The organism is Pseudomonas sp. Pc102, from assembly GCF_018408275.1.
Taxonomy (GTDB): domain Bacteria; phylum Pseudomonadota; class Gammaproteobacteria; order Pseudomonadales; family Pseudomonadaceae; genus Metapseudomonas; species Metapseudomonas tohonis.
On the sequence record NZ_AP021905.1, the window covers coordinates 2,360,549 to 2,470,418 of the forward strand.

The following is a 109,870-nucleotide window of genomic DNA, read 5'->3' on the forward strand; positions in this document are numbered from 1 at the left end:
GGTGCATCACTCCGACCGAGGCATCCAGTACTGCTCGGAGCTGTACCAGCGCCTGCACGCGCAGCACGGGGCAACCTGCTCGATGACCGATGGTTACGACTGTTACCAGAATGCGCTGGCTGAGCGCGTCAACGGCATCCTGAAGAACGAGTTGCTGGAGCACCCACCCACCGACCTCGGACAGGCGCGCCGCATGGTGCGCGAAGCCGTCGATATCTATAACCGGGAGCGGCCTCACCTGGCTCTGAAATACAAAACGCCCAATGCGGTGCATCGGGCGTTTTGAGGTCTGGAGCCTGACCTGAAAGGTGTAAACCTATTTCAGGACTAGACAGCGCAGCATGAGGGTGCTCTTGGTCGGGTGGGTGGAGCGCAGCGAAACCGCGATTGCCAGGCCCCAGGCTCACCCATCCTCCGGCCCATCACCCCAAACGAAAAAGGCCCGCAATTGCGGGCCTTCTTCATGGCCTGGCGGGCGGGTCAGAACACGCCGTTCTTGCTGGCGTCGAGGATGGTCGCCTTGTTGTTGTCGTAGTGGATCTGGTTGATCTTGCTGAACGGGTTGGCGACCACGACGCCGGGGAACAGCAGGATCTGCATCCAGGTGCGCACGCTGTCCTGCTTGGTCACCTCGGCCAGCACCTTGCCGTCGCGGCTGCGGTAGGTGGTCTGGGTGATCACGCGGTCCTCGGCGGTGGACGGCACCACCATCAGGGTCAGGCCGCTGATGAAGGCCAGCGCCATGCTGCCGTGGCCGTCGTTGGTCACCTTCACCTCGGCGGTGATGTCGGCGTCACCGAAGCCTTCGGTGACCGAGGAGAACAGGTTCGATTCCTTGTAGGCCTTGCCGGTGATGTCGGACCAGGCTTTTACGGTGGCCGGCTGCACGGCGCCATCGACGTCGTTCATCTTGACCTTGCCTTCCACTACGTAGCGCAGCGAGGGCTTCTGTTCCCCGGCTTGCGGCCAGTTGCCGAGATTCTCTGTCTCGCCCGAACGGAAGCCGGCACAGCCGGTGAGCAGGGCCAGGCCCAGGAGGAGGGTGGTGATGCGCAGGACGTGGGTCATTTCGTTTGTTTTCCAAGATCGGATTGGTATTGGTCGAGCAGGTCGGCGAGTGCGCCCTGGCGTTCGGGGCCGCCACTGACCGGGCCCAGCGAGTAGAGCGAAATGCTGCGCTCGCCGTACTGGCGGGTCTGGTAGCTGTAGAGCAGCTTGCCCTGGGCGTCGCTCACCTGGAGGCGGCCGCTGACGTTGGACTCGTCGATGTGGGTGGTGCCGCCGAACCAGATGTAGCCGGTCAGGGTCACGATGGCGAAAGGGAAGTACCCGCCGTAGGGACGACGGTGGACGTTGTAGGTGTCGAAGCTGAACGACAGCACCTGGTCGTCCGGGGCGATGGCCTGCCCGGGCATGCGCACGTCGCTGAAGCGGTTGCTGGCCTTGAGGTAGTTTCCCAGGCTCAGGGTCATGCCGTTGGACTCGGTCTTCCCGGCGTTCCACTTGACGAAGGTCTTGTCGGTCACCTCGACACGGGCGAGGGCGACGCTTTGCCGGGCAGGGCTGGCGGCCTTGTCGGGGGCGGGGAAGTCGGTGCCCTGGGGCACGGTCACGCAACCACCCAGCAGGGACAGGGAAAGAAGGACAGCGGCGAAAGGCCCCTTCATGTCACGCTCCTTGTGAGAAGAATTCGGTTGGAAGTCATGGATGCCGGAAAACCGGCGGCGGCATGATGCCAATCTGATGGCGGTGTCGCAAGTTGCAGCGCCACCCAGGAACCAGGAACGCGATCGGGCTCACGGCTTCGGGCGCCGCGTCATCGCCATCCAGCCCGTGCGTTCGCCTCCAAGCGCGGCTAAGCTCCTTCGCTCGGGCCAGGAGCCCCAGGCCAGAGCGGACGGCCGTCCCCCTTCCACGATGAGAGGTGATCCATGAGTCAGATCCGCGCCCACGCCATCAGCTATGAAGTCGACGGCCAGGTCTTCGAGGGGCAACTGGTCTATGACCCCAATGTCGAAGACCCACGGCCGGGCCTGCTGATGGCACCCAACTGGTTCGGCATCACCGAAAGCGCCATCCAGACCGCGCGCCAGGTGGCCGAGGAGAGGAGGGTGGTGCTGGTGGCCGACCTCTACGGCGCCGGGGTGCGGCCTGCCGATGCCCATGAAGCGGGGGCCGCCATGGCGCCGCTCAAGGAAGACCGCGAGCTGTTGCGCCGGCGCATGCTCGCCGCGCTGCAGGCCCTGCGCGAGCAACACGCGGTGACGGTCGACCCTCAGCGCCAGGCCGCCTTCGGCTTCTGCTTCGGCGGCACCTGCGCCCTGGAGCTGGCCCGCGCGGGGGCCGATCTCAAGGCCTTCGTCTCCTTCCACGGCGCACTGGACACGCCCGACCCGGCAGTCGCCAGGCGCATCAAGGGCGCAGTGCTGGTGCTCGATGGCGCCGCCGACCCACTGGTGCCCCGCGAGCAACTGCCCGCCTTCGCCGCCGAGATGAGCGCCGCCGGGGTCGACTGGCAACTGCTCAGCTACGGCGGCGCCGTGCACTCCTTCACCGACCCCGACGCCAAGCGCCCCGGCGTCGCCGAATACAACGCGCGGGTCGCCCGTCGTGCCTTCGCGGCCATGGATGCATTGCTGGACGAAGTCTTCACCTGACCGACCGGACAGGTGGTTTTGCATTCGCACGCGGATGATGGCATTTTGCCGGTCATGCGCGCGTATCCACTGGCCGGCCCGGCATTGACTGACGGGGCGCGACCGTGTTGATTCTTCAGACGCCCGCCCCGCCCGCGAGACCCGGATTCGATGCCCGATCTGTCCCTGTTCTTCTTTGATGCCAACCAGCCCAGCCTGCTGGTCTTCGGCCAGCACGACCCCTGGATGGTGCTGCTGTCGGTCCTGATCGCCATCTTCACCTCCGGCATGGCCCTGCAACTGGCTGGCGTCGCGCGCCTGAGCAGCAGTCGCCTGTATCGCCAGGTGGCCATCATCACCGGCGCCGCCGCGCTGGGCGGTGGCGTCTGGGCCATGCACTTCATCGGCATGCTGGCCTTCCAGCTGTGCGCTGCGGTGCGCTACGACCCGGCTGTCACCGTGCTCTCGGTGCTGCCCAGCCTGTTCGCGTCCTGGGTGGCGCTGAACCTGCTGGCGCGCAACGAGGTCAGCGCCGTGCAGTTCATCGGCGGTGGTGTGCTGGTGGGGGCCGGCATCGGTGCCATGCACTATAGCGGCATGGCGGCGATGCAGATGGCCCCGCTGCTGCGCTACGACCCCTGGGGCTTCGCCCTGTCGATCCTGGTGGCGGTGGTGCTGGCGATCATCGCCCTGTGGGTGCGCTTCGGCCTGCGCCGCCACCTCGGCGGCGTCCCGGCCATCGTCGTCAGCGGCACGGTGATGGGCCTCGCCATCGCCGGCATGCACTACACCGGCATGGCGGCGGCGCGTTTCGTCGGCACCGAGGAGTTCGCGATGCCCCAGGGCGTGCGCGGCAGCTTCTACCTGGCGCTGGCCGTGGCCATGGCCACCATCTCCCTCAGCGTATTCGTCGGCGCCGCCAATGGCCTGCTGCGCTATCGCCACCTGTTCCGCGAGCTGGAGGCCGGGCGCAGCCACCTGTCCTCGCTGCTGGACGCGGCCTTCGAGGCCATCTTCACCATCGACGACGAAGGCGTGGTGCGCTCGGTCAACCACGCGGTGCTCGGCCTGTTCGGCTGGCCCCCGAGGAACTGATCGGAAAGCACATGAGCGTGCTGCTGCCCAGCGCCTACTCACGGGACCTCGAACGCGCGCTGGAGCAGTACCGCAGTACCGGCGAGAGCCGCCTTTCCGGCTCCGAGCTGGAGCTGGTGGGCCTGACCCGTGACGGTCGCGAGATCCCCGTGCGCCTCAGCCTCGGCGTCTCCCACCGCGAGGGCCGGCCCTGGTTCGTGGTCTTCGTCGCCGACATCAGCGAGCGCAAGGGCATGGAGGCCGCCCTGCGCGACAGCGAGCAGCAGTACCGCTCGCTGATCCGCAACATCCCCGGCGTGTCCTTCCGCTGCCTCCTGGACGACGACTGGACCACCCTGTTCATCAGCGACGCGGTGGAGCGGCTCACCGGCTGGCCGGCCGAGGACTTCATCGCCCGTCGATGCACCCTCGCGCAACTGGCCCACCCCGACGACCGCGAACGTGTCGCCGACGAGGTCTACGCCGCCGCCCGCAAGGGCCGCAGCTATGTGGTGGAGTACCGCCTGCTGGATCGCGAGGGCCAGGAGCACTGGGTATGGGAAAGCGGCAGCGTCGAACTCGACGACCAGGGCCAGTCGCGCTGGGTCGACGGCGTGCTGCTGGACCAGACCGAGACCAAGCTGCGCAACGCCGAGTACGAAGGCAAGGTCAACGCCATCAGCAAGGCCATGGCGATGATCGAGTACGACCTCGACGGCCACGTGCTGGAGGTCAACGAGAACTTCCTCGACCTGTTCGGCTATTCCCGCGAGGAGCTGCTCGGCCAGCACCACGGCCTCTTCTGCGACCCCGAACTGGTGGCCAGCGAGCGCTACGCCCGCTTCTGGCAGGACCTGCGCCAGGGCATGTTCCGCTCCGGCGAATACCGGCGCTTCGGCAAGGGCGGCCAGGACGTGTGGATCCAGGCCACCTACAACCCGATCCTCGACGCCGACGGACGCCCCTTCAAGGTGCTCAAGCTGGCCACCGACCTGACCCCGCGGCGGATCATGGAGCAGGACCTGCGCAACGCCCGCGATCGTGCCGAACAGGCCGCAGCGGCGCGCAGCAGCTTCCTGGCCAACATGAGCCACGAGATCCGCACCCCGATGAACGCCATCATCGGTTTCTCCGAACTGCTCCTGGACACACCGCTGAGCGAGAGCCAGCGCCGCCACCTGCGCACCGTGCAGCACTCCTCGCGCTCGCTGCTGGGGCTGCTCAACGACATCCTCGACACCGCCAAGCTGGATCGCGGCGCCATCGAGTTGGAGCAGCTGGACTTTTCCCTGCGCGAGCTCTGCGAGCAGGTCTGCGCGGCCCAGCGCCTGGGCGCCGAGAAGAAGGGCCTGGCGCTGCACCTGGAGTACGCCGCGCACCTGGGCGACTTCTTCAAGGGCGATGCATTGCGCCTGCAGCAGGTGATCACCAACCTGCTGGGCAACGCCGTCAAGTTCACCGAGCGTGGCCAGGTGCGCCTGGTGGTGGACGGAGCCCCCGGCGCGCTGCGCCTGGCCATCCACGACACCGGCATCGGCATCGCCGAAGACCGCCTGGAAAAGATCTTCGACCCCTTCGCCCAGGCCGACGCCTCCATGAGCCGGCGCTTTGGCGGCACGGGCCTGGGCACCACCATCTCCCGGCAGCTGGTGGAGCTCATGGGCGGGCACATCCGCGTGCAGAGCCGCGAAGGCGAGGGCAGCGTATTCACAGTCGAGGTCCCCCTCGGCCGTGGCGCCCAGGTGCGCCAGGGCGAGCAGCGCCCGGTGGCGATCCCGGTACTGCCGCGCCTGCGCATCCTCGCCGCCGACGACGTGGCGCAGAACCTAGAACTGCTGGAGATCAACCTCAAGCGCCTCGGCCACGAAGTGAGTGGCGTCACTGACGGCCGCGCGGCGGTCGAGGCCTTTGCCGCGCAATCCTTCGACCTGGTGCTGATGGACGTGCAGATGCCCGGCATGGACGGCCTGGAAGCCACCAGCCTGATCCGTTGCTTCGAACGCCGCGAAGGGCGCCCGCCCGTGCCCATCATCGCCCTGACCGCCAGCGTGCTCGACCGTGACCGGCAGAACGCCCTCGACGCCGGCATGAATGGCTTCGCCAGCAAACCCCTGGATGTCCCTGAACTCGTGGCCGAGATGGCCCGCCTGCTGGAGGGCCGACAGGCCGTCGTCATCGACACCGTGCCCCTGGAGCGCGAGGTGGCCGCGCTGTTCGACTGGAACCGCGGCAAGGACCTCTGGGGCGGTCCGGTGCAGATGGCCGCCGCCATCGCCCGCTTCCTCAAGGAGCAGGACGACCTGCTCGCCCAGCTGCGCGCGGCGCTGGAACGCCAGGCCCTGGCGGATGTGGCGGCCATCGCCCACCGCCTGCGCGGCGCCGCCGCCAACCTCGGCCTGGGCCAGATGGCCAGCTGCGCCGGTGACCTGGAGCGCTGCGGGCTGGCCGGCAAGGTGGCCGAGCTGGAGCCGCTGCTGCACACCCTGGAGCGGGTGCTGGACACGGTACGCGACGCGCTGCCGCTGTTCCCCGGCAGCGCCGCGGTGCCGGTCGCCTCGGGCCCGGTGGACCTCACCCCCCTGATCCAGGCCGGCCGCGCCCTGGCCCAGGAACTCGAGCGTGGCGGGCTGGACGACGCCGCGCTGGAGACCCTGCGCCAGGGGCTGGAAGGCCGGCCCGGGCATTCGCGCTTGCAGGACCTGCAGGGTGCCATGGATGATTTCGACTTCGACCAGGCGCTGCGGCACCTCCACGACCTGCTGGCCTGGCTCGAGACGGGAGAGATTTCCGCATGACCGCTACCACCCCGGACAACCGCCTCTGCCTGCTGCTGGTGGACGACGAGCCCACCAACCTCCAGGTGCTGCGGCACATCCTCCAGGACGACTACCGCCTGCTGTTCGCCAAGGACGGGGCCAAGGCCCTGGAGCTGGCCGGGCGCGAGGCACCGGACCTGGTGCTGCTGGACGTGATGATGCCGGGCATGACCGGCCACGAGGTCTGCGCGCGGCTCAAGGCGGACCCCGCGACCCACACCATCCCGGTGATCTTCGTCACCGCCCTGGCCGACGTCGAGGACGAGGCGCGGGGCTTCGAGGTCGGTGCGGTGGACTACATCACCAAGCCGGTGAGCCCGCCCATCGTCAAGGCCCGGGTGCGTACGCACCTGTCCCTGGTGCGCCTCGACGAGCTCAAGCAGACGCGCCTGCAGATCGTCCAGCGCCTGGGCCTGGCCGCCGAGTACAAGGACAACGAGACCGGCCTGCACGTCATCCGCATGAGCCATTACGCGCGCATCCTCGCCCGTGCCCTGGGCTGGAGCGAGTCGGCCTGCGAAGACCTGCTCAACGCCGCGCCCATGCACGACGTGGGCAAGATCGGCATCCCCGACGCCGTGCTGCGCAAGCCCGGCAAGCTGGATGACGAGGAGTGGCGGGTGATGCGCGAGCACGTACGCATCGGCGCCGAGATCATCGGCGAGCACCCCAGCGGGCTGCTGCGCATGGCCCGCATCATCGCCCTGACCCACCACGAGAAATGGGACGGCAGCGGCTACCCCAATGGCCTGCGGGGCGAGGACATCGCCATCGAAGGGCGCATCGTCGCCATCGCCGACGTCTTCGATGCCCTCACCAGCGAACGCCCCTACAAGCGGGCCTGGTCGGTGGAGGACGCCATCGCGCTCCTGCGCGAGCAGAGCGGCAGGCACTTCGATCCGAGCCTGGTGGAACTGTTCATCAGCCAGATGCCGGCCGTCCTGGAAGTGAAGGAGCGCTGGGCGGAAGGGCAGGTGCAGTAGCCGCCCGGGTGCCGCAGGGCGGGCCGGGCGGCGCTCCGCCTCAGTCCGCCGCCTTCACCCCGAAACAATGCCCCGGCTCCGGGAACCGCCCCGCACGCACATCCCCGGCATAGGCCGCGAGCGCCCGTTCGATCTGCGGCGCCAACTCCGCGTAGCGCTTGACGAAGCGCGGCTGGTAGTCGCCGAACAGGCCCAGCACGTCCTCGCTCACCAGCACCTGGCCGTCGCAGGCAGGCGAGGCGCCGATGCCGATGGTGGGGATCGCCAGCTCCTCGGTCAGCTGCCGCGCCAACGGCTCGGCGGTCCCCTCGACGACCACCGCGAAGGCGCCGGCCGCCTGCATCGCCAGGGCGTCGCGGCGTATCCGCCCGGCGCCGGCGGCGTCCAGCCCCTGGGCCTTGAAGCCACCCATGGCATTGACCTGCTGCGGCATCAGCCCGACATGGGCCAGCACCGGCACGCCCCGGCGCACCAGGAACTCCACCGTGGCGGCCAGCTCCTCGCCGCCTTCGAGCTTCACCGCCGGGGCACCGGTTTCGCGCAGCAGCCGCGCGGCGTTGACGAAGGCCTGCTCGGGGCTGGCCTGGTAGCTGCCGAAGGGCAGGTCCACCGCCACGCAGGCGCGGCTGGAACCCCGCATCACCGCCTGGCCGTGGGCGATCATCATCTCCAGGGTCACGCCCAGCGTGCTGGGCATGCCGTAGAGCACCATGCCGACGGAGTCGCCGACGATGATCAGGTCCGCCTGGGCGTCCACCCAGCGCGCCATCGGCGTGCTGTAGGCGGTCAGCGCCACCAGGCTGCCGGCGCCCTTGCGCTGGCGGATGGCCGGGACGGTGAGTCGGGCGATGGGGCAATGGGTGCTCATGAAAGGCTCCTGGGCAGTGCACGGATGGGCGTGGCGCAGGCTAACATCGGCATTTTCCTGCTCACTTGAGCAAAAGGGACAGTCGATGTCGCCAGCGAGACAAGCACCGCCCGCCGTTCCCCCGATCCCCGACTACCCGCGCCTGCCGCGCCCGGTCTACCTGCGCATGTTCGATATCCCGGCGGGCCACCCCATCGAGATGCACAGCCACGACTGGGTGCAGTTCACCTATGCCCGCGCCGGGGTGATGCAGGTGCTCACCGAAGGGCACAGCTACCTGCTGCCCCCGCAATGCGCGCTGTGGATTCCCGCCGGGGTCCGCCACACCGCCTACAGCGAGCGGGCCATCGAGTTCCGCAGCCTGTACCTGGACGCCTCGGTGCTGGACGGCTATCAGCGCGAGTGCGCCGTGCTGCAGGTGACGCCCCTGCTGCGCGAGCTCATGGAGCGGGCCTCGGGCTTCCCCCGCGACTACCCGGAGCAGGGTGCCGAGGCGCGGCTGTTGCGTGTGCTGGTGGATGAGGTGCGCAGCCTGGAGGAAGCACCCTTCAGCCTGCCGTTACCGCGCGATGCGCGGCTGCGGCGGATCACCGACGCCTTGCAGGCGGACCCGGCGGACAACCGTGGCATCGAGGCGTGGGCGGGGCAGGTGGGGGCCTCGCGGCGAACCCTGGTGCGGCTGTTCCAGGCCGAGACGCAGCTGTCGTTCCGCGAGTGGCGGCAGCGCCTGCGCCTGCTCGCGGCGCTGCCCCTGCTGGCCGATGGCATGAGCGTCACCGCCCTGGCCAGCGAGTTGGGCTATGACTCCCTCTCGGCCTTCATCGCCCTGTTCCAGCGCCACTACGGCTGCACGCCGGGCGTCTACGGAAGCCGCCTGCGCGGCTAGCGCGGCAGTTCGATGCGCGTGGTCTCGCCGGGCACGTGCGGCCAGTCGCCGGCGGCCCAGCGGGCGCGTGCCGCGTCGATGCGCTGCGGGTCGCTGGACACGAAGTTCCAGTTCATCCGCCTCGGGCCGTCCAGCGGGGCACCGCCGATGATCACCAGGTGCGCGCTGCCACAGGCGGCCAGGCTGAACTGCACGCCCTCGGGCAGCACGGTGAGGGTGTTGATGGCCAGCGGCTGGTCGTCCAGCAGCACCTCGCCGTCCAGCAGGTAGACCGCGCGCTGTGGGTGCTCGGTGGGCACCAGCAGGGTGGCGCCGGCCTCCATGTGCACGTCGGCGTAGAGCGTCGGGGAGAGCACCGGCACCGGCGACTCAAGGCAGAAGCCGCTGCCGGCGACCAGGCGGATGCGCACGCCGAGGGCGTCCTGCTGCGGCAGGCTGGCGGCGCTGTGGTGGCTGTAGCTGGGCGCGCTCTCCTCCTCCTCGCGGGGCAACGCCAGCCACACCTGCAGGCCGTGGATGCGCGAGCCGCTGGCGACCCGCTCGGCCGGCGTGCGCTCGACGTGGGCGACACCGGCGCCGGCGGTCATCCAGCTGACATCACCGGGCTGCACGCGCTGGTCCGAGCCGAGGCTGTCCTTGTGCTGCAGCTCGCCCTCGAACAGGTAGGTGAGGGTGGAGAGGCCTATGTGCGGGTGCTGGCGCACGTCCATGCCCTGGCCGGGCGGGTAGGCGCTGGCGAGCATGTGGTCGAAGAACACGAAGGGGCCGACGCTGCGGCACTGGGCCGCCGGCAACGGACGGAGGATGGGCAACCCGGCGACTTCTTCGGCGCGGGGGCGGAGGGTGAGGATGTCTTTCATGCTGGGCTTCCGGCGCGGTGGGTGCGCAAGCATAGCGCGTCCGCGCGGGAAGCCCAGAGGGGCGGGTTACTGGCTGAAGTCGCCTTCGGCCAGGCGGGTCTCGATCTTCACCTCGGTGGTGGTCATCAGCTTGTGCAGCGGGCACTTGTCGGCGATGCGCAACAGGGTGGCGCGCTGGTCGTCGGTGAGGGCGCCGCGCAGGGTGAGCTTCACGCTCATGCCGTACAGGCCTTCCTTCTCCTTGCTGCTGTCGTGGACGACTTCGACACCGATGCCGGTCAGCGGGATGTCGTGGCTGCGGGCGTAGAGGGTCACGGTGAGGGCCTTGCAGGCACCCAGGGCGACGTCGAAGTAATCATGCGGCTCCGGCGCGCTGCCTTCGCCACCCAGGGCCTTGGGCAGGTCGGTGAACAGCTGGTGCTCCTCGCCGACCTTGATGCTGTGGCGATAGCCGTCCGCGGATTCGGTGGTGACGGTGATGGTCATTGGCAGTCCTCTGCGTGGTGTGGGTAGGCGGTCCTGTTCGCTTAGAGGCCGCCTACCGCCTGAGTGTTCCCGTGACCGTTCAGAGCAGCGCGCTGAGGCGTACATCGGCGCCAAGCACGCGTTGCAGTTCGCCACGGGGTCCGAAAACCGGCACCGAGACGGTGAAGCAGAAGTCGTCGGTGGCGGACGAACGGTACACCGGCGTGATGTGACTGGCGAGGCCATCGGCGACCGCGCGGAACCAGGGGCGCTGGGCCCAGTTGCGGCCCTTGCAGGAGTCGCCCTGGTGCGGCACGTCGAGGGCGAAGATGTTCTCCGAAAGCTGGGTGCCGGTGCGATCCACCAGGTAGAACAGCTCGATGTGCGCGTCACGCTTGAGCGTCTCGCCCAGCAGGGCCTCGGCCTGTGTGACCTCGCCCAAGAGCGCCGGCTCGCACGCCAGGCGCTCGATGCTGCGCTGGATGTCGCGGTGCATTTCCAGGCGGAAGTCGCCGAGGCCCTGCAGCAGGCGGTCGCCGTCCTCGCGCACGGCCTGGCTGTGGCGCAGCACCTGGCCGGCCTTGCCCAGCAGCTCGGCGGCCACCTGGGCGATGTTCTGCACGTCGCCGTTGATCGAACGCACGGCCTGGCCGATCTGCTCGGTGCCCGAGGCGATCTGGCCGACGCGGCCGTCCAGCTTGTCCATGGCCGCGCGGGTGCTGTCCAGGCCGGCGCCCACCTGCAGCATGCCCTGGTGCCCTTCGGCCACGGCCTGGTGCATGCGCTCACCGGCTTCGGCCAGCTGCGCCATGCCATCGCGGAAGCGTTCGATGATGCCGCTGACCTGGGTGGTGGCGTCGGTGGTGTGCCCGGCCAGGCGCCGCACCTCCTCGGCGACCACGGCGAAGCCGCGGCCGTGGCTGCCGGCGCGGGCGGCCTCGATGGCCGCGTTGAGCGCCAGCAGGTTGGTCTGCTGGGAGATGCTGGCGATCACGCCTATCACCTTGCTGACTTCCTCCAGCTGGCCGGTGAGGTTGCCGATCACGCTGCCCAGTTGCTGTTCGCTGGTGCCGATGGCATCCACCTGGCGCAGCACGTCCTGGCCGTTGCGCTGGCACTGGCGCAGGGTGCTGGAGACATCGCCCGAGAGCTTCGCCACCTCGGCGGCGCCGGGCACCAGTTCGGCATCGAGGGTGGTGGTGACCTCTTCGCTGGCGCTGGCGATCAGCTCGGACGACTGCGCCAGCAGTTGCCCGCTCTGCTGGTTGGCAGCGGCGATGCGCGCCAGCTCGGGGGCGTGGGCGGCAATGCCGACGGCGGCGCCGAGGCTGGTGCGGATGCGCTGTTGCAGGCCATCGACGAAGCCGTTGAGGCGGGTCATCAGCGGCGTGCCGGTGGGCAGGCGGGTGGTCAGGTCATGGGCGGTGAACAGCGCGTCGAGCGCGCCTTCGTCCGTGGCGCGGCGTGCGGGGCGCAGAAGCTGCAGCATGGCGATATCCCTCTCGTTGGGTCTGCGGGAGGTGCTGCAAGCGAAGTGCCATTACGGCACGGCCGGGATTTGCCGGGCGAAGGGCCGCCCGGGCTGCACCGGCACGGGTCGGGTGGGGCGTCCAGGCGCTACTTGAGTGCAGCCGGGTGGTACCAGAGCTCGTCGCGCTCGATGGGCGTGCCTTCCGGCAGGTCGGGGTTCACCAGTTCGATCACCCGGCGCCTTTCCATGCGCGCGCGGCGCAGCGTCTCGCCGTGGTAGCGCTGGAACAGGTGCTCGAAACTGCCGTCGGCGATGGCCGCCTCCAGGCCGCGCTGGATGGCGGCGGCCAGCTCGGGGCGCTGGCGCGAGGTGAAGAAGTAGAAGGCGGTGGGGTAATGCAGCACCAGGTGGTCGTCCACGGCCAGGTGCAGGCCGTTGGCCTCGGCGCGGCGCTGTTCGTCCCAGGCCACCACCACTTCGCGGGGGAACAGCTCGAAGCGGCCGGCGTCGAGCATGCGGAACAGGTTCTCGTAGCCCGGCGTGGTCACCACGGTGAGACCGTTGGCGCGCAGGATGTCGGTGTCGGGCCAGTCATGGCGCTGGCCCATGCGCAGGGCCTCGAGCTGTTCGCGGCGGGTGACGCCGGCGAGCAGGTCGCGCTGGTCGGCGCGCACCAGGAACACGCGCCAACTGATCAGGCCCTTGTAGATGGGGATGCGGATCGGCAACAGGTCGGCTTCGCGCTCGCGGGTGGTCATGGTCCACATCAGTTGCACGCGACCGTCGTTGCGTTCCAGGGACAGCTGCGCGCGGGACTGCGGCATGGGTTCCAGCGAGGGCTCCAACTGGTAGTCGCCGCCGCTGTGGGCCAGGGCCAGCCGCAACAACTCGACCACATAGGCTTCCGGGTCCTCGCCATTGGAGTGCAGGGGATAGACCAGGCGCTCGCCGGCAGAGGTGGCGAGGGCGGCGAAGCACAGCAGGAACAGGACGCAGCGCGGCATGATGGAATTCTTGTGGCGGAGCCTGCTGCAGCATAGTCGCAGTAGGCCATCAGAGCACCCACCTGAACCCGGCGGGCGTGGCGCCGGTCTACCTTTGCCATGACCGTCAGGAGGACGCCCCTTGCCCATCGCCCGCCATTGCCTCGCCGCCATCCTTGCCCTCTGCGCCTGCGCCGCCCAGGCGCGGGACTACCGCTACAGCGATTCGCACCTGCACTACGTGGACTTCTTCCAGGAAAGCGAGGGCATGCAGGGGCTGCTCGAAGCCATGGATGCGGGGGCCATCGACCACGTGATGATCTCCGGCATCCCGGTGGCCAAGAAGTGGCACGAGGATGAGCCCAAGCGCCCGCGCTACTACGCCGGCGACGATGCCGACGCCTACTGGTACACCGCAACCGATACGCTGGTGGCCGCTGCGGTGAAGACGCTGCCGGAGGACCAGCGCCACCGCTTCCATCCCTTCCTCAGCGGCTTCAACCCCAACGACAAGAACTCCGATGCGCACATCCGCCGCATGCTGGAATTGGACCCGGGGCTGTGGCAGGGCATAGGCGAGGTTTTCACCCGCCATGACGACCTCACCGCGCTGATCGACGGCGACACCCCGCGCGCCAACAACGAAGCCATGTCGCGCATCTACCACCTCGCCGCCGAGTACGACCTGCCGGTGATGCTGCACTCCAACATCACCTCCAAGCGCGAGCGCAACCCGCTGTACCTGGCGGAGATCGAAGAACCCCTGCGCAACCACCCGCACGTACGCTTCATCTGGGCCCACGCCGGCACCAGCATGGAAATCCACCGCCACCAGAAGAAGCTCGACTTCCTCCTGCCTACCTTGAAGCGCATGCTCGGCGACTACCCCAACCTCTACGTCGACCTCTCCTGGACCGTGCTCCAGCCCTACCTCCTGGACAAGAACGGCAAGCCCGACCCGGAATGGCTGAAGCTGGTGGAGAAGTACCCCGAGCGCTTCATGCTCGGCTCGGACGTGGTCGGCCGCTTCGAGGGCCTGGGCGAGTACCTGCGCGCCTACGACCCCTTCCTCGACGCCTTGCCCGAGGACGTGGCCAAGCGCGTGGCGCGGGACAACTTCCTCGCCGTGCTGCCGCGCAACCCCAAGCACCTGGAGCATGTCGCCGCCCCGTGATGCCGGGTTCAACCCGGCCAGCGGCACGACGCCGGGAGTGACGTAGGGTGGAGGTCGCTTTTCACCTCCACCAATCGGCGTCCCTGGCTGCGCATTTTCTGCCGACTGACCGCGCTCTTCGTAGGTGGGCTTCAGTGTGTAGCCCGGGCTTCAGCCCGGGGTGCGGTACATCCACAATTCCGGGAGCACGGCCTGGGTGACCCAGCGCCGCAGATTGCGGTTTTCCGGGTGGTAGCAGTAGGTGAAGAGCAGGGCATGCAGGCCGGATTCGCTCACCACCGTTTCCTCCTCGAAGCCGCCATGGGCGGTGCGCAGGTGCACGCGCTGGCGCTGGTCGTCGCAGAGGTTGGCGAGCAGGCGTTCGTGGAGGTCGGTGTTGAGCAGGCGGCGCAGGTCGCGGGTGGAGAACCAAGCCTCGTGGCCGATGAGGAAGGCGCGCAGCTGGCGGCGGTAGCGCAGGAAGTGGCGCGGCGTGATCTGGGGAAGCGTCATGGCAATGCTCCGTCCTTAGGGCTGGGGAGCCGCCACCGAATCCGTGAAGGGTGGCGGACCGTGCGAGTGTGGAAGTACCGGGCCAATCAAAACCGGGCCGGGCCGAAGCCCGCTCGCACAGTCCGCCATAGACTGCCGACGTGTTGCATGTCGCTATGGCGATTGATTGGCTATGTAGCGGGCTTCCACACCCGGTTGTGTCCCGAGGGGCACAACGGCGGGAACCCTAGCCAAGCCCCTTGTAGGCCGGCAATGCGGTCGTCGCGTAGGAATTTTCAGGCGGCACGCTTGTAGGGGCGACTTCAGTCGCCAAGCAGCCCGCAGGGCTGCCTCGGCACGGTGTTCCCAGGGAGCACCGCTGGTGGATGAAAAGAGCGTCATCCACCCTACGCATCGGCCAGCTCCTCACGTGATTTGGCGCACTGCCGTAGGTTGGCGCCGAGCGCAGCGAGGCCCAACGGTGCGGGGATCAACCTCGCGCGTTGGGCTTCGTACCTCAGCCCAACCTACGGAAGCCGTGTTTCCCTGCAGCACCGCCGGTGGATGAAAAGAGCGCCGTCCACCCAAAGCCCCGGTCAGCCTCGCAGTCGGGTCTCAACCTGTCATCAGTCGGTCATGAAGGTGTCATAGCCTCGCGCCATCTAAACCAAGGAGCGAGACATGAAAGCAACCCGACTGAGTGCACTGATCGCCCTCGGCCTGGCATCCGGCGTGGCGATGGCCGACGTACGGGTCGAGGGGCCGATCGAGTTCGGTGTCTTCGAAAGCCGTTACCAGGACTACCAGCCCGGCGAGCGCGTGCTCACCAGCAGCACCCAGAACATCCTGCCCACCGACCAGGTGCCGGCGAAGCTCGGCACCAAGTTCGGCATGCGCTACACGCTGGTGGGCAAGCGTGAGAACGACACCCCGCTGACCCTGCTCTACCTCACCCCGGGCGTGACCACCCCCGATGGCGTGCGCCACGACAAGTTCGAGGTGATCCAGAAGATGGCGCCCGGCGCGCCCCAGGACGTGATGGCCTACGAATTCACCGAGACCCACGAAGTGGTGCCCGGCGAATGGCGCTTCCTGGTGTTCCAGGGCGACCGCCTGCTGGCCGAGAAGCGCTTCGACGTGCGCTGACCGACCTGCGTTGCGAAGCGGACCCGGCCTTGTGCCGGGTCTTTTCGTTTCTGGCCGGATATCACCCGCCGTGATGATGTTTCGTGGTGGTTGGCGGTGAGTTCTTTCCTAAAAAATTACTGTTTTTAGCCGAATTGGACGGTTGGCAGTGCGTACACACTTTGTTACCTTGCCTGCACTATCGTACCAATTAACGATTCCCGCTCATTACAAGAACAACAGCGTGACCGTCGCCGGCGTGCATCCCGCGACGAAGATGGATACCTGCGAGAGCGCCGCCGAGGCCTGCCTGAACCGCCCGGACGCCGCTCCGCAGCCGAGAGAAAACAACAAAAGGGCCGGACGTAGAGCCAGCCCAGAAATCTTGGCCGTCAAGGGAGGTACGTTTGCTATGAAGAGGCATATCCGCTTATCCGGACTCGGATGCAGGCCCATGCAGGCGGGGGCTGCCTTCGGGCTGTTGCCCCTGCTGATCGCCGGGTCCGCGCAGGCCGTCGAGTTCAGCCTGATGGACAACCAGCTCAGCGGCTCCATCGATACCACGCTGTCCTACGGCGCCATGTGGCGGGTACAAGGCCGCGACAAGGACAACATCAGCGACATCAACGCCGACGACGGCAACCGCAACTTCGACACCGGCCTGGTTTCCGAGGTGTACAAGGCCACCTCCGACCTCTCGCTGAAGTACGACAACTACGGCGCCTTCGTGCGTGGCACGGCGTACTACGACACCCAGATCATGGACAAGCGCAACGACTACTACGGCACCACCGGTGGCGTGGAGCGGCCCAGCCAGTCCTTCCCCGATGACGACCATTTCACCCAGGACACCCGCCATATCGCCGGGCGCAAGGGCGAGATCCTCGACGCCTACCTCTACGGCAGCTGGGATGTGGGCACCATGCCGCTGGGGGCCAAGGTGGGTCGGCAGGTGATCAACTGGGGCGAGGGCGTGTTCTACCGGGGCGGGGTCAACACGGTGAACCCGGTGGACGCGGCCAAGTTCCACCTGCCCGGCTCCGAGCTCAAGGAGGTGCTGGTGCCCATGGAGGCGCTGAGCTTCAACCTGGGGCTGACCGACAACCTGTCCATGGAGGCCTTCTACCAGTGGAAGTGGAAGGAGACGCGCCTGGACCCGGTGGGCACCTACTTCTCCGAGACCGACCTGTTCGCCGATGGGGGGCATACGGCGTATACCACCTCGACCGACCTGGCACCGCTGATGCCGCTGTATGACGTGTTCGCCGGCTTCGGCCTGCTCGGCAATGGGGCCAATGGGCCGAACGCCTACCTCAATGGCGATACTGGCGTGTTCAAGGTCGCCAATATCGGCAAGGACCTGCAGGCAGACGATTCCGGCCAGTTCGGCGTGGCCTTCCGCTACATAGCCGAAGAACTCAACTCCACCGAGTTCGGCTTCTACTTCGTCAACTACCACGCCAAGGAACCGCAGATCGCCATCGATCTGAATGGCTACCAGGGCGTCGACCTGGCTGCCCTGGGCGGTGCACTGGCAGGCAATAGCCTGCCACCCGAGTACGCCGGTGCACTGGCGACCTTCGACCTGGCGAGCAACGCCCAGGCGCGGCGGCGCTATGTCGAAGACATCCGCATGTACGGCTTCAGCTTCAATACCACGGTGGGGGATGCATCCGTCTCCGGCGAGATCGCCTACCGGCCCAATGCGCCCATCGCCATTTCCGCCACCGATGACCTGCTCAGCGACCTGTTGCTCCAGGGCATCAATGGTTCCGACCTGGTCAATTCCGGGGTCGCCAACGATGCCGCCTGCGCAGCCGTCTCCGGCAAGCAGCTGTGCCGCAGCTCGATCTTCGACAACTACGAGCGGGCCGAGACCTACAACATCTCCCTGTCCACCATCTACAACTTCGGCCCGGCGCTGAGCTTCGACTCGGTGATCGGCGTCGCCGAGGTGGCCTCGCAGCACATCCGTGGCAGCAGCCTGAAGTACACCGCCTTCGACGGCTCGGTGCGCAAGTTCTCCAGTACGACCGACAAGGCCTACGAGGACGATCGCACCACCGACAGCGACCAGATCAGCCGCGATAGCTACGGCTACACGCTCCTGGTGTCCGGCAGCTGGAACGACGTCTACGCCGGGGTGAAGCTCTCGCCCTACCTGGTGTTCCAGCACGACTTCCAGGGCAATTCGGATCGCACCGGCAACTTCATCGAGGGCCGCAAGGCGCACACCCTGGGGATCGACGCCTCCTACCTGAACAGCTTCGAGGTGGGCCTGCAGTACACCGAGTACTACGGCGCCGGGCGCAACAACAGCACCCGCGACCGCGACAACGTCTCGCTCACCGCCAAGTACTCGTTCTGATGCCAAGCGCCCGGCCGTGATGCGCCGGGCCGTACAAGACAGGGAGATGCACCCCATGTTGAAGAAATACTCGTTGCTGCTGGCCGCCATCGTGCTCGCCGGCGGAGCCACCGACGCCCTGGCCGCGGTCTCCGCCGAGCAGGCCGCCACGCTCAAGTCGACCCTCACCCCGCTGGGCGCGGAGCGGGCCGGCAACGCCGCCGGCACCATCCCCGCATGGGCCGGCGGCATCACCCAGGCGCCGGCAGGCTACAAGGGCTCGGGCCAGCACCACATCGACCCCTTCGCCGCCGACCAGCCGCTGTTCACCATCACCAAGGCCAACCTCGAGCAGTACAAGGCCAACCTCACCGACGGCGAGATCGCCCTGTTCAACGCCTACCCGGAAAGCTTCCAGATGCCGGTCTACCCGACCCGGCGCTCCGGCTCGGCGCCGCAGTGGGTCTACGACAACACCCTGAAGAACGCGACCACCGGCAAGCTGCTCAACGGCGGCAACGGCTTTGCCGACGCCTACGGCGGCATCCCGTTCCCCATCCCGCAGAACGGCCTGGAGGCGATCTGGAACCACATCACCCGTTATCGCGGCACCTACATCGTGCGGCGCTCGGCGGAGGCGGGGGTGCAGCGCAACGGCGCCTATTCCCTGGTCACCTCCGAGGACGAGGCGCTGTTCCGTTTCTACGACCCCAAGGGCAGCTACGCCGACCTGCAGAACACGCTGTTCTACTACATGACCTTCACCACCGCCCCGGCGCGCCTGGCCGGCAACGGTGCGCTGGTGCAGGAGATGCTCGACCAGGTCAAGGAGCCGCGCCAGGCCTGGGGCTACAACCCCGGCCAGCGCCGCGTGCGCCGCGCGCCGACCCTGGCCTACGACACGCCGATCGAGTCCACCGACGGCCTGCGCACCGCCGATGACACCGACATGTACAACGGCGCGCCGGACCGCTACGACTGGACCCTGGTGGGCAAGAAGGAGATCTACATCCCCTACAACAACTACAAGCTCACCAGCCCCGAGGTGAAGTACAAGGACCTGCTGCTGCCCGGCCACGTCAACCCGAAATACACCCGCTACGAGCTGCACCGGGTGTGGGTGGTGGAAGGCAAGCTCAAGGCCGGGGCGCGGCACATCTACTCCAAGCGCACCCTGTACCTCGACGAGGACAGCTGGGGCGCCGCCGTGGTTGACCAGTACGACGGCCGTGGCGACCTGTGGCGCGTGTCCCTGGCCTACCTGAAGAACTTCTACGAGCTGCCCACCGTGTGGACCGCGCTGGACACCTTCCACGACCTGCAGGCGCGTCGCTATGGCGTGCAGTGGCTGGACAACGAAGAGGCGGGCACCGTGGACTTCAGCCAGCCATCCCCGGGCGACGCCGCCTTCAACCCCGCCGCGTTGAGGCGCAAGGCATCGCGCTGAGGGCTGTTCGAGTGGCCCCCCGCGTGCGCGGGGGTGACGGGGTGTGCGGAGGTTTCGAATCCACCGTCATCCCCGCGAACGAGGGGACCCACTAAGCGCAGCCGGCCACGTGTCCTTCCAGTGGACCCCCGCGTGCGCGAGGGTGACGGGGTGTGCGGAGGTATTCGAATCCACCGTCATCCCCGCGAAAGCGGGGACCCACTAAACGCAGCTTTTTAGTGGACCAGCAGGGCTGCTCGTCGCAGCGGCGCCGCGCTATATTCCCCGCGTTCGCATTGACGATGAGCGAGGGACCCATGGCCGGGCAGGTCAAGATTCTGGTGGTGGACGACGATTCCGAGGTACGCGAGTTGCTGCAGGACTACCTGGGCGGCCATGGCTACCAGGTGGAGCCCGCCTGCGACAGCACCGGCATGCGTGCAGCCCTGGCCGCCGGCCTGCCGGACCTGGTGCTGCTCGACGTCGGCCTGCCGGGCGAGGACGGGCTGAGCCTGGCGCGCTACCTGCGTGAGCACCACGACCTGCCGGTGATCATGGTCTCCGGCGCCGGCAGCCCGGTGGATCGCACCATCGGCCTGGAGGTGGGCGCGGATGACTACGTGGCCAAGCCCTTCGACCCGCGCGAGCTGCTGGCGCGGGTCAAGACGGTGTTGCGCCGTTACCAGCGCGTGCCCAGCGCCGTTGCCGTGGAGGCGCCCGCCGAGGCCGGCAACTGCCTGCAGCTGGGGGCCTGCCGCCTGGACCTGGACCGCCACCAGCTGTTCGATGCCAGTGGCGCGGAAATCCCCCTCACCGCCATGGAGTTCGACCTGCTCCAGGCCTTCGCCCAGCGCCCCAACCGGCCCCTGTCCCGCGACCAGTTGCTCAACCTCACGCAGAACCGCGACTGGAACCCCTTCGACCGCTCCATCGACATCCGCATCGCCCGGCTGCGCCGCAAGCTGGAGACCGACCCCGACAAGCCCCAGGTGATCCGCACCTTGCGCGGGGTGGGCTACATGTTCGTGCCGGGCTGATCACCTGGCCTCGCCGTCGACCGCCCCGTAGGAGCGAGCTCTGCTCGCGAAGCTTTGGTGCTCCCCGCTGTTTCCGGATGGGGCGGGTGGCGTTTTGGGGGCGATCGGGAGGTTCTGCCGGGCTTGAAGCGCCGCCTGATGGGTTTCGCTGCGCTCGCGGAACGCCGCCCGACCCATCCTACGAATACCGGGATACCGCGATACCGATCCGCCTTTGTTTCAATTGTTTCAACCGCGTTGTACCCCCTCAAAAGGCGGGGGCCGGCTCTCTATACTCCAGCCATCACCCAGGCTCGTGGAGGCCTTCCGATGAGCCAGACGGCACCCCGCCCGCTGTTCGATGGCGCCGCCGAGCACCAGCTGCGCCAGATCGTCGACAACAGCAGCGCGGTCATCTACGTGAAGGACCTGGATGGCCGGCTGCGCCTGGTCAACCGTGCCTTCGAGCAGCTGTTCCGGGTGCGCGCCGAGGAGGTCATCGGCCACACCGACCACGAGTACTTCCCGAAGGAGCTGGCCGACGTGCTGCGGGCCAACGACCTGCAGGTGGTGGAGCAGGGCCGCGAGCAGGAGTTCGAGGAGCGGCTGCCGTTCAACGGCGTGGTGCGCACCTACCTCTCCAGCAAGTTTCCGCTGTTCGACGGCGAGGGCCGGGTCACCGCCGTGTGCGGCATCTCCACGGACATCAGCTCGCGCAAGAGCGTGGAGGAAGTGCTGCGCTACGTCGCCCTGGGCATCTCGGCGGCCACCGGCAACGAGGTGTTCGAGGCCATTGCCCGCTACATGGTGCGTTCGCTGCACGCCGACTTCGCCTACGTCAGCCGCATCAGCGACGAGGGCCCGCACAAGCTCACCACCCTGGCCATGTACTACTCCGGCAAGCTGCGCCCCAACTCCACCTATGCGCTGGAGGGCACGGCCTGCAGCCACGTGCTGGGCAAGGCCTTCCACTTCGTCGGCAGCAACCTGCTGGAGTGCTACCCCGGGGATGCGGTGTTCCGCGCCTATGGGGTCGACAGCTACGCCGGCTACCCGCTGTTCGCCAGCGACGGGCGCCCGCTGGGGCTGATCGCCGCCGGGCGGATGGGGCCGATGAAGGAGCGCGAGCGGGCCGAATCGGTGCTGCGCATCTTCTCCGTGCGCGCGGCGGCGGAGATCGAGCGGCTGGAGGCCGAGGCGAGCTACCGGGCGATCTTCGCCGGCTCCGAGGACGCCATCCTGGTGCTGGACATCGACAGCGGCGCGCTGGTGGATGCCAACCCGCGGGCCTGTTCGACCGTCGGCTACAGCTACGAGGAGATGCTGGGGCTGGACATGGACGCCTTCAGCGCCGGCTACGAGCCCTATACCGTTAGGCAGGCGGCCGGCTTCCTCGCGCGTGCGGCGGCCGGCGAGCCGCAGCGCTTCGAGTGGCACCGGCGCAACCGCGACGGCAGCCTGCACTGGGACGATATTTCGCTCAAGCGCGTGACCCTGTCCGGCGTCGACCGCATCCTGGTGTTCTGCCGCGAGATTACCCAGCGCAAGGAGGCCGAGCAGGCCCTGCGCGCCAGCGAACTGCAGCACCGCGCCATCGCCGACACGGCGCTGGACTGCTTCATCGGCATGGACCGCGCCGGGCGCATCCTGGCGTTCAACCCGGCGGCCGAGCGCTGCTTCGGCATCGCGCGCGACGATGCCCTGGGGCAGTGGCTGCTGAAGCTGATCATTCCCGAGCGCTTCCACGAGGTGTACGAGCGTGCCTTCGAGAGCTACGCCCAGACCGGCACCGGGGATTTCCTCGGCAAGCGCATGGAGGTGGTCGCCCAACGGGCTTCCGGCGAGGAGTTCCCCGCCGAGCTGGCGCTGACCCAGGTGAGCGGGGACGAGGGGCCGCGCTACATCTGCTACCTGCGCGACATCACCGAGCGGCGCCAGGCCGAAGAGGAGAAGGCGCGCCTGGAGCAGCAGCTGCGCCAGGCCCAGCGCATGGAGGCCATCGGGCACCTCACCGGCGGCATCGCCCACGATTTCAACAACCTGCTGACCAGCATGCTGGGCTACACGGTGATGGCCCAGGAGCATGCCGAGTCCCTGCATGACGAGCGCCTGGGCAAGTACCTGACGCGGGTGCAGCGCTCGGCGGAGAAGGCCCGCGACCTGATCCAGCAGATGCTCACCTTCAGCCGGGGCAGCCGGGGCACGCCGCAGGTGGTGGCGCTGGACCTGCTGCTGGGCAACTTCATCCGCCTGGTGGATTCCACGCTGCCGGCCACGGTGGAGGTGGAGACGCGCCTGGCCCATGACCTGCCGCCGGTGCTGGCCGACCCGGTGCAGCTGGAGCAGGTGCTGATGAACCTGTGCATCAACGCCCGCGACGCCATGAGCGGGGTCGGCCGCTTGCGCGTGGGGCTGGAGCCGGCGCGCTTGCAGGCCGGCGTCTGCGCCTCGTGCCAGCAGCGCATCGACGGGCAGTTCGTCGCCCTGACCGTCAGCGACAGCGGGCCGGGCATCGATGCGGCGTTGCGGACGCAGATCTTCGAGCCGTTCTTCTCCACCAAGGCCAGCGGGCAGGGCAGCGGCATGGGCCTGTCGATGGTGCACGGCATCGTCCACGAGTACGGCGGCCACATCCAGCTGGACAGTTCGCCGGGGGAGGGCGCCACCTTCCGCATCCTGATCCCGGCCCACGACCAGGCGCCGCTGGCCGCACCGGCGGCGGGGCCCGTGTGCGAGGCGCTGCCGCCACGCTCGGCCCTGCGCGGGCGGGTGGCGGTGGTGGACGACGACCCCGTCGTCAGTGAGTTCATGGGCGAGTTGCTGGCCAACTGGGGGCTCGCCGCGCAACTGTTCGGCGACCCGGAGGAGGCCAGCCGGCAGCTGTGTGCCGACGCCTACGCCTGGGATCTGGTCATCCTCGACCAGAGCATGCCGCGCCTCACCGGCCTGCAACTGGCGCGGCGCCTGCTGGCGGCGCGGGCGGACCTGCCCATCGTGCTCTACACCGGTTTCAGCGACAGCCTGGTGGAGGCCGAGGTGCAGGCCCAGGGCATCAAGGCGCTGCTGACCAAGCCGCTGGACCAGGGGCGCCTGCATCGTCTGTTGCGCAACTGGCTGCCAGGTGCCGGCGACGGATACCAGACTGAAACAAACTGAGCGGTCGCTGCCATCGGGCAGATACAGGCGCGGGGCAATCTGGCCCTGACTGCAGAGCCCTGCAGTTCCAGACTCCCGGCAGGACCGCATCATGAACAGCACACTCGGACGTACCGCGACTTTCACCTTCGGCGTTATCAGCTACCTGGTCTTTCTCGCCGCGTTCATCCTTTCCATCGCCTTCGTGGCCAATCTCCCCTGGGCACCGGCCCGTCTCGACGGCGAGCCGTTGCTGTCGCTGGGCTGGGCACTGGCCATCGACGCTGCGCTGCTCGTCGCTGCGGGCCTGGTGTACCGGGTGAGCCGCGGCGCCGCCCAGAGCGCGCGGGTGCTGCTGGGCAGCCTGGCGACGCTGGCGTTGCTGGCGCTGTGGCAGCCGCTGGGCGGCGAGCTGTGGCGGGTCGAAGGGGCGGCGCTGCGTCAGGTGCTGGCGGCGGCCTTCGGCCTGGGCGGGGCGTTGCTGCTCTACGCGGTGCTGCTCGGTGACCAGTTGGCGGCGAGCGGTCTGCACGCCGCTGCACGGCGCCTGTTCGGCCTGGCCGAGGAGGGACGCGAGGAGGCCCGCGAGGAGTGGCGCCGCCAGCGTCGCGATGCATCGAGCCTGGGTGTGCTGCTGCTGGCCTGGGCCACGCCGGAACCGAGTTCCGTTCACCTGGCGCTGGCGCTGCTGGCGAGCCTGGCGGTCTACCTGGCCTGGCGCCGTCCGCTCGCCGGGCTGCCGGTGGAGGGCCGCATCGAGCCGCAGGCCGTCCGCTCGCAGCGCCTGCTGCTGGTGGCCTCGCGCAAGGCGGGGACGCCGGTCGACCCGGTGCGGGCGGCCTGAGGAGCGCTCGGATCGCCTCCAGCGGGTTGCCGGGAGCATTCGGGGTGGGCTTCGCTGCGCTCTACACACCCGACGGCAGGCGTTCATCCTGCTGGGTGCCCGATCGAATCGTCGCAGACGCCCCGGGGACGTGGTTTCCCAGGCTCGAATGAAGGGGCTGTGGAAACGAAAGAACCCCATCGCCGCGAGGTGATGGGGTTCTTCGTTTGCAGCCTGCCCTGCGCCTCCCTGGCGGCGGGCCATGCGGGTGCGATCATACGGTGAAGCGGGCCACCATGCCGTTGAGTTCGACGGCCAGGCGCGACAGTTCCTGGCTGGCGGCGGCGGTCTGGTTGGCGCCGGTGGCGGTCTGTACCGAGATGTCGCGGATGTTCACCAGGTTGCGGTCCACTTCGCGGGCGACCTGGGCCTGTTCTTCGGCAGCGCTGGCGATGACCAGGGTGCGTTCGTTGATCTGGCCGACCTGCTCGGTGATTTCCACCAGGGCGCGGCCGGCGGCTTCGGCGATCTCCAGCATCTGCCGGGCGCGCTGGTCGTTCTGGTTCATGGCGCCGACGGCTTCACCGGTGCCGCTCTGGATGCTGCCGATCATCTGTTCGATCTCGCGGGTGGATTCCTGGGTGCGGTGGGCGAGGGCGCGTACCTCGTCGGCGACCACGGCGAACCCACGGCCCTGCTCGCCGGCGCGGGCGGCCTCGATGGCGGCATTGAGCGCCAGCAGGTTGGTCTGCTCGGCGATGGCGCGGATCACGTCCAGCACCTTGCTGATGCTTTGCGCGCGGTCGGCCAGCCCCTCGACCAGGGTGGAGGTGTGGGCGACTTCCTGGCTCATGCTGCGGATCGCCTGGACCGTCTGCTGCACGCGGTCGCGGCCGGACTGGGCGGATTCCTCGGAGGCGCGCGAGGCGTCGGAGGTGGAGCTGGCGTTGCGCGCGACCTCTTCCACGGCAGCGGTCATTTCGTTGACGGCGGTGGCGGCCATCTCGATCTCGTCGTGCTGGCGGGTGAGGGAGCGGTTGCCTTCCTCGGTCACCGCGTTGAGCTCTTCGGCGGCGGAGGCCAACTGGGTGGCCGAGTTGCCGATCTGCTGGATGGTGCCGCGCAGCTGTTGCTGCATGCGCTGCAGGGCGGTGAGCAATTTCGCCGGCTCGTCGTTGCCGGCGGTGTCGATGCGCCCGGTGAGGTCGCCACTGGCAACCACGCCGGCTACCAGCACGGCTTCGCCCAGGGGGACGGTGATGCTGCGGGTGAGGGCCCAGGCGAGGGCGACGGTGACCAGCGCGGCGATCACCAGCACGCTGATGACGGCCGTGACGGCGCTGGCATAGTCCTGGTCGGCCTTGGCGTTGGCGGCGTCGGCACCTTGGGTGTTGTAGTCGGAGAGCTCCGTCAGGGCCTTGAGGGTGGCGCGGTAGTTGTCCAGCAGCGGGCCCTGGACCAGTTCGGTGGCGGCGGCCACTTCGCCGGCATTGGAGAGGGCGAGGAGCTTGTCGACACCGGCAAGGAAGCCTTTCTTCTCCTGCAGGTAGCGCTCGAAGAGCTGTTCGTCGCGGCCCGGGTCGATGCCCGCCTTGTAGGTGTCTTCGGCCTTGCCGAGCTGGGCGATGATCTCGCGCGTGCGCTGTTCGAGGAACTGCTTGGAGGGGGTGTCCGAGGCCAGCACGTGGCCGAGCTGGACCTGGCGCAACTCGGTCAGGGACAGATTGATCTGGGCGATGGTGCGTACGCTGGGCAACCAGCTCTGGCTGATCACGGTGGAGGCGTCGTTGATCACCGACATGCGGTTGAGCGAGAACAGGCCGGTCAACACCAGAAGCAAGGTGATGATGGCGAAGCCGAAAGCCGCGCGTGGCGCGATGGGGAACTGGCGCAGGAACATGGGTCACTTCTCCGGGGGGCTGCGGTACGAACCAGGGAGGCTCGGAAAAAGTATAGGAAGCCCTCTGGGATACGCGTGAACTTCACCGCTGCGCTGGGCTTCGGAGCTTATGGAACGGAGGACTTTCCATGGTCCTGACGCAACCATGCCCGTATCGGACGATACGGGCATGGTGGGTGTTGCGTTCGCCTAGCGGCGCGGGTGTCAGGCCGAGAAGCGCTTGAGCACCAGGGTGGCGTTGGTGCCGCCGAAGCCGAAGCTGTTGGACATGATGGTGTCCAGCTTGGCGTTCTCGCGGGTCTCGCGCAGGATCGGCAGGTCGGCCACTTCCGGGTCCAGCTCGTCGATGTTGGCGGAGCCGGCGATGAAGTTGCCTTCCATCATCAGCAGGCAGTAGATCGCCTCGTGCACGCCGGCGGCGCCCAGGCTGTGGCCGGACAGGCTCTTGGTGGAGCTGATGGCCGGGGCCTTGTCGCCGAACACTTCGCGCACGCCACGGATCTCGGCGACGTCGCCGACCGGGGTGGAGGTGCCGTGGGTGTTCAGGTAGTCGATCGGGGTGTCGACGGTGGACAGCGCCTGCTGCATGCAGCGGATCGCGCCTTCGCCGCTCGGAGCGACCATGTCGTAGCCATCGGAGGTGGCGCCGTAGCCGACGATTTCCGCGTAGATCTTGGCGCCGCGCGCGAGGGCGTGCTCCAGTTCCTCGACCACCACCATGCCGCCGCCACCGGCGATGACGAAGCCGTCACGCTTGGCGTCGTAGGCGCGGGAGGCCTTCTCGGGGGTGTCGTTGTACTGGGTGGAGAGGGCGCCCATGGCGTCGAACAGGCAGCTCTGGCTCCAGTGTTCTTCTTCACCACCTCCGGCGAAGACCACGTCCTGCTTGCCGAGCTGGATCTGCTCCATGGCCTGGCCGATGCAGTGGGCGCTGGTGGCGCAGGCGGAAGAGATGGAGAAGTTCACGCCCTTGATCTGGAAGGGGGTGGCCAGGCACGCGGATACGGTGCTGCCCATGGTGCGGGTCACGCGGTATGGGCCGATGCGCTTGACGCCCTTCTCGCGCAGGGTGTCGATGGCTTCCATCTGGTTGACGGTGGAGGCGCCGCCGGAGCCTGCGATCAGGCCGGTGCGCGGGTTGGAGATCTGCTCGGGTTGCAGGCCCGAGTCCTTGATCGCCTGTTCCATCGCCAGGTAGGCGTAGGCGGCGGCGTCGCCCATGAAGCGGAAGATCTTGCGATCGATCAGCTCTTCGAGGTTCAGGTCGACCGAACCGGAAACGTGGCTGCGCAGGCCCATTTCGGCATAGGACGGGTTGTGGCGGATGCCGGCCCGGCCTGCACGCAGGTTGGCGGAAACGGTTTCCTTGTCATTGCCCAGGCAGGAAACGATGCCCAGGCCAGTGATCACGACACGACGCATGCGGATAACCCTTAAAAACTGTCAGTGGAAGTGAACAGGCCGACGCGGAGGCCTTCGGCGCTGTATATCTCGCGGCCATCGACGCTGACGGTGCCATCGGCGATGCCGAGGATCAGCGAGCGGCTGATGGTGCGCTTGATCTGGATGTTGTAGGTGATCTTTTTCGCGGTGGGCAGGATCTGGCCGAAGAATTTCACTTCGCCCGAACCCAGGGCACGGCCACGGCCGGGGTTGCCCTGCCAGCCGAGGTAGAAGCCGACCAGTTGCCACATGGCATCCAGGCCCAGGCAGCCCGGCATCACCGGGTCGCCTTCGAAATGGCAGGCGAAGAACCACAGGTCCGGATTGATGTCGAGCTCGGCGACGATTTCGCCCTTGCCGTACTTACCGCCGGTTTCGCTGATATGGACGATGCGATCGATCATCAACATGTTGGGGGCGGGCAGTTGCGCATTACCGGGGCCGAACAGCTCACCGCGACTGCAGCGCAGCAGGTCTTCCCGGGAATAGGCGTTTTGTTTGGTCATGCGAGCTCCTCAATGGTCCCCGTGCAGGGCTTGGCATTTCGTCCACACTGCCGCGCGCACAGGCGTCGAATCAGCAGACTAGTCATAGACTGTTGCGTTGCGGTGAAAGTCACAGAGTACAGTCGTTCACTTGTTCAAGGACGCTTGCGCCGTTGTTGCGGGCCCTTTCCGGCGCAAGCCTGCCGCACTTTAGCACTGTTGCCCACTCACCGAAGGTCGGGGGGCAATCCGCCGCGCCACCCAGCCAGCGCTGCAGGACGCGCTGCAGGTCGGCCCGCTTGAAGGGCTTGGCGAGGTAGTCGTTCATGCCCGCGTCCAGGCAGGCTTCGCGGTCGCCCTGCAGGGCGTTGGCGGTGAGGGCGATGATCGGCGTGCGGGCACCCCCATTCATCTTGCGAATCTGCCGGGTGGCTTCGTAGCCATCGAGCACCGGCAGGCGGCAGTCCATGAGGATCGCCGAGAAGTGCTGGCGCGAGGCGCTCTGCACCGCCTGGGCGCCGTCGCCCACCAGGCTGACGCGGTAGCCGAGGCTGCGCAGCATGGCCTCTATCACCGTCTGGTTGACCGGGTTGTCCTCCACCAGCAGCACCTGCTGGCCGCTGCCGTTGGTGGTGTCGCCGGTGCTGCCCTCGCTGGCGCGGCGCTCCTGCTGGCGGAACGGCAGTGGGATTTCCAGGGTGAATATGGAGCCACGGCCTTCGAGGCTCTCCGCGCGCAGGGTGCCGCCCATGCGTTCGGCCAGGGTGCGGGCGATGGGCAGGCCGAGCCCGGTGCCGCCGTAGCGTCGGGAGATGGAGCTGTCGGCCTGCTGGAAGGCGTCGAACATGTGCTCCAGGCGTTCCGGCGGGATGCCGATGCCGCTGTCGTGCACGGCGCAGGTGAGCCACAGCACCTCGTCGTCCAGCGGCTGCCACTGGGTGAGGACGCGGATGCCGCCGTCCTCGGTGAATTTCAGGGCGTTGCCGACCAGGTTCACCAGGATCTGGCGGATGCGCGTCGGGTCGCCTTGCACCTCGATCTGCTCCAGGCCTTCCTGGGTTTCCAGGGTCAGCGCCAGGCCGCGCTGCAGGGCGCTGTGCTGGAACACCTGCACCGAGCCCTGGACCAGCTCCAGCAGGTTGAAGGAGATGCGTTCCAGTTCCAGTGCGCCGCGTTCGATACGCGAGAAATCGAGAATGTCGTTGATCACCTTGAGCAGGTGCTCGGTGGATTCGGCAGCCAGCGCGGCGTACTCGGCCTGTTCGCGGTTCAGTTCGGTTGTTTCAAGAAGTTGCAGCATGCCCAGGACGCCGTTCATGGGGGTGCGCAGTTCGTGACTCATCATCGCCAGGAAATCGGATTTGGCACGGTTGGCCTGCTCGGCGTCCTCACGTGCGCTGATCAGTTGGTCGATGGCCTGCTGCTGCTCGCGGCTGGCCTTGGCCAGGCCGTTGGCGAGGTTGTTGATGTGTCGCGCCAGGTCGCCCAGCTCGCCCTCGTCCACCACCGGCAGGCTGGCCTGGTAGTTGCCGCCCTGGATGGCCTCGACCGCCTCGCCCATGGCGCTGATCGGCTGCGACAGGCGGGTGGCCAGACGCCGCGCCAGGAGGAAGGTGAGCACCAGGGCGAACAGCGCCAGCACGGTGGCCTTGAGAAGGATTTCCTGCTGCCGGCTGCTGAAGGCGTCGTTGGACATGCCCACCACCACGCGACCCAGGTAGCCGGTGGCGAGCTTGCCGTTGCTGCGTTCGCTGTGGAACAGCGCCTCGCTGTCCAGCTTCATCTGCTGCATGCGGATCGGCGCGTGGAACACCTCAACCTGGGCCCCGGCCTTTTCCAGGCTGCCGGGCTGTTCGACGTAGACGAGGATGTTGTCTTCACGGTCGCGCACTTCGAGGAAGCGCACGTGCGGGGTGTCCAGGGTCGCCTTGAGCAGGCCTTCGAGTACCGGCAGGTTGCCGGCGATCACGCCGTATTCGGCGGCTGGCGCCAACTGGTTGGCGATCAGCTGGCCGGTGTGGTTCAGCTCCTGGCGCAGGTCCTGCAGGCGGGCGAAGGTGAAGAAGCCGGTGAGCAGCAGCGTCAGCAGCAGGGCCGGGCCCAGGCTGATCAGCTGCGTGCGGGTGTGGATGTCCCAGCCGCGGCGCAGGTTCATCGGCAATCCCAGAGGCAGGTGCCCGGTGCGGCGGCGGTGGAGAAGAGGAGGGGGGCTGGGCGGCGGATCATCCGTGTGCCTCGTGACAGGCTCGTCCATGGAAAAGATGAATGCATGGGAAACTCTAGCTGGGCCTGCGCTCTGGTCGAATGGCATCCGTCGTGGCGGGTTGGGCACCCCGTTCGTCCGACGTGGTCATGGAAGGCTGAATTGTCGTGCCTGGGTTCACACTTGACCAGTGGCAGATGCCTTGTTTGAGACTGGCTGGTCGCTCGGCCCTCCGTATAATGCGCGCAACCGCCATCCCCGATGGCTCTACATGGACTGGTTATGACTCAACAGCAATCGATCGCGGTGCTGGGCGGCGGCAGCTTCGGCACCGCCATCGCCAACCTCCTGGCCGAGAACGGCAAGAGCGTGCAGCAGTGGATGCGCGATCCCGAGCAGGCCGAGGCGATCCGCGCCAACCGCGAGAACCCGCGCTACCTCAAGGGGGTGAAGATCCACCCCGGCGTCGAACCCACCACCGATCTGGATGCGGTGCTCGCCAGTTGCGAGCTGATCTTCGTCGCCATCCCCTCCAGCGCACTGCGCAAGGTGCTCGAGCCCGTGGCCGGCCAGTTGAAGGGCCGCATGCTGGTGAGCCTGACCAAGGGCATCGAGGCGCAGAGCTTCCTGCTGATGAGCCAGATTCTCGAAGACATTGCCCCCGAGGCGCGCATCGGCGTGCTCTCCGGCCCCAACCTGGCCCGCGAGGTGGCCGACCACGCCCTCACCGCCACCGTGGTGGCCAGCGAAGACACCGAGCTGTGCCAGCAGGTGCAGGCTGCCCTGCACGGCAAGACCTTCCGCGTCTACGCCAGTGCCGATCGCTTCGGCGTCGAGCTGGGCGGTGCGCTGAAGAACGTCTACGCGATCATCGCCGGCATGGCCGCGGCGCTGGGCATGGGCGAGAACACCAAGAGCATGCTGATCACCCGCGCGCTGGCGGAGATGACCCGCTTCGCCGTGAAGCTCGGCGCCAATCCCATGACCTTCCTCGGCCTGGCCGGCGTCGGCGACCTGATCGTCACCTGTTCCTCGCCCAAGAGCCGCAACTACCAGGTCGGCCACGCCCTGGGCGAAGGCCTCAGCCTGGAAGACGCGGTGGCGCGCCTGGGCGAGGTGGCCGAGGGCGTCAACACCCTCAAGGTGCTCAAGGCCCGTGCCGAGGAGTTGCAGGTGTACATGCCGCTGGTCGCTGGCCTGCATGCCATTCTTTTCGAGGGGCGTACGCTGGCCCAGGTGATCGAGGCGCTGATGCGCGCCGAACCCAAGACCGACGTCGACTTCATTCCCACCAGTGGCTTCTGAGCCCCGCCAACTTCGGACAAGGAGATTCCCATGAGTGATGAGCGCGAAGACCTGCAGCGGGAGTCGATCCTGCTGCGCGTGCTGTGGATGCTGATCTTCGTCGTCGTCTGGCAACTGGCCGAGATCGTCCTCGGCGTGGTGGTCCTGGCGCAGCTCGGCTACCGGGCCTTCTACGGCGCGCCCAGTGGCGGCCTGATGGGGTTTGGCGACAGCCTGAGCCAGTACCTGGCGCAGATCGGTCGCTTCGGCACCTTCAATACCGAGGAAAAGCCCTGGCCCTTCGCCGACTGGCCCACGCCGCGCCCGCCGGAAGGCGAGGCCGCCCACGTGGTGCCGCCGGCCCCGCACCCCGCGCGCGACGAAGAGCCCAAGCTGTGAGGCTGTGGTTGCTGCGCCACGGTGAGGCCGAGCCCCGTGCGGCCACCGATGCCGAACGCCCCTTGACCCGCAATGGCCGCCAGGAGGTGCTGCATGCCGCCGCACGCCTGGCCGGTCGCCCGCTGCAGGCCATCATCGCCAGCCCCTACCTGCGTGCCCAGCAGAGTGCCGAACTGGTGCGCGAGGCGCTGGATTTCCCCGGCGCGCTGGTGACGCAGCCCTGGCTGACCCCGGAAAGCGACCCGCGTGAAGCACTCGCGCGACTGGCCGAGCGGGAGGAGGGCGAGCTGCTGCTGGTGACCCACAATCCCTTCGTCGGTGAACTGGCGGGCCTGCTGATCCACGGTCATCGCCAGCAGCCGCTGCCCCTGGGCACCGCCAGCCTCGTCGAGCTGGAGGGCGACATGGCCCTCGCGGGCCTGATGGAGCTGCGCTCCCTGCACCACGCACACCGGACCTGACCCCCGCCCCAAGGACGACCCCCATGCTCAGACGCATCACGCTCCGCGCCCTGATGGCGCTCGCCACCCTGCTGCCCGGTTCCACCCTCCTGGCGGCCGACAACCCGGACCCTTCCTTCTTCGTCGGCAACTACTGGATCGTCGGTCGCGATCTCGACACCGGCAAGCCCTACACCGGCGAGCTGGACATCTACCAGGACGAGGGCGAGCTGTCCCTGGCCTGGACCGTGGGCGAGGAGAGCTGGACGGGCAAGGCGCACTTCGAGAACTCCGAACTGGTGGACGGCGCCTCGGGGCTGCGCATCGACTTCAAGCGCAACGGCAAGGAGTACCAGGGCACCATGCTCTGGCGCACCGACTGGGACAACTATGCGCGGGTGTCCGGGTACATCTACCGGCCCGGGCAGCAGACCGACAAGCCCGGGCTCGAGGCCTGGTTCGTCTCGCCGTCGAACTGATGGGCGCTCCTGCTCCGGAGCACTCGGCCCGCCCTGTGGTGGGCCCGCTCGTGTAGGGCGATTGCGGTCGCCGAGCGGCGCGTAGCGCCGCCGCCTGTTCCATCATTTCCCGCTGCGACCCCCGTCCCAGAGGCTCTCGGAGCCTGTGTCCGAGCCCGATACATTTCTTAACTTGCGCCGCTTCCTACTGCGTGGAATATTCGCCCAAGCAAGTGCTTGGTTGTCCCCAGAAAAACAAAAAAGGAGGAGGCCCTGTGGCTGATGCAGTCCGTTTGCCGCTCGATATGTTCTTCGAGCGAGAGGCACGTCACCCCAACAAACGCTACCTGGTCCAACCGCTGTCCGGCGGCAGGGTCGAGGAGCTGACCTGGGGCGATGTCGGCGACCAGGCGCGACGCGCCGCCAGCTGGCTGAGAGGGCGTGACCTGCCTCCCGGCAGCCGCATCGCCATCATTTCCAAGAACTGTGCTCACTGGATAGTCGCCGACCTCGCGATCTGGATGGCCGGGCACGTTTCCGTTCCCCTCTACCCCAACCTCACCGGCGAGTCCGTGCACCAGGTGCTGGCGCATTCGGAAACCGCCCTGGCCTTCATCGGCAAGCTGGACGACTGGCCCGCCATGGCCAGCGGCATTCCCGAAGGCGTGGCCACCATCGCGCTGCCGATCCACCCCGAGGGGACCTTCGACTACCAGTGGAGCGAGTTGCAGGCGGAGACGCCGATCCGCGACAACCCCAGGACCGCCGCCGAGCAGCTGGCCACCATCATCTACACCTCCGGCACCACCGGGACGCCCAAGGGCGTGATGCAGAGCTTCGGCAACTTCGCCTTCGCCGCCGGCCACGGTGTCGACCTGTTCAAGACCGGTGAAGACGACCGCCTGCTGTCCTACCTGCCGCTGTGCCATGTGGCCGAGCGCATGTTCGTCGAAATGGCCTCGCTCTATGCCGGGCAGACGGTGTTCTTCGCCGAGAGCCTCGACACCTTCCTCGAAGACCTCAAGCGCGCCCGTCCCACCGCCATCTTCGGCGTGCCGCGCATCTGGACCAAGTTCCAGATGGGGGTCTACGCGAAGATGCCGGCGCAGAAGCTCGACCGCCTGCTCAAGCTGCCGATCATCGGCCGCATCGTCGGCCGCAAGGTGCTCGCCGGGCTCGGGCTGGACGCCGTGCGCGTGGCCCTGTGCGGCGCCGCGCCGGTGCCCGAGGCGCTGCTGCACTGGTACAAGCGCCTGGGCCTGGACGTGCTCGAGGTCTACGGCATGACCGAGAACTGTGGCTACTCCCACGTGTGCCGCCCGGGCGAGCAGATGACCGGCTGGATCGGCCGCAACAGCCCCGGTGTCGAGGTGCGCATCAACGACGATGGCGAGGTGCAGGTGCGCAGCGGCGCCACCATGCAGGGGTACTACAAGGACCCGGAGAAGACCGCCGAGACCATCACCCCCGACGGCTTCCTGCGCACCGGCGACAAGGGCGAGCAGGACGCCGCCGGCAACCTGCGCCTCACCGGGCGCATCAAGGAAATCTTCAAGACCAGCAAGGGCAAGTACGTGGCCCCGGCCCCCATCGAGAACCGCCTGGCGGTGCATACCCGCATCGAGCAGGTGTGCGTGGTGGGCGATGGCCTGCCGCAGCCGATGGCGCTCTGCGTGCTTTCCGACGTCGGTCGCCAGGAAGCCGCCAACGGCACCCGCGCCGAGCTGGAGGGCAGCCTGCGCGAGTTGCTGGAGCAGGTGAACGAGGCGCTGGACAAGCACGAACGCCTGCTCGGCCTGGTGCTGGTGAAGGAGGTCTGGGCGGTCGACAACGGCTTCCTGACGCCTACCCTGAAGATCAAGCGCAACGTGGTGGAGGGCACCTACGGATCGTGCTTCCCCGAATGGATCGAGCGCCGCCAGGCGGTGCTCTGGCACGAGTGACCCCTGACCGCCGGGAGCCCTGGCCACCCCGGCGGCATTCTTGCGAGGAGCCGACATGAGCCTGTGGCGCCAGACCCCCGATCTCGAAAAACTCAATGCATCCCAGCAAGGCACCATCGGCGGCCTGCTGGACATCCGCTTCGAAGCCTTCGACGACGAATCGATCACCGCCAGCATGGTGGTCGACAGCCGTACTCACCAACCCTACGGCCTGCTCCACGGTGGCGCCTCGGTGGTGCTGGCCGAGAGCCTCGGCTCCACCGCCAGCTACCTGTGCATCGACACCAGCCGCTTCTACTGCGTGGGCCTGGAGGTCAACGCCAACCACCTGCGTGGCCTGCGCAGCGGCCGCGTCACCGCCGTCGCCCGTCCCGTGCACCTGGGCCGCACCACCCACGTGTGGGACATCCGCCTCAGTGGTGACGACGGCAAGCCCAGCTGCATCTCGCGCCTGACCATGGCCATCGTGCCCCTGGGCGAGCAGCCGCCGAAGGGGTGATCACGCGGCGGAGATTCCCGGCAGTCGCGCAATTTCATCCAAGCCGATCACCCCGCCACGCGCTAGAGTGGCGCCCATGGAGCGCATCAGTCATATCGTCAGCGGCCTGCCCGGCGTCCGCCTGATCGATGCCGAGTACCGCGATTTCGCCTTTCCCCGGCATTTCCACCTGGAGTACCACGTGGGCCTGCTGCTGAACGGGCGGCAGCGTTTCGTCTGCCGGGGCGAGTCGCGCCTGGCCGGGCGCGGCGACGCGCTGCTGATGGCGCCGGAGCAGATCCACGATGGCGCCAGCCAGGGCGGGGAGGGCTATCACATCCGCGTGCTGGCCATCGAGCCGCAATGGCTGGATGAAGCCAGCCGCGTGCTCAGCGACGGTCGCCAGGGGGCGCCCCGCCTGACCAGCGCGACCCTGCGCGACCCCACGCTGCAGGCGCGCCTGCAGGCCGTGCACGCAGGGTTTCTCGGCAACTCCCGCCTGGCCCTGGAGAGCCTGCTCTGGCCGGCGCTGGCCTGCCTGCTCGGGCAGGGCTCGACGCTGCGGGTCAGCGAGCCCGCCCAGGGCTTCGACACACGCACCTGGCAGCGCCTGCGCGAGTGGCTGGAGTCGCGCCTGGAATCGCCGCCGTCCCTGGAGGAGCTGGCGGCCTTCTGCGGCCTCAGCCCCTGGCAGGCGCTGCGGCGTTTCCGCCAGCACTGCGGCCTGCCGCCCCACCAGTGGCTGACCCAGCTGCGCCTCGAACGGGCCCTGCCGCTGGTGCTGCGTGGCCAGCAACCGCTCAGCGACGTGGCCCTGCAGCTGGGCTTCTACGACCAGGCGCACTTCTCCCGGCTGTTCCGCCGCACTTACGGCGTGCCGCCGGCACGCTTGCGCACGCTGGGTTGAGGGCCGTCCGCTGCTGTGGCAATAGCGCCATCATCACTGGCAGTTACGGTCATTGCCGGGGGGCGCCGGGCTGCCGGAAAATCCCCGGCAGTTCCCAACCAGCCGGCATCGCCATGTCCCAGACGATCTTCTTCGCCCATGCCAACGGCTTCCCGTCGGCCACCTATGCCAAGCTGTTCCAGGCGCTGGGCCCGGACTTCCGGATCCGGCACCTGGACCAGCACGGCCATGACCCGCGCTTCCCGGTCAACGACAACTGGGAAAACCTGGTGGACGAGCTCATCCACCACCTCGAGGCCCACGGCGAGCCGGTGTTCGGTGTCGGCCACTCCCTCGGCGGCGTGCTGCACTACCACGCGGCACTGCGCCGCCCGGACCTCTACCGCGGCGTGGCGATGCTCGACTCGCCGGTGCTGACCCTGGCCGACCGCATCGTCATCCGCGCGGCCAAGCGCTTCGGCTTCATCGACCGCATCACCCCGGCCGGCCGCACCCTGGGCCGGCGCGAGGAGTTCGCCGACCTCGACGAGGCGCGCCTGTACTTCTCCGGCAAATCCCTGTTCCGCCGCTTCGACCCGGACTGCCTGGAAGCCTACGTGCGCCACGGCTTCACCGAGACCGGCAGCGGCCTGCGGCTGAAGTTCGACCCGGCCACCGAGATCAGCATCTACCGCAGCGTCCCGCACAACAGCCCGGGCCGCCCGCAGCAGCTCGAGGTGCCCCTCGCGGTGGTGCGCGGCCGCCACAGCCGCGTGGTGCTGCCCCATCACGCACGCCTGGTCAAACGCGTGCCCAAGGGGGAGTACCTGTCCCTGCCGGGCGGCCACATGTTCCCCCTGGAGCGCCCGCAGGACACCGCCGAACTGCTGAGGAACCTCTTCAACCGCTGGGAAGGCCAGCGCACCGACCGGGAGCACGCATGACCGCGCACGTCGAGGAAATCCGCCTGAACCTGCCCCACGTCGAACTGGCGGCACACATCTTCGGGCCCGAGGACGGCAAGCCCGTGCTGGCCCTGCACGGTTGGCTGGACAACGCCATGACCTACGCGCGCCTGGCGCCGAAGCTCCAGGGGCTGCGCATCGTCGCCCTGGACTTCGCCGGCCACGGCCATTCCGGGCACTACCCGGCCGGCTCCAGCTACCAGCTGTGGGAATACGCCGAGGACGTGTTGCTGGTGGCCGAGCAACTGGGGTGGGAGCGCTTCTCGCTGATGGGCCACTCCCTCGGCGCCATCGTCTCGGTGCTGGTGGCCGGTTCCCTGCCCGAGCGCATCGAGCGCCTGGCGCTGATCGACGGGCTGATTCCCTACACCGGCGAGGCCGACAGCGCGCCCAAGCGCCTGGGTGATGCACTGAAGGCGCGGCTGGCGCTGCGCGATAAGCGCAAGCCGGTGTACACCGACGTCGAGCGCGCGGTGGAGGCGCGCATGAAGGGCGTGGTGGCGGTGAGCCGCGAGGCCGCCGAACTGCTCGCCAACCGTGGCCTGATGCCGGTGCCCGGCGGCTACACCTGGCGCACCGACATGCGCCTGACCCTGCCGTCGCTGATGCGCCTGACCTTCGCCCACGCCACCGAGTTCGTCCGCGCGGTACGCTGCCCCACCTCCCTGGTGCTGGCGGAGCAGGGGCAGATCCGTGCCGAGCCGCGTATCGCTGAACTGCTCCAGGGTCTAGGCTTCGACGTGCACTACAAGCCGGGCGGCCACCACCTGCATCTCAATGACGAAAGCGGCGCCCAGGCGGTAGCAGACTGTTTCAATAGCTTCTTCGCCTCGCCTTGACTTGATCGGGGCAACCGGGAAGGCTGGGCGCCTTCCCAAGGAGAGCCCGGATGATCGATCTCTATACCGCTGCCACGCCCAACGGGCACAAGGTCTCCATCGCCCTCGAGGAACTGGGCCTGTCCTACCGGGCCCACGCGCTGTCCTTCGAGCGCAAGGAACAGAAGGCGCCGTCCTTCCTGGAGATCAACCCCAACGGGCGCATCCCCGCCATCGTCGACCGTGATGAGGGGGACTTCGCCGTGTTCGAGTCCGGCGCCATCCTCCTCTACCTCGCCGAGAAGACCGGCCGGCTGCTGCCCGCCGACGCCAAGGGCCGCTCCGTGGCCATGCAGTGGCTGATGTTCCAGATGGGCGGGGTCGGTCCGATGCAGGGCCAGGCCAACGTCTTCTTCCGTTACTTCCCGGAAACCCTCCAGCCGGCCATCGACCGCTACCAGCACGAGACCCGCCGCCTCTACGAGGTGCTCGATTCGCGCCTGGCGCTGGTGGAATACCTGGCCGGCGACTACGGCATCGCCGACATCGCCACCTTCCCCTGGGTGCGTCTGCACGACTGGGCCGGGGTGTCGGTCGAGGGCCTCGTCCACCTGCAGCGCTGGCTGGCGGCCATCGAGGCCCGGCCTGCCGTGCAGCGTGGCCTGCAGGTGCCCAGGCGCCAGGAAGCCGCCGAGACAGTGGTCAAGTCCGCCCAGTCCATGTTGATTCGCTAAGGATGCGCATGCGCTCTTTCATCGTTACCGGCCTGTTCCTGGCCGCGTCCCTTCAGGCGATGGCGGTATACGCCGCCGACCTGCCCGACAGCCACGACCTCAGCGCGCTGCCGCGCTTCCCCCACGCCGAGATCGTCGACTTCAAGGAAACCGGCGACCAGGAGCGCATCTACCCGCAAGGCTCGATCCGGCGCATCAGCAACCAGCTGCGCTTCGAGCAGAAGATCGATGCCCAGGGCCGGCAGACCTCGGTCACCTACCTGCTGCCCAGTGGCCATGGCTCGGGCGAGGCCTTCGACAGCGCCCGGGTCGCCCTGCTCGACAAGGGCGCCGTGCCCCTCTACTGGTGCCAGGGCCGCGACTGTGGCTCCAGCAGCCTGTGGGCCAACTCGGTGTTCGGCAACGCACGCCTCTACGGACCGGACGAGCAGCAGGCCTACTTGCTGGTGCGCCTGGCCGAACCGCAGCAGGACAGCCTGCTGGCGCTGTACGCCATCACCCGGGGCAACCGCCGCGCCTACCTGCACGCCGAGCAGCTGGATTCCGCCGCGCCCCTGGGCGAGATCCTGCCCACGCCCGCCACCCTGATGCGCGAGCTCAAGAGCAGCGGCGAGCTGCACCTCACTGGCCTGCCGGAGGTGCCCACGCCTGCCTGGGCGACCCTGCTGGCGCGCTGCCTGAACCTCGACAGCACCCTGCGCATCAGCCTGTCCGGCGCGGGCGGCGAAGCCTGGCGCCAGGCCCTGGTGGAGCAGGGCGTGCGCGCCACGCGCCTGGAGCTGGGCGAAAACACCGCCGAAGGCCTGCACCTCGAGTGGCTGCGCTGAAGCGCAGCGTCCATGCTTGTCATCCGTGGCGCCCGTCGGCGCCACGGTCGCGTTTTGCCACGGAGTGCCCCGTTCATGCTGAATAACGATCGCCTGCTGGTGCAGATACTGCTGCTCGCGTTGCTGGGCGCCTGCATCTGGGTGCTGGCCCCTTTCTGGTCGGCGCTGTTCTGGGCGGCCGTGCTGGCCTTCGCCAGCTGGCCGCTGATGCGCCTGCTCACGCGGCTGCTGGACGGACGCGTGTCCACAGCTGCGGGGCTGCTCACCGCCGGCTGGATGCTGCTGGTGGCGGTGCCGCTGGTGTGGATGGGCTTCAACCTCGCCGACCACATCCGCGATGCCACAGAACTGGTCAAGAACGTTCAGGTGGAAGGCCTGCCGCAGCCACCGGAATGGCTGGGCGAGCTGCCCCTGGTGGGTGAGCGCCTGGTGGCGCTGTGGCAGCGGGTCGACGCCCAGGGCGCGGCTTTCTTCACCAGCCTCAAGCCCTACATGGGCCAGGCCGGCAACTGGATCCTGGCGCGCAGCGCACAGATCGGCGGCGGCATGCTGGAACTGGCCCTGAGCCTGGTGCTGGTGTTCTTCTTCTACCGCGACGGCCCGCGCATGGCGCTGTTCGCCGAGCGTGCCCTGGAGCGCCTGATCGGCGAGCGCGCACCGCACTACCTGGAACTGGTGGCCGGCACCGTGCAACGGGTGGTCAACGGCGTGATCGGCACCGCCGCCGCACAGGGCCTGCTGGGGCTGATCGGTTACTGGATCGCCGGGGTTCCGGGGGCGCTGGTGCTGGGCCTGGCCACCTTCGCCCTGAGCCTGATTCCGATGGGGCCGCCGCTGGTCTGGGTGCCCGCCACCGCCTGGCTGTTCTGGCACGGCGACTACGGCTATGGAGTGTTCCTGGCGATCTGGGGCTTTTTCATCATCAGCGGCGTGGACAACGTGCTCAAGCCCTACCTCATCAGCCGTGGCGGCAACCTGCCGCTGGTGGTGGTCCTGCTCGGCGTGTTCGGCGGCATCCTCGCCTTCGGCTTCATGGGCCTGTTCCTCGGGCCGACGCTGCTGGCGGTGGCCTACAGCCTGATCTCCGACTGGATCGGCCGGCCCCAGCCGCTGGTGATCGACAAGCCCGAGGGGCCCGGCCCGCACTGAACGTCGACTGGCCAGCAGAACCGCAGGCCGCCGCTTGGAGGCGCAATGGCGCAGTGATAGCCTTTGCGCCGCATTTTTCCGCGCCGCTTTGCATCGGCCCCGCTTGCGGATGCAGGGAAGCAACATTCACATGGATACTCCGCGAGTCGAACAATGAGCAAAACCGTAAAGATCGCCCTGGGCGCAGTCGTCGCCATCGCCGCTGTTTCCGCCGCGGGGGCCTGGTACACCGGCACCCAGCTGCCCGCCGTGCTGGACACCTCCATCAAGGAAGCCAATGCGCAGCTTAAGCTGTCCGCGCCGGCCTTCGGCACCTCCGCGTCGATGGAGCTGGTCTCCCTCGAACAGGGCCTGTTCAGCAGCACCGCCCATTACCGAGTGCGCGTCGGCGAGGAAGGCCAGGGCCTGGAGCTGTTGTTCGTCGACAACATCGAGCACGGCCCCTTCCCGGTGTCGCGCCTGAAGGCCTTCAAGTTGGCGCCGGTGATGGCCGCCAGCAACTACGCCCTGGAGTCCAGCCCCAGCGTCGAGAAGTGGTTCGCCGCCAACAAGGGCGCCGCGCCCCTGGTCGGTGACGTCAGCATCGGCTACGACCGCTCCATGAGCGGCAGCCTGGCCCTGTTGCCCCTGGAGATGCAGATGGACGACGAGTCCCACCTGAGCTTCTCCGGCCTGAACCTGGAGCTGCGCAGCGATGCCGGCGGCAGCAGGGTCGCCGCCATCGGCACCATGGACAGTCTCAAGGTCGACGCCGTCTCCGAGCAGGGTGAGCAGGTGCACGTCCTGTTCCAGGGCCTGTCCCTGGCCAGCGACCAGAGCCGCTCCACCAGCGGCCTGTACGTGGGCAAGAGCGATTTCACCCTGAAGACCGCCAACGTCATCGTCGGTGAAAACCCGGGTGTGCAGCTCACCGACCTGGCCCAGCGCCAGGACACCCGCGAGAACGGCAGCAACATCGAAGGCAGCCTGACGCTCGACGCCGGCAGCATCAGCTACGCCGACAAGCCCATCGGCAGCGCGCAGATGCTCTGGACCATGAAGAACCTCGATTCGGTCGCGCTGAAATCCCTGGCCGACTTCTACGGCGCGTTGTACCAGCAGGTCGGCCAGGCTGGCGAGTCGGGCCTCGGTGAGCTGACCGAAGCGCAGCAGGAGCAAGCCAAGGCCGACCTCGTCAAGCTGCTCGAAGGCAAGCCGCAGTTCGCCCTGGAGCGCCTGAGCCTGAAGACCGCCAACGGCGAGAGCCGCTTCAGCCTGGCCATGCAACTGGCCAAGCCGGCGTCCTTCGACCTGCCGCCGGACCAGATCGCCCGCGAAGCCATCACCAGCCTCGACCTGGACCTGAGCCTGTCCAAGCCGATGATCAGCGACCTGGTCAGCGTGCAGGCGGTGCTCCAGGGCCAGGAAGACCAGGAAGCCATCGCCCAGCAGGCCTCCATGACCACCGAAATGGCCAGCGGCATGATGCTCTCCACCCAGCTCGTGGCCCTGGAAGGCAATGACATCCGCGCCCGCCTGCACTACGCCGACGGCCAGGTGGAGTTCAACGGCAAGAAGATGACGGTCGAGGAGTTCGCCGGCCTGGTCATGGCCAGTGCCGGTGGCCTCGGCGGCGCCATGGGCGGCGAGCAGCCGGCCTTCCCGGACGAAGAGATCCCGATGCCGACCGAGGAATAATCTTCCCACGGCAATCCCCAAAGGGCCGGTCGCCATAAGGCGCCGGCCCTTTTTCATGGGCGAAATACCGCCTTGTAGGATGGCGTGGAGCGCAGCGAAACCCATCGATTCGGAGCCTCGAGCCACATCGTGTACACCGGCTGACACATCGATTCGAACCCACCATCGGGCTGATCGCCGAAGCAAAGAGCCGGCCACTGCGCGTGAGCGCAGCGGCCGGCTTTCCTTTCGCGGGGCGGGCCTCAGGCGGCGATGCTGAGCTGGCTGCCGACACGGGCCTCATAGGTGCCGGCGCTGCTCTCGTATTGCTTGAGCAGGGCGGCGGCGAGGCGGGCATAGACGGCGTCGCTGCTGGCGGTGGTGCTCCCGGAGTCACCCTGTTCGCCACTGCCGGCCTGGCCGAACAGGCTGCCCAGCTCGTCCTGGCTGATGCTGCCATTGCCATCGGCGTCCAGGGCGCTGAACAGCTCCTCGCTGTCGCCGCCGAAGCCACCGGCCGGCGGTGGGGGAGGTGGCGGGGCGAGGGCGGCGGTTTCGTCGACGTCGAGGCTGCCGTCGCCATCGCTGTCGAGGCTGGCGAACAGCTCGCTGCTGTCGATGCCGCTGTTCTCGCCCAGGGCGCTGCTCAGCTCGCTTTCGTCGATGGCGCCATTGCCGTCGGCATCCAGCTCGGCGAACAGGTCCTCGGGGTTGGCACCGCCACGCGGCGGTGGCGGGGGCGGGGTGAGGGCGGCGGTTTCGTCGAGGTCGATGGAGCCGTCGCTGTTGGCGTCGAGCTGGGCGAACAGCTCGTCGATATCGACGGTGGTGCCGCTGTCGCTTTCCTTGGCGTTGGCCAGCGCGGTGCCGAGTTCGTCCTTGGCGACGCTGCTGTCGCCATTGCTGTCCAGCAGGCTGAACAGTTTCTCCTGCAATTTCGATTGTCCCGAGGCGCAGCCGCCACTGCTGCTGGTGCCGCTGGCGGTGCTTTTCGAGGAGAGCGCCGAGCCGTAGCCGCCGTAGCTGCTGTAGCCCGAGTAACCACTGACGCCACTGATCATGGGAGTCACTCCTGTGCGTGATGGCAAGGCCGGAGTGGGTTCTCCGGTCCTCGCAGGTTCAGGCGCAAGCGTGTCGGGGGTTTATGCGCTTTGTATCGGCACGGAGACAGGGTCAGGCGCGGGGGATGGTGAGGGTGGCCAGCAGGCCGCCGCCGGGATTTTCGCCCAGGACCAGGTCGCCGCCCTGGCGCCGTGCGGCCTCGCGGGCGATGGTCAGGCCCAGGCCGACGCCACCGGAGCTGCGGTTGCGCGAGCCTTCGAGGCGGAAGAAGGGTTCGAACACCGCTTCGCGCTGTTCCGGGGCGATGCCGTGGCCGTGGTCGCTGACGCAGATGCGCACCTCGGCGGGGCCGTCTTCCAGGCGGATCAAGGCATGCCCGGCGTAGCGCAGGGCGTTCTCCACCAGGTTGCTGATGCAGGAGCGCAACGCCATGGGCTGGGCCCGCAGGGGCGCGCACTGGCCTTGCGCGCGCACGTCGGCGCCGCGGTCCTGGGCGTCTTCGGCCATGGATTCCACCAGGGCCTGGAGGTCGAACATCTGCAGGGCTTCGTCGGCGCGTTGCTGGTGCAGGTAGCTGAGGGTGGCGTCGAGCATGGCGACCATCTCGCCGAGGTCCTGGTCCATGCGCTGGCGCAACTGGGTGTCCGTCACCTGCTCGGCGCGCAGCTTGACCCGGGCGATGGGCGTGCGCAGGTCGTGGGAGACGGCGGCGAGCATGCGGCTGCGCTGGGCGACCTGCTCGCGGATGCGCTGCTGCATCAGGTTGAAGGCGTGGGCGGCCTGGCGCACCTCGCGCGGGCCTCGCTCCTCCAGGGGCGGGGCCTGGAGATTCTCGCTGAGGCGGTCGGCGGCGCTGGCCAGGCGCTGGATGGGCCGCGACAGCACGCGGGCGCCGTACCAGGCGGCGACGATGAGGGTCAGCAGCTGGAAGGTCAGCGGCACCAGCGGCCCGCCGAACAGCGGGCGCGGAGGCGGGGGCTGCCGGGGCGGCGGGCCCTCGGCGGCGTTCTGCGGTGGCGGCTGGGGCGGTGGGTTGCCGTACTGCTGGAACCAGAGGAAGGCCAGCAGGTGGGCGAGGACGATGGCGGCCAGGAAGATGCCGAACAGGCGTGCGAACAGCGAGTCGGCCTGGCGCATCAGCCGATCTCCCGCGCGTCGAACAGGTAGCCCTCGCCGCGCACCGTCTTGATCAGGCGCGGGGACCGGGGGTCGTCGCCAAGCTTCTGCCGCAGGCGCGAGACGAGCAGGTCGATGCTGCGGTCGAAGGCTTCGATGGAGCGGCCCGGGCGGCGTCCAGCAGCTGTTCGCGGCTGAGCACCCGGCGTGGGCGCTCGAGGAAGACCCAGAGCAGGCGGAATTCGGCGTTGGACAACGGCACCACCATGCCCTCGGGGGATTGCAGCTGGCGCAGCACGCCGTTCAGGCGCCAGGCGTCGAAGCGGATGCTGGCGCGCTGGTCGGCACGCAGGCCTTCGCGGTCGTCGCGCACGCGACGCAGGATGGTCTGGATGCGCGCCACCAGCTCGCGTGGCTCGAAGGGCTTGGCCATGTAGTCGTCGGCGCCCAGTTCCAGGCCGATGATGCGATCGGTGGGCTCGCAACGGGCGGTGAGCATGAGGATCGGGATGTCGGATTCGCTGCGCAGCCAGCGGCACAGGGAGAGGCCGTCTTCACCGGGCAGCATGAGGTCCAGGACCACCACGTCGAAGGGGGAGTCGGCCAGCGCTTCACGCATCGCCTCGCCGTCGTCCACGCCCACCGCCTCGATGTTGAAGCGGGCGAGGTAGTCGCAGAGCAGGTCGCGGATCGGCACGTCGTCGTCCAACAGCAGGGCGCGGATGTTCCAGCGGCGGTTGTCGAGGGGGGTGGGGGCTTGGTTGTGCATGGGTGTGTTGCCATCTGGCGGGTCGACCGGGCCGGTGGACCCCTGTTCTTCGCGTCTGGCGGCGGGCGTCGAGCGGCGGACCGTGGGCATCCATCGGGCGCATCCTACTCCGCCGTCCTGCCAGCGGCCATCGCGGCGAGAGACTCGCCGATGGCGGTGTCGCCAGCGTGTCGGCTTTGTACCGGCTCTGATACAAAGCGGCGTTGCATTCGGAAAGCACCGGCAGGGTGTGGGGGAAGTGCGCGGCTGCTTTCTGCGGGCGGATGGGGTACTTATGTCGCGCCGCATCCGGACCTGTCGTCGATAAAGGAGTTGTCATGCAGATTTCCACCACCCTGCTCGCCGGTTTCTGGGGCTGGCTGGCCGCCAGCAGCCTGTTGCTCGGCGCCGCCATCGGCTTCTGGGTGACGCTGCCCAGGGCGGTCACCGCCTCGGTGATGGCCTATGGCAGCGGGGTGTTGATCGCGGCGCTGTGCTTCGGGCAGATCCCCGAGGCCGAGCGCCTCGGCGGGCTGGGGCCGACCTTGGCGGGCATGCTCGCCGGCGGCGCGCTGTTCGTCCTCGCCAGCCAGTTGCTGGACCGCTGGGAAGCGCATCACCGCCAGCGCAGCGGCGGCGCCGGCTCCATGGTGGCGCTGCTGATCGCGGTGGGCGCCTTCCTCGACGGCATTCCCGAATCCCTGGGGCTCGGCCTGGGCCTGCTGGACGGCGGCGAGGTGAGCCTGCTGATGCTGGTGGCGATCTTCCTCTCCAACCTGCCGGAGGGGCTGGCCAGCGCCGCCGGGCTGCGCGAGGAGAAGCGCAGCGGCCTGTTCGTGTTCTGCCTGTGGGGCGGCATCGTCCTGCTGTCGGGCCTGGCGGCCATGGCCGGCCCGGGGCTGATGAGCGACCTGCCGCCGGCCTGGCTGGGCTTCGCCCTGGCGTTCTCCGCCGGTGCGGTGCTGTGCATGCTGGTGGACACGCTGATCCCCGAGGCCTTCGAGAGCACCCACGCCTGGACCGGGCTGATCACCCTGGCCGGCTTCATGACCGCCTTCGCCCTCGACCATCTCTAGTCGGCGGCGATCACCGGAGCAGCGGCGGGCACGGGCTTCCGCTACAATGCGCGCCGTTTTCGACTTGCCAGAGAGCCCGCCCATGTCCGCCTGCCAGACGCCCATCATCGTCGCCCTCGATTTCCCCACCCGCGAAGCCGCGCTGAAGCTGGCCGACCAGCTCGACCCTGCGCTATGCCGGGTGAAGGTGGGCAAGGAGCTGTTCACCAGCTGCGCATCGGACATCGTCGCCACCCTGCGCGAGCGCGGCTTCGAGGTGTTCCTCGACCTGAAATTCCACGACATCCCCAACACCACCGCGATGGCGGTGAAGGCGGCGGCGGAGATGGGCGTGTGGATGGTCAACGTGCACTGCTCCGGCGGCCTGCGCATGATGGCGGCCTGCCGCGAGACCCTGGAGCGGTTCAACGGGCCCAGGCCGCTGCTGATCGGCGTCACCGTGCTGACCAGCATGGAGCGCGAGGACCTGGCCGGCATCGGCCTGGACATCGAACCCCAGGAGCAGGTGCTGCGCCTGGCGGCCCTGGCGCAGAAGGCCGGGATGGACGGCCTGGTGTGCTCGGCCCAGGAAGCGCCTGCCTTGAAGGCGGCGCACCCGGCCCTGCAACTGGTCACCCCCGGCATCCGCCCGGCGGGCAGCGCCCAGGACGACCAGCGCCGCATCCTCACCCCGCGCCAGGCGCTGGACGCCGGTTCCGACTACCTGGTGATCGGCCGCCCCATCAGCCAGGCCGCCGACCCGGCCAAGGCGCTGGCGGCGGTGGTCGCCGAGCTTTCCTGAGGCCCGATCCCATAGGTTGGCGCCGAGCGTAGCGAGGCCCAACGCCCTGGTGTCCTGGTGAGCGTCGATGCGTTGGGCTTGCCTCAGCCAACCTACGAACTGTGGTCGCCGAGCTGGCCTGAGGCTCGATCGGTGGCCCAGGTGTTCAGGGCCGTAACGGGTAGGGCGGGTGAAACCCGCGTGATCCCGTGCGATGGATCGTCGGGTTGCACCCGACCTACGTGACCCCAAATAAAAATGGCCCGGACTGCATTGCAGCCCGGGCCATTTTCATTGGTACGGACGGGTTACTTGACCTTCAGCACCAGCTTGCCGAAGTTCTCGCCGCTGAACAGCTTGCCGAGGGTCTCGGGGAAGGTTTCCAGGCCTTCGACGATGTCTTCCTTGCTCTTGAGCTTGCCGGCGGCCATCCAGCCGCCCATTTCCTGGGCGGCGCTGGCGAAGTTGGCGGCGTGGTCCATCACCACGAAGCCTTCCATGCGTGCGCGGTTGACCAGCAGCGACAGGTAGTTGGCCGGGCCTTTCACCGCTTCCTTGTTGTTGTACTGGCTAATGGCGCCGCAGATGACGATGCGCGCGCGCGGGGCCAGGCGGCTGAGCACGGCGTCGAGAATGTCGCCGCCGACGTTGTCGAAATACACGTCCACGCCTTTCGGGCATTCGCGCTTGAGGCCGGCGACGACGTCTTCGTTCTTGTAGTCGATGGCGGCGTCGAAGCCGAGTTCGTCGATCAGGAAGCGGCACTTGTCGGCGCCACCGGCGATGCCGACCACGCGGCAGCCTTTGATCTTGGCGATCTGCCCGGCGATGCTGCCGACCGCGCCGGCGGCGCCGGAAAGCACCACGGTTTCGCCGGCCTTGGGCGCACCGACGTCGAGCAGGGCGAAGTAGGCGGTCATGCCGGTCATGCCGAGGGCGGAGAGGTAGAGCGGCAGCGGCGCGCGGCTCGGGTCGACTTTGTAGAAGCCGCGCGGCTCGCCGACGAAGTAGTCCTGCACGCCGAGCGCGCCGTTGACGTGGTCACCGACGGCGTAGTCGGGATGGTTGGAGGCGATCACCTTGCCCACGCCCAGGGCGCGCATCACCTCGCCCAGGCCCACCGGCGGGATGTAGGACTTGGCGTCGTTCATCCAGCCGCGCATGGCGGGGTCGAGGGACAGGTAGAGGTTCTCCACCAGGATCTGGTTCGGGCCGGGCTCGCCCACCGGTTTCTCGACGTAGGAGAAGGTGTCGCGGGTGGCCGCGCCGACCGGGCGTTTGGCGAGCAGGAACTGGCGGTTGAGCTGGGGCATGGCAGGGCACTCCGAATAGGGAAAACACCGGTTTAGTCCGCACGGCGGTGGAGGGCAAGCTTAGTCGCGCCAGGGAATGTGCGGCCATGAATGCCAATGATCATCGAGGGCGGGTTTCATCAGTCAACTGGATGCAGTACCCACCACGGACCTGATGATGCTGACGCTGGCCGCCCGCCAGTGGCTAGACTTCCCGCCGGTTCCCATCCTTCCTTCCGAGGTTTCACAGATGAGCATGACTTTCTCCGGCCAGGTCGCCCTGGTGACTGGCGCCGCCAACGGTATCGGCCGCGCGACCGCGCAGGCATTCGCCGCCGAGGGCTGAAGGTGGTGGTGTCCGATGTCGACGCCGCCGGCGGCGAGGCCACTGTGCAACTGATCCGCGATGCCGGTGGCGACGCCACCTTCATCCGCTGCAACGTCACCGTCGACGCCGAGGTGAAGGCCCTGGTGGAGGGCACGGTCGCCGCCTATGGCCGCCTCGACTACGCCTTCAACAACGCCGGCATCGAGATCGAGAAGGGCAAGCTGGCCGAGGGCTCCGAGGCGGAGTTCGACGCCATCATGGGGGTCAACGTCAAGGGCGTCTGGCTGTGCATGAAGTACCAGATCCCGCAGATGCTGGCCCAGGGCAGCGCCGGCGCCATCGTCAACACCGCGTCCGTCGCCGGCCTCGGCGCGGCGCCGAAGATGAGCATCTATGCCGCTTCCAAGCACGCGGTGATTGGCCTGACCAAGTCGGCTGCCGTCGAGTACGCGAAGAAGAAGATCCGCGTCAACGCGGTGTGCCCGGCGGTGATCGACACCGACATGTTCCGCCGTGCCTACGAGGCCGACCCGAAGAAGGGTGAGTTCGCCGCCGCCATGCACCCGGTGGGGCGCATCGGCAAGGTCGAGGAAATCGCCGGCGCGGTGCTCTACCTGTGCAGCGACGCCGCAGGCTTCACCACCGGCCATTCCCTGGCCGTGGACGGTGGCGCCACCGCCATCTGACCGGCTACGCGGTCATGCAGGGGCGCCTTCGGGCGCCTTTTTGCATTCTGTTACAGGTCGGGCCCGGGCTGGCTCGCGAGGCCACTATCCAGCCACGTGGCGCGTGCGCAGAATCCGCCGAGGTCCGACAAGGAGAACAACATGACCGCAAGCCCCCTGGTAACGATCTTCCTGCCCCTGGCGCTGGGCATCATCATGCTCGGCCTCGGGCTGTCCCTGACCCTGGCGGACTTCGCCCGGGTGGTGAAATTCCCCAGGCCGGTGCTGATCGGCCTCGGCTGCCAGATCCTCCTGCTGCCGCTGGCGTGCTTCCTGCTCGCCAAGGGCTTCCAGCTGGAGGCGGCGCTGGCGGTGGGCATGATGCTGCTGGCGGCGTCCCCCGGCGGCACTTCGGCCAACCTCTACAGCCACCTGGCCCATGGCGACGTGGCGCTGAACATCACCCTGACGGCGGTGAACTCGGTGATCGCCATCCTCACCATGCCGCTGATCGTCAACCTGTCCCTGGCCCATTTCATGAGCGGCGACCAGGCCATCCCGCTGCAGTTTTCCAAGGTGCTGCAGGTGTTCGTCATCGTCCTCGGCCCGGTGGCCATCGGCATGTTCCTGCGCAGCCGCTTCCCCGGCTTCGCCGTGCGCATGGAGAAGCCGGTGAAGATCATCTCCGCGCTGTTCCTGCTGCTGATCATCGTGCTGGCGGTGGCCAAGGACTGGCGCACCTTCGTCGACTACGCCCCGGTGGTGGGCCTGGCCGCGCTGGCGTTCAACCTGATCAGCCTGGCGGTGGGCTATTTCGTGCCGCGCCTGTGCCGCCTCAGCCAGCGCCAGGCGGTGGCCATCGGCATGGAGATCGGCATCCACAACGGCACCCTGGCCATCGCCCTGGCGCTGAGCCCGATGCTGCTGAACAACCCGACCATGGCGATCCCGGCGGCCATCTACAGCATCATCATGTTCTTCACCGCCGCCGCCTTCGGCTGGTGGGTCAACCGCGTGCACGGGCGCGAGCTGGCGGCGGAGGCCTGAGGGCGCCTGCCAGGGTCCCGGGCTGAAGCCCGGGCTCAGTGCTTTAGGGTGGGTCGGGTGGATGACGCTCTTTTCATCCACCCGCGGTGCCAGTCATTGCACCCCTATCAGGTCACCCGTGCTTCAGTCCTTGCCGGTATTCCAGTTGAGGATCACCAGCGTCAGCACCCCGGCGATCAGGCCCCAGAAGGCCGAGCCGATGGACAGCAGGCTCATGCCCGAGGCGGTGACCATGAAGGTGATCAGCGCGGCCTCGCGTTCCTTGGGTTCGTTCATCGCCACGGTCAGGCCGTTGCTGATGGAGCCGAACAGCGCCAGGGCGGCCACCGACAGCACCAGTTCCTTGGGGAAGGCGGCGAACAGCGCGGCGAGGGTGGCGGCGAAGATGCCGGCGATGCCATAGAAGACCCCGCACCACACGGCGGCGGTGTAGCGCTTGTTGCGGTCCTCGTGGGCGTGCGGGCCGGTGCAGATGGCGGCGCTGATGGCGGCCAGGTTGATGCCGTGGGAGCCGAAGGGCGCCAGCAGCAGCGAGGCGAAGCCGGTGGCCGAGATCAGCGGCGAGGCCGGCACCTGGTAGCCGTCGGCGCGCAGCACGGCGATGCCGGGGATGTTCTGCGAAGCCATGGCGACGATGAACAGCGGGATGCCGATGCTGATGATGGCGGTGAGGGAGAAGCTCGGCGTGGTCCACACCGGCTGCGCCAGGGCGAAGCTGAAGCCACTGAAGTCGAGCAGCCCCAGCGCCGCCGACATGCCGCAACCCACCAGCAGCGCTACCAGCACCGCGTAGCGGGGTTGCAGGCGCTTGAGCAGCAGATAGCTGAAGAACATCGCCAGCACCAGGGCGGTGCGGTGCTGCGCGGCGACGAAGATCTCGCTGCCGATCTTGAACAGGATGCCGGCCAGCAACGCGGCGGCCAGGGAGCCGGGCAGGCGGCGCATCAGGCGCTCGAAACCGCCGGTGAGGCCGACCAGGGTCAGCAGCACGGCGCAGACGACGAAGGCACCGATGGCCTCGGCGTAGGGCACGCCCGGCAGGCTGGTGATCAGCAGTGCGGCGCCGGGGGTCGACCAGGCCACGGTGATGGGGGTGCGAAAGCGCAGCGACAGGCCGATGCTGCAGACCGCCATGCCGATGGAGATGGCCCAGATCCACGAGGAAATCTGCCCGGCGCTGAGGCCGGCGGCCTGGCCCGCCTGGAACATCAGCACCAGCGAGCTGGTGTAGCCGGTGAGCATGGCGATGAAGCCCGCCACCACCGCCGACAGTGACGAGTCGGCCAGCGGGCGCAGGCGAGGCAGGGGGGCGCTGGAATCGGAGGCCTGGGTCATCACACGGTTCCCTTGATGTCGACGAGGATCGGATAGAGCGAGGCCACCAAGAGCAGGGCCATGCCGATATTGAAGGCGCGCAGCACCCGTGGCGAGGACAGCCAGCGGCGCAGCAGGCTGCCGGCGACGGTCCAGAGCCCGACGCTGGGGCAGTTGATCAGGGCGAACAGCGCGGCGATCAACAGGGCGTTGGTGACGAAGTCCTCCTGGGGGGTATAGGTGGTGATGGCGCCGATCGCCATGACCCAGGCCTTGGGGTTGACCCACTGGAAGGCGGCCGCCTGGAGGAAGGTGAAGGGGCGCGCGCCGCTGTCGCGGCTGTCAGGGGCACCGGAGCCGGCGATCTTCCACGCCAGGTAGAGCAGGTAGGCCGCGCCCAGGTAGCGCAGGGTGGTGTAGAGCACCGGCACCTGCTCGAAGACCTGGTGCAGGCCGAGGCCGACCGCCATCACCAGGACCATGAAGCCCAGGCTGATGCCGAGCATGTGCGGCACGCTGCGGCGCACGCCGAAGTTCACCCCGGAGGCGAGCAGCATCATGTTGTTGGGGCCGGGCGTGACCGAGGTGACGAAGGCGAACAGGGCGAAGGCGAGCAGCAGTTCCAGGCTCATGGCAGGGCACTCTTTTTGGAATGCTGGAAGCCTACGGCGTGGCGCGTTGCCGCGCCCCGTACAGCGAAGCGCGCAAAAAGCGATACAGTCGCGTGACGAGTGCGGGAAGAGCCATTACTGTTCCGGTTTTCAGTTTTCCCAGGAGCCCCACGCCATGGACGAGAATCCCTACGCCGCCCCGCAGACCGACCTGGTCGATGCCCAGGCCCCCCGCGAACTGCCTGACTGGAGCCCGGGGCTGCTCAACCTGCTGGGCTGGCTGTGCCTGGTCTCGGCCCTGGGTTCGGTGGTGGTGCTGGTGTTCATCTTCCTGGGTGATTTCATCGGCCTCCAGGGGGCCTCGCTGGTTGCCGAATGGCTGGGCCTGGCGGTGATGTTGCTGGGCAGCTACCTGAGCCTGCGCCTCAAGGGCTTCGCCGAGGCGCGTTTCGCCGCCGTCGGCCTGGCCTGGCCGACCTGGCTGGTGATCCTGGCGGGGATGCTGACCCAGGTGATGCTGATGCTGGTGAGCGACCAGGCCCTGGCGAAGCTGGGCTGGGAGCTGGGCGCGTACCTGGCGCTGATGGTCGGCTACGGCGCGGTCACCGTGTGGCTGGCGGTGCGCCTGCTCAAGGTGCAGAACGTCTACCCGGTGTTCCGGGTGATGGCCTGGCTGCTGCTGGTGGGCGGGGTGATGATGGCGACCGTGCTGCTGGTGATGGTCGCCCTGCTGCCGCTGCTGGCCTCTTCCGTCGCCATGGCCCTGGTGTTCTTCCAGGGCGCGCGGGACATGATCGGGCGCGCCTGATCAGGCCGCTTCTTCGCTCTCGCCCGGACGGGCGCTGGACAATGCCTGGTTGACCTTCAGCCAGCCATCCACGGCGTCCTCCCCGGCCTCGCTGAAGGCGCGCTCCAGCAGGCGCGCCTGTTCGCGGCGCAGGCTCTTCTCCAGTTTCGAGCCGTCGGCGGTCAGGCCCAGCTGGCGCTTGCGCTTGTCGTCGTCGGCGGCGCTGCTCTGCACCAGGTCCATTTCCATCAACTGGCGCAGCGGCGTGTTCAGCGCCTGCTTGCTGACACCCAGGTAGCCGAGCATTTCCTTGACGCTGAGGCCCGGGTACTTGGCGATGAAGAACAGGATGCGGTGGTGCACCCGCGACAGGCCGCGACGGGCGAGCATCTCGTCGGGCTTGCTGGTGAAGGCCTGGTAGCCGAAGAAGAAGGCCTCCATGGCGGCGTGCTGGACGGCTGGGTTTTTAAGGTCAAGCATATTGACGTATCCATCCCGGTCATCGTAATTTCGGTCAAGCAGTTTGACTCAATTTTCCCGTCTTCGCATCCGGTGACAACCCATGGCCTTCTCCGAACGCATCGCCCGCCTGAAAAGCTCCTTGATCCGTGAAATCCTTGCCGCGGCGCAGCGCCCGGAGGTGATGTCATTCGCCGGTGGCCTGCCGGCCGAACCGATGCTGCCGAAGGTGGAGTGGGCGGACATGCCGGTGAGCATGGGCCAGTACGGCATGAGCGAAGGCGAGCCGGCGCTGCGTGAGGCCATCGCTGCCGAGGCACAGAAGCTGGGTGTTCCCTGCGACGCCAGCCAGGTGCTGATCGTCAGCGGCTCCCAGCAGACCCTGGACCTGGCCTCCAAGCTGTTCATCGACCCGGGCACCGAGGTGCTGCTGGAGGCGCCGACCTACCTGGCCGCCTTGCAGGCCTTCCAGCTGTTCGGCGCCGACTGCATCGCCGTCGCCCAGGAAGCCGATGGCCCCGAGCTGGCGTCCCTGCGCCAGCGCCTGGAGCAGCACAAGCCGGCCTTCGCCTACCTGATCCCGACCTTCCAGAATCCCTCGGCCGTGCGTTACAGCGAAGCCAAGCGCGACGCCGTCGCGGCGCTGCTGGACGAGTTCGGCGTGACCCTGATCGAAGACGAGCCTTATCGTGAACTGGTGTTCGACGAAGGCACCGCCACCCCCATCGTCAGCCGCCTGAAGAAGGCCAGCTGGATCTACACCGGCACCGTTTCCAAGACCCTGCTGCCGGGCCTGCGCGTGGGCTTCCTGATCGCCAGCCCGGACCTGTTCCCCTACCTGCTGCGCCTGAAGCAGTCGGCCGACCTGCACACCAACCGCATCGGCCAGTGGCAGGCCCTGCAATGGCTGGGCACCGAGCAGTACCGCGAGCACCTGGCCGAGCTGCGCGGCTTCTATCGCCAGCGCCGCGACGCCATGCAGGCTGCGCTGGAGGAGCACTTCGCCGACCTCGCCACTTGGCAGGTGCCCCAGGGCGGGCTGTTCTTCTGGCTGGCGCTGAAGCAGCCGCTGGACACCCGCACCCTGCTCAAGCCGGCGCTGGAGCAGAATGTCGCGTTCATGCCGGGCGAGCCCTTCTTCATCGACCCGGACCAGCATCCCGGCTACCTGCGCCTCAACTTCAGCCATGTGGCGCCCGAGCGCCTGGGCGAAGGCCTGCAGCGCCTCGCCGGGGTCATCCGTCACGCACTGGCCGCCGAGGCCGCCTGATCGAGGAGTACGACATGTACAAGGTCCACGGCGATTACATCTCCGGCAACTGCTACAAGATCAAGCTGATCCTCACCCTGCTCGGCAAGCCCTACCAGTGGGTGCCGGTGGACATTCTCAAGGGCGAGACCCAGAGCGAAGCCTTCCTGGCGCTGAACCCCAACGGCAAGATCCCGGTCCTGGAGCTGGAAGACGGCACCACGCTGTGGGAGTCCAACGCCATCCTCAACTTCCTCGCCGAGGGCAGCGACCTGCTGCCCAGCGAGCCGCGCCTGCGCACCCAGGTGCTGCAGTGGCAGTTCTTCGAACAGTACAGCCACGAGCCCTATGTGGCGGTGGCGCGCTTCATCAAGCTGTACCAGGGCATGCCCGCCGAGCGCGAGGAGGAGTACCGCACCTGCCTGGTGCGCGGCTACAAGGCGCTCAAGGTGATGGAGCAGCAGCTGTCGCGCACGCCTTACCTGGTGGGCGAGCAGTACTCCATCGCCGACATCGCCCTCTACGCCTACACCCATGTCGCGGAAGAGGGCGGCTTCGACCTCTCGCGCTTCCCGGCCGTGCTGGCCTGGATGGACCGCGTGGCCAGCCACCCCAAGCACGTGGGCATGCTCGGCTGACAAGACACTATGGGGCAGGGAGGCCCGAACATGACGACACCAAGGTTGCATGGCCCGCGCGTCGGGCTGCGCCCGTTCAGGGCCGACGACGCAGCCGAGGTGCAGCGCCTGGCCGGCGACCCGGCCATCGCCGCGACCACCGCAACCATTCCCCATCCCTACTCCCTGGAACTGGCCCAGCGCTGGATCGCCAGCCTGGAACCCGGCTACCCGCAGCATCCGCGCATCACCTGGGCCATCGTCCGTCCTGACGATGACGCGCTGCTCGGCTGCATCAGCCTGATCGGCCTCGGAGCCGAGTCCGGCGAGCTGGCCTACTGGATCGGCACGCCCCACTGGGGCCGGGGCTATATGCAGGAGGCCGCGCGCCTGGTGCTGGCCCATGCCTTCGAGGTGCTCGGCCTGGCCTGGGTGGAGGGCTATTGCCTGGCGCACAACCCGGCTTCGGCGCGGGTGATGACCGGCATCGGCATGCAGCCCCTCGGGCAGCGCTTTGCCCGCGAATTCCGTGGCCGCGAGGAGACGCTGCTGGGCTTCCGCCTGGACGTGGCGCACTGGGCGAGGCTGGTCTAACGTGGCGACATCGGTTCGCGACGGGCCAGGCAGGGAGACGTCCATGAAATACAAAGGTGGCTGCCACTGCGGCCGGATTGCGTTCGAGGTGGACGGCAGTCCGCTCGCCGAGGTGATGGAGTGCAATTGCTCGCTGTGCAGCAAGCGCGGCTACCTGCTGTGGTTCGTGCCACGGGCGCAACTGACGCTGTCGACAGCGGATGCGGACCTGTCCACCTACCGCTTCAATCGCATGCACATCGCCCATCACTTCTGCGCCAACTGCGGCTGTGCGCCCTTCGGCGAGGCGGCCGATCCCAAGGGCAATGCCATGGCGGCGGTGAACGTGCGCTGCCTGGAAGGGGTCGATCCCGACACCCTGAAGGTGGTGAAGGTGGATGGGCGGAGTTTCTAGCGCGCTTGGTTCAGGCAGAACGATGTGTTGGATTCGACTCCGCCTGGTGGAGGTGAAAAGCGACCTCCACCCTACGCAGCGGTCATGCGGGATGCACCTGTAGGGGCGACTTCAGTCGCCCGGCGGTGCCGCGCCGCCGGTCTTTTGGGAGCCACTTCATTCGCGAGCAGAGCCCACCTCGGATCCTCGAGCCCGATAAACGAAAAAACCGGCCGAGGCCGGTTTTTTCATGGGGGCGGCTTCAGCGGATCAGGCTGAGGAACTCGCTGCGGGTCGCGGCGTTCTGGCGGAATTCGCCGAGCATGACCGAGGTGACCATGGAGGAGTTCTGCTTCTCCACGCCGCGCATCATCATGCACATGTGCTGGGCCTCGATGACCACGGCCACGCCGGCCGCGCCGGTGACCTGCTGCACGGCCTCGGCGATCTGGCGGCTGAGGTTCTCCTGGATCTGCAGGCGGCGGGCGAACATGTCGACGATCCGCGCGACCTTGGACAGGCCCAGCACCTTGCCGCTCGGCAGGTAGGCGACGTGGGCCTTGCCGATGAAGGGCAGCAGGTGGTGCTCGCACAGGGAGTACAGCTCGATGTCCTTCACCAGCACCATTTCGCTGTTGTCGGAGCTGAACAGCGCACCGTTGGTGACTTCCTCCAGCGTCTGCTCATAGCCGCGGCAGAGGTACTGCATGGCCTTGGCGGCGCGCTTGGGGGTGTCCAGCAGGCCTTCGCGGGAGACGTCCTCGCCGAGCTGGCCGAGGATCGCGGTGTAATGTTGCTCGAGTTTCTGATTGCTAGATTCCATGGGGCTTCCAGGGGCTAGTGAAATATCAGCGTGCCCGTCGTGGGCCTCCCGGTGCCCGGGGGCCGCACCGCGCGCCCATCTCGGTGGGCTCGGGACAGCTTCTGCACGCTATGGCCGGGTTGCTGGCGATAGAGGTGGGCATCATACCCGCCATGACGCTTCGGGTCGCGTCGGTGAAGCGGCCATTTTACTGCGGGCGCCGTTGCGCCCGGGTATCCATGTGCGCCATGCAAGGGCTCAGGGGGCGACTGCGCCTCGGCTGAAGTGCAGGTAGGAGCCCCTGAAGCGCTCGCCGTTGGCCAGCATGCAGTCGGCGTGGCTGATGTTCATGCCGTAGCCGAGCTCGGCCATCTCGTCGTGGAAGGTCTGCTGGCCCTGGCGATCCGGGTCGACCAGCAGTACTTCCACGGAACTCGCGGAGTGGCGGTCGATGAAGTCGGCCAGGTCGGCCTGGTTGTCATGGTCATAGAGCAGGTCGCTGCCGATGATCAGGTCGAACTCGCCGAACGCCTCGGTGCCGCCCCAGTCGCAGGTTTCGTAGCGCATCGGCGGCAGGCCGTTGAGTCGGGCGTTCTCGGCGAGGAAGGTGGGGATCAGCGGGTGGATGTCGCTGGCGGTCATGTCGCCGCCGCGCTGGTGGCCCACCAGGCTGGCCAGGCAGAGCCCGGCGCCGACTTCCAGCACGCGCAAGCCGGTGAGGTCGCGGGTCGCCATCGTCTGGGCCAGCGCTTCGCCTGCCGGCCACACCTGGCCGAACAGCGCCCAGGTGTCTGCGGTGATGCCCAGGCCGGCAGCCTCGCCCAACGGGTCATGGAATTGCTCGGCGTCCAGCAGCGATTGCATGTGGAAGTCCCGGCCGCCTACGCGGAAGGTACTGGTCTTTATCAGATAGCCTGGCATGTCGCTCCGTAGCGCTGGAAAAAGAGAAGGCAAAAAAAAGCCCCGGGAACCCGGGGCTTCTTTCGGAGGCGGGGGTCAGACCACCTGGACTTGCTCGGCCTGCAGGCCTTTCGGGCCCTTGGCGACCAGGTAGCTCACCTGCTGGCCTTCGGCGAGCGACTTGAAGCCGGCGCTTTCGATGGAGCGGTAGTGGACGAAGAGATCCGGGCCTTCCTGGGGGGTGATGAAGCCGAAGCCTTTTTCATCGTTGAACCATTTGACGGTGCCGGATTGACGATTGGACATGATGTATCTCCAGGGAAATGTAATGGCATCGACGCCGGGACATCCGGGTCGAGACTGAGGGCGAAAGCGAAGGAAGCCGAGGAGATGAAAAGATGGGAATCGTTACATCAGGTCAGAAATCGCAATGACACGTTGCATCCAGTGCGCACACCATACTCCTAATGCGGGAATAACCCAGGTTTATTTTTGTCGGTGCGCCGCCAGGGGCGTCCGGGAGGGAAGAAAAGGCCGCCATCAGCTGAATTTGGGGGGACCGATGGCGGCCCTACTGCAGCCCTCAGCAGGGCTTCCAGAGGATAGTGAGGCTCCCGCCACGCGCCATCGCCGCCCGTCGCCGCGCCGCCGGCAGCTCATGCGTCCGAGGGCGGCGGCAGGCGTTCGGCCCAGGTTTCAGCCCACTCGGCGAGGGGCAGGCAGCGGCGGACCAGTTCCTCGCCGTCCTCGCTGAGCCGATAGCCGGCATCCCCCGTGTCGATCAGCAGCGCCTGGCGCAGTTCGCCCATGCGGGTATTGAGCACCGAGGGCGAGAGGCCTTCGCAGCGTGCCTGGAGTTCGCGGAAAGTGGCTGGGCCCTGGCGCAGTTCCCAGAGGATGCGCAGGCTCCAGCGGCGGCCGAGCAGGTCCAGCAGGGCCATGATGGGCCGGCCGGTGGTGGAGCCGCGGACCGGTTTGCCGGGGAGGGGAAGGGTCATGATCTTATTCCTTGCTTCTTTTTTAGTAGCAGACGAGGGGCTTTGCTGCTACGTTTTGCGTAGCGTAACAGCCCGACAGGAGATCCGGCCATGAGCACTGCGCGTATCCACCCGCTCCAAGCCCCCTATGACCCGGCCGTGCAGGCCGCCTTCGACAAGGTGATGCCGCCCGGCGTGCCGCCGCTGAAGCTGTTCCGCAGCATGGCGCATAACCCCCGTGTGCTGCAGCGCTTGATCGCGGGGGGCCTGCTCGACCCCGGCAGCATCAGCCTGCGTGAGCGCGAGGTACTGATCCTGCGCACCACCGCCCGTTGCGGCGCCGAATACGAATGGGGCGTTCACGTGGCCTTCTTCGCCGAGCGCGCGGGGTTCAGCGCGGAGCAGGTGGCGGACAGCTGCAGCGAGCAGCCTGAGCCGTCACTGTGGAGCGCGGCCGAGTTGGCACTGATGGAGCTGGCCGATGGCCTGAACCGTTCGGCTCGGGTGGAGGAGGGGTTGTGGCAGCGGCTGGCCTCGCACTTCAGCGATGCGCAACTGATCGAGTGCCTGACACTGGTCGGCTTCTACCACGCGGTGTCGTTCGTGGTGAACGGCACCGGCGTGGAGCGGGAGGCGGGCGTGCCGCGCTTCCCGCGCTGACTACTCGTCGCGGCCTTCGAGCATGGTGCGGCGCAGCATCACGTAGAGCGCGCCTGTGCCACCGTGGCGCGGCAGGCAGGAGGTGAAGCCGAGCACCTGCGGGTGCTGGCGCAGCCAGGTGTTGACGTGGCTCTTGATCAGCGGGCGCTTGCCGTCCAGGCGCGCGGCCTTGCCATGGGTGATGCGCACGCAGCGGATCTCGAACTTCGCTGCTTCGGCGAGGAAGTCCCAGAGGGTTTCGCGGGCCTTTTCCACGGTCATGCCATGCAGGTCGAGGCTGCCTTCGAAGCCGATCTGGCCGAGCTTGAGCTTGCGCATCTGGCCTTCCTGCACGCCGTCGCGGGCCCAGTGCAGCTCGTCCTCGGCGCCGACGTCGATGACGAACAGGTCGGAGAGGCCGTCGACCTTGGTCGATTCGGCTATCTGGGTCGCGTTCTGCCGCAGGCTGGCGACCTGCTTGCGGTCGGCCTTCGGCTTGCCGGTTTCCGCGCGGTCGTTCTGGATGCGCTTCACGCCGCGCATCTCGTTGGTGAACAGGGAAAAGTCGTCGTCTTGCATAAGGCCTCCACGAAGGAGGCCTAGTTTAACCAACAGAGGGGGGCGTCAGTCGCGCTTCTTCATCAGCCCGGGAGACAGGCTCAGGTCGTTGCGACGGCGGGAGCGGCGGCGGGCGATGCGCCAGCCGGCGACGCCGAGCCAGAGGAACAGCAGGCCGATGACCAGGAGCACCACGGCGGAGCCGGTGCTGTCATTGAGCGTACCGAGGGCCGGCGGGCGGCCGAGCAGGGTGGCGGTGCCGGCCATGGCCAGCAGGATGCCGAAGCTGGCGATCAGGGCGGCCAGGGCCGCGGCGAAGCGCCAGCGCCAACTGCCCGGGCCACGGGGGCGCAGGCGGCGGGCATCGAAACCATCGGATAACTTCATCCGGACGTCCTCTGTTGCAATCGGGCGTATGACCGGCGCATGTCGGCGGGGTTCCGGTCATGCGCCCGATTGGATGTCGCCAGATGTGTAGCGCCCAGGCTCAGGCCAGGGCGCGGGCGTGGGGCACCACGCTGGCGAAGTTGTCGGCGAGGGCTATGACTTCGACACGGTGCATGTCTTCGGCGCTGATCACGCCGCCGTCGGTGGTGGGCAGGTCGCGGGTGGCGCAGGCGGCGCTGACCAGGGTGCAGCGGTAGCCGTAGTCCTTGGCGGCGCGCACGGTGGTGCTGACGCTGGAATGGGTCATGAAGCCGCAGACGACGAGGTCCAGATGGCCGATGTCTTGCAGGCGGTCATGCAGTTCGGTGCCGGCGAAGGCATTGGGCAGGCGTTTCTCGACCACGATCTCGCCCGGCAGCGGGGCGACTTCGGGGAGGTGCTGGCCGCGTTCGCCCTGGGGGTCGAGCAGGCCGCCGGGCACCCCCAGGTGCTTGACGTGGACCACGGCGCTGCCGATGGCGCGGGCTGCCGCCAGCAGGGTGGCGATCTCCTCGAGCGCGGCGTCCAGGCCGGGCAGGGCGAGGACGCCGCTGCGGTACTCCTCCTGCGCGTCGATGATCACCAGGGTGGCGTTGTTCAGGCTGGCGGGCGGGTAACCACGGCCACTCAGTTGGAACATGGATTTGGGGGCGGACATGCGGATCTCCGGTACGGCTGTGCCGCCCATTGTCCGCCGAGCGGAGAGATAAGTGAACCATGTCGCGCATCCGACTTGTCGATCCCGGTACGGCCGTGCACTATCGATGCGTTTCGCAGGATGCGAAGCCCCCCGCAGAAGGAGCTGCCCATGCCCGATTTCTCTGAGGTCCCCGCTTATTTCTGGTTGCTCTTCGCCCTGGCCGTGGCCATCGCGGTGATGCGCGAACTGCGTCGTGAACGGCGCGAGGACATCGGGCAGCCGCCGCGTCGCAAGCCATGAGTCGACGGGTGTAGAATCGCCTGTCCGTTCTTGCCTGAGGTCGTCCTTCGTGTCCGAATCCCGCTTGCGCACCCTGCGCGATCACATCCGCTGGGCGGTCAGCCGTTTCCATGCGGAAAACCTGTTCTTCGGTCATGGCACTGACAACGCCTGGGACGAGGCGCGCCAGCTGGTGCTCGGCGCGCTGCACCTGCCCTACGAGGTGGCCGACAGCTACCTCGACTGCCGCCTGGAAGACGACGAGCGTGCCCACGTCCAGGCGCTGCTGCGCCGCCGCATCCTCGAGCGCGTGCCGGTGGCCTACCTGCTGGGCGAGGCCTGGTTCTGCGGCATGCCTTTCGTGGTGGACGAACGTGTGCTGGTGCCGCGCTCGCCCATCGGCGAGCTGATCCAGCAGGGCTTCGAGCCCTGGCTGGCCGCATCGCCCGCGCGGATTCTCGACCTGTGCACCGGCTCCGGCTGCATCGGCATCGCCGCCGCCCACGCCTTCCCGGATGCCGAGGTGGTGCTGGCCGACCTGTCCTTCGACGCGCTGGAAGTGGCCAACCTGAACATCGAGCGGCATGACCTGGAAGACCGCGTCTTCACCGTCCAGGGCGATGGCTTCGATGGCCTGCCGGGGCAGCGCTTCGACCTGATCCTGTCCAACCCGCCCTATGTGGACGCCGAGGACTTCGCCGACATGCCCGAGGAGTTCCAGCACGAGCCGGCCATGGGCCTGGCCTGTGGCGACGACGGGCTGGACCTGGTGCGCCGGATGCTGGCCGAGGCCGCCGACCACCTCACCGAGCGCGGCACGCTGATCATCGAGGTCGGCAACAGCCAGGTGCATGTCGAGGCGCTGTATCCGGAAGTGGACTTCACCTGGCTGGAATTCAGCCACGGCGGCCATGGCGTGTTCCTGCTCGGCGCCAGCCAGTGCCGGGAGCACCAGGCTCTGTTCCGCTCGCGCCTGAACGGCTGATCGACGCCAAGCCCCGAAGCCCGTCCCACGCCAGTAGACGGGCTTTTTCATGCCTGGGGCATTCACAGGTGCAGGGCGGGTGAAACCCGCGTGCGAGGGGCACGGCCCTGTCGGGTTGCACCCGACCTACAAGCATTGTCGCGCGGGGCGTCTGTGGGTAGCGCGCAGGCTCAGTGGGTGGCGATCCAGATCAGCAGCCCCGCCTGGAACACCGCGAACACCACCAGGCAGGCGATGGTGAAGCGCAGGCCGCTGTCTTCGCGCTGGAAGGCGTTGACCCGCTCCTGCAGCTTGCGGATCTCGATCTCCTGCTGGTGCAGGTTGTGGTCGGCCTGCTGGAGCATGGCGGCGGCGTCGAGCATGTCGACGACCTGCACCTTCTCCCGGTTCCAGTCCTCGTGCAGCTCGCTGACGCGACCGGCGCGGTACTCGGCCTTCAACTGCAGCGCATCGAGGTAGGCGACTTCGAAGCCCTGGGCCTTGAGGAAGTGGTCGCGGCGCAGGCGGAGGTCCTCGGCCACCGCGTCCTTGGCCGCCAGGGCACCGCCCTCGACCTTGTAGTGCGGCCAATGGCGCCGCGCCCAGCCGATGCCGCGTGCCAGCAGGAAGCGACCAAGGCCGCGGTTCTGCGGCTCCAGCTGGAGGCCGCTGTCGGCGCCGAAGCGCACCTCCTTCAGGCGGTGGTCGGCCCAGACCTCGAACAGGTTCTGCTCCTTGCGCACGCGCTGCCCGGGCAGGTGCAGGCTAAGGTGCAACACGCTCTGGTCGGTGCTGTGGCGCTCCACCTCGCCGAGCTGGACGAAACGCAGCGGCCGCGCACCGGTCTGGCGATCGGTAGGCAAGGGCGCCAGGCGCAGCAGCTGGAAACGCTCCGGCGGCAGGTCGGCCCAGGGATGCGGCTGCGGCGTCGGTTCGGTGGTTTCCTGCTGTTCGGTTTCGTTGTCGGTCATCGAGCACAATCCTGTGGCGGAGTGCAGCGGCCCAGTGGCGGCGCGCTGACCTGACCCTTATCGGCCGCTTTTCCCGTCGCTGGAGGGCAGGCGTTCGATGAAGGCGATCAGGCGTTCGCCGAGCTCGCGGGCCAGGGGCAGGCCGGGGGAATTATAGGTGGCGAGCGGGTCGCGGGCATCCGCCGGGGTGATGCGCAGGACGTGGTCCATGCCCGGGATGATCGCCAGCTCGGCATCCGGGCGGATCGCCTGCAGGGCACGGGCATCGGCCACGTCCACCTGGCTGTCGTGGCTGCCCTGGACGATCAGCGCCGGTACCCGCACGGCAGCGAAGGCGGCGGCCGGGTCCTTGGCGAACAGGGAGATGAGGTAGGGCTGCACGCTGGGGCGGTAGAGCACCAGCAACGGCTTGGGCACGCCCGGCACCTGATGCCCGGCCCTGAGGCTGGCGAGGATTTCGTCGCTGCGTGCCAGCAGTGGGGGCGGCAGGCGCCGTTGCAGTTGCTCCTGCAGCACCTGGTCGATGGGGCGGGCGCTGCCGGCGATGGAGACCAGCGCATCGGCACCGGCATCCGGTGCGGCCAGGCTGGCGATCAGGGCGCCTTCGCTGTGGCCGATCAGCACCAGGCGCGAGAAGCGCGGGTCGGCCTTGAGCGTGTGGCCCCAGGCCACCGCATCGGCCACGTAGAGGTCGACGCTCAGTTGCCGCTCGTCGGGGCCGGCGGCCTGGCTCGCAGCGATGCCGCGCTTGTCGTAGCGCACGCTGGCGATGCCGTGGCGCGCCAGCAGCTCGGCGAGCTTCTTCAGGCTGTCGTTGCGCCCGCCCATGGGGTTGTTGCCGTTGCGGTCGGTGGGGCCGGAACCGGACAGCAGCAGTGCCACCGGCACCGGGGCGTCGGTCCCGGGGCGCAGCAGGGTGCCATGCAGCGTGCCGCTGGCGGTCTCCAGCTCGATGGGGCGCTGGAGGACGGTCCAGGGGCTGGCCAGGGCTGTGCCGGTGAAGGAGAGCAGGAGCAGGGCGAGCAGGGGGATGAGGCGTGGCATGAAGGGTTCCGGGTACGGCGACGTGGGTTTGACGCCGGCGCCGACGCAAGGTTCGTGGGTGAACTGGCCGGGCGCCGCAGGTATACTCCTCGGCCTTTCTTCGAGGCCAATTTCAGCGGAGCACTGTGCATGTCCGGCAACACCTACGGCAAGCTGTTCACCGTCACCACGGCTGGCGAAAGCCACGGCCCGGCGCTGGTCGCCATCGTCGACGGCTGCCCGCCCGGGCTGGAGCTTTCCCTGGAGGACCTGCAGCGTGACCTCGACCGCCGCAAGCCGGGCACCAGCCGTCACACCACCCAGCGCCAGGAGGCCGACGAGGTGGAAATCCTCTCCGGCGTCTTCGAAGGCCGCACCACCGGCTGCTCCATCGGCCTGCTGATCCGCAACACCGACCAGAAGTCCAAGGACTACTCGGCGATCAAGGACCTGTTCCGCCCGGCTCACGCCGACTACACCTACCACCACAAGTACGGCGTCCGCGACTACCGCGGCGGAGGCCGTTCCTCGGCGCGTGAGACCGCCATGCGCGTCGCCGCCGGCGCCATCGCCAAGAAGTGGCTGGCCGGGCAGGGCATCCGCATCCGCGGCTACATGAGCCAGCTCGGCCCGATCGAGATCCCCTTCAAGACCTGGGACTCGGTGGAGCAGAACGCCTTCTTCAGCCCCGACCCGGACAAGGTGCCGGAGCTGGAGGCCTACATGGACCAGCTGCGCCGTGACCAGGATTCCGTCGGCGCCAAGATCACCGTCATCGCCGAAGGCGTGCCGCCGGGCCTGGGCGAGCCGATCTTCGACCGCCTGGACGCGGAGCTCGCCCACGCGCTGATGAGCATCAACGCGGTGAAGGGCGTGGAGATCGGCGCCGGCTTCGCGTGCGTCGCCCAGCGCGGCACCGAGCATCGCGACGAGCTGACCCCGGAAGGCTTCCTCAGCAACAACGCCGGCGGCATCCTCGGCGGCATTTCCTCGGGCCAGCCGATCGTTGCCCACCTGGCGCTCAAGCCCACTTCCAGCATCACCACGCCGGGCCGATCCATCGACGTCGACGGCAACCCGGTGGACGTGATCACCAAGGGCCGCCACGACCCCTGCGTCGGTATCCGCGCCACGCCCATCGCCGAAGCCATGATGGCCATCGTGCTGATGGACCACCTGCTGCGCCACCGCGGGCAGAACGCCGATGTGCGCGTCACCACCCCGGTGCTCGGCCAGCTGTGACCGGCGGCGCGCTGCCGTATTGGCGGCTGTCCGGCTTCTACCTGTTCTACTTCGCCCTGCTGGGGGCCACGGCGCCCTTCCTCGGGCTCTACTTCGCCCACCTGGGCTTCTCCGCCGCGCGCATCGGCGAGCTGGTGGCCATCCCCATGCTGATGCGCTGCGTGGCGCCCAACCTCTGGGGCTGGCTGGGCGACCGCAGCGGCCGGCGCCTGGCCATCGTCCGGCTGGGCGCGTTCTGCACCCTGTGCACCTTCGCGCTGATCTTCGTCGACAAGAGCTACGCCTGGCTGGCGATGATCATGGCCCTGCACGCTTTCTTCTGGCATGCGGTACTGCCGCAGTTCGAAGTGATCACCCTGGCCCATCTCAGGGAGCAGGCCGCGCGCTACAGCCAGATCCGCCTGTGGGGCTCCATCGGCTTCATTCTCACCGTGGTCGGCCTGGGCAAGGCGTTCGAGGTGTTCAGCCTGGACGTCTACCCGGTGGCGCTGGTGGTCATCATGGCCGGCATCGTGCTCAGCAGCTGGTGGGTGCCCAATGCCACGCCGGTGGCCCGGGAGGGAGGCGCCCGCGGCGGTTTCCTCGACCAGCTGCGGCAACCCGGCGTGCTGGCGTTCTACCTGTGCGTGGGGTTGATGCAGCTGTCCCACGGCCCGTACTACACCTTCCAGACCATCTACCTCGAAAGCCTCGGCTACCCGCGCGGCTTCATCGGCCAGCTGTGGGCGCTGGGCGTGGTGGCGGAGGTCTTGATGTTCCTGGCGATGGCGCGCATCCTCTCGCGCTTCCCGGTTCGCCAGGTGCTGGCCGCGAGCTTCCTGCTCGCGGCGTTGCGCTGGCTGCTGCTGGGGCATCTTGCCGACAACCTCGCGGTGCTGCTGTTCGCCCAAGTGCTCCATGCGGCGACCTTCGGCAGCTTCCATGCGGCGGCCATCCATTTCGTGCAACGCCAGTTCGGCCCGCAGCAGCAAGGCCAGGGCCAGGCGCTCTACGCAGCACTCGCCGGCACCGGCGGCGCGCTCGGGGCCCTGTACTCGGGTTACAGCTGGAACAGCCTGGGTGCCTCCTGGACCTTCGTCATCGCCAGCCTGGCCGCCATGGCTGCTGCCGTTATCATTGCCACTCAATTGAAAGAGGAGCGGGCATGAACCGCGAAACACTCACCCGTGAAATCATCGAGGCCGGCCGCTTCCTCTATGGTCGCGGCTGGTCCCCGGCGACCAGCAGCAACTACTCGGCGCGGCTGTCGGCCGACCAGGCACTGCTGACCGTCTCCGGCAAGCACAAGGGCCAGCTCGGCGAGGACGACGTCCTGGCCACCGACCTCGACGGCATCAGCCAGGAGCCCGGCAAGAAGCCCTCCGCCGAGACCCTGCTGCACACCCAGCTGTACCGCTGGCAGCCGGGGATCGGCGCCGTGCTGCACACCCATTCGGTCAATGCCACGGTGCTCTCGCGCCTGACCCTGGCCGACTCGCTGGTGTTCGCCGACTACGAGTTGCAGAAGGCCTTCAGCGGCGTCTCCACCCACGAGTCGCAGGTGCTGGTGCCGATCTTCGACAACGACCAGGACATCGCCCGCCTGGCCGCGAAGGTGCAGCCCTGGCTGGACGCGCATCCCGACTGCGTCGGCTACCTGATCCGTGGCCACGGCCTCTACACCTGGGGCCCACGCATGAGCGACGCGCTGCGCCAGGTCGAAGCCTTCGAATTCCTGTTCGAGTGCGAGCTGAAGGTTCGCGCCCTCCATAAACCCTGACGCTTCCTTCCGCCGAAGGTGCATGACCGATCGAGCGTCCGCCCGACCTGCCCCAGAGCGGGAGCGCGGCGCCAGGAGCAGCCCCGATGAGCAGCCTTACCGTCTACCACGAGTCCAGCCCCGACGTTCCGAACAAGATGCTGACCCATGTCGATGACATCGCCAGCACCCTCGCCGATGTCGGCGTGCGCTTCGAGCGTTGGCAGGCCAGTGCGCCGATCACCGCCGGCGCGTCCCAGGAGGAGGTGATCGCCGCCTACCGCCCGCAGATCGACGCCCTGATGCAGGAGCGCGGCTACGTGACGGTGGACGTGGTCAGCCTCGACCGCGACCACCCGCAGAAGGCAGAGCTGCGTGCCAAGTTCCTCGACGAGCACCGCCACGCCGAGGACGAAGTGCGCTTCTTCGTCGCCGGGCGCGGCCTGTTCACCCTGCACATCGACGACTATGTCTACGCCGTCTTGTGCGAGAAGAACGACCTGATCTCGGTGCCCGCCGGCACCCGCCACTGGTTCGACATGGGCGAGGAACCGCATTTCGTCGCCATCCGCCTGTTCAACAACCCCGAGGGCTGGGTGGCGCAGTTCACCGGCGAGGACATCGCCAGCCGCTTCCCGCGGTTGGAGGATTGAGGTGGCAGGTTTGGGGAAAGCGGTGGGCTGAAGCCCACCCTACGCCCACCCTGCGTCCACCCTGTGCTCGTGCCTCACTTGCCCGCTGTCCCCGCTCGGGGCTCATTGAATAACGCGACACCGGAGCCTGCATGCCCATCAAAGCCATCCTCACCGATATCGAAGGCACCACCAGTGCCGTCAGCTTCGTCTTCGACGTGCTCTTCCCCTATGCCGCCCGCCACCTGCCGGAGTTCGTGCTGACCCACGCCGAGCGGGCGGATGTCGCCGAGCAGCTGCAGGCTGTGCGTGTGGAGAGCGGCGAGGCCGATGCCGATGTGCGACGGGTGGTGGAGATCCTCCTCGGCTGGATCGCCGAAGACCGCAAGGCCACGCCGCTGAAGGCGCTGCAGGGCATGGTCTGGGAGCAGGGCTATGCCGCCGGCCAGCTCAAGGGCCACGTCTATCCGGACGCGGTGGATGCGCTGAAGCGCTGGAAGCAGGACGGCTACGACCTCTATGTCTATTCCTCCGGCTCGATCCAGGCGCAGAAGCTGATCTTCGGCTGCTCCGAGGCGGGCGACCTGACGCCGCTGTTCTCCGGCTACTTCGACACCACCTCCGGTCCCAAGCGCGAGGCGGCCTCCTATGCGCGCATCGCCGAGGCCATTGGGCGCCCGGCCGAGGACATCCTCTTCCTCTCCGATGTGGTGCAGGAGCTGGACGCCGCGCAGCAGGCCGGCATGCCCACCATCGGCCTGGCCCGCGAAGGCGGTGAGCTCGCCGGCCATCCCACCGTGGCCAGCTTCGCCGTGATCGACCCGGCGCGCGCCTGAGCCGTACCGGGCCTCACTGGTCCAGCCACACCGCGCGGTGATCCGAGCCGCGCCAGGGCAGGGTGCCCACCGCGCGCACCGGCCGCTCGCCGCGCACCAGGATGTGGTCCAGCCCGAGCATGCCCGGCCACCAGGTGGGGCGGATGCGCGGGCTGGTCAGGCGCAGCCCGGCGGTGGCGAGGAAATCCTGCAGGCGCGGTGAATAGGCCGTGCTGTTGAAGTCCCCCAGCACGACCACTTCCGGCCCCTCGGAGGCCACGCGCTCGGCCAGTTGCCGCAGCGACTCGTCGCGCGCCAGCGCCAGTTGCGTGCCCAGCGGCGGCGGCGGGTGCACGCCATAGAGCACCGTGCCGTCCTCCAGCTCCGCGCGCAGGTAGGGGTAGCCGCTGGCGGCGCCGGCGAGTTCCAGCACCTGGCAGCTTTTCAGTGGCAGGCGCGAGAACAGCGCCAGGCCGAAGGGCGAGTCGGTGTAGCGGGCGCAGGCCTCGAACGGGCGCAGGGTGGCCAGCTGTTGCGACCAGGCGGGCGTGGCCTCGGTGACGAAGACCAGGTCTGCGCGCTGTTTTGCCAGCCAGCGGGCATCGGCCCCGGCGTCGGCGTTGTCCAGTTTCAGGTTGAAGGCCAGGAAGCGCCGCGCGGGGGCCTCCGTCGCCAGGGGCTCGGCGGGCAAGGGGGTCAATGCCCATCCCAGGGCGCCCAGCCCACAGAGCGCGAACAGCAACGATGAGGCATTGCGCGGCTGCACGGCGGCGCCGAGCAGCATCACCACGGCCTGGATCGGCACGAAGTGGCTGAGCAGCTCCAGGCCCCAGTGCAGGCGGCCGAACTGGCCAAGCACCAGGGTGACCAGGGCCAGCCAGGCGAGCTGATTGAGATGAAAGCGCAAGGCCTTGAGCACGCGTGCGTCCTGCATTCATGGGAAAGGCGCGAATTGTAGGCCATCCGCCGTGCCTCGCGTGATCGGCGACGGGAACCCTGGCCGGCGCCCGTGTCCTAACACTTGAGAGCCACCCTGCCGGAGCCCACGATGAGCCAACACGCTATGCCCCTCTACGCCGTCCTGGGCACGCTGTACCTGCTGCTCACCGCCTGGGCGCTGTTCAATATCCTGGGCAGCGGCGCGCGGCGCGAGCAGAAGGTCCTCTGGACTGCCCTGTTGCTGCTGTTCCCGCTGCTCGGACTGTTCAACTGGGCCTGGATGGGGCCGCGTCGCCAGCACCGTTGATCCAGGCTCACCTATCCTGCACCCACACCCCCCGCAATAAGGAGCATCGCCATGGGTTCGATCCTCAACAGCCTGGCCGGGCTGATCATTCTCGCCCTCGACATCTGGGCCATCCTCAACGTCATCAAGAGCAACGCCGAGATCGGCATGAAGGTGCTGTGGATCCTGCTGATCGTGCTGCTGCCGGTGATCGGCCTGATCATCTGGGCCATCGCCGGGCCGCGGGGCGACGTGAGGATATGAACCGCCGCCGTGGCGCCTGGCTGCTGCTCTGGGCCTGCCTGGCGCTGCCGGCCCACGCCTACGAGGATGCCGCCTGGGCCGCGCTGCGCGGTGGCCAGGCGGTGTTCCTCATGCACCACGCCACCGCGCCGGGAGCGGGCGACCCCGACACCTTCCGCCTCGGCGACTGCACCACCCAGCGCAACCTCGATGCCGGCGGGCGCTACCAGGCGCAGCAGTGGGGCCAGTTGTTGCGCAGCCACTGGATCGAGGGGCCGCGCATCTTCACCGGGCGCTGGTGCCGCACCCAGGACACCGCCCTGGAAATGGGCATGGGCGCCTCGCAGCCGATGCCCGAGCTGGACTATTTCGAGGGGGATACCGCCGTCATGCAGCGCATGCGCCAGGCCATCAACGCGCTGCCACGCGGCCTGCCGCTGGTGCTGGTGACCCACGGGGTGAACATGACGGCCCTGACCGGAGTCCCGGCGGCACCGGATGAAGCCCTGATCGTCGCGCTGCCCATCACCGAGCCGGCGCGGGTGCTGGCACGGGTGCCCGCGCCGCGCTAGGCCCGGCGCCAGGGTGAAGGGGGTCAGATGAGCTGCAGCTGATCCTGCACCGGCTGCATTGCCGCGCCTTCCAGGCGCAAGAGGATGGCCTTGCGCTCCAGCCCTCCGCCGAACCCGGTCAGGCTGCCGTCACGGCCGATGACCCGGTGGCAGGGGATGATCACCGCGATGGGGTTGGCACCGTTGGCCAGGCCGATGGCGCGCACCGCCTTGGGCCTGCCGATGCGCATCGCCTGGGTGGCGTAGCTGATGGTCTGGCCGTAGGGGATATCCAGCAGCGCCTGCCAGGCGGCCCGCTGGAACTCGGTGCCCTGGGGCGCCAGCTGCAGGTCGAAGCGCTTGCGCTTGCCGGCGAAGTACTCGTCCAGCTGGCGGCAGGCCGCATCGAGCTGGCGGGTGGCCGGGTGCCAGAGCGGGTCCAGCTCTGTCGGCCGCTCGGTCTCCATGTGCAGCAGGCGCAGCCCGGCCTCGTCGCCGGCCAGCAGCAGCGGGCCTATGGGGCTGTCCTGATAGCGGAAGTACATGGATCAATTCTCCGATGCGTAGCTGTGCCAGAGGTACACGGCGGCGTAGGCGCGCCAGGGCCGCCAGTGTTCGGCGCGGCTGGCCAGGGCCTTGGCGCTGATGCCGGCATCGCCCCAGAACGGCGACTTGAGCAGGCCCAGGTCGGCGGTGGGGAAGGCATCCGGCTGGCCGAAGGCACGCAGGGCGATGTATTCGGCGGTCCAGGGGCCGATGCCGGGCAGGGCGCAGAGCCGCGCGATGAGCGCTTCGACGCCCTCGGCCACCGAGAGTTCCAGGGCACCGGAAGCCACCGCGTCGGCGAAGCGGCGCAGCGTCTCCACCCGCTTGCCGGGCATGCCGATGCCGGGCAGCGCGTCGTCGGCGATGGCGCTGGCGGTGGGGAACAGGCGCAGCGGGCCGTCGTCGGGGGAATCCGCCAGGGGCTCGCCAAGGCGCTCCACCAGGCGCCCGGCGATGGTCACCGCGGCCTTCACCGTCACCTGCTGGCCGATGATGGTGCGCACGCCCTGCTCGAAGGGGTCGAAGGCCACCGGCAGGCGCAGGCCGGGGTAGCGTTCCAGCAGGGGTTGCAGCTGCGGGTCGCCGCAGAGGTGCCGGGCGATGGCCAGGGGGTCGCTGTCGAGGTCGAACATCTGTCGCACCCGCGCCACCAGCTCCGCTTCGCGGCCGAGGCACGAGGGGCTCAGCTCCAGGGCGAGGTGCCCGGCACCGGGGCGCACGCGGAACCAGCCATGCAGCTCGCCGAGGCGGAAGCTGCGGCAGTAGCTGGCGGCGTCGATGCGCTCGACGCCGGGCAGGCGGCGCAGGGCGAAGTGGCGCAGGAACTGCTCCCAGCTCCAGGGTTCGATGTAGGGAAGGTGCAGGCCGGGCGGTAGGGGGGTGGATTCGTTCATCGGGCGACGATACCGGCGGTCGTGGCGGCTGTCTCTCGGAAACTGATCATCGAATTCCCCACCTTCGAGGTTCGACCTGAAACCCGGGCCATCGTAGAATGCGCGCCTTTTCTTCGGACGGGCCCGGGCCAGCCGCCCACCCACCTGCAGCCATCACGGGAGACCCCTCATGAGCGACTACCAGGAAACTCTCTACGAAGGCTACGGCCAGCGTTTTCGCATGGACAAGCTGCTCCACGAAGTGCGCACCGAGCACCAGCACCTGGTGATATTCGAGAACCCGCGCATGGGCCGCGTCATGGCCCTGGACGGCGTGATCCAGACCACCGAGGCGGACGAGTTCATCTACCACGAGATGCTCACCCACGTGCCCATCCTCGCCCACGGCGCCGCGCGTCGCGTGCTGATCATCGGCGGTGGCGACGGCGGCATGCTGCGCGAGGTGCGCAAGCACAAGGGCGTCGAGAGCATCACCATGGTCGAGATCGACGGCACGGTGGTGGAGATGTGCAAGGAGTTCCTGCCCAACCACTCCAGGGGCGCCTATGACGACCCGCGACTGAACCTGGTGATCGACGACGGCATGCGCTTCGTCGCCAGCACCGAGGAGAAGTTCGACGTGATCATCTCCGACTCCACCGACCCGATCGGCCCGGGCGAGGTGCTGTTTTCCGAGAACTTCTACCAGGCCTGCCGCCGCTGCCTGAACGAAGGCGGCATCCTGGTCACCCAGAACGGCACGCCCTTCATGCAGCTGGGCGAGGTGCAGACCACAGCCGGGCGCATGAACGGCCTGTTCGCCGACTGGCACTTCTACCAGGCGGCCGTACCCACCTACATTGGCGGCTCCATGACCTTCGCCTGGGGCGCCACCCACCCGGAGTCGCGCAAGGTCTCGCTGGAAACCCTGCGCCAGCGCTTCGCCGGCAGCGGCATCGTCACCCGCTACTACAACCCCGAGATCCACCTCGGCGCCTTCGCCCTGCCGCAGTACGTGCTGCAGGCCATCGGCAAACCAAGCAACGACTGAGTCGCGCGACACCAGGAGGCCCCGCAAGGGGCCTTTTTCGTGCCCGCCCGATGGCCGGTGCAGGAGCGGTTTCACCGCGAAATGGCTCGCGAAGGACACCGTTGCGGCACAGTAGGGGCGAATTCATTCGCCCACGGGCAACGGCGTTGCCCTGATCGTGGAAGGCAGCCCTGCGTTCAGCCACGACAGCAGGGCAATCCCAGTCGCCCCTACAGATCGTGATGCAGGTAGCTCGCCTGTTTCGGCAGCCGCAGGCTGAAGAGGAAGGCCACCACCATCATGGCCGAGACGTACCAGTAGAAGCTTTCCTCCATGCCGATGGACTTCAGCCCCAGTGCCGCGTATTCCGCCGAGCCGCCGAAGACGGCGTTGGCCACCGCATAGGCCAGGCCGACGCCGAGGGCGCGGACTTCCGGCGGGAACATCTCGGCCTTCACCAGGCCGCTGATGGAGGTGTACAGGCTGACGATGGCCAGCGCCACGATGATCAGCGCGAAGGCGATGTATGGGCTCTGCACGCCCTTGAGCGCGGTGAGGATCGGCCAGGTGCACAGCGCGCCCAGGGCGCCGAACCAGAGCATCGATGTGCGCCGGCCGATGCGGTCGGAGAGGGCGCCGAACAGCGGCTGCATGAGCATGTAGACGAACAGCGCGCAGGTCATCACGGCGCTGGCGGTCTTGGTGGTCATGCCGGCGCTGTTGACCAGGTATTTCTGCATGTAGGTGGTGAAGGTGTAGAAGATCAGCGAGCCGCCGGCGGTGTAGCCGAGCACCGTGACGAAGGCGCGCTTGTGGTGGCGGAACAGGTGGCCCAGGCTGCCGGATTCCTCGCTGTGCAGCTGGTCCTGGCGGGCGGTCTCGTTCAGCGAGCGGCGCAGGTAGAAGGCGATCACCGCCGTCGCCGCGCCGATCACGAAGGGGATGCGCCAGCCCCAGGCCCGCAGTTCGTCCTCGCTCAGCACCTGCTGCAGGATCACCACCACCAGAACCGCCAGCAGCTGTCCGCCGATCAGGGTCACGTACTGGAAGGACGCGAAGAAGCCGCGCTGGCCCCTGAGCGCCACCTCGCTCATGTAGGTGGCCGTGGTGCCGTATTCACCACCCACCGACAGCCCCTGGAACAGCCGAGCCACCAGCAGCAGCGCCGGCGCCAGGGCGCCGATGGCGGCATAGGTGGGCATGCAGGCGATGGCCAGGGAGCCGGCGCACATCATCAGCACCGAGATCATCATCGAGCGCTTGCGCCCGTACCTGTCGGCGATGCGGCCGAACAGCCAGCCGCCGATGGGGCGCATGAGGAAGCCGGCGGCGAACACGCCCGCGGTATTGAGCAACTGCACCGTCGGGTCGTCGGAGGGGAAGAAGGCCGGGGCGAAGTAGATGGAGCAGAAGGCGTAGACGTAGAAGTCGAACCACTCCACCAGGTTGCCGGAGGAGGCGCCGACTATCGCGAACACGCGTTTGCGACGTTCTTCGAAGCTGTAGTGCGGATGGGGGCTGTCGAGGTGTTCGGTCGTACTGCTCATGGGGCTGGGCACTCGTTCTGGAAGGAGTTGCGGCCCGCGCCCCGAGCGGGAGACGGGCCGGGCCTGTCCTTGGATTGACTGCCGGTGTCACAAAATGTTGCGGCTCCTGGTATCAGCCAAGCCCCGGTTGGACGGGAAAGCAACGACCGCAGGGCGGCTCGCGGACGATGTTAGGGGACGTATAGGGCGCGCGTAGGATGGGTAGAGCTTGGCGAAACCCATGCTGTGGTGGTCGGTGGCGCTGGCGTGGGTTCGGGCTCGGGATCGATGGGGTTCGCTGCGCTCTACGCCATCCTACGGGACGGGTGCGGGGATCACCGGGCCGAGGCGCAGTTGCATGGCCACCCGGTCGGCCAGGCCGAAGGCCTTTTCCTCCTTGAGGCGGCGGATCAGCTCGTCGTGCAGCTCGGCTTCCTCCAGCGGGCGGAAGCCGAGCCGGGCGTAGTAGGGGGCGTTCCAGGGAATGTCGGCGAAGGTGGTCAGGTACAGCGCATCGTGGCCGCGTGCCTCGGCCCAGTCGCGGGCGGCGGCGATCAGGCGACGGCCGATGCCGCGACGCCCCAGGGCCGGCAGCACGTCCAGTTCCGCCAGCAAGGCGATGCCGCCGAGCACCTCCACCAGGGCGAAGCCCACGGCCATGCCGCCGCTGTCCTGTGCCACCCACAGGCGGCCTTCGGCCTGCCCCTGGGCCAGCAGCGCCTGGGGCACGGTCGCCTCGCGCAAGAGTGCGGGAATGGCACCCTCCGGGAACAGGCTGGCGGCGGCGCGCTCGATCTCGGCCAGCACCGCCAGGTGACGGGGCTCGGCCGGAACCACCGGGTAGTCCTCCTGGGCGAGCATCAGCGCCACTCGCCCCGCTGGTCCACCAGCGTGCGGTCGCCCCGGGTCACGCTCAGGCGGCCGTCCTCGCCGACGAAGTAGTGGGTATCGCCGTTGTTGAACTCGTAGCCCAGGGAATGGCAGGGGGTGATGCCGTCGGCACACAGTCGCATGAGCTGGCGACCCTTGAGTTCGAGGGTGTTGCCGCTCTTCTTGCTGGTGCCCCGGTAGAGCACGTTGTCGCAGCCGACGGTGCCTTCGTCGCACTGCTCGATGATCTCGACGCGGTAGCCGGGGGTGTCCAGGGTGGCCGCCGGCAGCGGGCCGGCAACGAGCAGCAGGGGCAGGGCGAGGGCGGGTCTCATGACAGGGCGTTCCGGGTCTGGAGTTGGCTGCGGTACTGGCCGGGCGTGATGCCCTTCCAGCGTTTGAAAGCATGGATGAAGTTGGACAGTTCGCCATAACCGAGGCGTTCGGCGATCTCTTCCAGTCGGATGCCATCGGTGGCCAGCAGTTCCTCGGCCAGGGCGTTGCGCACTTCCTCCTGCAACTGGCGGAAGGAGGTGCCCTCGGCGTCCAGGCGGCGGCGCAGGGTGCGCGAGGTCATGTGCAGCTCGGTGGCGATGCGCTCCATGTCCGGCAGCAGCCCCGGCTGGGACAGCAGGCGATCGCGGATGCGCCCGGCGAGCCCCGCGCGCACCCGGCGGCGCGCCAGCAGCGCCTTGCACTGGGCCTCGCACTGCTGCGCCACCTGCGGGTTGGCGCCGGGCAGCGGCAGGTCGAGCAGGGCGCGGGCGAAGACGATGCGGTTCTCCGGGGCGTCGAAGCCCGGCATCACCCCCAGCAGCTCGCGGTAGGGCGTGGCGTCGGCCGGGGCGGGCAGGGCGAGGCTCACGCGCTGCAGCGGCAGGTCGGCATTGTTCAGGTCGCGCTGCACGCTGAGGGCCCCGGCGATGTCGCGCTCCAGCAGGAAGCCGCGCAGGTCCTCGGGCAGGCCGCGCCCCTCCAGCACCAGGTGCGCTTCGTCGTCGTGCTCTTCCAGGCGCATGGTGTGGAAGGCGTAGGTCAGGTCGAGGTAGCGCAGGCCCAGTTCGGCGGCGCTGCGGTAGGTGGGGCTGCTGAGCAGGGCGAACCCCCAGATGCCATAGGTGCTGAGGTGGTAGCGGCGGCCGGCCTTGAGGCCGATGCCGGGGAGGTGCCCGAGGGCCTGGACGATGTTGCGCACCAGGGCCAGTTCCTGGGCGGCGTTGACCTCGGCGCCGGGGTCGGCCAGGGCGTTCCAGTCCAGGCCGGTGCCGGCCAGGCAACGTTCCACCGACAGGCCGTGGTCGAGGCCGAACTGGGTGAGCAACTGCACGCTGATGGCACTGCGGCGGGGCGGCCAGTGGGAAATGTCCTGCATATCGTGTCGCGTTCCTTGGCAGTTGAACGGGCATTTATGTCCGAAAAGCACAATTCGCTGTCCGATCATGCCATAAACAGCGTGCGCCGCCGCGCATTAGCATCCTCTCATCCGCACGTTCGGCTGGCCTGGTCCCCGACGGTTGCGGCGAGCATGGGAGAAAACAATGAACAACAATCCCCAGCACCCGGCGCCCCTGCGCGTGCTGATCATCGGAGCCGGCTTCGGCGGCCTCGGCCTGGCCATCCGCCTGCAGCAATGCGGCATCGAGGATTTCCTGATCCTCGAGAAGGCCGCCGACCTCGGCGGCACCTGGCGTGACAACACCTACCCCGGCGCGGCCTGCGACGTGCCTTCGCACCTCTATTCCTTCTCCTTCGAGCCCAAGCTCGACTGGTCGCGCAAGTTCGCGCCCCAGGCGGAGATCCACGCCTACCAGCAGCAGTGCGCCGAGCGCCACGGCCTGCGTCGGCGCATCCGCTTCGGCACCGAGGTGGCCGGCGCCCGCTTCGACGAAGAGGCGGCGCTGTGGCGGGTGGGAACCACCACGGGCGAGCACTTCAGCGCCCGCGCCCTGATCAGCGCCTGCGGCCAGTTGAACCGGCCGGCCATGCCGCGCCTGCCCGGCATCGAGCGCTTCACCGGCGAGGTGTTCCACTCGGCGCGCTGGAACCATGACTACGACCTGTCCGGCAAGCGAGTGGCGGTGATCGGCACCGGCGCCAGCGCCATCCAGTTCGTGCCGCAGATCGCGCCGCAGGTGGCGCAGCTGCACCTGTTCCAGCGCTCCGCCGCCTATGTCATCGCCAAGCCCGACCGCGCCTACCGCCCGTGGGAGCTGGCGCTGATGAAGCGCCTGCCGGTGCTGCAGAAGGTCGACCGACTGCTCAAGTACGTGCAGCACGAGGCGCGCGCCCTGGCCTTCACCGTCTTCCCGCCGCTGATGAAGGTGATGCGCCTGAGCTTCCACCGGCACCTGTCCCGCGGCATCCGTGACCCGGAACTGCGTCGGCGCCTGCAGCCGGACTACCCGCTGGGCTGCAAGCGCATCCTCATCTCCAACGACTTCTACCCCGCCCTGGCGCGGGACAACGTCGAGCTGGTGGAGCAGGCCATCACCGGCATCAGCGAGCGTGGCGTGCTGACCGCCGACGGCCGCGAGCGCGAAGTGGACGCGATCATCTACGGCACCGGTTTCGCCGCCACCGATTTCCTCGCCCCCATGAGCATCCGCGGGCGCGACGGCCGCGACCTCAACGAGGCCTGGCGCGAGGGCGCCGAAGCCTACCTGGGCATCAGCGTCAGCGGCTTCCCCAACCTGTTCATCCTCTACGGGCCGAACACCAACCTGGGGCACAACTCGATCCTCTACATGCTGGAAAGCCAGTTCGCCTATGTGCTCGGTTGCCTGCGCGCGCTGCAGCGCGACGGCCTGCGCTACATGGACCTCAAGCCCGAGGTGCAGCGCCGCTTCAACGACAGGCTGCAGCACGCCGTTCGCCATACGGTGTGGGAGCGCGGCTGCAACAGCTGGTACAAGACCGCCGATGGCCGCAACACCAACAACTGGCCCGGCTTCACCCTGACCTACCGCCAACAGACCCGCCAACCGGAGCTCGACCACTATGAATGCGTCCGTTGATTTCACCGCGCCCGATGCCGGCCAGCCGCTGCTGCGTGCGGTGCTGCGTGGGGGCTTGCGGGTGCTGTTCCGGAGCCTGGTGCGCCCGCCGATGCCCATCGCCGGGCAGCGGGCGGTGATCCGCGCGCTGACTTCCACCCCGGTGTCGATGCGCGGTGTCACCCGCAGTCGCGACAGCCTCGGCGGGGTGCCCTGCGAATGGCACCGCCCTGCACGGGACAACGGCAGCGTGCTGCTCTACCTGCACGGCGGCGCCTTCCTCATCGGCGCCGCCGCGACCCACCGTGCCATCACCGCCACCCTGGCGCGCCGGGGCGGGCTGTCGGTCTGCGCGCTGGACTATCGCCTGGCGCCCGAACACCCGTTCCCCGCCGCCCGCCAGGACGGCGTGGCCGCCTACCGCGCGCTGCTGGCCCAGGGGTATGCCAGCGAGCGCATCTTCATCGGCGGTGATTCCGCAGGTGGCAATCTCAGCCTGATCACCGCCCTGGAACTCGGTCGCCAGGGGCTGCCGCAGCCGGCGGGGCTGGTGCTGCTGTCGCCGGTGACCGACTTCAGCGGCGAGCAGATGCACCAGCCTCCGGCCGGCGACCCGCTGCTAAATCCGCTGTGGATGGAGCAGGCCATCAGCCTCTACGCCCCGGCAGGGCTGGATCGACGCGACCCCGGGCTGTCGCCGATCTACGCCGACCTGGCCGGCCTGCCGCCGATCCTGGTGCAGGTGGGCGAGGACGAGCTGCTGCTCAACGACAGCCTGCGCCTGGCGGACGCAGCGCGGGCGGCCGGGGTGCCGGTGCGCCTGGAGCGCTACCCGGGGCTGTGGCATGTGTTCCAGGCCCACGCCGGCATACTGCGTGCCGCCGACCAGGCGCTGGCCAGCATCCTCGCCTTCATCCACGCCCGCAGCGGCGAGGGGGCTTGAAATGCACAACATCCTCATCACCGGCGCCGCTTCCGGCATCGGCCGGGCCACGGCGCGGCTGTTCCACCAGAAGGGCTGGACCGTCGGCCTGCTGGACATCGCCCCGCGGCCGCTGGAGGAACTCTCCGCCGAACTGGGCGGGCTCTGGTACCAGGCGCTGGACGTCACCGACCTGGCCGCCGTCGAAGGCGCCCTGGCGGACTTCTGCGGGCGCCATGACGGGCAGTTGCGGCTGCTGTTCAACTGCGCGGGCCTGCTGCGCTTCGGCCACTTCGAGACGATCGATGTGGCCGAGCACGCGCGCATCCTCGCGGTGAACGTGCTGGGCCTGGTGCAGATGACCCACGCGGCCTTCCCCTATCTCAAGGCCACCGCCGATGCCCAGGTGATCAACATGGGCTCGGCCTCGGGCCTCTACGGTACGCCGCACATGGCCAGCTACTCCGCCTCCAAGTTCGCCGTGCGCGGCTTCACCGAGGCCCTGGAGCTGGAGTGGCGGCGCCACGGCATCCGTGTCGGCGACCTGATGCCGCCCTTCGTGCGCACCCCGATGGTCGAGAGCCAGCGCTTCGAGCCGCCGACCCTGCGCCGCCTCGGGGTGAGCCTCAAGGCCGAGGACATCGCCGAGGCGGCCTGGCAGCAGGCCCATGGCGCCGCGGTGCACCGGCCCATCAGCCTGCTGTTCAAGCTGATGTACTGGTCCGGGCAGGTGTCGCCGCCGTGGATCACCCGGCTGATCATGGGCCGGCTGAGCCGGGAGTAGGGCGGCCGACGGGTCATGGCTGCAGCCGGCCTCCAGTGGGCCCGGCGTCCGCGAGGGTGACGGTGTCTGCGGGGCTTGCATGCACGCCGTCATCCCCGCGAAAGCGGGGACCCACCGAAGAGACAGCTTCGGGTGGCTTTGCACGGGGGCCGGCACCGTATAGCCTGGCCGGCCGCACCTCCCTGGTGCGCCCGAAAGGACGCCTTCCATGACCCCCTGGTTCGCCTACGCCTGTCTCGCCCTGTCCATGCTGCTGGTCGGCGGCAATATCGCCATCGGCAAGCTGGTGCTGGCCGAGGTGCCGCTGTTCGTCTTCGCCTGCCTGCGCTTTCTCATCGCCACCCTGGTGCTGGCGCCGGGCATGCTGTCGTCCAGGGTGCGTCGGGGTCTGGATGCCACGGCCGGCAAGGGACTGTTCCTGCAGGCGTTCTTCGGCTGCTTCCTGTTCAGCCTGTTCATGCTCTATGGCGTCCAGCACACCAGTGCCACCAGTGCGGGCATCATCACCAGCGCGACGCCGAGCGTGGTGGCGCTGCTGGCCTGGTTCTGGCTGCGTGAGCGGGTTGGCGCGCAGGGCGCGCTGGCGATTGCGTTGGCGGTAGCGGGCATCGCCCTGCTCAACCTGCTGGGCGGCGGCGAGGGCGGCACCGGCAGCGTGCTCGGCAATACGCTGGTGCTGGGCGCGGTGCTGGCCGAGGCGATCTTCGCCATCTATTCGCGGCGCCTGTCCCTGGCGCTGCATCCCTGGGCGATGGCCTTCGGCGTGAACCTCGCCGGGCTGGCGCTGTTCCTGCCCCTGGCTCTGGTGCAGGGCCCCGCGTTCGACTGGATGGCGATAAGCCCGGCGAGCTGGGCCTGGGTGCTGTTCTATGCGCTGAGCGCCAGCGTGCTGTCCTTCCTGCTCTGGTACCGCGGCATCAGCCAGGTGCAGGCCAGCGTGGCCGGGCTGTTCACCGGGCTGATGCCGGTGGGCGCGGTGCTGGTCGGCGGCCTGCTGCTGGGCGAAGGTCTGAGCGCCGGCCAGGCCCTGGGCATGGCCCTGGTGCTGGGTGCCATCGGCCTCGGTGGGCGGGCGGAGCGACGGGCGGTTTCGCCCGGCGGCGCCTGAAGTGCCGCCCGTCGTGCCGGGCGAAGGAAAGTTCGCTCGACGGCGGGCAGACCGGCCGAGCTGACGCTAACCTGCACTCTGATGCAGTCGATCGTTGTGCGTGAGAAAAGCAGCGGCCATCTCCTTCAAGGAGCTGGCCAGGGTGGTGCCCCGCGTCCGCGGGGCCGCCCGTGGCGACGCCGCCAGGTGTCGCGAGGCCGAAGCCTTCGGCCGTCTACAAGCGAAACTCATCAATCGCCAGAGAGGAGGTCGTTACCATGAGCACAACCTTCCACGATGACGTCAGCAGCAATGTTCTACGGCGCATGAAAGAGGGCGGTTTCGATTTCGCCCGGGTACATCCCATCGAGTTCTACGCCATCTTCCCCGACGAGGACCGGGCCCGGATGGTTGCGCGAAAGTTCTGCGGTGAATGGCTGAACGCCCAGGTATCCCCCCGTGATGACGGGGCCTGGCACCTGCAGGTGAGCAAGGTGATGTACGCCACCCACGCCGGCATCGGCGATTTCGAACACGACCTGGAGGAGCTGGTCGTGCCCCTCGGCGGGACCCTGGATGGATGGGGCGTGACCCAGGAACTCCCCGCGCCTTCGCGCTGAGTTCCCCAACGCCTGGTAATCACCGGCCAGCCCTGCGCTGGCCGGTGTCGTTCCAGGTGCCTGAAAAAACTTACCTTTTCCTGACTCGACCTCGGCACGGGCTTTGCCTCAGACTCCGGAAACGGAGGGCTGACATGACCGATATCCTGATTCTTACCCACGCCGATTTCTGTCCGGCTGGCCATCTCGCGAACGTGCTGGACGCGCAAGGCCGGGCCTTCACCGTGTTGCGCGCGGACCAGGGCGAACTGTACGGCTACGACCTCGATCGCCCGCGCGCGGTCGCGGTGATGGGCGGGCCGATGAGCGTCAACGACCCACTGCCCTGGATCGAAGCGGAAATCGCGGCGCTGCGGCATTTCATCGCGCGGGACATCCCCATCATCGGCCACTGCCTCGGCGGCCAGTTGCTGGCACGGGCGCTGGGGGCGGCGGTGCACCGCATGCCCTATACCGAGATCGGCTGGCAGCCGCTGGAGAAACGCGCGCTGGCGGTGGGCAATCCCTGGGTCGCGCACCTGCCCATGCAGTTCCCGGTCTACCAGTGGCACAGCGATACCTTCGATCTGCCCAGCGGCGCGCAGTGGCTGTTCGACAGCCCCTGGTGCCCCAATCAGGGCTTCTCCTGGGGCGACAAGGTGCTGGCCCTGCAAGGCCACCCGGAGATGACCGAGGAACTGGTGCAGCTGTGGCTCACCGACTGGGCCCACCTGCTCGACGAGACCCAGCCCAGCCAGCAGCCCAGGGAGCGCATGCTCAAAGACCTGCCGGCCAAGGTGGAGGCGCTGCACCAGGTGGCGGAAGGGTTCTACCGACGCTGGCTGGACCTGGCCTTCCAGGACCAGCCCCAGCGCTCGGCCCCCGCGTTGAGCGCCTAGCGCTGGGTTGCACCCGACCTATATGAGGCCAATGCCTGACGCCGTACCGCGATCGACCCCGCCTGGTGGAGGTAAAAAGCGACCTCCACCCTACGCAGCGGTCGGGTCCGGGGTGGGAGCGAATTCATTCGCGAAAAGGGCCGTGCAACGCGCCCACCCATGATTGCCATGAAGTCCGTGGTGCGTAGGGCGGGTGGAACCCGCGGCGTTGTGCACCATCGTCGGGTCGCACCCGACCTACATGCGATCCAGACCCTGTAGGGGCGAATTCATTCGCCCAGCGGCGCGCAGCGCCGCCGCTCTCCTGCCGGGGTAAACTCCCAGGCCTGACGCCGTGCCGTGATCGAGCCCGCCGGGTGGAGGTGAAAAGCGACCTCCACCCTACGCAGTGGTCAGGCCCGGCGTGGGAGCGAATTCATTCGCGAATACGGCCCGAGCCGGGCGTCGCGGTTGAAACCGCTCCTACAGTGCGTAGAGCGGGTGAAGCCCGCGGCGTGGTGCGACATCGTCGGGTTGCACCCGACCTACATGAGGCGCCTGCACTGTAGGGGCGAATTCATTCGCCCAGCGGCGCGCAGCGCCGCCGCTCTCCTGCCGGGGTAAACCCCCAGGCCTGACGCCGTGCCGTGATCGAGCCCGCCGGGTGGAGGTGAAAAGCGACCTCCACCCTACGCAGCGGTCGGGTCCGGGGTGGGAGCGAATTCATTCGCGAAGAGGGTCGCACGGCGCCTCGGGCAGGCCCGCTAACGCCCACCCATGATCGCGATGTAGTCCTGGGTCCAGCGGCTGTAGGGCACGCATTGCCCGTCGCCGCATTTGGCCTGGGGCGTCTTCCAGAAGGCGATCTTGTCGAACTGGTCGTAGCCGTTGGTGGCGCAGCCGCCGGCGCCGAGCAGTTCGCTGCTGGAGCAGCCCTTGGGTACCGCCGGCACCGAGCCGAACCAGGCCGCCACGTCGCCCTGCACCTTGGGCTCCAGGGACCAGTTCATCCATCTGTAGGCGCAGTTGGGGTGCTTGGCCTCGGCGTGCAGCATGGTGGTGTCGGCCCAGCCGGTGGAGCCCTCCGTGGGGATGGTGGAGGCGACGGGCTGCTTCTCGCCGCGCAGGGCGTTGACCTGGTAGGGCCAGGAGCCCGAGGCGGCCACGCCTTCGTTCTTGAAGTCGCTCATCTGCACGGTCGCGTCGTGCCAGTAGCGGTGGACCAGCGGTTGCTGGCCGCGCAGCAGGGCGATGACGGCGGCGTACTGCGCCTCGCTCAGTTCGTAGGGATCGCGGATGCCCAGCTCGGGCCGGGTGCGGCGCAGGTAGAGGGCGGCGTCGGCGATGTAGATGGGGCCGTCGTAGGCCTGCACGCGGCCCTTGTTGCTCTTGCCGTCGGGCAGGGTGGTCTCCTCGAACACCACGTTCCAGCTCGTGGGCGGCTTGGGGAAGACCTGGGTGTTGTACATCAGCACGTTCGGCCCCCACTGGTAGGGCGTGCCGAAATGCTGCCCGGCCACGGTGTGCCAGGGGGCGTCCCTGAGCCGCTCGTCGAGGTTCTTCCAGTTGGGAATCAGCGCGGTGTCGATCGGCTGCACGCGCTTGCCCGCCACCAGGCGCAGGGAGGCATCGCCGGAGGCTGTGACCAGGTCGTAGCCACCCTTGGCCATGAGGCTGACCATCTCGTCGGAGGTGGCGGCGGTCTTCACGTTGACCTTGCAGCCGCTGTCCTTTTCGAAGGCGGTGACCCAGTCGTAGGCCTTGTCGGTCTCGCCGCGCTCGACGTAGCCGGGCCAGGCGATGATGTCGAGCGCGCCTTCGCCCTCGCCAATCTGCTTGAGCGGTTGTGCGGCCTGCAGCGCGCCGCTGAGCAGGGCGCTGGCGCAGGCAAACGCCGAAAGGGTGCTTCTGATCGAGGACATGGTCGACTCCTGATGCGGATGCGGCGGAGCCTGGGCGGCGACCGCCAGAGCAGCGGGCCGTGAGGCGGGAGGTGCTCAAGCCAGCGTAGTTCGCGGCCTGTGGCCTGACAAGGAAGGTTGCCGACGGCGCGGGCAGGCTGGCGGCCTTGTCCTAGACTGCTTGCGTGGGCGCATTCGCGATGAGCGAAGAATTAGGGAACAAGTACGCGCAGCTCCCCGTCCTAATCCGTATCGCCGCCAAACGGGGCGGTGGCACCCGTTCCGCTTCCGAAGCTGCACCATCGCAGTGCGTCGGAGTTGGAGTCCGAGTGCAACTCATTGATACGTAAGGGGTTGAGTCGCTGGCACGAGGCTTGCGACTGCAAGATGGTCGGTGGTGACAAGGAGTCCGGCATGGCCCGCACCTTTTTTGACGAGATGTACGACGCGAGTGGCGAATGCCGCCCGCACTACCGGGAATTCGCCCGCTGGTTGGCCGATACCCCCGAGGAGCTGCTTGCCCAGAGGCGGCGCGAAGCCGACCTGCTGTTCCACCGGGCGGGCATCACCTTCACCCTCTATGGGGATGAACAGGGCACCGAGCGCCTGATCCCCTTCGATACCATTCCCCGATCCATCCCCATGAGCGAGTGGCGTGTCGTCGAGCGCGGCTGCATCCAGCGCGTCAAGGCGCTGAACATGTTCCTCGCCGACCTCTACCACGGCCAGCGCATCATCAAGGCGGGGATCATCCCGGCCGAGCAGGTGCTGGCCAACGAGGGCTACCAGATCGCGATGCAGGGCCTGGACCTGCATCGCGACATCTACGCCCATATCGCCGGCGTGGACCTGGTGCGTGACGGCGACGGCACCTACTACGTGCTCGAGGACAACCTGCGCACCCCCAGCGGCGTCAGCTACATGCTCGAAGACCGCAAGATGATGATGCGCCTGTTCCCCGAGCTGTTCGCGGCGCAGCGCGTGGCGCCCATCGACCACTACCCGAACCTGCTGCTGGAGACCCTCAAGAGCTCCAGCCCGCTGGACAACCCCAGCGTCGTGGTGCTGACCCCGGGGCGCTTCAACAGTGCCTACTTCGAGCACGCCTTCCTCGCCCGCGAGATGGGCGTCGAGCTGGTGGAGGGCGCCGACCTGTTCGTCCGCGACGACCGCGTCTACATGCGCACCACCTCCGGCCCGCAGCCGGTGGACGTGATCTACCGTCGCCTCGACGACGCCTTCCTCGACCCGCTGGCCTTCAACCCGGACTCCATGCTCGGCGTGCCCGGACTGCTGGCGGCCTACCGTTCCGGCAACGTGGTGCTGGCCAACGCCATCGGCACCGGGGTGGCGGACGACAAGTCGATCTATCCCTATGTCGGCGACATGATCCGCTTCTACCTCGACGAGGAACCCATCCTCGCCAACGTGCCCACCTGGCAGTGCCGCAAGCCCGAGGAGCTGTCTCACGTGCTGGCCAACCTGCCGGAGCTGGTGGTGAAGGAAACCCAGGGTTCCGGCGGCTACGGCATGCTGGTCGGCCCCGCCGCCACCAAGGCGGAGATCGAAGCCTTCCGCGAACGCCTCAAGGCGCGCCCGGAGGCCTACATCGCCCAGCCCACGCTGAGCCTGTCCACCTGCCCGACCTTCGTCGAGAAGGGCATCGCCCCGCGCCACATCGACTTGCGCCCGTTCGTCCTCTCCGGCCGCGAAACGCGCCTGGTGCCGGGCGGCCTGACGCGCGTCGCGCTGCGCGAAGGTTCGCTGGTGGTGAACTCGTCGCAGGGCGGCGGTACCAAAGACACCTGGATCGTGGAGGACTGATCGTGCTGAGCCGTACTGCCTCCGATCTGTACTGGATGTCGCGCTACCTGGAGCGCGCCGAGAACCTCGCGCGCATGCTCGATGTGAGCTACTCGCTGTCGCTGATGCCCCAGGACGGCCGTGGCGATGGCCTGGAAGAGCTCGCCATGCCGCTGCTGATCACCGGCACCCTGGACGCCTACCTGACCCGCCACGGCCAGCTGCACGCCGAGCGCATGCTGCACTTCTTCGCCCTCGACGCGGAGAACCCGGCGAGCATCTACAGCTGCCTGGGCGCCGCCCGTACCAACGCCCACGCCGTGCGCGGCCGCATCACCGCCGACATGTGGGAGAACATCAACGCCACCTGGCTGGAGATGCGCGGCATCGCCAGCGAGGGCCTGGGGCGCTACGGGATCAAGCGCTTCTGCGAGTGGGTCAAGGAGCGCTCGCACCTGTTCCGCGGCGCCACCTTCGGCACCATCATGCGTCACGACCCCTACCGCTTCATCCGTCTCGGAACCTTCATAGAACGGGCGGACAATACGTTGCGCCTGCTCGATGCACGCTACGAGATGCTCGGCGAGGAGGCGGAGGAGGTCAGCGATACGTCCGCACGTGGCTACTACCAGTGGAGCGCCTTGCTCCGCGCGCTGTCGTCCTTCGAGGCCTACACCGAGGTGTTCCGGGGTTCGCCCGGTGCACGCCAGGTGTCCGAGCTCCTGTTGCTGCGCCCCGACGTGCCGCGCTCCCTGCGCGCCTGCATGGAGGAGCTCAACCTGATCCTTTCCAGCCTGCCCGGCGAGAACGGTCGGCCGGCCCAGCGCCTGGCCGCCGAGCTGGACGCGCGCCTGCGCTACACGAGCATCGACGAGATCCTCGGTGAGGGCCTGCACGGCTGGCTCACCGACTTCATCCTGCTGGTTCGCCAATTGGCCAGAGCGATCCACAGCTCTTATCTGGAGGCCGTATGAAACTGTCCATCCGCCACGAAACCACCTATCGCTACGACGACCAGGTTCGCGCGAGCATCCAGTACCTGCGCCTGACGCCCCACGACAGCGAGCGCCAGCACATCCTCAGCTGGCAGCTCGACCTGCCACGCCCGGTGCGCGCGCAGATCGACCCCTACGGCAACATCCTCCACGTGCTGACCCTGGATGAACCCCATGAGGCCATCGTCATCGGCGCCCGTGGCCAGGTGGAGATCGACGAGCACAGCGAGGCCGAGCACGACAAGCTCTCGGCGCTGCCGTTCCTGCGCTCCACCCGCCTGACCACGGCGGACGAGGCGCTGCGTGCCTTCGCCCACGCCCACTGCAAGCCCCGGCCCGAGCGCAGCGGCCTGATCACCCTGATGGACGCGCTGCACGAGCACATCGACTACCAGACCGGCGTCACCGCCGTGGACAGCACCGCCGCCGAGGCCTTCGCCGGCCGCGCGGGGGTCTGCCAGGACCATACCCACGCCTTCCTCGCCTGCGCCCGCACCCTCGGCGTGCCGGCGCGCTTCGTCTCCGGCTACCTGTACAAGGAGAACAACGCCCACCTGGTCAGCCACGCCTGGGCGGAAGCCTGGCTGGGCGATGCCTGGTACAGCTTCGACGTCACCAATCGCCTGTCCCGCCCGGAGCGCCACCTCAAGCTCGCCGTCGGCCTGGACTACCTGGACGCCTGCCCGGTCCGCGGCATGCGCCGTGGCGGCGGCGAGCAGATGCACGCGCGCGTCGACATCGACGTGCCGCCGCTGCTGATGGTCCAGGAGCAGCAGTAACACGCGTCACAGGACTTCTCGCTGCATCACCGGTCATTCGACTGCCCGCCTGCCATCCCGGCAGGCACGGGCCGGTGATGCCGAAGCGCAAGGCGCGGGGGAGGCGGGGGCATAAAAAAAACGGGAGAGAACCATGACCTACTGCGTCGCCATGCACCTTGCCGATGGCCTGGTGTTCGTTTCCGATTCGCGCACCAACGCGGGCATCGACCACATCGCCACCTTCCGCAAGCTCTTCACCTTCGGCACGCCCGGCGAACGCCTGATCGTGCTGCAGACGGCGGGCAACCTGGCCACCTCGCAGTCGGTGGTCAACCTGCTCAAGCAGCGCCTGGGCAGTACCCTGGTGAACCTCGACAGCGTGCCCACGCTCTACGACGCTACCGCCCTGGTCGCCGAAACCATCCGCGAGGTGGTGGCCCGCGATGGCGCGCCGCTGGCGGGCAACACCGACCTGACCTGCTCCTTCCTCGTCGGCGGCCAGATCGCCGGCCAGCCGCCCGCGCTCTACAGCATCTACCCGCAGGGCAACTTCATCCAGGCCACCGAGGACACGCCCTTCCTGCAACTGGGGGAGAGCAAGTACGGCAAGCCGATCCTCGACCGCAACCTCAAGCACGACACCAGCCTGGAGGAGGCGCTGCGGTGCGCGCTGGTCTCCTTCGATTCCACCATCCGCAGTAACCTCTCGGTCGGCATGCCGCTGGACCTGCTGGTCTACCACACCGACAGCCTGATCCTCCCCGCCGGCTACCGCGTCACCGAGGACGACGAGTACTACGAAGGCGTCCGCCGCCAGTGGGCCGCCGGGCTGCACGAGGTGCTGGAGAAACTGCCGGCGCCACCGGCGGAATACAACGTCTGAGGTTGAGCTCGCAGGCGGCGCGAAAGCGCGGGCGAATGAATTCGCCCCTACAGGCTGTGGGCGCCTGTAGGTTGAACCGGGATTGTGGGAGCGGCTTCAGCCGCGAAAGGGGCGGGCACGGTGCCGGCTTCATCGCGAATGAATTCGCTCCCACGTGGGAGGCGGCGCCAGCATCTTTTTCCGCGAACAACGATGCCGTAGGGCGGGAGAAACCCGCGTGCCTGAGCGCTAGGTCAAAGGCGTTACTCGTAAAGGCTGCCGCATAGCAGGAAGGTAGCGGCGCAGCGCCAGGGGTTGGCGCCTGCCAGACCCTGGCGGGCGCCGAAGTCACTGTCATCGGCCCAGGCCAGCGCGCCGTCGAGGAAGTCCTCGATGGTGTCGTGGGCCCACTGCCCGGTCGCGGGGGCGGCGACGGCGCGCAGGCGGTCTTCGCGCAGGGCGCGGACGAAGGCGAGGAAGCTGGCCGCGTCCTCGACTTCGGCCAACCGTGCGGCGAGTACGTCGCTCACGCCGGCACCTCGCTGCGGCGGATCTGTTCGAGGATGCTGGGGTCGTCGATCGCCCCGTCGTCCAGCAGCAGGAACAGCTTGCTGATGATCTCGCTGGTGCGTGCATCGCTGTCGGCGAAGGGCAGGTAGAGGTCATCCGCCGGCTTGCCGGCAGGGACGATGCACAGGTAGTTGCCCGGCTCGATATGGATGACGCCGCTGCCCAGGTGCAGCCGGTAGCGCGCGCGGGCGCCGGTGATGTGCGCGTGGTGGCCCTCGCAGCGCACGTTGGCCAGCCCCAGGTTGCCCACCAGGGCCTGCACCAGTTCGGCGCGGCGCTGGATGACCTCGGCGCTGCCGGCGTGGGTGCCGCTCTCGCCGTTGAAGGCCACGGAGACGATCAGGTCGGCGTCGCGCAGGGTCTCGGAGAACACCAGCGGCGGGACCTCTTCCAGGGGAAGGGGCGCGCGGTCGCGGACGAATTCGATGGCCTGCAGGGTGATGGTCTCGGTCAGCGCCAGGTAGCGCTGCGCATCGGGGAAGTCGACGAAGGCATACAGGCCCTGGCCCCAGTTGCGGAACACTTCCTCGCCGTCATGGGTGGTCCAGCCCCGGGCCCGCAGCAGGCGGGCCGCCACGGCGCTGCGCAGCACGTGACCGGCGAAGCGCATGGACTTCAGGCCGTTCTCCCGTTCGGCCGGGGTCAGCAGGTACAGCTCGCGGAACACCTGCTTGAAGGGCTGCACCCGGCGCTGGGCCACCAGGGCCTGCTGCCAGGCGGAGAGCGCGCCGGCTTCGTACAGGTGCAGCGGGTGGGCGATCAGCAGCGGACCTTCGATGGGGCGCGCGGGTCCGGTCAGCGGGCGCAGGGCGAAGGCGTCGCCGTCCAGCCAGCCCAGCAGGCCGTCGCCATCGCGCAGCACCAGGTGGTCCAGCAGCAGGCGCGCCGCCGGCATGCGAAGCAGTTGGTGCAGTTGTGTCGGCTCCAGGGCCTCGCCCCGGGCCATGATGGCTTCCAGGGTCAGGCGGAAGCGGCGGATCTGGTCCTTCATGCGGCCCTGCAGGGTCTTCAGCTCCGCGTGGCCGTCGTGCTTGCGCAGGGCGGCGGGTACGGACTTCAGGCGCTTGCCCCCCTTGCTGGCGACCATGACCGGGTTGAGGCCCTGCAATTCCAGCCACAGGTCGTAGCCGTCCAGGTGCAGGCGGTCCGGGGTCTGTTCGGCGATCTCCGCTTCCATCGCCCATTCCAGCCGGGTGGCGTCGCCGTAGCCGGCGGTGCGGGCGAGGTTCTCCAGCCCGGCCTGGATGGCCGCCTGGGAGTTGGCCTGGCGTTCGGCACCGTAGCGCTCGACTTCGCGGTGGTAGCGCTTGAGGGCCAGGTAGCGTTCGCGGGTTTCGTCCGCGCCGCGTGTGGGCAGCAGGCCGTAGGCGCGCAGGGCGGCCTGGGCGTGGCGTTGCAGCTTCTTCTCCAGGGCCTTGCGCTCCAGGCCACGGAAGGCGTCCAGCAGCAGGCGGGTGTTGGGGAAGGCCCAGGGGGTGCCTTCCAGCGCGGCGAGGTAGTCGGCCAGGTGCCCGGCGTCGGCCTGGTCCAGGGCGGCTTGCAGGGCGTCGCGGTCCACCACGCCCAGCTCCGGGTCGTCGCTGCTTTGCAGGTCTTCCACCTGTCGCCCGCTGTGGTCGGTGGCCAGCGCCAGGTCGAGGTAGAGGCGCTGCAGGGGCTTCAGGTCGCTCCAGCCGAGGGCGTCCAGCACCGCTTCGCTGGCTGCACCGCTGAAGGGCAGGGCGGTGAGCAGGCTGGCGCGGGGGAAGCCGGCGAGCTGTTCGGCCAGTGCGGCCTCTTCGTCCTTTTCCAGGTGGCCGACGTCGAGCAGGGCGGTCAGTGCCCGGCCGGATATGTCGTTGTAGTGGGTATTGAGGGTGCCTGGCTCCAGGCCGAGGCGGGCCAGCTCGCGTACCCCTGCCAGCAGCCAGCGGGCGGTGGAGGTGCCGCGTTCGCCGATGAGGCGGAACAGGCCGCTGGTGTCAGGCAACTGGGCGAGGTTGCGGTCGACGAGCTCGGCGTTGAGTGCGTCGAGCCGCTGTTCGCCCGTACTGTCGCCTTCCTCAAGCGGCGGCAGCGTGCACAGGCTGTCGGCCCAGGTGAGCACGGCCCGTTGGTGCTGCGCCGCATCCAGGCGCCCGGCGTCGGCCAGGGCCACGGCGAACTGCCGGATGGCATCCGCCGCCTTGCCCTGGTAGACCTCGGCAAGACGCGGGTAGTAAGCGTTCGAGGCGGGGTTGGGGCGGTCCCATTCGCCCCCGAGCAGCCACTGGGCCAGGTCCAGCCAGGCTTCGTCGATAGGGTGTCCGGCCAACAGCGCCAGGCACTCCGCCAGGCCGGGCCTGGCCCAGGCCCCAGAGGGATAGTCCCAGTGGTTGTCGGCCTTGTAGCCGGGTTGCAGGGCGTGGTCGCTGTCCTCGAAGGCGTGGACCAGCATGTGCCGCACGCGCCGCTCCAGTGCCTGGAAGCCATAGGGGCTGGGGTAGGCCGCGACACCGGCCTGGCTGACGATCTGCAGCAGGCGCTGGCGAATGTAGGCATGGTCGGTCTCGTCATGGCCCAGGCTGCGCGGGAAGACCAGGGCGTCCACCAGGGCTTGCTGGCCCTCGGGGCCGGCTTCGGCGAGGAAGACGTCGGCCAGGGCGAGGCCGTCCACCTCGTCCCAGAACGGATGCTGGTAGCCGTCTTCGGCCAGCAGGGCGTCGCGTTCGGGCAAGGCATCCAGGTGGCGGTCGAGGAAGGCTTCGAGCAGGTCGATGCGGGTCTGCTGATGGGCGTCGGCTTGGTAATGCTGCATGAGGAGTCCGTTCGTCAGGGCTTAGCCGCCCACCAGGGGCACCAGGCGCAGGAAGGTGAGCCGGGCCTGGGCGGGCAGGTCGAGGGAATGGTCGAGGTCGTTGAGCATCCGGCCATCGAGGAGGATGCGATAGCGGCGCTGGCGGAAGCCGTCCAGGGCTCGCTGCACCTCGGCTTCGGCGTCGATCCGGGGGGCGTCGGGCACCTCGGTGCGCAGCTTGATGGCGCCCCGGGCTGACTGGCGGCGGATGTCGTCGTCGCTGAGGTAGTCGGAGGGGCCGCTGGCCTGGAGGCGATCCAGCCAGCCGGTGACCGTCCGTTCGGCCACCTGGTGCAGCACCACCCGGCGGATCAGCTCGCCCAGGCTGAGCCGGGGGTCGTCCAGGTGCAGGTTGAGGTCGGGGTGAGGGCCTCGTTGCGGGCCCCGCGCAGGACCAGGCTTTCGACGTGGAGCTCGGTGCTCATGCTGGCCCTCCCGGCCGGCGGTTCAGGTGGGTGAGCGTAGCGCCGGTGCGGGCGCCGGAAAAGTCCATCCGCGCCCGTCCGTGAGGGACATCACGGCGTCTTGCGACCGCTCATGTGGCGCAGGTAGGCGACCAGTTGCTGCAGTTGCGCATCGTCGATCACCGCCGCCGGGAAGGCGGGCATCCGGCCCTGGGGCCAGCGGCGCATGGCCTGCGGGTCGCGGATGTAGCGCTGGAGGAAGCCCTCGGCGAAGTATTCGGTGGGGTTGTAGGGCAGGTTGAGGTCGGGGCCGAACTGGGCATCGCCGGCGCCGTTGAGGCGGTGGCAGGCCAGGCAGTTCTTCTGGAACTGGGCGAAGCCGGCCTGGACGTCAGCGCTCGCATCGGCTGCCGGCAGCAGCGCGGGGAAGCGCTCGGCGACCGAAGCCAGGTAGCGGATCCTGACCACTTGGAAGGGCCATTGCTCCGGGCCGATGCCGCCGGCCTGCGGGTCGGTCCACACCAGGTAGAAGGGCCCGGCGCTGGGCTTGCCCTCGGCCAGGGGCGGCCAGGGCTTGCCCGGGTCTTCCACCGCCAGCCAGGCCCGGGCGCCATCCTTGGCGAGCAGGGGCGCGGCGGGCAGTTCGGCGGCGAAACCATCCGCCGCCACGGCCTGCAGGTGCTGGCCGGGCTCGACCCCGTCCAGCAGCGCCGCCAGGGGCAGGGCGCGGTAATGCATGGTGCGCTTGTAGGCGACATCCGCGGGTACGTCGATATCCCGCGCCTGGGGGTGGGCCAGCAGCCTGGCGCTGTCCCAGCGTTGCGTGCCGCCGGGCAATTCGAGCAGCAGCTCGGCGGCGTGCAGGGTGGGGGTCAGCAACAGCAGGCAGAGCAGCAGGTGGCGCATCAGGGCGTGTCCAGAATCGGTTTGAGGGTGGAGTAACCGCCGGCATTCTGCACATTGGTGTAGCCCCTGGCACGCAGATCGTCCTGGGCGATGCCGGAGCGGCGGCCACTGCGGCAGTAGAGGACGATGGGGGTGTGCTTGTCCGGTGCCAGTTCCGCGATTTTCGTACCGATGTCCTCGAAGCCGATGTAACGGGCACCGGGCAAGGCTCCTGCCTCGATTTCTTCCGGTGTACGCACGTCGATCAGCACGGCGCCCGGTTGCTTGAGGGCTTCCAGCGCAGCGGCCTGGTCGACGTCGGCGGCGGCTGCAGCTGCGGCTGCGGGAAGGCTGAGGCAAAGGGTGAGCGTGGCGAGCATCTTGCGCATGGTGTAACTCCCTGAAAAACAAGAACCCTTGGACCCTAGCACAATTGCCGAGGGTCATCGCGAACCGCTAGGATCGGGCCTTTCAGCCATTCCACGACCCTCCGGGCCAAGGAGCGGGCCATGCTGGCCGCGCTGTTCGCCGTCATGGCGCCGATCCTCATCACCGCCGGTATCGGCTATGCCTGGGCACGCTCCGGGCAGAATTACCCGACAGACTTCGTCGCTCGTCTGGTTCTCAACGTGGGCACGCCGAGCCTGGTGCTTTCCACCCTCAGCCAGGCGCAGATCGACAAGCATGCCTTCGGCCAGATCGCGCTCGCCTGCCTGCTCACCACGGCGCTGATGGGGGCGATCGGCATGGGCCTCGGCCGGGCCATGAAGCAGGACTGGCGCGTGCTGGTGCCGGCCTTCCTGTTTCCCAACTCCGGCAACATGGGCCTGCCGGTGGCGCTCTACGCGTTCGGCGAGAAGGGCCTGGCGCTGGCGGTGGGCTTCTTCCTGGCGCTGGCGGTGGTGCAGTTCAGCCTGGGGCTGCTGCTCTCGGGCAGCGAGCGCTCGGTGAAGAAGCTGTTCATCAACCCCATCGTCATCAGCCTGGCGCTGGCCATCCCGCTGATCGTCTTCGACCTGACGCTGCCGCGCTGGCTGGCCAACACCATCGAGCTGCTGGGCGACATGACCATCCCGCTGATGCTCCTGACCCTCGGCGTGTCCCTGGCCAGTATCCGCGTCGGCCACCTGGGCAGCGGGCTGCTGCAGGGGGCACTGCGCATCCTCTTCGGTACGGGCGTGGGATGGGGAGTGGGCCTGGCGCTGCAACTGGAGCCGCTGACCCTGGGCGTGCTGGTGATGCAGTCGGCGATGCCGGTGGCGGTGTTCAACTACCTGCTGGCAGTGCGCGCCGGGCGTTCGCCGGAGCAGGTGGCGAGCCTGGTGATGTGTTCGACGCTGCTGTCGTTCGTGACCATTCCGCTGCTGCTGGCCTGGTGGCTACCTGCGCTGCGTTGACCGCTCGCGGCGGTGCGCAGCACAGGACGATGCCCGCGTTGTCAGCTGACCAGCCGGGTCAGGTTGGGGAGGATGAGGATGACGGTGGTGGCGAAGACGATGAGGCTCGCTTGCCGCATTTTCGGCTGTTTGAACATGGCCTGCTGCCTTTGTTTTTGTTGGAGGCGCCGTGCGTCAGGCGTCAACGGCCTGCCTGTCGGCCTGGCCGCCTCCTTGGCGGTGGGTGGATAGAGCCGCTCCGGCAAAACCCGGCAACGACCTCTGACAACCTGAACTCTAGGGGCCGGCCCCCGATCCCTTTAGAACGCTTGGGATCAATAGGCGAATGCTTAGAACCCCATCGCCGGGTGGCACCGGAACCGCGCGTGGCAACCCTTGCGCCAGACGCATCGCATTGACCCCCGGGTCAGGCGACCGTTCGTCTGAGCGCAGAAGTCAATGGCGCTGAGCAGTTCGGTCATTGAGTGCGGCCCGCGTGCCGCTAAGGTAAGCCCCACAGCGGTTGGCCCCTGGCCGGCCCGTCTGCCTAACGACAAGAGAGAACGCCATGACCGAAGCATTTATCTACGACGCGGTGCGCACGCCCCGCGGCAAGGGCAAGAAGGACGGGGCGCTGCACAGCGTCAAGCCGGTCAACCTGATCGCCGGGCTGCTCAAGGCCCTTCAGGCGCGCAACACGCTGGACACCAGCCAGGTGGACGACATCGTCCTCGGCTGCGTGACCCCGGTGGGCGACCAGGGCGCCGACATCGCCAAGACCGCCGCGCTGGTGGCTGACTGGGACGAGACCGTCTCGGGCCAGCAGATCAACCGCTTCTGCGCGTCGGGCCTGGAGGCCGTGAACCTCGCCGCGATGAAGGTGCGCTCCGGCTTCGAGGACCTGGTGGTGGCCGGTGGCGTCGAATCCATGTCGCGCATCCCCATGGGCTCCGACGGTGGCGCCTGGGCCATGGACCCGGAAACCAACCTGCACACCAACTTCGTGCCCCAGGGCATCGGCGCCGACCTGATCGCCACCCTGGAAGGCTTCAGCCGCCAGGACGTCGACGCCTTCGCCCTGCGCTCCCAGCAGAAGGCCGCCCGCGCCCGCGCCGACGGCTCGTTCAACAAATCCCTGGTGCCGGTCACCGACCAGAACGGCATCGTGCTGCTGGACCACGACGAGTTCATCCGGGGCGAATCCACCCTCGAAGGCCTCGGCGCGCTCAAGCCTAGCTTCGAGATGATGGGCCAGATGGGCTTCGACGCCACCGCGCTGCGCAAGTACAGCCACGTCGAGCGCATCCATCACGTGCACACCCCGGGCAACAGCTCCGGCATCGTCGACGGCGCCGCCGCGATGCTCATCGGCTCTGCAGCCAAGGGCAAGGAACTGGGCCTCAAGCCCCGCGCACGCATCGTCGCCACGGCGGTGACCAGCACCGACCCGACCATCATGCTCACCGGCCCGGCGCCGGCCACCCGCAAGGCCCTGGCCAAGGCCGGGCTGTCGGTGGGCGACATCGACCTGTTCGAGGTCAACGAAGCCTTCGCCTCGGTGGTGATGAAGTTCATGAAGGACATGGGCGTGCCGGAGGAGAAGGTCAACGTCAACGGCGGTTCCATCGCCATGGGCCATCCCCTGGGCGCCACCGGCTGCGCCATCCTCGGCACCCTGCTCGACGAGCTGGAGAAGCGCCAGCTGCGCTACGGCCTGGCCACCCTGTGCGTGGGCGGCGGCATGGGTATCGCAACGATCATTGAGCGCGTTTGAGGCCGGAGAACAAAAATGACTGACGCCATCCGTTACGAAAAAGGCCCGGACAACATCGTCGTCCTGACCATCGACATGCCCGGCCAGAGCGCCAACACCATGAACGCGGTGTACCGCGAGGCCATGGGCGCCACCGTGGACCGCCTGGAAGCCGAGAAGGACTCCATCGCCGGGGTCATCGTCACCTCCGCCAAGAAGACCTTCTTCGCCGGCGGCGACCTCAACGAGCTGATCAAGGTCACCCAGGCCGATGCCAACGGCTTCTACCAGATGATCCTCAAGATCAAGGGCCAGCTGCGCCGCCTGGAAAGCCTCGGCAAGCCCGTGGTTGCCGCCATCAACGGCGCGGCCCTGGGCGGCGGCTGGGAAATCTGCCTGGCCTGCCACCACCGCATCGCCCTTGACGAGAGCCACGTCCAGCTCGGCCTGCCGGAAGTCACCCTGGGCCTGCTGCCCGGTGGCGGCGGCGTGGTGCGCATGGTGCGCCTGCTGGGCATCGAGAAGGCGCTGCCGTACCTCGCCGAAGGCAAGAAGGTGCGCCCGGACCAGGCCCTCAAGGCCGGCCTGATCCACGACATCGCCAAGGACCGCGACGAACTGCTGGCCAAGGCCCGTGCCTTTATCGCCGCCAACCCTACGGCCGTGCAGCCCTGGGACGTGAAGGGCTACAAGATCCCCGGCGGCACCCCGTCGACCCCGGCCGTGGCGCAGATGCTCGCCATCGCCCCGAGCGTGCTGCGGGACAAGACCAAGGGCTGCTTCCCGGCGCCGGAGAAGATCATGTGCGCCGCCGTCGAAGGCGCCCAGGTGGACTTCGACACCGCCCAGCTGATCGAGGCGCGCTACTTCACCGAGCTGACCACCGGCCAGGTGGCGAAGAACATGATCGGCACCTTCTGGTTCCAGCTGAACGAGATCAACGCCGGCAGCTCCCGGCCCAAGGGCCCGGCCCGCTATGAAACGAAGAAGGTCGGCGTGCTCGGCGCCGGCATGATGGGCGCGGGCATCGCCTACGTCTCCGCTGCCGCCGGCATCGAGGTGGTGCTCAAGGACGTCTCCATCGAGGCCGCCGAGAAGGGCAAGGCCTACTCCGCCGGCCTGCTGGACAAGAAGGTCGCCCGTGGCCACATGACCGCGGAGAAGCGCGACGCCTTCCTCGCCCGCATCAAGCCGACCGTGGATGACGCCGACTTCGACGGCTGCGACCTGATCATCGAGGCCGTGTTCGAGAACCGCGAGCTGAAGGGCAAGGTCACCGCCGCCGCCGAGGCCAGCGCCCTGGCCGATGCGGTGATCGCCTCCAACACCTCCACGCTGCCCATCACCGGGCTGGCCACCGCTGTCGCCAAGCCGGAGAAGTTCATCGGCCTGCACTTCTTCAGCCCGGTCGACAAGATGCCGCTGGTGGAGATCATCCGTGGCGAGAAGACCTCGGACGAGACCCTGGCCCGTGGCTTCGACTACGTGTTGCAGATCAAGAAGACCCCCATCGTGGTCAACGACAGCCGTGGCTTCTTCACCTCGCGGGTGTTCGGCACCTTCACCAACGAAGGCATCGCCATGCTCGGCGAGGGCGTGTCGGCGGCGATGATCGAGAACGAGACCCGCCAGGCCGGCATGCCGGTGGGCCCGCTGGCGATCTCCGACGAGGTCTCCATGAGCCTGATGACCCACATCCGCAACCAGACCGCCGCCGACCTCAAGGCCGAAGGCAAGGCGATGCCGCAGCACCCGGCCTTCGCCGTGATCGACCTGATGGTCAACGAGTACAAGCGTCCCGGCAAGGCGGCTGGCGGCGGCTTCTACGAGTACCCGGCAGGCGGCAAGAAGCACCTGTGGCCGGAACTGAAGGCACGCTTCGAGAAGGCCGACCGGCAGATCCCGGCGCAAGACGTGCGTGACCGCATCCTCTTCATCCAGGCCATCGAGACCGTGCGTTGCGTGGAGGAGGGCGTGCTGCTGTCCACCGCCGACGCCAACATCGGCTCGATCTTCGGCATCGGCTTCGCCGCCTGGACCGGCGGGGCGCTGCAGTTCATCAACCAGTACGGCGTGCAGGACTTCGTCGCCCGTGCCCGCTACCTGGCCGAGCAGTACGGCGAACGCTTCGAACCGCCGGCGCTGCTGCTGGAGAAGGCGGCCAAGGGGGAGGGGTTCTGATCCTCTGATGGCGTCACGACAAAGCCGGCCTCGCGCCGGCTTTGTCGTTCCTGGGGCTCAGGCGAAGGCTGTGGGCATGGCGCAGCGCGGGATGATCGCGCCTGGATGCCCGATCACGGCAGCGGCAAGGCGGTGCCCGTCTTCGGCGGATATGGCGGGCGATCGCCGCAGGGTGCGCCCGGCCAGGTAGCCGGCCGCAAAGGCGTCGCCCGCCGCGCAACTGTCCACCACGCGCGGGACGGGCAGAGCGGGCACCTCGATGCGCTGATCGGCGGTCGCGACCAGGCAGGCGGCGGCGCCGCGCTTGATCACCACCTCCGCACAACCCAGCTGGAGTGCCCGATCCGCCGCGGCCCGTGCCTCATGGGGGCCGTGCAGTCGGCATTCGTCATCCAGCGTCAGCAGGGCGATGTCCGTCAGGGACAGCATCCGCTGGTGCACGGGGCGGGCCTCTTCGACGCTCCAGAGTTCCGCCCGGTAGTTGCTGTCGAAGCCGATCCGGCCGCCCTCGGCCCTGAAGTCGGCCAGTGCAGCCAGCAGCGCCTCGCGCCGTGGTGGCGGAAACAGCGCGAGGCTGATGCCGGACAGGTAGAGCATGTCGAGGCGTGGCCGGGCGAGCCAGTCCTCCAGCGCGATCTCGCCGGCGAACCAGCGGCGCGCGGCGCTTTCCCCGCGCCAGTAATGGAAGCGGCGCTCGCCCAGCGCATCGACCTCCACCAGGTACAGGCCCGGACGGTGCCCCGGGAGCCGCGCCACCCGACGGGTATCGATGCCTTCCTCTGCCCAGGCGTGGAGCATCTGCTCGCTCAGGGGATCGTCACCAAGGGCGCTGAGGTACTCGACCCGGTGGGGCGTTCCCGCCAGCAGCCGGGCGAGGTAGAGCGCGGTGTTCAGGGTGTCGCCGCCGAAGCCGCGCCTGAGCGGGGTGGCGGCGAGTTCCACCATGCATTCTCCAAGGCAGGCGATGCGCATGCGCTCACCTCCGCCCGGGCGTGCGGTAGGCGATGCAGTCCACCTCGACGCGGCAGTCGATCACCATGCTGGAGACCACGCAGGCCCGCGCTGGCGGGTGTTCGCCGAAGAACTCCAGGAACACGGCGTTGAAGGCGGCGAAGTCCCGGGGGTCGTCCAGCCAGACACCGCAGCGCACCACGTGCTCGGGCCCGTAGCCGGCCTCCTCGAGTATCGCCACCAGGTTGCGCAGGCACTGGCGCGCCTGGGGGACGATGCCGCCGTCCACCATCACCCCGTCCAGAAGCGGCGTCTGGCCGGATACATGGAGCCAGCCGTCGGCCTGTACGGCGCGGGCGAATGGCATGGGCTGGGCGGCGCTGCCGGTGGCCCGGGCGTAGCGTTTCAACGCGGTCATGGGGAACTCCTTCAGGTCCGTTCGGGTGTGTCGCGGGTGAGGAAGCGGCCGGCCCTCTGCGGGCAGGCTTCGCCGGGGCGATGGGCCAGGGTGCCGTTGACCCACACGGCGTGAATGCCGGCCGCGGGGCATTGCGGGTCTTCGAAGCTGGCGACGTCCGAAAGGCTCAGCGGGTCGAAGAGCACCAGGTCGGCCCAGTGGCCGGTGCGGATCAGCCCGCGCCGGTCCAGCCCGAAGCGCTCGGCAGGCAGCGAGGTCATCTTGCGCACCGCTTCCTCGAGGCTGAACAGGCCGATGTCCTGGGCGTAGTGGCCGAGCACCCGGGGGAACGTTCCCCAGAGCCGTGGGTGGGGGTGCGGGTCTTCCGGCAGGCCGTCCGAGCCGATCATGGTCAGCGGGTGCGCGAGGATGCGCTGCACGTCCGCCTCGCTCATGCAGTGATACACCGCACCGGCGGGTTGCAGGCGTCGCGCCGCCTCCAGCAGGGGCAGGTCCCAGGTGGCGGCGATGTCGGCGAGGGTGCGGCGCGCCATGTGGGGATGGGGCTCCGACCAGGTGATCAGGATGTCGTAGGCGTCGGTGACCTGGCCGAGGTCGAGGGTCGAGGCGCTGGCCGCATAGGGGTAGCAGTCCCAGCCCAGGGGCTGCGCTGCGCTGGCGGCGTCCAGGTGGGCGAGCACCTCGGCGCTGCGTCCCCAGTTGCCGGCGCCCGCGCACTTGAGGTGGGACACCACCACCGGGCTGGCGGCGTGGCGGCCGATGGCGAAGGCCTCGTCGAGCGCCTCGAGAATGCCGTCGAACTCATCGCGCAGGTGCGTGGCATACAGGCCGCCGTGATGGGCCAGTTCTTCGGCCAGCCCACGCACTTCCTCGATGTCCGCGGCGCGGGCCGATGCGTAGGCCAGCCCGCTGCTCAGGCCGATGGCGCCTTCGGCCAGGCTGGCAGCCAGCTCGATGCGCATGGCATGGATCTCGGCCTGCGTGGCGCTGCGCTCGAGACGGTCCAGCTGGTTGTTGCGCAGGGCGGTGTGCCCCACCAGGGCGGCGACGTTGACGGCCGGGCAGGCCTGCTCGACCGCCTGGCGATAGTCGGCGAAGCGCGGATAACGGAACGCCTCGGCCGGCCCCAGCAGGTTCATCGGGTCCGGCAGGGGGCCGGCCAGCCTGACGGGTGCGGCGCTGATACCGCAGTTGCCGACGATCACCGTGGTGACGCCCTGGCTCAGCTTGGGCAGCATGGCCGGGTGGCGGATCACCGCCATGTCGTCGTGGGTGTGCGCGTCGATGAAGCCCGGGGCCAGGACCAGCCCCTCGGCGTCGAATACCCGGTTGGCCGTGCTGCCGTCGGCGGCCTCGCCGATGTGGACGATGCGCCCCTGGCCGAGCCCGACATCGGCGACGAATTCCTCCGTGCCGCTGCCATCCATGATCCGCGCGCCGCGGATCAGCGTGTCGTAGTGCGTCATGCTTCAGTCCCCCAGTGGTAGTCGGTCGCCGTCCTGGCGGTATTCGTCCAGCGCCAGCTTCACCCGGCGCAGGAGTTCCTGGCTGGCATCGACCTTGCGCAAGGCGAGCTCCGTGGCGAGGAGGTCGATGACCAGCAGCATCCCGTAGCGGGCAGCCGTCGGTTTGTGGATGAAGTCGGTTTCATCGAGGTGCAGCCCGAGCACCACGTCCGCCAGCGGGGCCAGTGGCCCGTCGGCCCGGGTGAGGGCGAGGATCCGGGCGCCATAGGCTCGCGCCAGGCGCAGGATGTCCGGCATGCCCGGGAGCGCGCCGGTGAGGGAGAGGACGATGAGCACGTCGTCCTCCGTGCAGGTCGAGGCGACCATGCGCATCAGCACCGGGTCGTGGTAGCTGGAGACCGGATAGCCCAGCCGTACCAGGCGATACTGCACCTCCATCGAGAACAGCGTGGAGCAGCCGCCCATGCCGAAGGCGTGAAGGCGTCGCGCGCCGGCCAGCAGGTCGACGGCGGCTTCCAGGCGTGCCTCGTCGAGCCCGTCGAGGTGGCGACGCAGGCTGGTTTCGATGTCCGCCAGTATCTGCCCGTGGAAGGGCGAGACCGGCGTCGGTGCTCCCCCCAGGAAGCGATGCCCGACCCGGGACGCGCGGGCCAGCTTCAGGCGCAGGTCGCGCAGGTCGTCGCAATCCATCAGCCTTGCGAAGCGCGACATCGCCGCCTTGCTCACGCCGGCCTTGCTGGCCAATTGGTCGATGCTGGCCGCTGCGGCGAAGGCGACGTCGTCCAGCACCGCTTCGGCGATGCGTGCCGCGTTGCCGCTCAGCGTTTCCCGGCGGCTGCGGATGAGGTACAGGATGTCCATCAGAGGACCAGCGCCAGGCCGCCGGTGAGCAGCAGGGCGACCAGCGAGATCAGCGTTTCCAGGACCGTCCAGGTCTGCAGGGTCTGGAGCACGGACAGGTTGAAGTACTCCTTGATCAGCCAGAAGCCGCCATCGTTGACGTGGGAGAGGATCAGCGAGCCCGCGCCCGTGCTCAGCACCAGCAGCTCCGGATGGGGATAGCCGCCGGCCAGGGCGATGGGCGCGACGATGCCGGCGGCGGTGGTCATGGCGACGGTGGCCGAGCCGGTGGCGATGCGCATGAGGGCGGCGACCAGCCACCCCAGCAGCAGGGGCGACAACTCGAAGCGCGACGACAGGGCGACGATCTCGGTGGTGATGCCGGTCTCCATGAGGATGCGATTGAGGCCGCCACCGGCCCCCACCAGCAGGGTGATGGCGGCGGTGGGGGCCAGGCATTCGGTGCTGAACTTCAGGATCGCGTCACGGTTGAAGCCTCGCGCCAGCCCCAGGCTCCAGAAGCTGAAGAGGGTGGCGATCAGCAGGGCGACCACCGAGTTGCCGATGAACGAGAGAACCTGGTTGAGCCCGCTGCCCCGGGTGCTCAGCGCATCGGCCCAGCCTCCGAGCAGCATCAGCGCCACCGGCAGCAGGATGGTGCCGAGGGTGATGCCGAAGCCCGGCAGCGAAGCGGATGAGCCCTCGGAGCGGAGCAGCTGTTCGCCGATGGGGTTGTGGGCGGGCAGCTGGATGTGCGGTGCCACCAGCCGGGTGAAGACCGGGCCGGCGATCGCGGCGGTGGGCACGCCCACCAGGATGGCGTAGAGCACGGTCCTGCCCACCTGCGCGGAGTATTCGCCCACCGCCAGCATGGCGGCGGGGTGGGGTGGAACCAGCCCGTGGACCACCGACAGCCCGGCCACCATGGGCAGGCCGGTCATCAGGATCGACACGCCGACCTGGCGGGCCACCGTGAAGGCGATGGGCACCAGCAGCACGAAGCCCACCTCGAAGAACAGCGGCAGGCCGCACAGGAAGGCGATGGCCGCCATGGCCCAATGCGCATTGCGTTCGCCGAAACGGGCGATCAGGGTCTGCGCGATGCGTTCCGCACCCCCGGACTCGGCCATCATCTTGCCGAGCATGGTGCCCAGGGCTACCACCAGCGCGATGTGGCCGAGCGTCCGGCCTACCCCGGCCTCGTAGGCGGTCATGATCTCCTGGGGCGGCATCCCGGCGGAGAGGGCGAGCCCCATGGAGACCAGGGTGATGACGATGAAGGGGTTGAGACGGTAACGCGCGATCAGCAGCACCAGGGCGATGATGGCGATCAGGGCATGGATCAGCAGGTGACTGCCGGCAGTGGCGGGCATCGTGTCCTCCTCGTCGAGGCAAAGGCCGACCGTCCCGCTCGCAGGGGGCGGGGTCGGCTCGTCATGGGAAAGGGGAGTTGGGCTAGAAGAAGGTTTCCACGGCGCCCCGGACGCGGTAGTCGTCATCCACCAGCAGCAACTGGCGCCATTTGTCGAAGGTCAGGCAGGGATGGGAGATGTCGAAAGCCAGCAGGTCGCCCACCTGCAGGTCGGCGTCGGGGGGCGTTTCCATGAAGGCGTGCTGGTCCATCATCCGCGTGAGCCTCCAGGCCGCGGGCGCGACCGTTGGCCGGGCCCCTTCGCCAGGGCGGTGGTGCAGCGCCGGCAGGGGCATGCCCGCATCGAACGCGGCGTCGCGCTTGCCCAGGCCCACGATCGCCAGGCCCCGTTCGGGCAGGGCCTGCACGTGGGCCCAGAGCTGCAGCGCCGGGAGCAGGCTGCTGCCCATCTCCCTGGCCACGGCGTTGCTGGCGTGGATGCGCCGGGCCGCCTCGCGGTAGACGCCTTCGTCATGCGTCAGGTAGCAGCCCGGGCGCAGCACCACCTGCAGCGGCCTGCCGATGTCCTGGCCGCCGAAGGTCTCCGCTACCACGTCGAACCAGGCGGAACCGGCGCCGGAGAGAATCACCTCGGGTTCGCCGAAGCGGTCTTCGCTGGCCAGTCGGCGGGTGCGTTCCAGCACATGGCCGAGCAGCTGGCGGACCTGATGCTCCTCCTGCAGCACGCCCTCGTAGACTTCGCAGCCCACCAGGCTGATCGCCTGGGGCCAACGCGCGATGGCGGCCAGCACCTCGGCTTCCTGGGCGGCATCCCGAACGCCGGTGCGCCCACCCTGCGCACCGAACTCCAGCAGCACCCGCAGGCGCTGGCCGGCGTCGCCGAAATAACGCCCCAGTGCCTCGACGTTGGCAGCGGATTCCACCAGGCAACAGAAGCTGAAGCCCGGGTCGCGGAGCAGGCGCGAGATGATCGCCATGTTGGCCTTGCCCACCAGCTGGTTGGCCATCAGCACGCGGCGCACGCCGTGGTTGCGTGCGGCCCGTACCTGGGGCGCGGTGGCCAGGGTGATGCCCCAGGCGCCGTGTTCCAGCTGCCGGTGGAACAGCGCCGGGCTCATGGTGGTCTTGCCGTGCGGCGCCAGTTGCACGCCATAGGCCTGGATGAACCGGCTCATCCAGGCGAGGTTGTGTTCGATGCGGCTCTGGCGCAGCACGGCGACCGGCAGGCTGACTTCGTCGGCGAGGATGTCCCAGCCGTATTCGCCCACGCGCTCCACCAAGGCTCCATCCGGAGCGTGGCCGAGGCCCTTGCCGTTGGGGTCGAGCAGTCGTCGTTGAAACTTGTTTTCAGCCATCAGGTGTTCCTCCCTGGTCCGTTGAAAACAAGTATCACCCCCTTCGCGGTCTTGGCCATGTGGCCGAGAACGGGCCTGCGCCGTGCCTCCATAGGCCCGTGAACGCCGGCCAGCCGGCGGCATGGCTGGCCTCGCCACGATTCCTCGCATGGGTTTCGGTCTTTCCGACCCGGTGGGGTCAGCTTTCGTGGGGGGTATGGCAGCCGCGTACGGCACCTGCACGGGAAAAGGGTGCCTGGCCCGAGGACCGTTGCCGACTCCTGAGTCGCCTGGCGCCATGACGGTGGCTGGCGCGCAGGGGGCGTCGACGACCTGCCCGGCATTTTTGGGCTGAACACACGTGCACCGGGCGAGGTCAACCCTGGGTCATGCCCAATGAACCTGGAGGTTGCTATGAGACGGCTGAATCTTCCGTTGCTGCTCTTGCTCGGGGCCGTTTCCACGGCGGTGCTGGCCGATGACGAAGACCTGACCCTGGAGCAGGAACGCGATCAGATCGGCGCCAACATGGAGGCGGAGCGCAAGGGCGAGCAACCGGCGCTGAACAATTCCGGCGTTCCGTCTTCGGCGGCGGCGCCAGGGGCCGGTTCCGGGAGCTCGGTGGGGTCGCCGACCACGGGGCCGGGTACGCCGACCACGGCCCCCGGGACGCCCACCACCGGGCAGGGCGTGCCGACCAACGCCCCCGGCAACCCCACGACGGGGCAAGGCGGTTCGACGGCATTGCCGGGTACCTCCACCGCCGTGCCGGGCAGTTCCACGGCGCGACCGGGCGCCTCGACGTCGGGGCAGGGCACATCCACCGTCGCGCCCGGCGCGCCGACCACCGGCCAGGGCCGTTCGACCACGGGGTCGGGGGCAGCAGGTGGGGCAGCGGGTGGTGCCGGGGGAGCGGGCGGCGGTAACTGAGGGTCAGGCCTGGGCGAAGCGGCTTTCGAGGTAGCGGATGATGTCGTTGGACTCGTACATCCAGCGGCTTTCACCGTTTTCGTCGATGCGCAGGCAGGGCACCTTGATCTTGCCGCCGCCGGCCAGCAGGGCCGCGCGATGGGCTTCGTCGTTCTTGGCATCGCGCATCTGGATGGGCAGGTCGAGGCGGTGCAGGGTGCGGCGGGTCTTCACGCAGAAGGGGCAGGCGTGGAACTGATAGAGCGCGAGGCCGGCGGTTTCTTCCTCGACCCGGGCCTGCGCCTCGGCGCTGCGGCGCAGTTTGCGCGGGCGGGTGATGAAGTCGATGAAGAGGATCAACTGACCCAGGCCGATGCGTAATGCCTTGATGAACACTGTCGGGGACCTTGCTGCGGAAAACGGGCCGGCAGTCTACCCGATGCGCGGCGCGGCGACCGGCTTTCACGCCAACCGGTCGCGGCAGCAGGTGAGCGACTCCATGACGAAGGCGGTGGGCAGCTGGAACTGCCGGCGGATCGGCGGGCTGCCGAGTTCGCCCTTCAGGGCCACTTCATTGGCCAACTGGCGGTCGAGTTCGTGGCGGGCCTCGATGTTCTTGGCCACGCCGCCCACCGAGCCGTGCCCATACCCCATCAGCGAAAAGCCATTGGTCATCAGCGCCAGGCCGGCGAGCAGGAGCAATCGTTTGCGTTGTGCCTTCATGGCGCTGTCGCTCCTTCAGCCGCTCTGCCGTCCGCTGACCGCCTTCTGGCTCATCAGCATCGCCGGCACGCTCTGGCTGAGCTGCTGGTAGAAGTCCATGGAGCCGTCCACCGAGCTGACGCCGACGCGGGCCTTCTCGTAGCTGAAACTCACCACCAGCAGTAGGGAGATGGCGATGGTGTAGAGCCCGAGCGAAGCCAGGGCGCCGTTGCGTGCGTATTTGAGGGTGAGGTTGCTCATGGTGCGTTCCCGCTGCTGCTGCTTGGTGGAGTGGGCACAGCTTCGCGAAAACGGATTCGATAGAAAAACGGATACCAGGCATTTCAACTATCGATGAAACCAATGGGTTGCGGCTCGCACGTAAAATTTTATTGACGTGCCACGCAAGTGCCTGATGGGCAAGGAGATAGGCGGCAGGACCGCTGGATCAAAGGGCTGCACAGGGGTTCTCTATCCCGCTGTCAGTCGGCCTCCATGGCGCTTCGCTGTAGGCGCTATTTCCTTATGAGGGCGCCTGTGTTAAATAAATCGCACACTTTGCGCGTCTCCCTCTCATCGCTTCAGGAAGTCCTTCATGCCGTTACGTATCTGCATCCTGGAAACCGACATCCTCCGTCCCGAACTGATCGACCAGTACCAGGGCTACGGGAAGATGTTCGAGCAGCTGTTCGCCAAGCAGCCGATCGAGGCCCAGTTCAGCGTCTACAACGTGGTGGAGGGCAACTACCCGCCGGCCGGGGAGCGCTTCGACGCCTACCTGGTCACCGGTAGCAAGGCCGATTCGTTCGGCGACGATCCGTGGATCCAGACCCTGCGCACCTACCTGCTGGAGCGCTTCGAGAACGGTGACAAGCTGCTGGGCGTGTGCTTCGGCCACCAGCTCCTGGCGCTGCTGCTGGGCGGTCGCACCGAGCGTGCGACCCAGGGCTGGGGTGTCGGCACCCACGCCTACCGCATCGCCGAACAGCCGGCCTGGATGAGCCCGGCGCTGGACCAGCTGACCCTGCTGATCAGCCACCAGGACCAGGTCACCCAGCTGCCGGAGAACGCGACCCTGATCGCCTCCAGCGACTTCTGCCCGAACGCCGCCTACGCCATCGGCGACCAGGTGCTGTGCTTCCAGGGCCACCCGGAGTTCATCCACGACTACTCGCGCGCGCTGCTGGACATCCGCCAGCAGTTCCTCGGCGAGGAGATCTACGGCAAGGGCGTCGCCAGCCTGGACAAGCAGCACCAGGGCGCCACGGTGGCGGAGTGGATGATGCGCTTCGTCGCCCAGGGTCGCGACGCGGCCTGATCGTTTCGCGGCATGAAAAAGCCCGCCTGATGGCGGGCTTTTTCGTTGGGGCACGGCGCGGCGGGGGGGGCTAGAGCCAGCCCGAGCGCTTGAAGCTGGCGAACAGCCCGGTGCAGCCGACGGCGATGAAGCCGAGCACGCCGAAGTAGCCGTAGTGCCAGGTCAGCTCCGGCATGTTCTGGAAGTTCATCCCGTAGATGCCGGCCACGGCGGTGGGGAAGGCGAGGATGGCCGCCCAGGCGGCGAACTTTCGCTGCACCACGCTCTGGCGCGAGGACTCCAGCAGCAGGCCGATCTCGATGGCGTGGTCGGCCATCTCGCGCAGCGCGGTGAGGTCCTCCAGCAGGCGGTTGACGTGGATGGCGATGTCGCGGAAGTAGGGCCGCATGTTCTTGTCGATGAAGGGGAAGTCCAGGCGTTGCAGCTCCTGGCAGATTTCCGCCAGCGGGCCGATGTAGCGGCGCAGGCGCAGCAGGTCGCGGCGCACGCCCTGGATATGTTCGACGTCGGCCTGGCTCAGGGGCCGGTCGAGCACCAGTTGCTCCAGGGCCTCCAGCTCGCCGTGGTAGCTGTCCATCAGCGGGCGGTAGTTCTCGATGACGAAGGCCAGCAGCGCGTAGAGCACGAAGTCCTCGCCGTGTTCCAGCAGCAGCGGGCGTGCTTCGCAGCGCTGGCGGACCTGGGAGTAGGGCGCCGATTCGCCGTAGCGGGCGCTGATCACGTAGCCGGTGCCGGCGAACAGCTGGGTTTCGACGAAGGTCAGGCCGGCGTCGGTGCGCACCGGCGAGTAGAGCACC

General features: G+C 68.2%; 110 protein-coding genes and 3 pseudogenes (2 of these 113 cut by a window edge). 62 read left to right on the plus strand and 51 right to left on the minus strand.

What is annotated here, in order from left to right; all coding sequences use genetic code 11:
- Window positions 1-286, plus strand: a protein-coding gene (locus PHLH3_RS11000; protein ID WP_213629219.1) for an IS3 family transposase; it begins 937 nt to the left of the window's first position. Within the gene, window positions 1-286 belong to an annotated coding region that runs on past the window's edge; the region does not span the whole gene.
- A gap of 194 nt (window positions 287-480) precedes the next feature.
- On the opposite strand, the gene PHLH3_RS11005 is transcribed toward PHLH3_RS11000, so the two are convergent.
- Both PHLH3_RS11005 and PHLH3_RS11010 read right to left on the minus strand, forming a co-directional pair.
- Window positions 481-1,068, minus strand: a complete 588-nt coding sequence (locus tag PHLH3_RS11005) for a hypothetical protein (protein WP_213629220.1) — start codon at window positions 1,066-1,068, stop codon at window positions 481-483.
- Entirely contained in the window at window positions 1,065-1,667 is a 603-nt protein-coding gene (locus tag PHLH3_RS11010) for a hypothetical protein (protein ID WP_213629221.1), read from the minus strand. The genes PHLH3_RS11005 and PHLH3_RS11010 overlap by 4 nt, the downstream gene beginning before the upstream one ends.
- A 264-nt stretch (window positions 1,668-1,931) precedes the next feature.
- Here PHLH3_RS11010 and PHLH3_RS11015 point away from each other — a divergent pair, with 264 nt between their 5' ends.
- From PHLH3_RS11015 to PHLH3_RS11025, 4 genes are all read left to right on the plus strand, one after another.
- The gene (locus PHLH3_RS11015) at window positions 1,932-2,657 is read left to right on the plus strand and encodes a dienelactone hydrolase family protein (protein WP_213629222.1); all 726 of its coding nucleotides are present in this window, start codon (window positions 1,932-1,934) and stop codon (window positions 2,655-2,657) included.
- Window positions 2,658-2,807: 150 nt separating this feature from the next.
- Window positions 2,808-3,731, plus strand: a complete 924-nt coding sequence (locus tag PHLH3_RS30340) for an MHYT domain-containing protein (RefSeq protein ID WP_244863016.1) — start codon at window positions 2,808-2,810, stop codon at window positions 3,729-3,731.
- Between the two features lie 11 nt (window positions 3,732-3,742).
- Entirely contained in the window at window positions 3,743-6,505 is a 2,763-nt protein-coding gene (locus PHLH3_RS11020) for a hybrid sensor histidine kinase/response regulator (RefSeq protein ID WP_244863017.1), read from the plus strand.
- Complete coding sequence (locus PHLH3_RS11025; RefSeq protein ID WP_213629223.1) at window positions 6,502-7,509, plus strand: two-component system response regulator; 1,008 nt, start codon at window positions 6,502-6,504, stop codon at window positions 7,507-7,509. Before PHLH3_RS11020 ends, PHLH3_RS11025 begins: the two co-directional genes overlap by 4 nt.
- Before the next feature lie 40 nt (window positions 7,510-7,549).
- On the opposite strand, the gene panB is transcribed toward PHLH3_RS11025, so the two are convergent.
- A complete protein-coding gene (gene panB, locus PHLH3_RS11030; RefSeq protein ID WP_213629224.1) occupies window positions 7,550-8,377 on the minus strand; it encodes a 3-methyl-2-oxobutanoate hydroxymethyltransferase in 828 nt (275 codons plus the stop codon).
- A gap of 85 nt (window positions 8,378-8,462) precedes the next feature.
- Between panB and PHLH3_RS11035 the strand changes: the two genes are divergently transcribed.
- A complete protein-coding gene (locus tag PHLH3_RS11035) occupies window positions 8,463-9,263 on the plus strand; it encodes a helix-turn-helix transcriptional regulator (RefSeq protein ID WP_173179486.1) in 801 nt (266 codons plus the stop codon).
- Here the strand turns inward: PHLH3_RS11035 and PHLH3_RS11040 are convergent.
- From PHLH3_RS11040 to PHLH3_RS11055, 4 genes are all read right to left on the minus strand, one after another.
- Window positions 9,260-10,123, minus strand: a complete 864-nt coding sequence (locus PHLH3_RS11040; RefSeq protein ID WP_213629225.1) for a pirin family protein — start codon at window positions 10,121-10,123, stop codon at window positions 9,260-9,262. The two genes, PHLH3_RS11035 and PHLH3_RS11040, sit on opposite strands and share 4 nt — an antisense overlap.
- Window positions 10,124-10,189: 66 nt before the next feature.
- On the minus strand, window positions 10,190-10,609 hold the full coding sequence (locus PHLH3_RS11045) for an OsmC family protein (protein ID WP_184490820.1): 420 nt from the start codon (window positions 10,607-10,609) through the stop codon (window positions 10,190-10,192).
- 79 nt (window positions 10,610-10,688) lie between these two features.
- Window positions 10,689-12,077: a methyl-accepting chemotaxis protein gene (locus tag PHLH3_RS11050; protein WP_213629226.1), complete on the minus strand. Its 1,389-nt coding sequence runs from the start codon at window positions 12,075-12,077 to the stop codon at window positions 10,689-10,691.
- Between the two features lie 128 nt (window positions 12,078-12,205).
- Entirely contained in the window at window positions 12,206-13,063 is an 858-nt protein-coding gene (locus PHLH3_RS11055; protein ID WP_213629227.1) for a transporter substrate-binding domain-containing protein, read from the minus strand.
- A 121-nt stretch (window positions 13,064-13,184) separates the two neighbouring features.
- Here PHLH3_RS11055 and PHLH3_RS11060 point away from each other — a divergent pair, with 121 nt between their 5' ends.
- Window positions 13,185-14,216: an amidohydrolase family protein gene (locus tag PHLH3_RS11060; protein ID WP_213629228.1), complete on the plus strand. Its 1,032-nt coding sequence runs from the start codon at window positions 13,185-13,187 to the stop codon at window positions 14,214-14,216.
- A 150-nt stretch (window positions 14,217-14,366) separates the two neighbouring features.
- Here the strand turns inward: PHLH3_RS11060 and PHLH3_RS11065 are convergent, their stop codons facing one another.
- On the minus strand, window positions 14,367-14,708 hold the full coding sequence (locus tag PHLH3_RS11065) for a BRO family protein (RefSeq protein ID WP_213629229.1): 342 nt from the start codon (window positions 14,706-14,708) through the stop codon (window positions 14,367-14,369).
- A 660-nt stretch (window positions 14,709-15,368) separates the two neighbouring features.
- Here PHLH3_RS11065 and PHLH3_RS11070 point away from each other — a divergent pair.
- The 6 genes from PHLH3_RS11070 (at window position 15,369) to PHLH3_RS11095 (ending at window position 24,580) form a co-directional block, all read left to right on the plus strand.
- Complete coding sequence (locus tag PHLH3_RS11070; RefSeq protein WP_173178321.1) at window positions 15,369-15,833, plus strand: DUF3859 domain-containing protein; 465 nt, start codon at window positions 15,369-15,371, stop codon at window positions 15,831-15,833.
- 391 nt (window positions 15,834-16,224) lie between these two features.
- On the plus strand, window positions 16,225-18,180 hold the full coding sequence (locus PHLH3_RS11075; RefSeq protein WP_213629230.1) for a DUF1302 domain-containing protein: 1,956 nt from the start codon (window positions 16,225-16,227) through the stop codon (window positions 18,178-18,180).
- A 55-nt stretch (window positions 18,181-18,235) separates the two neighbouring features.
- Window positions 18,236-19,606, plus strand: coding sequence for a DUF1329 domain-containing protein (locus tag PHLH3_RS11080; RefSeq protein WP_213629231.1), 1,371 nt, complete (start codon window positions 18,236-18,238; stop codon window positions 19,604-19,606).
- A gap of 296 nt (window positions 19,607-19,902) precedes the next feature.
- Window positions 19,903-20,622 carry a response regulator gene (locus PHLH3_RS11085; RefSeq protein ID WP_111263457.1) on the plus strand — a complete coding sequence of 240 codons (720 nt, stop codon included), beginning with the start codon at window positions 19,903-19,905 and terminating at the stop codon, window positions 20,620-20,622.
- Between the two features lie 309 nt (window positions 20,623-20,931).
- Window positions 20,932-23,757, plus strand: a complete 2,826-nt coding sequence (locus PHLH3_RS11090) for a PAS domain S-box protein (RefSeq protein ID WP_213629232.1) — start codon at window positions 20,932-20,934, stop codon at window positions 23,755-23,757.
- A gap of 91 nt (window positions 23,758-23,848) precedes the next feature.
- Window positions 23,849-24,580 carry an isoprenylcysteine carboxylmethyltransferase family protein gene (locus tag PHLH3_RS11095; RefSeq protein ID WP_213629233.1) on the plus strand — a complete coding sequence of 244 codons (732 nt, stop codon included), beginning with the start codon at window positions 23,849-23,851 and terminating at the stop codon, window positions 24,578-24,580.
- A gap of 253 nt (window positions 24,581-24,833) precedes the next feature.
- Here the strand turns inward: PHLH3_RS11095 and PHLH3_RS11100 are convergent, their stop codons facing one another.
- From PHLH3_RS11100 to PHLH3_RS11115, 4 genes and pseudogenes are all read right to left on the minus strand, one after another.
- Window positions 24,834-26,459: a methyl-accepting chemotaxis protein gene (locus tag PHLH3_RS11100; protein WP_213629234.1), complete on the minus strand. Its 1,626-nt coding sequence runs from the start codon at window positions 26,457-26,459 to the stop codon at window positions 24,834-24,836.
- 204 nt (window positions 26,460-26,663) lie between these two features.
- Window positions 26,664-27,881: a beta-ketoacyl-ACP synthase I gene (gene fabB, locus PHLH3_RS11105; protein ID WP_111263461.1), complete on the minus strand. Its 1,218-nt coding sequence runs from the start codon at window positions 27,879-27,881 to the stop codon at window positions 26,664-26,666.
- Window positions 27,882-27,892: 11 nt separating this feature from the next.
- Entirely contained in the window at window positions 27,893-28,408 is a 516-nt protein-coding gene (gene fabA, locus PHLH3_RS11110) for a 3-hydroxyacyl-[acyl-carrier-protein] dehydratase FabA (RefSeq protein ID WP_021220691.1), read from the minus strand.
- A 238-nt stretch (window positions 28,409-28,646) separates the two neighbouring features.
- Window positions 28,647-30,542: pseudogene (locus PHLH3_RS11115) on the minus strand (ATP-binding protein); the annotation flags it as partial.
- 330 nt (window positions 30,543-30,872) lie between these two features.
- Here PHLH3_RS11115 and PHLH3_RS11120 point away from each other — a divergent pair.
- The 13 genes from PHLH3_RS11120 to PHLH3_RS11180 all read left to right on the plus strand — a co-directional run bounded on the left by PHLH3_RS11120 (window position 30,873) and on the right by PHLH3_RS11180 (window position 42,648).
- Window positions 30,873-31,895, plus strand: a complete 1,023-nt coding sequence (locus PHLH3_RS11120) for an NAD(P)H-dependent glycerol-3-phosphate dehydrogenase (RefSeq protein ID WP_111263463.1) — start codon at window positions 30,873-30,875, stop codon at window positions 31,893-31,895.
- 30 nt (window positions 31,896-31,925) lie between these two features.
- On the plus strand, window positions 31,926-32,273 hold the full coding sequence (locus tag PHLH3_RS11125; RefSeq protein ID WP_111263464.1) for a DUF4389 domain-containing protein: 348 nt from the start codon (window positions 31,926-31,928) through the stop codon (window positions 32,271-32,273).
- On the plus strand, window positions 32,270-32,734 hold the full coding sequence (gene sixA, locus PHLH3_RS11130) for a phosphohistidine phosphatase SixA (RefSeq protein ID WP_213629236.1): 465 nt from the start codon (window positions 32,270-32,272) through the stop codon (window positions 32,732-32,734). Before PHLH3_RS11125 ends, sixA begins: the two co-directional genes overlap by 4 nt.
- A gap of 23 nt (window positions 32,735-32,757) precedes the next feature.
- Window positions 32,758-33,192, plus strand: coding sequence for a hypothetical protein (locus tag PHLH3_RS11135; RefSeq protein ID WP_111263466.1), 435 nt, complete (start codon window positions 32,758-32,760; stop codon window positions 33,190-33,192).
- A gap of 254 nt (window positions 33,193-33,446) precedes the next feature.
- The gene (locus PHLH3_RS11140) at window positions 33,447-35,114 is read left to right on the plus strand and encodes an AMP-binding protein (protein WP_213629237.1); all 1,668 of its coding nucleotides are present in this window, start codon (window positions 33,447-33,449) and stop codon (window positions 35,112-35,114) included.
- Window positions 35,115-35,169: 55 nt separating this feature from the next.
- Window positions 35,170-35,613: a hotdog fold thioesterase gene (locus tag PHLH3_RS11145; RefSeq protein ID WP_111263468.1), complete on the plus strand. Its 444-nt coding sequence runs from the start codon at window positions 35,170-35,172 to the stop codon at window positions 35,611-35,613.
- A 76-nt stretch (window positions 35,614-35,689) separates the two neighbouring features.
- Window positions 35,690-36,499, plus strand: a complete 810-nt coding sequence (locus PHLH3_RS11150) for an AraC family transcriptional regulator (protein ID WP_213629238.1) — start codon at window positions 35,690-35,692, stop codon at window positions 36,497-36,499.
- A gap of 113 nt (window positions 36,500-36,612) precedes the next feature.
- Window positions 36,613-37,422, plus strand: a complete 810-nt coding sequence (locus PHLH3_RS11155) for an alpha/beta hydrolase (protein ID WP_111263470.1) — start codon at window positions 36,613-36,615, stop codon at window positions 37,420-37,422.
- Window positions 37,419-38,282, plus strand: coding sequence for an alpha/beta hydrolase (locus PHLH3_RS11160; RefSeq protein WP_213629239.1), 864 nt, complete (start codon window positions 37,419-37,421; stop codon window positions 38,280-38,282). Before PHLH3_RS11155 ends, PHLH3_RS11160 begins: the two co-directional genes overlap by 4 nt.
- A 50-nt stretch (window positions 38,283-38,332) precedes the next feature.
- Window positions 38,333-38,995 (plus strand): glutathione S-transferase N-terminal domain-containing protein, encoded by a 663-nt coding sequence (locus PHLH3_RS11165; RefSeq protein WP_213629240.1) that lies wholly within the window; start codon window positions 38,333-38,335, stop codon window positions 38,993-38,995.
- A gap of 8 nt (window positions 38,996-39,003) precedes the next feature.
- Complete coding sequence (locus tag PHLH3_RS11170; RefSeq protein WP_213629241.1) at window positions 39,004-39,822, plus strand: DUF4892 domain-containing protein; 819 nt, start codon at window positions 39,004-39,006, stop codon at window positions 39,820-39,822.
- 75 nt (window positions 39,823-39,897) lie between these two features.
- Window positions 39,898-40,971 (plus strand): AI-2E family transporter, encoded by a 1,074-nt coding sequence (locus PHLH3_RS11175; RefSeq protein WP_213629242.1) that lies wholly within the window; start codon window positions 39,898-39,900, stop codon window positions 40,969-40,971.
- 153 nt (window positions 40,972-41,124) lie between these two features.
- A complete protein-coding gene (locus PHLH3_RS11180; protein WP_213629243.1) occupies window positions 41,125-42,648 on the plus strand; it encodes a YdgA family protein in 1,524 nt (507 codons plus the stop codon).
- A 242-nt stretch (window positions 42,649-42,890) separates the two neighbouring features.
- Here PHLH3_RS11180 and PHLH3_RS11185 read toward each other — a convergent pair whose 3' ends face one another.
- From PHLH3_RS11185 to PHLH3_RS11195, 3 genes and pseudogenes are all read right to left on the minus strand, one after another.
- Window positions 42,891-43,688, minus strand: coding sequence for an EF-hand domain-containing protein (locus PHLH3_RS11185; protein WP_213629244.1), 798 nt, complete (start codon window positions 43,686-43,688; stop codon window positions 42,891-42,893).
- Between the two features lie 112 nt (window positions 43,689-43,800).
- Window positions 43,801-44,829: an ATP-binding protein gene (locus PHLH3_RS11190; RefSeq protein WP_213630506.1), complete on the minus strand. Its 1,029-nt coding sequence runs from the start codon at window positions 44,827-44,829 to the stop codon at window positions 43,801-43,803.
- Window positions 44,826-45,574: pseudogene (locus PHLH3_RS11195) on the minus strand (winged helix-turn-helix domain-containing protein). Before PHLH3_RS11195 ends, PHLH3_RS11190 begins: the two are co-directional and overlap by 4 nt.
- Window positions 45,575-45,891: 317 nt before the next feature.
- Here PHLH3_RS11195 and PHLH3_RS11200 point away from each other — a divergent pair.
- The gene (locus PHLH3_RS11200) at window positions 45,892-46,629 is read left to right on the plus strand and encodes a hypothetical protein (RefSeq protein WP_213629245.1); all 738 of its coding nucleotides are present in this window, start codon (window positions 45,892-45,894) and stop codon (window positions 46,627-46,629) included.
- A gap of 82 nt (window positions 46,630-46,711) precedes the next feature.
- Window positions 46,712-47,410, plus strand: coding sequence for an orotidine-5'-phosphate decarboxylase (gene pyrF, locus PHLH3_RS11205; RefSeq protein ID WP_213629246.1), 699 nt, complete (start codon window positions 46,712-46,714; stop codon window positions 47,408-47,410).
- Between the two features lie 287 nt (window positions 47,411-47,697).
- On the opposite strand, the gene PHLH3_RS11210 is transcribed toward pyrF, so the two are convergent.
- A complete protein-coding gene (locus tag PHLH3_RS11210) occupies window positions 47,698-48,702 on the minus strand; it encodes an NADP-dependent oxidoreductase (RefSeq protein ID WP_173178339.1) in 1,005 nt (334 codons plus the stop codon).
- 229 nt (window positions 48,703-48,931) lie between these two features.
- Here PHLH3_RS11210 and PHLH3_RS11215 point away from each other — a divergent pair.
- Both PHLH3_RS11215 and PHLH3_RS11220 read left to right on the plus strand, forming a co-directional pair.
- A pseudogene (locus PHLH3_RS11215) lies at window positions 48,932-49,695 on the plus strand (SDR family oxidoreductase).
- Between the two features lie 141 nt (window positions 49,696-49,836).
- On the plus strand, window positions 49,837-50,721 hold the full coding sequence (locus PHLH3_RS11220) for a bile acid:sodium symporter family protein (RefSeq protein ID WP_213629247.1): 885 nt from the start codon (window positions 49,837-49,839) through the stop codon (window positions 50,719-50,721).
- A gap of 123 nt (window positions 50,722-50,844) precedes the next feature.
- Here PHLH3_RS11220 and PHLH3_RS11225 read toward each other — a convergent pair whose 3' ends face one another.
- A complete protein-coding gene (locus tag PHLH3_RS11225; protein WP_213629248.1) occupies window positions 50,845-52,056 on the minus strand; it encodes a benzoate/H(+) symporter BenE family transporter in 1,212 nt (403 codons plus the stop codon).
- On the minus strand, window positions 52,056-52,667 hold the full coding sequence (locus PHLH3_RS11230) for a LysE family translocator (protein WP_213629249.1): 612 nt from the start codon (window positions 52,665-52,667) through the stop codon (window positions 52,056-52,058). Before PHLH3_RS11230 ends, PHLH3_RS11225 begins: the two co-directional genes overlap by 1 nt.
- 154 nt (window positions 52,668-52,821) lie before the next feature.
- Here PHLH3_RS11230 and PHLH3_RS11235 point away from each other — a divergent pair, with 154 nt between their 5' ends.
- Window positions 52,822-53,454, plus strand: coding sequence for a hypothetical protein (locus PHLH3_RS11235; protein WP_213629250.1), 633 nt, complete (start codon window positions 52,822-52,824; stop codon window positions 53,452-53,454).
- On the opposite strand, the gene PHLH3_RS11240 is transcribed toward PHLH3_RS11235, so the two are convergent.
- Window positions 53,455-53,913, minus strand: coding sequence for a MarR family transcriptional regulator (locus PHLH3_RS11240; RefSeq protein WP_213629251.1), 459 nt, complete (start codon window positions 53,911-53,913; stop codon window positions 53,455-53,457).
- An 82-nt stretch (window positions 53,914-53,995) separates the two neighbouring features.
- Here PHLH3_RS11240 and PHLH3_RS11245 point away from each other — a divergent pair, with 82 nt between their 5' ends.
- From PHLH3_RS11245 to PHLH3_RS11260, 4 genes are read left to right on the plus strand one after another with little or no spacing between them, the layout of a single operon-like run.
- Window positions 53,996-55,162, plus strand: a complete 1,167-nt coding sequence (locus PHLH3_RS11245) for a PLP-dependent aminotransferase family protein (RefSeq protein ID WP_213629252.1) — start codon at window positions 53,996-53,998, stop codon at window positions 55,160-55,162.
- Window positions 55,163-55,176: 14 nt separating this feature from the next.
- Window positions 55,177-55,779, plus strand: coding sequence for a glutathione S-transferase family protein (locus PHLH3_RS11250; RefSeq protein ID WP_213629253.1), 603 nt, complete (start codon window positions 55,177-55,179; stop codon window positions 55,777-55,779).
- A gap of 30 nt (window positions 55,780-55,809) precedes the next feature.
- Window positions 55,810-56,352, plus strand: a complete 543-nt coding sequence (locus PHLH3_RS11255; protein WP_213629254.1) for a GNAT family N-acetyltransferase — start codon at window positions 55,810-55,812, stop codon at window positions 56,350-56,352.
- A 43-nt stretch (window positions 56,353-56,395) separates the two neighbouring features.
- Window positions 56,396-56,746 (plus strand): GFA family protein, encoded by a 351-nt coding sequence (locus tag PHLH3_RS11260; protein WP_213629255.1) that lies wholly within the window; start codon window positions 56,396-56,398, stop codon window positions 56,744-56,746.
- Between the two features lie 241 nt (window positions 56,747-56,987).
- Here PHLH3_RS11260 and folE read toward each other — a convergent pair whose 3' ends face one another.
- From folE to PHLH3_RS11280, 4 genes are all read right to left on the minus strand, one after another.
- Complete coding sequence (gene folE / locus PHLH3_RS11265) at window positions 56,988-57,548, minus strand: GTP cyclohydrolase I FolE (RefSeq protein WP_021222675.1); 561 nt, start codon at window positions 57,546-57,548, stop codon at window positions 56,988-56,990.
- A gap of 237 nt (window positions 57,549-57,785) precedes the next feature.
- The gene (locus PHLH3_RS11270) at window positions 57,786-58,391 is read right to left on the minus strand and encodes a protein N-lysine methyltransferase family protein (RefSeq protein WP_244863018.1); all 606 of its coding nucleotides are present in this window, start codon (window positions 58,389-58,391) and stop codon (window positions 57,786-57,788) included.
- A gap of 132 nt (window positions 58,392-58,523) precedes the next feature.
- A complete protein-coding gene (locus PHLH3_RS11275) occupies window positions 58,524-58,733 on the minus strand; it encodes a cold-shock protein (RefSeq protein WP_111264092.1) in 210 nt (69 codons plus the stop codon).
- A gap of 350 nt (window positions 58,734-59,083) precedes the next feature.
- On the minus strand, window positions 59,084-59,425 hold the full coding sequence (locus PHLH3_RS11280) for a helix-turn-helix domain-containing protein (RefSeq protein WP_213629257.1): 342 nt from the start codon (window positions 59,423-59,425) through the stop codon (window positions 59,084-59,086).
- A gap of 90 nt (window positions 59,426-59,515) precedes the next feature.
- Between PHLH3_RS11280 and PHLH3_RS11285 the strand changes: the two genes are divergently transcribed.
- On the plus strand, window positions 59,516-60,064 hold the full coding sequence (locus tag PHLH3_RS11285; RefSeq protein WP_213629258.1) for a carboxymuconolactone decarboxylase family protein: 549 nt from the start codon (window positions 59,516-59,518) through the stop codon (window positions 60,062-60,064).
- On the opposite strand, the gene PHLH3_RS11290 is transcribed toward PHLH3_RS11285, so the two are convergent.
- The 3 genes from PHLH3_RS11290 to PHLH3_RS11300 all read right to left on the minus strand — a co-directional run bounded on the left by PHLH3_RS11290 (window position 60,065) and on the right by PHLH3_RS11300 (window position 61,685).
- Window positions 60,065-60,622 carry a Smr/MutS family protein gene (locus PHLH3_RS11290; protein WP_213629259.1) on the minus strand — a complete coding sequence of 186 codons (558 nt, stop codon included), beginning with the start codon at window positions 60,620-60,622 and terminating at the stop codon, window positions 60,065-60,067.
- Between the two features lie 45 nt (window positions 60,623-60,667).
- A complete protein-coding gene (locus tag PHLH3_RS11295; protein ID WP_173178354.1) occupies window positions 60,668-60,988 on the minus strand; it encodes a hypothetical protein in 321 nt (106 codons plus the stop codon).
- A 100-nt stretch (window positions 60,989-61,088) separates the two neighbouring features.
- On the minus strand, window positions 61,089-61,685 hold the full coding sequence (locus PHLH3_RS11300) for a cysteine hydrolase family protein (protein WP_173178355.1): 597 nt from the start codon (window positions 61,683-61,685) through the stop codon (window positions 61,089-61,091).
- 150 nt (window positions 61,686-61,835) lie between these two features.
- Here PHLH3_RS11300 and PHLH3_RS30650 point away from each other — a divergent pair, with 150 nt between their 5' ends.
- Together PHLH3_RS30650 and prmB are read left to right on the plus strand one after the other, a co-directional pair.
- Entirely contained in the window at window positions 61,836-61,967 is a 132-nt protein-coding gene (locus tag PHLH3_RS30650) for a hypothetical protein (protein WP_274384541.1), read from the plus strand.
- A 49-nt stretch (window positions 61,968-62,016) separates the two neighbouring features.
- Entirely contained in the window at window positions 62,017-62,931 is a 915-nt protein-coding gene (prmB, locus tag PHLH3_RS11305; protein WP_213629260.1) for a 50S ribosomal protein L3 N(5)-glutamine methyltransferase, read from the plus strand.
- A 170-nt stretch (window positions 62,932-63,101) separates the two neighbouring features.
- On the opposite strand, the gene PHLH3_RS11310 is transcribed toward prmB, so the two are convergent.
- Both PHLH3_RS11310 and PHLH3_RS11315 read right to left on the minus strand, forming a co-directional pair.
- Window positions 63,102-63,881 carry a hypothetical protein gene (locus PHLH3_RS11310; RefSeq protein WP_213629261.1) on the minus strand — a complete coding sequence of 260 codons (780 nt, stop codon included), beginning with the start codon at window positions 63,879-63,881 and terminating at the stop codon, window positions 63,102-63,104.
- A 57-nt stretch (window positions 63,882-63,938) separates the two neighbouring features.
- A complete protein-coding gene (locus tag PHLH3_RS11315; RefSeq protein ID WP_213629262.1) occupies window positions 63,939-64,925 on the minus strand; it encodes an alpha/beta fold hydrolase in 987 nt (328 codons plus the stop codon).
- A 129-nt stretch (window positions 64,926-65,054) separates the two neighbouring features.
- Between PHLH3_RS11315 and aroC the strand changes: the two genes are divergently transcribed.
- From aroC to mtnC, 5 genes are all read left to right on the plus strand, one after another.
- The gene (gene aroC / locus PHLH3_RS11320) at window positions 65,055-66,146 is read left to right on the plus strand and encodes a chorismate synthase (protein WP_213629263.1); all 1,092 of its coding nucleotides are present in this window, start codon (window positions 65,055-65,057) and stop codon (window positions 66,144-66,146) included.
- Window positions 66,143-67,294: an MFS transporter gene (locus PHLH3_RS11325; RefSeq protein WP_213629264.1), complete on the plus strand. Its 1,152-nt coding sequence runs from the start codon at window positions 66,143-66,145 to the stop codon at window positions 67,292-67,294. The genes aroC and PHLH3_RS11325 overlap by 4 nt, the downstream gene beginning before the upstream one ends.
- Complete coding sequence (locus PHLH3_RS11330) at window positions 67,291-67,905, plus strand: methylthioribulose 1-phosphate dehydratase (protein ID WP_213629265.1); 615 nt, start codon at window positions 67,291-67,293, stop codon at window positions 67,903-67,905. Before PHLH3_RS11325 ends, PHLH3_RS11330 begins: the two co-directional genes overlap by 4 nt.
- Window positions 67,906-67,991: 86 nt before the next feature.
- Window positions 67,992-68,537, plus strand: a complete 546-nt coding sequence (locus PHLH3_RS11335; protein ID WP_173178362.1) for an acireductone dioxygenase — start codon at window positions 67,992-67,994, stop codon at window positions 68,535-68,537.
- Window positions 68,538-68,668: 131 nt separating this feature from the next.
- Window positions 68,669-69,352 (plus strand): acireductone synthase, encoded by a 684-nt coding sequence (mtnC, locus tag PHLH3_RS11340; RefSeq protein WP_213629266.1) that lies wholly within the window; start codon window positions 68,669-68,671, stop codon window positions 69,350-69,352.
- Window positions 69,353-69,365: 13 nt separating this feature from the next.
- Here mtnC and PHLH3_RS11345 read toward each other — a convergent pair whose 3' ends face one another.
- The gene (locus PHLH3_RS11345; protein ID WP_213629267.1) at window positions 69,366-70,250 is read right to left on the minus strand and encodes an endonuclease/exonuclease/phosphatase family protein; all 885 of its coding nucleotides are present in this window, start codon (window positions 70,248-70,250) and stop codon (window positions 69,366-69,368) included.
- A gap of 129 nt (window positions 70,251-70,379) precedes the next feature.
- Here PHLH3_RS11345 and PHLH3_RS11350 point away from each other — a divergent pair, with 129 nt between their 5' ends.
- Genes PHLH3_RS11350 through PHLH3_RS11360 form a run of 3 tightly spaced genes read left to right on the plus strand, consistent with a single transcriptional unit; the run spans window position 70,380 to window position 71,371 of the window.
- Window positions 70,380-70,577: a PLDc N-terminal domain-containing protein gene (locus tag PHLH3_RS11350; RefSeq protein WP_244863019.1), complete on the plus strand. Its 198-nt coding sequence runs from the start codon at window positions 70,380-70,382 to the stop codon at window positions 70,575-70,577.
- Window positions 70,578-70,628: 51 nt separating this feature from the next.
- Window positions 70,629-70,820, plus strand: coding sequence for a PLDc N-terminal domain-containing protein (locus PHLH3_RS11355; protein ID WP_111264079.1), 192 nt, complete (start codon window positions 70,629-70,631; stop codon window positions 70,818-70,820).
- On the plus strand, window positions 70,817-71,371 hold the full coding sequence (locus tag PHLH3_RS11360; RefSeq protein ID WP_213629268.1) for a histidine phosphatase family protein: 555 nt from the start codon (window positions 70,817-70,819) through the stop codon (window positions 71,369-71,371). The genes PHLH3_RS11355 and PHLH3_RS11360 overlap by 4 nt, the downstream gene beginning before the upstream one ends.
- A 23-nt stretch (window positions 71,372-71,394) precedes the next feature.
- Here PHLH3_RS11360 and PHLH3_RS11365 read toward each other — a convergent pair whose 3' ends face one another.
- Window positions 71,395-71,895: a methylated-DNA--[protein]-cysteine S-methyltransferase gene (locus PHLH3_RS11365; RefSeq protein ID WP_213629269.1), complete on the minus strand. Its 501-nt coding sequence runs from the start codon at window positions 71,893-71,895 to the stop codon at window positions 71,395-71,397.
- A gap of 3 nt (window positions 71,896-71,898) precedes the next feature.
- On the minus strand, window positions 71,899-72,789 hold the full coding sequence (locus tag PHLH3_RS11370) for a DNA-3-methyladenine glycosylase (protein ID WP_213629270.1): 891 nt from the start codon (window positions 72,787-72,789) through the stop codon (window positions 71,899-71,901).
- A gap of 169 nt (window positions 72,790-72,958) precedes the next feature.
- On the opposite strand from PHLH3_RS11370, the gene speE reads away from it, so the two are divergent.
- Complete coding sequence (speE, locus tag PHLH3_RS11375; RefSeq protein WP_173178367.1) at window positions 72,959-73,819, plus strand: polyamine aminopropyltransferase; 861 nt, start codon at window positions 72,959-72,961, stop codon at window positions 73,817-73,819.
- 209 nt (window positions 73,820-74,028) lie between these two features.
- On the opposite strand, the gene PHLH3_RS11380 is transcribed toward speE, so the two are convergent.
- From PHLH3_RS11380 to PHLH3_RS11395, 4 genes are all read right to left on the minus strand, one after another.
- Complete coding sequence (locus tag PHLH3_RS11380; RefSeq protein WP_213629271.1) at window positions 74,029-75,345, minus strand: MFS family transporter; 1,317 nt, start codon at window positions 75,343-75,345, stop codon at window positions 74,029-74,031.
- Between the two features lie 294 nt (window positions 75,346-75,639).
- Window positions 75,640-76,185: a GNAT family N-acetyltransferase gene (locus tag PHLH3_RS11385; protein ID WP_213629272.1), complete on the minus strand. Its 546-nt coding sequence runs from the start codon at window positions 76,183-76,185 to the stop codon at window positions 75,640-75,642.
- Window positions 76,185-76,529, minus strand: coding sequence for a hypothetical protein (locus tag PHLH3_RS11390; protein ID WP_213629273.1), 345 nt, complete (start codon window positions 76,527-76,529; stop codon window positions 76,185-76,187). The genes PHLH3_RS11385 and PHLH3_RS11390 overlap by 1 nt, the downstream gene beginning before the upstream one ends.
- A complete protein-coding gene (locus PHLH3_RS11395; protein WP_213629274.1) occupies window positions 76,526-77,566 on the minus strand; it encodes an AraC family transcriptional regulator in 1,041 nt (346 codons plus the stop codon). The genes PHLH3_RS11390 and PHLH3_RS11395 overlap by 4 nt, the downstream gene beginning before the upstream one ends.
- A gap of 166 nt (window positions 77,567-77,732) precedes the next feature.
- Here PHLH3_RS11395 and PHLH3_RS11400 point away from each other — a divergent pair, with 166 nt between their 5' ends.
- The 6 genes from PHLH3_RS11400 (at window position 77,733) to PHLH3_RS11425 (ending at window position 83,478) form a co-directional block, all read left to right on the plus strand.
- Window positions 77,733-79,208 carry an NAD(P)/FAD-dependent oxidoreductase gene (locus tag PHLH3_RS11400; protein ID WP_213629275.1) on the plus strand — a complete coding sequence of 492 codons (1,476 nt, stop codon included), beginning with the start codon at window positions 77,733-77,735 and terminating at the stop codon, window positions 79,206-79,208.
- On the plus strand, window positions 79,192-80,130 hold the full coding sequence (locus PHLH3_RS11405) for an alpha/beta hydrolase (protein WP_213629276.1): 939 nt from the start codon (window positions 79,192-79,194) through the stop codon (window positions 80,128-80,130). Before PHLH3_RS11400 ends, PHLH3_RS11405 begins: the two co-directional genes overlap by 17 nt.
- 1 nt (window position 80,131) lies before the next feature.
- Window positions 80,132-80,893 carry an SDR family oxidoreductase gene (locus PHLH3_RS11410; RefSeq protein ID WP_213629277.1) on the plus strand — a complete coding sequence of 254 codons (762 nt, stop codon included), beginning with the start codon at window positions 80,132-80,134 and terminating at the stop codon, window positions 80,891-80,893.
- 208 nt (window positions 80,894-81,101) lie between these two features.
- Window positions 81,102-82,001 carry a DMT family transporter gene (locus PHLH3_RS11415; protein ID WP_213629278.1) on the plus strand — a complete coding sequence of 300 codons (900 nt, stop codon included), beginning with the start codon at window positions 81,102-81,104 and terminating at the stop codon, window positions 81,999-82,001.
- A gap of 257 nt (window positions 82,002-82,258) precedes the next feature.
- Window positions 82,259-82,600, plus strand: coding sequence for a ribonuclease E inhibitor RraB (locus tag PHLH3_RS11420; RefSeq protein WP_173178375.1), 342 nt, complete (start codon window positions 82,259-82,261; stop codon window positions 82,598-82,600).
- Between the two features lie 134 nt (window positions 82,601-82,734).
- A complete protein-coding gene (locus tag PHLH3_RS11425) occupies window positions 82,735-83,478 on the plus strand; it encodes a type 1 glutamine amidotransferase (protein ID WP_213629279.1) in 744 nt (247 codons plus the stop codon).
- 743 nt (window positions 83,479-84,221) lie between these two features.
- Here the strand turns inward: PHLH3_RS11425 and ydcS are convergent.
- Window positions 84,222-85,379, minus strand: coding sequence for a putative ABC transporter substrate-binding protein YdcS (gene ydcS / locus PHLH3_RS11430; protein WP_213629280.1), 1,158 nt, complete (start codon window positions 85,377-85,379; stop codon window positions 84,222-84,224).
- 393 nt (window positions 85,380-85,772) lie between these two features.
- Here ydcS and PHLH3_RS11435 point away from each other — a divergent pair, with 393 nt between their 5' ends.
- The 4 genes from PHLH3_RS11435 (at window position 85,773) to PHLH3_RS11450 (ending at window position 89,800) form a co-directional block, all read left to right on the plus strand.
- Window positions 85,773-87,182, plus strand: a complete 1,410-nt coding sequence (locus PHLH3_RS11435; protein WP_111264283.1) for a circularly permuted type 2 ATP-grasp protein — start codon at window positions 85,773-85,775, stop codon at window positions 87,180-87,182.
- 2 nt (window positions 87,183-87,184) lie between these two features.
- A complete protein-coding gene (locus tag PHLH3_RS11440; RefSeq protein WP_213629281.1) occupies window positions 87,185-88,135 on the plus strand; it encodes an alpha-E domain-containing protein in 951 nt (316 codons plus the stop codon).
- Window positions 88,132-88,935: a transglutaminase family protein gene (locus PHLH3_RS11445; RefSeq protein ID WP_173178378.1), complete on the plus strand. Its 804-nt coding sequence runs from the start codon at window positions 88,132-88,134 to the stop codon at window positions 88,933-88,935. The genes PHLH3_RS11440 and PHLH3_RS11445 overlap by 4 nt, the downstream gene beginning before the upstream one ends.
- A gap of 133 nt (window positions 88,936-89,068) precedes the next feature.
- Window positions 89,069-89,800, plus strand: a complete 732-nt coding sequence (locus PHLH3_RS11450; RefSeq protein ID WP_111264281.1) for a proteasome-type protease — start codon at window positions 89,069-89,071, stop codon at window positions 89,798-89,800.
- Between the two features lie 242 nt (window positions 89,801-90,042).
- Here PHLH3_RS11450 and PHLH3_RS11455 read toward each other — a convergent pair whose 3' ends face one another.
- From PHLH3_RS11455 to PHLH3_RS11475, 5 genes are all read right to left on the minus strand, one after another.
- Window positions 90,043-90,309: a hypothetical protein gene (locus tag PHLH3_RS11455; protein WP_173178379.1), complete on the minus strand. Its 267-nt coding sequence runs from the start codon at window positions 90,307-90,309 to the stop codon at window positions 90,043-90,045.
- Window positions 90,306-93,125, minus strand: coding sequence for a DUF4132 domain-containing protein (locus PHLH3_RS11460; protein WP_213629282.1), 2,820 nt, complete (start codon window positions 93,123-93,125; stop codon window positions 90,306-90,308). The genes PHLH3_RS11455 and PHLH3_RS11460 overlap by 4 nt, the downstream gene beginning before the upstream one ends.
- Before the next feature lie 21 nt (window positions 93,126-93,146).
- The gene (locus PHLH3_RS11465; protein ID WP_213629283.1) at window positions 93,147-93,452 is read right to left on the minus strand and encodes a hypothetical protein; all 306 of its coding nucleotides are present in this window, start codon (window positions 93,450-93,452) and stop codon (window positions 93,147-93,149) included.
- Between the two features lie 227 nt (window positions 93,453-93,679).
- A complete protein-coding gene (locus tag PHLH3_RS11470) occupies window positions 93,680-94,474 on the minus strand; it encodes a cytochrome c (RefSeq protein ID WP_213629284.1) in 795 nt (264 codons plus the stop codon).
- Entirely contained in the window at window positions 94,474-94,842 is a 369-nt protein-coding gene (locus PHLH3_RS11475) for a rhodanese-like domain-containing protein (RefSeq protein ID WP_213629285.1), read from the minus strand. The genes PHLH3_RS11470 and PHLH3_RS11475 overlap by 1 nt, the downstream gene beginning before the upstream one ends.
- A gap of 120 nt (window positions 94,843-94,962) precedes the next feature.
- On the opposite strand from PHLH3_RS11475, the gene PHLH3_RS11480 reads away from it, so the two are divergent.
- From PHLH3_RS11480 to PHLH3_RS11490, 3 genes are all read left to right on the plus strand, one after another.
- Window positions 94,963-95,850, plus strand: a complete 888-nt coding sequence (locus tag PHLH3_RS11480) for an AEC family transporter (protein WP_213629286.1) — start codon at window positions 94,963-94,965, stop codon at window positions 95,848-95,850.
- A gap of 547 nt (window positions 95,851-96,397) precedes the next feature.
- A complete protein-coding gene (locus tag PHLH3_RS11485; protein ID WP_213629287.1) occupies window positions 96,398-97,603 on the plus strand; it encodes an acetyl-CoA C-acetyltransferase in 1,206 nt (401 codons plus the stop codon).
- Between the two features lie 15 nt (window positions 97,604-97,618).
- Window positions 97,619-99,763 carry a 3-hydroxyacyl-CoA dehydrogenase NAD-binding domain-containing protein gene (locus PHLH3_RS11490; RefSeq protein WP_213629288.1) on the plus strand — a complete coding sequence of 715 codons (2,145 nt, stop codon included), beginning with the start codon at window positions 97,619-97,621 and terminating at the stop codon, window positions 99,761-99,763.
- A gap of 57 nt (window positions 99,764-99,820) precedes the next feature.
- Here PHLH3_RS11490 and PHLH3_RS11495 read toward each other — a convergent pair whose 3' ends face one another.
- The 6 genes from PHLH3_RS11495 to PHLH3_RS11520 form a co-directional block, all read right to left on the minus strand.
- A complete protein-coding gene (locus PHLH3_RS11495) occupies window positions 99,821-100,735 on the minus strand; it encodes a sugar kinase (RefSeq protein WP_213629289.1) in 915 nt (304 codons plus the stop codon).
- Between the two features lie 4 nt (window positions 100,736-100,739).
- Complete coding sequence (locus tag PHLH3_RS11500; protein WP_213629290.1) at window positions 100,740-101,132, minus strand: RidA family protein; 393 nt, start codon at window positions 101,130-101,132, stop codon at window positions 100,740-100,742.
- An 11-nt stretch (window positions 101,133-101,143) separates the two neighbouring features.
- On the minus strand, window positions 101,144-102,598 hold the full coding sequence (locus PHLH3_RS11505) for a D-aminoacylase (protein WP_213629291.1): 1,455 nt from the start codon (window positions 102,596-102,598) through the stop codon (window positions 101,144-101,146).
- A gap of 3 nt (window positions 102,599-102,601) precedes the next feature.
- The gene (locus tag PHLH3_RS11510) at window positions 102,602-103,459 is read right to left on the minus strand and encodes a MurR/RpiR family transcriptional regulator (RefSeq protein ID WP_213629292.1); all 858 of its coding nucleotides are present in this window, start codon (window positions 103,457-103,459) and stop codon (window positions 102,602-102,604) included.
- Window positions 103,459-104,811 carry a gluconate:H+ symporter gene (locus PHLH3_RS11515; RefSeq protein ID WP_213629293.1) on the minus strand — a complete coding sequence of 451 codons (1,353 nt, stop codon included), beginning with the start codon at window positions 104,809-104,811 and terminating at the stop codon, window positions 103,459-103,461. The genes PHLH3_RS11510 and PHLH3_RS11515 overlap by 1 nt, the downstream gene beginning before the upstream one ends.
- 82 nt (window positions 104,812-104,893) lie before the next feature.
- The gene (locus tag PHLH3_RS11520) at window positions 104,894-106,165 is read right to left on the minus strand and encodes an amino acid deaminase (protein WP_213629294.1); all 1,272 of its coding nucleotides are present in this window, start codon (window positions 106,163-106,165) and stop codon (window positions 104,894-104,896) included.
- A 393-nt stretch (window positions 106,166-106,558) separates the two neighbouring features.
- Here PHLH3_RS11520 and PHLH3_RS11525 point away from each other — a divergent pair, with 393 nt between their 5' ends.
- A complete protein-coding gene (locus PHLH3_RS11525) occupies window positions 106,559-107,074 on the plus strand; it encodes a hypothetical protein (RefSeq protein ID WP_213629295.1) in 516 nt (171 codons plus the stop codon).
- A gap of 3 nt (window positions 107,075-107,077) precedes the next feature.
- Here the strand turns inward: PHLH3_RS11525 and PHLH3_RS11530 are convergent, their stop codons facing one another.
- The 3 genes from PHLH3_RS11530 to PHLH3_RS11540 all read right to left on the minus strand — a co-directional run bounded on the left by PHLH3_RS11530 (window position 107,078) and on the right by PHLH3_RS11540 (window position 108,016).
- Entirely contained in the window at window positions 107,078-107,449 is a 372-nt protein-coding gene (locus PHLH3_RS11530) for a glutathione S-transferase N-terminal domain-containing protein (protein ID WP_213629296.1), read from the minus strand.
- Between the two features lie 66 nt (window positions 107,450-107,515).
- Window positions 107,516-107,776, minus strand: a complete 261-nt coding sequence (locus PHLH3_RS11535; RefSeq protein WP_111264131.1) for a hypothetical protein — start codon at window positions 107,774-107,776, stop codon at window positions 107,516-107,518.
- Between the two features lie 15 nt (window positions 107,777-107,791).
- On the minus strand, window positions 107,792-108,016 hold the full coding sequence (locus PHLH3_RS11540; protein WP_213629297.1) for a hypothetical protein: 225 nt from the start codon (window positions 108,014-108,016) through the stop codon (window positions 107,792-107,794).
- Between the two features lie 334 nt (window positions 108,017-108,350).
- On the opposite strand from PHLH3_RS11540, the gene PHLH3_RS11545 reads away from it, so the two are divergent.
- The gene (locus PHLH3_RS11545; protein WP_173178395.1) at window positions 108,351-109,073 is read left to right on the plus strand and encodes an amidotransferase; all 723 of its coding nucleotides are present in this window, start codon (window positions 108,351-108,353) and stop codon (window positions 109,071-109,073) included.
- Window positions 109,074-109,143: 70 nt separating this feature from the next.
- Here the strand turns inward: PHLH3_RS11545 and PHLH3_RS11550 are convergent, their stop codons facing one another.
- On the minus strand, window positions 109,144-109,870 hold the 3' portion of the coding sequence (locus tag PHLH3_RS11550; RefSeq protein ID WP_173178396.1) for a magnesium and cobalt transport protein CorA. 245 nt of this gene lie beyond the right edge of the window; the window shows 727 of its 972 coding nt (coding positions 246-972); its start codon lies off the right edge, out of view — the gene reads right to left on this strand; its stop codon occupies window positions 109,144-109,146.

Bases quoted from the DNA above. Each gene is read 5' to 3' on its own strand.
- PHLH3_RS11505 (WP_213629291.1), bottom strand. From the start codon at position 102,598: ATGACGCACTACGACACGCTGATCCGCGGCGCGCGGATCATGGATGGC.
- PHLH3_RS11180 (WP_213629243.1), top strand. From the start codon at position 41,125: ATGAGCAAAACCGTAAAGATCGCCCTGGGCGCAGTCGTCGCCATCGCC.
- PHLH3_RS11065 (WP_213629229.1), bottom strand. From the start codon at position 14,708: ATGACGCTTCCCCAGATCACGCCGCGCCACTTCCTGCGCTACCGCCGC.
- PHLH3_RS11045 (WP_184490820.1), bottom strand. From the start codon at position 10,609: ATGACCATCACCGTCACCACCGAATCCGCGGACGGCTATCGCCACAGC.
- PHLH3_RS11405 (WP_213629276.1), top strand. From the start codon at position 79,192: ATGAATGCGTCCGTTGATTTCACCGCGCCCGATGCCGGCCAGCCGCTG.
- PHLH3_RS11475 (WP_213629285.1), bottom strand. From the start codon at position 94,842: ATGCGCAAGATGCTCGCCACGCTCACCCTTTGCCTCAGCCTTCCCGCA.
- PHLH3_RS11415 (WP_213629278.1), top strand. From the start codon at position 81,102: ATGACCCCCTGGTTCGCCTACGCCTGTCTCGCCCTGTCCATGCTGCTG.
- PHLH3_RS11330 (WP_213629265.1), top strand. From the start codon at position 67,291: ATGAACCGCGAAACACTCACCCGTGAAATCATCGAGGCCGGCCGCTTC.
- PHLH3_RS11300 (WP_173178355.1), bottom strand. From the start codon at position 61,685: ATGTCCGCCCCCAAATCCATGTTCCAACTGAGTGGCCGTGGTTACCCG.
- PHLH3_RS11235 (WP_213629250.1), top strand. From the start codon at position 52,822: ATGGACGAGAATCCCTACGCCGCCCCGCAGACCGACCTGGTCGATGCC.
- PHLH3_RS11470 (WP_213629284.1), bottom strand. From the start codon at position 94,474: ATGCGCCACCTGCTGCTCTGCCTGCTGTTGCTGACCCCCACCCTGCAC.
- PHLH3_RS11200 (WP_213629245.1), top strand. From the start codon at position 45,892: ATGCAGATTTCCACCACCCTGCTCGCCGGTTTCTGGGGCTGGCTGGCC.
- PHLH3_RS11365 (WP_213629269.1), bottom strand. From the start codon at position 71,895: ATGTACTTCCGCTATCAGGACAGCCCCATAGGCCCGCTGCTGCTGGCC.
- PHLH3_RS11335 (WP_173178362.1), top strand. From the start codon at position 67,992: ATGAGCAGCCTTACCGTCTACCACGAGTCCAGCCCCGACGTTCCGAAC.
- PHLH3_RS11225 (WP_213629248.1), bottom strand. From the start codon at position 52,056: ATGACCCAGGCCTCCGATTCCAGCGCCCCCCTGCCTCGCCTGCGCCCG.
- PHLH3_RS11540 (WP_213629297.1), bottom strand. From the start codon at position 108,016: ATGAGCAACCTCACCCTCAAATACGCACGCAACGGCGCCCTGGCTTCG.
- PHLH3_RS11285 (WP_213629258.1), top strand. From the start codon at position 59,516: ATGAGCACTGCGCGTATCCACCCGCTCCAAGCCCCCTATGACCCGGCC.
- PHLH3_RS11275 (WP_111264092.1), bottom strand. From the start codon at position 58,733: ATGTCCAATCGTCAATCCGGCACCGTCAAATGGTTCAACGATGAAAAA.
- PHLH3_RS11360 (WP_213629268.1), top strand. From the start codon at position 70,817: ATGAACCGCCGCCGTGGCGCCTGGCTGCTGCTCTGGGCCTGCCTGGCG.
- PHLH3_RS11095 (WP_213629233.1), top strand. From the start codon at position 23,849: ATGAACAGCACACTCGGACGTACCGCGACTTTCACCTTCGGCGTTATC.
- PHLH3_RS11245 (WP_213629252.1), top strand. From the start codon at position 53,996: ATGGCCTTCTCCGAACGCATCGCCCGCCTGAAAAGCTCCTTGATCCGT.
- PHLH3_RS11015 (WP_213629222.1), top strand. From the start codon at position 1,932: ATGAGTCAGATCCGCGCCCACGCCATCAGCTATGAAGTCGACGGCCAG.
- PHLH3_RS11070 (WP_173178321.1), top strand. From the start codon at position 15,369: ATGAAAGCAACCCGACTGAGTGCACTGATCGCCCTCGGCCTGGCATCC.
- PHLH3_RS11525 (WP_213629295.1), top strand. From the start codon at position 106,559: ATGAGACGGCTGAATCTTCCGTTGCTGCTCTTGCTCGGGGCCGTTTCC.
- PHLH3_RS11185 (WP_213629244.1), bottom strand. From the start codon at position 43,688: ATGATCAGTGGCGTCAGTGGTTACTCGGGCTACAGCAGCTACGGCGGC.
- PHLH3_RS11075 (WP_213629230.1), top strand. From the start codon at position 16,225: ATGAAGAGGCATATCCGCTTATCCGGACTCGGATGCAGGCCCATGCAG.
- PHLH3_RS11545 (WP_173178395.1), top strand. From the start codon at position 108,351: ATGCCGTTACGTATCTGCATCCTGGAAACCGACATCCTCCGTCCCGAA.
- PHLH3_RS11250 (WP_213629253.1), top strand. From the start codon at position 55,177: ATGTACAAGGTCCACGGCGATTACATCTCCGGCAACTGCTACAAGATC.
- PHLH3_RS11370 (WP_213629270.1), bottom strand. From the start codon at position 72,789: ATGAACGAATCCACCCCCCTACCGCCCGGCCTGCACCTTCCCTACATC.
- PHLH3_RS11210 (WP_173178339.1), bottom strand. From the start codon at position 48,702: ATGCCCCAGCTCAACCGCCAGTTCCTGCTCGCCAAACGCCCGGTCGGC.
- PHLH3_RS11055 (WP_213629227.1), bottom strand. From the start codon at position 13,063: ATGCCGCGCTGCGTCCTGTTCCTGCTGTGCTTCGCCGCCCTCGCCACC.
- PHLH3_RS11445 (WP_173178378.1), top strand. From the start codon at position 88,132: ATGAAACTGTCCATCCGCCACGAAACCACCTATCGCTACGACGACCAG.
- PHLH3_RS11230 (WP_213629249.1), bottom strand. From the start codon at position 52,667: ATGAGCCTGGAACTGCTGCTCGCCTTCGCCCTGTTCGCCTTCGTCACC.
- PHLH3_RS11255 (WP_213629254.1), top strand. From the start codon at position 55,810: ATGACGACACCAAGGTTGCATGGCCCGCGCGTCGGGCTGCGCCCGTTC.
- PHLH3_RS30650 (WP_274384541.1), top strand. From the start codon at position 61,836: ATGCCCGATTTCTCTGAGGTCCCCGCTTATTTCTGGTTGCTCTTCGCC.
- speE (WP_173178367.1), top strand. From the start codon at position 72,959: ATGAGCGACTACCAGGAAACTCTCTACGAAGGCTACGGCCAGCGTTTT.
- mtnC (WP_213629266.1), top strand. From the start codon at position 68,669: ATGCCCATCAAAGCCATCCTCACCGATATCGAAGGCACCACCAGTGCC.
- PHLH3_RS11350 (WP_244863019.1), top strand. From the start codon at position 70,380: ATGAGCCAACACGCTATGCCCCTCTACGCCGTCCTGGGCACGCTGTAC.
- PHLH3_RS11280 (WP_213629257.1), bottom strand. From the start codon at position 59,425: ATGACCCTTCCCCTCCCCGGCAAACCGGTCCGCGGCTCCACCACCGGC.
- PHLH3_RS11155 (WP_111263470.1), top strand. From the start codon at position 36,613: ATGTCCCAGACGATCTTCTTCGCCCATGCCAACGGCTTCCCGTCGGCC.
- aroC (WP_213629263.1), top strand. From the start codon at position 65,055: ATGTCCGGCAACACCTACGGCAAGCTGTTCACCGTCACCACGGCTGGC.
- PHLH3_RS11460 (WP_213629282.1), bottom strand. From the start codon at position 93,125: ATGCAGCATTACCAAGCCGACGCCCATCAGCAGACCCGCATCGACCTG.
- PHLH3_RS11170 (WP_213629241.1), top strand. From the start codon at position 39,004: ATGCGCTCTTTCATCGTTACCGGCCTGTTCCTGGCCGCGTCCCTTCAG.
- PHLH3_RS11410 (WP_213629277.1), top strand. From the start codon at position 80,132: ATGCACAACATCCTCATCACCGGCGCCGCTTCCGGCATCGGCCGGGCC.
- PHLH3_RS11355 (WP_111264079.1), top strand. From the start codon at position 70,629: ATGGGTTCGATCCTCAACAGCCTGGCCGGGCTGATCATTCTCGCCCTC.
- PHLH3_RS11535 (WP_111264131.1), bottom strand. From the start codon at position 107,776: ATGAAGGCACAACGCAAACGATTGCTCCTGCTCGCCGGCCTGGCGCTG.
- PHLH3_RS11490 (WP_213629288.1), top strand. From the start codon at position 97,619: ATGACTGACGCCATCCGTTACGAAAAAGGCCCGGACAACATCGTCGTC.
- PHLH3_RS11010 (WP_213629221.1), bottom strand. From the start codon at position 1,667: ATGAAGGGGCCTTTCGCCGCTGTCCTTCTTTCCCTGTCCCTGCTGGGT.
- PHLH3_RS11085 (WP_111263457.1), top strand. From the start codon at position 19,903: ATGGCCGGGCAGGTCAAGATTCTGGTGGTGGACGACGATTCCGAGGTA.
- PHLH3_RS11120 (WP_111263463.1), top strand. From the start codon at position 30,873: ATGACTCAACAGCAATCGATCGCGGTGCTGGGCGGCGGCAGCTTCGGC.
- PHLH3_RS11390 (WP_213629273.1), bottom strand. From the start codon at position 76,529: ATGAGACCCGCCCTCGCCCTGCCCCTGCTGCTCGTTGCCGGCCCGCTG.
- PHLH3_RS11175 (WP_213629242.1), top strand. From the start codon at position 39,898: ATGCTGAATAACGATCGCCTGCTGGTGCAGATACTGCTGCTCGCGTTG.
- PHLH3_RS11005 (WP_213629220.1), bottom strand. From the start codon at position 1,068: ATGACCCACGTCCTGCGCATCACCACCCTCCTCCTGGGCCTGGCCCTG.
- PHLH3_RS11145 (WP_111263468.1), top strand. From the start codon at position 35,170: ATGAGCCTGTGGCGCCAGACCCCCGATCTCGAAAAACTCAATGCATCC.
- PHLH3_RS11025 (WP_213629223.1), top strand. From the start codon at position 6,502: ATGACCGCTACCACCCCGGACAACCGCCTCTGCCTGCTGCTGGTGGAC.
- PHLH3_RS11050 (WP_213629226.1), bottom strand. From the start codon at position 12,077: ATGCTGCAGCTTCTGCGCCCCGCACGCCGCGCCACGGACGAAGGCGCG.
- PHLH3_RS11485 (WP_213629287.1), top strand. From the start codon at position 96,398: ATGACCGAAGCATTTATCTACGACGCGGTGCGCACGCCCCGCGGCAAG.
- PHLH3_RS11240 (WP_213629251.1), bottom strand. From the start codon at position 53,913: ATGCTTGACCTTAAAAACCCAGCCGTCCAGCACGCCGCCATGGAGGCC.
- PHLH3_RS11395 (WP_213629274.1), bottom strand. From the start codon at position 77,566: ATGCAGGACATTTCCCACTGGCCGCCCCGCCGCAGTGCCATCAGCGTG.
- PHLH3_RS11295 (WP_173178354.1), bottom strand. From the start codon at position 60,988: ATGAAGTTATCCGATGGTTTCGATGCCCGCCGCCTGCGCCCCCGTGGC.
- PHLH3_RS11500 (WP_213629290.1), bottom strand. From the start codon at position 101,132: ATGACCGCGTTGAAACGCTACGCCCGGGCCACCGGCAGCGCCGCCCAG.
- panB (WP_213629224.1), bottom strand. From the start codon at position 8,377: ATGAGCACCCATTGCCCCATCGCCCGACTCACCGTCCCGGCCATCCGC.
- PHLH3_RS11080 (WP_213629231.1), top strand. From the start codon at position 18,236: ATGTTGAAGAAATACTCGTTGCTGCTGGCCGCCATCGTGCTCGCCGGC.
- fabB (WP_111263461.1), bottom strand. From the start codon at position 27,881: ATGCGTCGTGTCGTGATCACTGGCCTGGGCATCGTTTCCTGCCTGGGC.
- PHLH3_RS11510 (WP_213629292.1), bottom strand. From the start codon at position 103,459: ATGGACATCCTGTACCTCATCCGCAGCCGCCGGGAAACGCTGAGCGGC.
- PHLH3_RS11520 (WP_213629294.1), bottom strand. From the start codon at position 106,165: ATGGCTGAAAACAAGTTTCAACGACGACTGCTCGACCCCAACGGCAAG.
- PHLH3_RS11020 (WP_244863017.1), top strand. From the start codon at position 3,743: ATGAGCGTGCTGCTGCCCAGCGCCTACTCACGGGACCTCGAACGCGCG.
- fabA (WP_021220691.1), bottom strand. From the start codon at position 28,408: ATGACCAAACAAAACGCCTATTCCCGGGAAGACCTGCTGCGCTGCAGT.
- PHLH3_RS11435 (WP_111264283.1), top strand. From the start codon at position 85,773: ATGGCCCGCACCTTTTTTGACGAGATGTACGACGCGAGTGGCGAATGC.
- PHLH3_RS11420 (WP_173178375.1), top strand. From the start codon at position 82,259: ATGAGCACAACCTTCCACGATGACGTCAGCAGCAATGTTCTACGGCGC.
- PHLH3_RS11040 (WP_213629225.1), bottom strand. From the start codon at position 10,123: ATGAAAGACATCCTCACCCTCCGCCCCCGCGCCGAAGAAGTCGCCGGG.
- PHLH3_RS11425 (WP_213629279.1), top strand. From the start codon at position 82,735: ATGACCGATATCCTGATTCTTACCCACGCCGATTTCTGTCCGGCTGGC.
- PHLH3_RS11515 (WP_213629293.1), bottom strand. From the start codon at position 104,811: ATGCCCGCCACTGCCGGCAGTCACCTGCTGATCCATGCCCTGATCGCC.
- PHLH3_RS11035 (WP_173179486.1), top strand. From the start codon at position 8,463: ATGTCGCCAGCGAGACAAGCACCGCCCGCCGTTCCCCCGATCCCCGAC.
- PHLH3_RS11400 (WP_213629275.1), top strand. From the start codon at position 77,733: ATGAACAACAATCCCCAGCACCCGGCGCCCCTGCGCGTGCTGATCATC.
- PHLH3_RS11260 (WP_213629255.1), top strand. From the start codon at position 56,396: ATGAAATACAAAGGTGGCTGCCACTGCGGCCGGATTGCGTTCGAGGTG.
- PHLH3_RS11480 (WP_213629286.1), top strand. From the start codon at position 94,963: ATGCTGGCCGCGCTGTTCGCCGTCATGGCGCCGATCCTCATCACCGCC.
- PHLH3_RS11100 (WP_213629234.1), bottom strand. From the start codon at position 26,459: ATGTTCCTGCGCCAGTTCCCCATCGCGCCACGCGCGGCTTTCGGCTTC.
- pyrF (WP_213629246.1), top strand. From the start codon at position 46,712: ATGTCCGCCTGCCAGACGCCCATCATCGTCGCCCTCGATTTCCCCACC.
- PHLH3_RS30340 (WP_244863016.1), top strand. From the start codon at position 2,808: ATGCCCGATCTGTCCCTGTTCTTCTTTGATGCCAACCAGCCCAGCCTG.
- PHLH3_RS11495 (WP_213629289.1), bottom strand. From the start codon at position 100,735: ATGCGCATCGCCTGCCTTGGAGAATGCATGGTGGAACTCGCCGCCACC.
- PHLH3_RS11380 (WP_213629271.1), bottom strand. From the start codon at position 75,345: ATGAGCAGTACGACCGAACACCTCGACAGCCCCCATCCGCACTACAGC.
- PHLH3_RS11150 (WP_213629238.1), top strand. From the start codon at position 35,690: ATGGAGCGCATCAGTCATATCGTCAGCGGCCTGCCCGGCGTCCGCCTG.
- ydcS (WP_213629280.1), bottom strand. From the start codon at position 85,379: ATGTCCTCGATCAGAAGCACCCTTTCGGCGTTTGCCTGCGCCAGCGCC.
- PHLH3_RS11450 (WP_111264281.1), top strand. From the start codon at position 89,069: ATGACCTACTGCGTCGCCATGCACCTTGCCGATGGCCTGGTGTTCGTT.
- folE (WP_021222675.1), bottom strand. From the start codon at position 57,548: ATGGAATCTAGCAATCAGAAACTCGAGCAACATTACACCGCGATCCTC.
- PHLH3_RS11165 (WP_213629240.1), top strand. From the start codon at position 38,333: ATGATCGATCTCTATACCGCTGCCACGCCCAACGGGCACAAGGTCTCC.
- PHLH3_RS11125 (WP_111263464.1), top strand. From the start codon at position 31,926: ATGAGTGATGAGCGCGAAGACCTGCAGCGGGAGTCGATCCTGCTGCGC.
- PHLH3_RS11220 (WP_213629247.1), top strand. From the start codon at position 49,837: ATGACCGCAAGCCCCCTGGTAACGATCTTCCTGCCCCTGGCGCTGGGC.
- PHLH3_RS11310 (WP_213629261.1), bottom strand. From the start codon at position 63,881: ATGACCGACAACGAAACCGAACAGCAGGAAACCACCGAACCGACGCCG.
- PHLH3_RS11160 (WP_213629239.1), top strand. From the start codon at position 37,419: ATGACCGCGCACGTCGAGGAAATCCGCCTGAACCTGCCCCACGTCGAA.
- PHLH3_RS11090 (WP_213629232.1), top strand. From the start codon at position 20,932: ATGAGCCAGACGGCACCCCGCCCGCTGTTCGATGGCGCCGCCGAGCAC.
- PHLH3_RS11315 (WP_213629262.1), bottom strand. From the start codon at position 64,925: ATGCCACGCCTCATCCCCCTGCTCGCCCTGCTCCTGCTCTCCTTCACC.
- PHLH3_RS11290 (WP_213629259.1), bottom strand. From the start codon at position 60,622: ATGCAAGACGACGACTTTTCCCTGTTCACCAACGAGATGCGCGGCGTG.
- PHLH3_RS11385 (WP_213629272.1), bottom strand. From the start codon at position 76,185: ATGCTCGCCCAGGAGGACTACCCGGTGGTTCCGGCCGAGCCCCGTCAC.
- PHLH3_RS11135 (WP_111263466.1), top strand. From the start codon at position 32,758: ATGCTCAGACGCATCACGCTCCGCGCCCTGATGGCGCTCGCCACCCTG.
- PHLH3_RS11270 (WP_244863018.1), bottom strand. From the start codon at position 58,391: ATGCAATCGCTGCTGGACGCCGAGCAATTCCATGACCCGTTGGGCGAG.